This window comes from Blautia sp. SF-50, from assembly GCF_900101315.1.
Classification (GTDB): Bacteria; Bacillota; Clostridia; order Lachnospirales; family Lachnospiraceae; genus Blautia_A; species Blautia_A fusiformis.
The window spans coordinates 57,672-156,451 of sequence record NZ_FMUW01000005.1 but is presented as its reverse complement, the minus strand read 5'-3'; the positions used below and the strand labels follow the sequence as shown (position 1 = coordinate 156,451).

Genomic DNA, 98,780 nt, shown 5'->3' with positions numbered 1-98,780 from the left:
CAACCAAACATGAATCCGAGTAAAACACTGAATTGCCTGAAAACACAGGAAATATCAGTGTTTTCTTATGTTTTCCCTTAATTATAAGGTTCATGAGAACCATAATTATTCCCAAAGCTGACGTTTATAACGATCGGTTTTCTCATCTTCACTGCCTGCCGTATCAGGTAATCAATACCCTCCATCAGCTCCGTTGTCCGCGGAAATGAATTTTCCCGTGGATTTCCCATTTTTACCACCAGAAGATCACTTCTATACGCAACGCCTCGATTCACTCCCTCCGATGCTCTCCCATTTCCTGCTGCTATTCCAAGAACTGCTGTTCCATGTCCGCTGAAATCCCCAGACGGAACAAGGCGCCTGCCTTCGGTTTCCCCGAGTGTAAGCGCCTCATCAATTTCTTCCTTCGTATATTCAGTTCCTGATACATAGTTTTCCGGTGGATTTCCAGCTACACTCTGATCCCACAGTCGCAGGATCCGGGTACTTCCATCCTCATTTCTGAAATCCGGATGGAAATAGTCCACTCCAGAATCCACAATACCCACCAAAATCCCCTTGCCGGTTAAGCCATCGGCTCCATTCTGCACCGGCAAAATGCAGCTTGCCTCCCGCTCTTCAAAGGTCTCAAAATAAAGTCTCTTGGGCTTTTCTATAAACTCGATCTGCTCTCTGACTGAGTATGTAGCAATTTCCGTTTCCGGCAATGTCACTACTGCATAGCCGCCAAGCAGCGGGACCACCTGGATCCTCTCACCACCAAGTCCGCTTTCCGGACCGCTGTACTTCACGATCACATCCCACAGCCTGGTGGTGGGATCATATCCCACATTCAGATTTTCCGATTTTGCCCGTTCCTGCGGCAGGGCATTCATGGCAAGATTAAGTAGATTCTCTAATTTCTGGTCTGGCATAAGGCTTTCATTTCCATTGATACATTTTTTTTATTATATGCAACGCCTTCGTTTAAAGCACCAACCATCTGTTCCAGCATTTTTCTTTTAATTCCGGGAACGAAGCTTAACAACTGACGAAGCGGCATTCCTTCCATCATCGCAGCCATCATTTCCTGATTATTTAAAAAGACCCTTGGTTTTTCTGTCAGCGCATTTATTTTGCGCTGCAAGCTGAAGGAAGGTAAAAAATTGCTGCAATACACTAACAAATCCATCAGTACGATCAGCACCTTTTATGCCTCTTCAGCCAAACAGAAATCCGTGATCTCATCCGATAATATTATGCTGTTGCTTTTTTATTATCTGTCTTCTCAAGCAGTTTCTTCACGCCCTGGATTGCTACCAGTACACCAAGGATCAGCAGTAATACTGCAAATACAAGCTGTAAGGTGTTTCCAAGATCCAGCCCTGTTGTTACCAGTGCCTTTGAAAGCTTTGTGATGGTCATGCCAAGTGCTGTGAAGGTAACTGCCATCATGAATACCATCGGGATCCAGAGCATGCAGCCCTGACGTTTTGTTTTCTTTAAGAATACTGCACAGGCTACAAGAGCGAGTACAGATAACAGCTGGTTTGCGGAACCGAACAGCGGCCAGATTTCTGCATAGCCGACCTTTGTAAGCATGTAGGCAAGTACCAGTGTAATGACTGTTGCGAAATATTTATTTGTTACTACCTTCAGGAACGGGCTCATGTTTTCCTCATCTGTATCAGAATCAAGGAAAAATTCCTGGAATGACAGACGTCCGACTCTGGCTACAGAATCAAGAGAGGTCAGTGCAAATGCGGATACAGCAAGGTTGATCAGAGTAAATACCAGTGAATGCGGAAGGCCAACTACAGAAAGGAAGTTTGCGATAGCACCTGCAAAAATCTGCGGCTGTGTTGTAAGTCCCTGTGCTGCTGCTTCACCATCTGCAAAGGATGCAACTGCGATCAGTGCGATGATGGCAAGCATACTTTCCATCAGCATTGCTCCAAAGGAAACAGGGAGCATGTTTTTCTCATTTTTGATCTGCTTGGATGCAGTACCGGAAGATACCAGTGAATGGAAGCCGGAAACAGCACCGCAGGCGATGGTTACAAACAGGATCGGGAACATATACTGTCCGTCTACGTTAAAGCTTGTAAATGCCTTTAGGTTACAGGAAGGATTGGCAACAAATACACCGATAACCGCACCGACGATCATAAAAATGAGCAGATAGCTGTTCAGATAATCACGTGGCTGAAGCAGTGCCCATACAGGAGCGACACTGGCGATCAGGATGTATACAAAAATGATGATATGCCAGGTTCCAAGACTTACATACATGGGGAAATTAAGTCCCAGCACAATTGCTGCTACCAGCAGTAAAATTGCGACTGCAGTGTTGACCCATTTGTTGAATTTTGTATATTTAAGGAAAAATCCAAGTGCAACAGCCTCAAATATAAATAACATGGAAGTGGTTGCAACAGCTCCGTTTGCCGCTACCTTTGTAACTGTTCCTGCATCATTTACGGCAAATCCGTTAAAGGTTCCTGCTACAACATCTGCAAATGCGGCAACGACCAGAATACAGAACAGCCAGCAGAATAAAAGAAATAATTTTTTTCCAAGCTTTCCGATATACGCTTCGATGATATATCCGATCGTACGTCCTTTATTCTTTACGGATGCATACATGGATGCAAAATCCTGCACAGCTCCGAAAAATACACCACCGATGAGGATCCATAACAGAACCGGCAGCCAACCGAAAATTGCGGCCTGGATCGGTCCGTTGATGGGACCTGCACCTGCTATGGATGCAAACTGATGTCCAAATACTACATTTGTATCAGCCGGTACATAATCAACTCCGTCCTCCATTTCGTATGCCGGAGTTTTTGCTTTCGGATCAATGCCCCATTTGTTCTGGAGATAACGGCCATACAGAAGATATGCGCCTCCGAGAACTACAATGGCTATGATCATCATTGTTATTCCGTTCATAATATCAACTCTCTTTCCTTTGTGTTTTTTATACATGATACAATGACCGTAAAACAGTTATTGCATCAAAAAACGCCCTTGCTATCCTTTCGGATAACAAAGGCGGAATGTTCCGTGGTACCACTTTGTATTATCGTATTTATTGCTAAACGCGACCACTTATTACTGTCATATCAAACAGCCTCTTCTGTAACGTGAAGACTACGTCCCGGCTTACTTAACCTTTCTATTCAGCGGGATGCTCCCAGGTGATATCACAAAATACCTTCTGCCGCTTCTCATCAGCCTGCGGCTCTCTGTAATCCGGCATGCTTTTTGTGGTCTGTCCTGTTCCATGCATTTCTCTTTTTTATTTATCTAATGTTTTACTCCTTTTTTTATAAAATTTCAACAAATAATTTATACATATTTTATAAATTTGCATACGTTTTTTTGTGCAGATTTCAATTTCAAAAATAAAAGGCATCTATTTCTCGCAGAATTTTTCTCTTTACTTTTCCTGAAAAAAATCTGCTATAATAATCCTCGCGCAAATTGAATATGGATTTTTCTGACACTAAATATCGCTTTGGCTGATGTCTGATGGCCGGGGCATATTTGGTGTCTTTTTTTGTGCTGAAATCCTATACAAAGATCCCGGTTGATCCCGATTTCCCTTTTACCAAAGCTCTCCGGTATCACTGCCTCATCCAGGTTCAGCCGCACCAGATTTACATTCTTATTCTCCCGCACCATTTTTTCAAATGGAAAACGGATAATGGATGGGATGTTAAAACCAACTCCAAGCTCCTTGCTTTAGGTCAAGGATTTTTTGGCCCGATCACGAAAAAGCAATAAAAATGCGGCATATATGTAAAACAGATCCATACTCCACTTTATGATCCGTTTTCCGTCACATACGCCGCATTACCCATTATTCAGAAAATGTATATCTTACCATGTATCCTTTTCCATCACCGGTCACGATCACAACCCCGCCGTCGGGATTCTCAATCTTATCAATGATTGGAAATCTTCCTTTTTCTTTGACATAAGCTTCCGGGCTCTCAATCTTTGCTTCAACGATCTCTTGCTGAGAATGGCGATCACCACCACAGGGATTAATAGTTTCAATAATGATCTCGTATTCCTTCATACCCTTCACCTCTTTCATAATGCAGTTTTCCGGTTCCTATACTTATATTTTATCGCAAAAATCCCGGCTCTGCAAAATGTATTCTGCACAAAATATCAGAAGATTTATTGGTGTCTTTCACTATATTCAGGCTTCTTCCGCATCCATCTCTTTTTGGATCTCATCTTCGCTTTCTGCCATAGCCTGAAGTGTCATAGTAAGAAGTTTCGCAAGATCCCAGCCCAGCTGATCTGCGCCTCGCTGGATCACTTCTCTGGAACAGCCTGCCGCGAAACCTTTGCTTTTATATTTCTTTTTCAGGGATTTCAGCTCCATATCCTTGGTACTCTTGGACGGACGCATCAGCGCCGCTGCCCAGATCAAACCGGTGAGCTCATCCGCTGCAAAAAGGACTTTTTCCATCTCATGCTCCGGCGCAGTCTCAATGGTAGCTCCACAGCCAACAGTAATTCCATATCCATGAGAAACCACCGCATGAATGATATCTTCTCCCACACCTGCCTCACGGAGAAGTTCCGGTGCTTTCAGGCAGTGTTCTTCCGGGTAAAGTTCAAAATCAATATCATGGAGCAGACCTACAATGCCCCAGTATTCTGCGTCATCGCCATAGCCCAGCTCTTTTGCATACCATTTCATCACTGCCTCCACAGTCAGTGCATGCTGGATGTGAAAAGGATCTTTGTTGTATTTTTTTAATAATGCAAATGCTTCGTCTCTTGCTATATGTTCCATTTTTCTGTCCTCGATTCTGTTCTACTATCTATCACATCTGTCTTGCTGTACCAGAAAACCATATGTTCTGCCATTCTTCATTGTATTCTGACACAGCCCGATGCATACATTATTCTACAAAGTGGATCCTGCTCTCGTCAAAACGATCCTGCTGCTTCCTGCTCTCTGCCGGATATCCCAGGGCAAAGAGGGAAAAAACTTCCACATTCTCCGGAAGTTTCAGAATGTCATGGACCAGATCCATGCGATCCCGCATCGGCGCAATTCCGATCCAAACGCCGCCAAGTCCCAGTGCATCCGTTTCCAGCCAGATATTTTCCTGGGCGATAGACATGTCGATCTGTGCCATATCCTGCACAACCAGTCCCTCTTTCCGATATACCGGAACGATCACAACCGGCGCACCTGCCGCACATCCGGAATAAGGAGTCGCTTTGGAAAGTTCCCTGATCTTCTCCTTATCTGTCACAACATAAAACTCCCACGGCTGCTGATTACATGCACTTGGCGCCTGCATACCGGCTTTCAGGATCTGAAGGATTTTCTCTTTCTCCACGGGTTTATCTTCATATTTACGGATACTTACTCTGTGAAAAATATTCTCCATGATATTTCCTCCTCGTCTTTATGATCTACATTACTTTTCTGGTTTTATTTTGTCAGTGGGACTTCCACATTCTGTCTCTTTAATCATATCCTTCTCTGACAAAATCCTCTTTGCTCATTTTAACACAGTTTTTTGCAGACGGACAGACCACATTCCTGAAAACGTTTACACGGTATCCTACACCCGTTTTTTCTTTCTCAGATACAACATACATCCAAGACACAGCACCAGCTGCAACACGGATGAAAACGGTGTTGCCAGCCCGATATCAAACAGCGTCGCACCGGCTCTGCGGCTCATAAACCATGACACCGGAACTCGCACACAGAAAGCACCGATGATTCCCTGGATCATTACAAACTTCGTCATGCCGATTCCATTATAAAATCCGATATAGCAGAAAAAGATTGCCGTAAACAGACAGTCAATGGCATAAGCTTTCAGGTAATCTGCCGCTGCCTCGATGACCATTGCATCGGAGGAAAAAATTCCCGCCAGCACATTTCCATGGAAAAATGACAGGAAAAACATTCCAACACCAATGGCAAAAGAAACCGCCACACCATAATGCAGAGCTTTTTTTGCCCGGTCCATGCGTCCCGCTCCGTAATTCTGCGCCACAAAAGCAGAAATGGACTGCATAAACGCAGATGAGATCAGCATGATAAACGCACAGACTTTTTCTGCAACGCCGACGCCTGCAGATGCCGTTACTCCCATGGAATTCACAATGGCCAGAATGATCAGAAAAGAAATACTTACCAGAAGATCCTGTAATGCGATAGGCGCACCAAGCCCCACCATTTTCCGGAGAGTCCGGCCATGGACCCCAATATCCGTTTTATGCATTTCAAAAGGCAGCTCTTTTTTGCGGATAACGCCAAAGGAAACGATCACACTGATGATCTGTGCAAATACAGTTGCAAAAGCAGCTCCTGACGTTCCCATCTTAAATCCCGCACAGAGGATCAGATCCCCTGCAATATTGAATACACATGCAACGGCAACCGTAAACAGCGGCGTTCTGGAATCTCCGATCCCCCTGAAAATACAGCCGATCAGATTGTACGCCACGATCACCAGCATACCGCCGCCACAGATCCGCACATAAACAACTGTTTTGTCAAAAGCTTCCTCCGGCGCATTCATAATGCTGCTTACCTGTGGTGCAAAAATCACAAGCACCGCAGTCATGACCAGCGCGATCACCGTAAACATCACAATAGCAGTTCCAACTGTCCGACCTCCCTGTTTCCGCTCCCCACAGCCGATCTGCTGTCCCAGGAGCACAGTGGTTCCCATGGCAAAACTGCTCACAAGATTAGTAAGCGTCATCATGATCTGCGATCCCGTGGAAACCGCCGAAACATCCGCAGAAGAAGCAAATTTTCCCACGATCAGAAGATCCACCGCGCCATACATCGCCTGCAGAAAAAGCGCCAGCAGGACAGGAAGCGCAAATAAGATCAGCGGTTTCAGGATCCTACCCTGTGTAAAGGTGTTGTTTTTTTCCATTCTTATCCTCCTTTTTATAAACGTTAAAAAAGCCGGATAAGCAACAGGCATCTCAGCCTGTCATCTTATCCAGCCATTGTTTCCGTCGAACAATCAACCCTCCGATGAACATTCACAGTATACTATATGCAATTTTTTACGTCAACCTTGATCTTACGCAATTCAGTTTCAAAAATGTAATCTCTTCTGTCTGCAGCTGCACATTACGTATCTCATTTATTTTTATATACACCCAGCACATTTTCGATATAATCCGCCATCTCCCGCGCCATCTCAAACTGCTCCGGAATACGGGGATGCCCCGGTGTAGCCACACCATTTCTGCTGAACAGAAAATGTGAGATCTTCTCATCTTTCATGGAATCTACAACCCGGTCAATAGCATCATCCCAGCTCTTATCATGCTGTAAAACCGTCGTACAGCAGACGATCCACGCCTCCGGATAAACACCACGGAGCTTTTTCAGGAAATCTTTATAGTGATTGCGCCATTTATCAGCCATCTCACAACAATATGAATAACCATTCTCCACCTGCGTCACCTGATCTGATTCTTGTTCGTAAACACAGACACCTTGCGCTTTCTTCTCAGCCTCCACTTTCATATAATCCACCGGATAATTATCATTCTGCCCAAGAGCCACGATCACCACCTGAGGAACAAATTTCGAAAAATCCCACTCCGTCATCTCCCCAAACACAGAATTATAATGTACCTTATCCCACGCAGTCTCCATCCCCGTCTGCACCGGCCTGTGAAACCACCCCTGACCATCCATCAGCGCGATCCCACCCTGAGCAATATCATGAAGCTCCGCTCCCAACATCCGGGCCGTCAGCCAAGGAAAAGAAAACCAGCAATTAGAAAAACCCCCTTCATGCTCCATATCCGTTTTACCAGTAAAATCAATCGCCTCCACCGACTCCCCGGCAGAAACCGAATCCCCATAAACCTCAATCCTCCGCCCCGAAACCGGAGGCAGATAAATCAACCTCTCCCCATCCCCGATCTCAAACCCCAGGATCTTCAACTCATGACACCCATCCTGCCGCTTAAAAAACAAAACATGATGCACCCCTGACTCATTCTCCGGCACCTTAACCTCAATAACCGTCTCACCGAACTTTTTCAAATAAAACGCCGACTGCACCTGATCCAGAATACACCCCAGATAATTCTGCCAGTACTCATTAAAATTCTCCACATGAATCCTCAGCACCTCCCCCGAAAACCAAAACTCCGCCGAAGACCCCGGAAACACCCAAACCGGCTCCCCTTCCACACTCCAGTCAATCCTCCCCGTATATCGAATCCTCTCATCATTGGCAGAAATCCACATAAAATATCCCCTTAATTTTGGTTTATAGCTAACACATCACTTCTTACAGATTATACTCACCATACAGCTTCTGACGCCATTTTACATCCGTCACCACACGCTGTACTTCATCTGACCGTCCTTCCAGAAACAGTCGATTGATCAGTGCACTCAATCTCGCTTCACCCTCTGCTTTTCCTTCCGCTTTTCCAATCGCCATTCCTTCCTCGCGAAGCCTCTCAGATTCCAACTGCAAAACTTTTCCACCCATAACCTCGCCAACTCCTTTCCGAACTTTTTCTTTATTCCTGAAAACATAATCCGATATTCTGATAATCAGCCTATTCAGATCTGTATATAATTCTGCCCTCCCAGAAATCGAAATTTCTTTCCCCAGTTTATTACGTATATCTTCATATTCACTTAATAATCTCTGAAGTTTTTCCGAATCTTTCTCTATTATATCCGCAACCTTCTCATACCTCATAATATAAAATGGAAGCAGCATCAGAAGCTTTTTCTCAAAAATACTATCTTTTGTATAATTCTCCACTTTCACCGTCGGAACCCGATATACACACATCTGAGAATCTGGAAGGATTAACTCTACCTCCAGAAAATCCGGTGTTCTTTTTCCATTTCTCAAATATAGTACGCAAGATCTGGGAAATTCTACACAATATCTCCCATCAACTTTTTTTCTGTGTTCCAATGCAATCGCAAAGTCATACTCAACCATTCTGACCGCCATTGTTTCATCATCCAAGCTCTGGCATTCAATATGGTACAACATATCGCCAATCCTTAGACAGGAATCGGTAATAATCTCCCCATCTTCCAACTGATGTTCATTACGAAGTTGAACAATCTTAACATCCTCCGGATATGCGGTATGGAACACCTCATTAATAAGCGGAACCACCAGATAAGTCATCTTCTCCACCATTGTCCGGAAAACATCATCGAATATAGTATTGTTGGTCATTAACACTCCTACTGGTATATAAAATTATACCACATCACCCAAAACTATTCCAAAAATTATCCCATAATCCGACATCCTCCCCCCACACACAAAAAAAACACAAGGAAACTCAGCCTTTTCCCCCAGCCGTCCAGCGCAGCGCTGACGGCTCATCCAACTCCCGAGCAGCCACCCTATCCCTCCCGCCCTGAATAGCCAGCCGTGGAGTGTGCATCGGTTCTGGCTGACTCTGCAGGAGGGGAGCTGATTCTTGGCTGGCGGAAATCTGCGTTGTTTTACAAAAGTTCGCTGTTTGAGCGAAGCGAGTTCGGACTTTTGTAAAACGCTTTTAGCAGAATTCCGGCAGCCTAGAAGCCAGCCCCCGACGAAGCCCCAGCCAGAACCGATGCACACTCCACGGCGTCCTATACTTGCATCCCACCCCCATTTATCATAAAATAAAAACAAAAACCCAAAGGAGGACCCCCAATGTACACCATCGGCCAAGTATCCGAAATGTTCCATCTCCCCGTCTCCACCCTGCGCTACTACGACAAAGAAGGCCTCTTCCCCAACCTCAAACGCGAATCCGGCATCCGCAAATTCAACGACCACGAACTGGAAGCCCTCCGCATGATCGAATGCCTCAAAGCCTCCGGCCTGGAAATCAAAGACATCAAACAATTCTTTGAATGGTGCAATCAGGGAAGCAGCACCTACCAGAACCGCAAAGAACTCTTCGAGACAAGAAAAAAAGCCGTAGAACAGGAAATCCTACGACTCAATAAAACCCTCGATATGCTCAAATACAAATGCTGGTACTACGACCAGGCCATGAAAGAAGGAAACGAAGACAAGATCCGCCAGATGCTCCCGGACAACCTCCCGAAAGACATCCAGCAGCTATACGACAACGGCCATAAATAACAGGCATGGCCGCCTCACCACGTCCGCCGCATATAAACAATCCCCGTAACATCCGCCATCACCCAGCCGATGGGAATCGCCACCCAGATTCCCACCTCACCAATCACAGCAGAAAGAACATAAGCCAGCAGAACACGGAGCCCCAGCGAGATCACCGTCAGCACAACCGACATCTCCGCTCGCTTGATCGCCCGGTAATAACCATACAGCAGAAACAGACAGCCAATACCAAGATAAAACGCACCTTCGATCCGGAGATACTTCACCCCCGCAGCGATCACAGCCACCTCTTTTCCACTGACAAAAATCTTCATCAGAGGCCCTGCAAACAGACACACCAGCACTGAGATCATCACACTGAACCCGATACTCATGGCAAAAGCCACCCGGGTACCCTTGCGGATACGCTCCTGATTCCCGGCGCCGTAATTCTGCGCCACAAAGGTAGAAAAGGCATTTCCAAAATCCTGCACCGGAAGATAGGCAAAGGTATCAATCTTCACAGCAGCCGCAAAAGCAGCCATTACTGTAGCCCCGAAGCTGTTCACCAGCCCCTGGACCATCAGAATTCCAAAATTCATCACCGACTGCTGCAGACAGGTCAGAGAAGAAAGATTCACGATCTCACCAAGAATCCCCCGGTCAAAACAAAGCTCCTCTTTTCCAGGCAGAAGATCTTTACAGGAATGCAGCACATAAATGGTGATCCCGACGCCTGACACATACTGAGCGATCACCGTAGCAAAAGCCGCACCTGCGATTCCCCAGGGAAGAACCGCCACAAACAAAAGATCCAGTCCAATATTCAGGACAGCGGAAACCGCCAGAAAAACAAGAGGCACCGTGGAATTACCAAGAGCCCTTAAAAGACAGGAAAAAAAGTTATAAAGGGATGTTGCCACAAGCCCTGCAAAGATCACAAGCAGATATGTTTTCATCCCATCGTACACTTCTTCCGGCACCCGCAGGAACCAGAGGATCGGGTCCGTAAAAAGGTACACCAGCACATTTAACAGCACCGTTACACCCATGATCAGTCCAAAAGCATGGACAACAGAAAGCCGCAGCTCCCGGTCACTGCCCTTTCCCTTATAAATCGAAAAAAGAGCACCAGAACCCATACTCAGTCCCAGAAAAACAGATGTCAAAAACGTCATCAAAGTATAGGCAGAACCAACGGCTGCCAGCGCATTTTTTCCAAGCACACGTCCTACGATCAGGGTATCCGCAATATTATAAAACTGCTGCAAAAGATTACCTGCGATCATAGGCAGCGCAAACAGGATCAGACATTTGCCGATCCTGCCTTTTGTCAGATCATAATACATTTCATTTCACTCCATCATCCTCATACGCCAAAAAGGCGTAATCCTCACATGGAATCTATGATAAATCTTTCCGAATGATTATGCAACCTTCTTTCTCTCATACGGCTCTGAGATTTTTTCCCGGAAATCCTCTTTCCGCCTTCTGTTACTGCCAGCAAGATCACCACAAAATATAACACCATCTGAAGCCCGCTCACATGTCCGGAAAAATCCATATACGGATTATACCAGTCCAGGATTTTTGCTGTTATGGAAACCAGACTGCATACAACACAGACATGCAGGAGAATTTTTCTTATTGTACTTAATATCTTCATAAAGATCCCTCCGTAATAAAAATCCCATCTTCGATCTCGTGCTCCGGTTTATACGGATCATTGACCACTTTTCCGTTCATTTCCATAAAAGAACAATGGCCGCCGTCAAGATTATAAGCCACCTTGCAGCCAAGATCCTCAAACACCTTCGCCATCTCATCCAGGAACATTCCCCTGGAGCTCTGCTGTCTCCCGTCCACAAGAAGCAGGCAGTAATGTCCCGGTTCAAAATACCCGATGGCAGTCCGCGGATGAGACCGGCGGATGTAAGTCCAGGTCCAGAATTTATCATTCGCCTTTCCATTTGCGTCCAGCAGACTTGGCCCAAAGATCCAGCTCTGATAAGCACCTCTGCCGATGAGTTTCTGCTCATCCAGCTGCCCCGGCTGATAAATATCCATGGTTCCGTCCCAGTTGAGAACACAGGTTTCCTCCCCGGACTGCTGGCTGCGGTAGATCACACCGTTTCGTATGATCGTACCATTCTCTCTGTGACGATTGTTGCTATAGGAATCTCCGTTGACCGACAGTATGGATTTCATTCTTGCAGACATATCTGTAAGCTTTTCCGTATAGCCAATTCCATAGGTATCCTGTGCAAACGCAGTCTGGAAGCAGGTGATATCGCCAATGTAAATATCCGCCAGCACATAGGAAATTTTGCTTCCGTATTTTGCATAACTGCCACCATGTGTGTTATCCACAGTTCCGGAATCATACTGGTGATGAGAAATCTGAATGGACAGGTTGGGACTTGTGTATGATGTATCTGTAGAAACCACTGTATCGGTAAATTTGTCCGCAAATTTCTCATGCCAGTCCTGGGTACTCAGAACTTTTCGGGTTTGTTTAAGTTCTGTACCGTTCATCCCGTTTCCTGTATCTGAACTGCTTCCAGTCCCACCGGAATTCTGCAAACCGGAACTTCCGGAATCATTTCCGGCCGTGTCCTCCTCCGCCATATTCACCGCCCTGACCCCCTTCTGGGGAATCTTAAAATTAATGACCCACACCCCCAGAAGGATCAGCGCAGCCACTGCCACATCCAGCAGGATCCATAATATTCGTTTTACCATGTTCTACTCCGGCCTCCTGACATCAGACGGTTCCCGGGATCACGGGCAAAGATCAGAAAATTCTGTACCAGCCAGCTTATCAGAAACAGGGTACACTCTGTCAGGATCTTTGCCGGATACACAGGCATATGAATGATCTGCGTCAGCGCCTCCAGAATGATATTGTTCATGACCAGGATAAAAGCAGCCAGTTCAAAATACTGCATCGCCGTCTGGATCTTTTTTTCCTTATGAAAAACGAAATAACAGTTCATACAGTAGTTATAAAAAGCACTGACCAATCTTGCCAGGATATTGGCTCCCAGCACAAACATGGCTGTGTGTGGCAGACAAAACATAAAAAACGCAAACAACAGATAATCCAGAACAAAGCTGGAAAATGAAGACAGTGTAAACTTCAGCAGATCTTTGTAGATCCGTATGGAATCCCACACCGCCCGGAAATGAGAGGTAGAATTTTCTCTGTCCTGATAAATGGTGTTGATCGGAACCTCATCAATATCGATTCCTTCCTTTGCCAGAAACAGCAGCACATTCATCTCATATTCATACCTCTCGCCCTCCACAGTCAGGAGCTTTTTTACCAGATCTGAGGTAAACACCCGCATTCCTGTCTGTGTGTCCGAGATGCTGACTCCGCTTAAAAGCTTAAACACTTTTCTCGTGATGGTATTCCCAAGTCTCGATTTCAGCGGCATGTCTTTTCCCACATTCCGCACACCCAGGATCATAAGCCTCTCACTGTTTTCCCCATGGACAAATAATTTCAGCAGATCCTCCGGAAGATGCTGCCCGTCACAGTCCATCACACCGATCAGTGTGCTTCCCCAGATCTCACGGTTTACATAATCAAGCGCAGTCTTAATGGCAGCACCTTTTCCTCTGTTTTCCTCATGGCGGAGAAGAATGCAGACATCGTTGATTCTGTTAAAAATATCCAGATAATCTTCCCCGCTTCCATCATCCACAACAACAATCCGGAATCCATATGTCCACAGCTGATCTACGATCCCGACCAGCCTTTCATCCGGTTTATACGCCGGTATGATCACAACTGACATGTTTTCACCTCATCTCCTGTAAAAAATCTCTGCCTGTTTTCTCTTATCTTCTTTCTTTCATCAACTGCATTCCCAGCACAAGTGCCAGTCCCACAAGTGCTGCCAGAATCTGGAAATTACCAAATCCCATCACCGGCTGTGGAACTTTCAGTGTGGCAGGTCCCTGCATGATCGCATAAAACGATCCGATCATCATTCCAAGAATGGCATATACCGACTGGGTACGGAATTTTTCCAGACAAAACTGAATTCCTTTTACTACCGTAACCGCTCCTGTCAGAACACCAAGTCCAAAGAAGATCAGAAGTGGCAGATAGGAAAAATCCATTCCCAGAAGCCCGCGTACTGCTGTGATCACCGGAATATATGCACCAAAGATCAGAAGCAGTGTGGAACCGGAAATTCCCGGAAGAAACATGGCGGAAATGGCGATCATGCCGATAAAAAACAGCCGGATCCCGGTTCCGATGTGAAACTGTCCAAGGTCCATGGAAGCCACACCGGTTTTTCCATTAAGCCATGCAATTCCTGCTACCACCAGGATTCCCGCAATGCAGAACCCGATTCCCTTCAGGATGTTCCGGGAACCGCCAAAGCTTTCTTTTTCCTCCCGGATGATCAGCGGAATGGAACCTGCGATAAATCCCATAAACAGGGAACTGACGGTATAAATATAACTTTCAAACAGCGATGACAGAAGAAGAACTGCCAGCACCATGCCCGTCATCCAGCCAATTCCAAGCTTCACCAGATAAGAAAAAGAAGTTTTCTTTTTTTCCATATTTCCAAATACAAAATCATTGATAGAACCGATAAACCGGTCATAAAATCCAAGGATAAACGCTACCGTTCCTCCTGAAACTCCAGGCACGCTGTCCGCAAGTGCCATGCAGAATCCGTTCATTCCTTCCCTTAACATATAAAAAACCTCCTGTCTGTTTTCTGTGATCATCATAAACAACGATCTTAAACAGACAGAAGGTATCTTTCTAAATAATATCTAAACTCTTGTTATCCCGGACATACCGTTCCACGCCCGGAGGTCAGGCGGATAAAAGCATTCCGCATTCCTTACAGAACCGCCATCATAATGGTTCCCGCAAGAATACACAGTAATCCAAATGCCGCTTTCTTCGTAAGTTTCTCCTTAAATACCACCCAGGAAAATGCAATGGTAACCAGAATGCTCAGCTTGTCGATAGGCACCACCACACTTGCCGGGCCGTCCTGCAGGGCACGGTAATAGCACAGCCAGGATGCTCCTGTGGCAAGTCCTGACAGAGCAATAAATCTCAGTTCTTTTTTCTCAATCCTATGAAGTTCTTTCTGTTTTCCCTTGAGAAAAACCATCAGCCAGGCCATCACGATCACAACTGTAGTACGGATGGCAGTTCCCAGGTTGGAATCGATCCCTGCAATTCCGATCTTTCCAAGAATGGCAGTAAGACTGGCAAATACTGCGGAAAGCACGGCATAGATCAGCCATTCCTTACCGTTTTTTTCCTCTGCGTCTCCGGTTCCTTCTTTTCTTGTGATCATCAGCATGGTACCTGCACCGATCAGCACTACGGAAACGATCTTGACCGGCGTCAGACCTTCATGCAGAAAGATCAGCGCAAGAAGGATCGTCAGGATCGTACTGGACTTGTCAATGGGAACAACCTTGTTGACATCCCCTTTCTGCAAGGCATGAAAATAACATAGCCAGGATGCTCCTGTGGCAAGTCCTGACAGAACCAGGAACAACAATGTTTTTCCATCCACATTTCTGATCCCGGACCAGGTTCCTGTGACCAGAACCATCAGCCAGGAAAACAGAAGCACCACCACCGTACGGATAGCTGTCGCCACATCTGAATCCGTCTTTCTGATCCCGCATTTTGCAAGGATCGCCGTGATTCCCGCAAAAAACGAAGAACCAACTGCAAAAAGTACCCACATTTTCCCCCATCTCCCTCGTATGTTTTATTTATTGAGGCGGTACCCCGCCCCCCATACCGTTTCCAGGATCTTGGGATTTTTGGGATCATCCTCGATTTTTTCCCGGATACGGTTGATGTGCACCATAACCGTGGCGCTGTCGCCCACGTAATCATATCCCCATATTTTTTCGAACAGTTTTTCCCTGGAAAAAACAATGTTGGGATTCATTGCCAGAAATTTCAGAAGCTCAAATTCTCGGTTTGGAAAACGTATCTCAGTATCTCCCTTAAAAACTTTCCAGCTGTTGACCAGGATCCGAAGATCCTGCACCTGGATCTCCTCGGAAGCATCCGGCCCTTTGTCGGAAAATTTCTCCACCATCCGCTGATACTGGCGCAGGTTTGCGTTCACTCTCGCCACCAGTTCCGCCGGATCAAAAGGCTTGGAAATATAATCATCCGCTCCCAGTCCAAGGCCACGCACCTTATCCACGGATTCTGTACGGGCAGTTACCATAAGAATGGGAATATCCACTTTATCACGGATCTCCCGGCAGACCTGGTAGCCACTTTTTCCGGGAAGCATCAGATCCAGAAGCACAAGGTCAAACTGCTCCTCCTCTGCGATCTGCGCCGCGTCCATTCCATCTGAGAGTATCTTCGTCTCAAAACCGGAAGCCTGAAGATAGGCTTCTTCGATCATACTGATATCCGGATCATCTTCTATGATAAGGATTTTTTTATTGTCCGCCATTTTTTTCTCCCTTCTGCACATCCACCAGAGTTTCTGCTGCCGGAAGCTCCATGCGTACCACGAAACCGTCCGCATTTTCACCGCGGACATTTCCTCCCATTGCTTCCACGAGATATTTCACAATATACAGTCCAAGACCATTTCCTTCTTTTTTGTTTCTGGACTCATCGCCTCTGTAAAACTCATCAAATACATAGGGCAGTTTTTCCTCCGGAACACCAACACCATTGTCACGGAAAGAAATCTCCACGCCGCCTCCCGTTCTTTTCAGGGAAAGTTCTGTTTTCAGCACATCACGTTCTGCATACTTACGGCTGTTTTCCAGAAGATTATCAAAAATACGCTGCAGCTGTTCCGGATCTGCATTAATATCCAGATGAATATTTCCCGTTTCTGCCTGCATCTGCTCTTTTTCCTTATCCAGAAGTTCCTGCTTTCCTTTTACATAATTCCGGATAAAATCCCCAATCTCTATTTTCTGAACAGAAAGAGGCATATTTCCGGTTTCAATCTTGGAAACATAGAACAGCTGGTTCAGAAGGCCGTCCATATCTCCGGTCCGGCGGTAAGCAGCCTGCAAAAATTTCTCCTGCATTTCCGGAGTTGCCGCAATGCCGTCCATAAGTCCTTTGATCGTTCCCCGGATGGCAGTCAGCGGCGTACGCAGGTCATGGGAGATTCCGGCGATCATATCCGTTCTGGCTTTCTCATATTTCCGGTTCTTCTCCTGCTCGCGCAAAATGTGCTCCTGCATATGGTTAAATGTGATACACACATCCTCAAATTCCGCATCTCCCACATACCGGATCTCTGTAGTCAGATCGTTGTGCCGGATGCGGTCTGCCCCCTGTGCCAGAAGATCCAGAGGCTCCATGATATGTTTCTCCAGATTCCTTGTAAAAATCTGACTCATCAGCAAAAGTACAAGGATACAGATAATTCCATCTGCCCCAAATAAAAGAATAAACTCATTTCTGTGGATTGTCCAGCTTTCCAGAAAATCATCCAGATCTCCGAGAAGTTCCTGGCCATCCTCATGTTGATATTTTACATTATCAGAATCCGAAAAATTCGATGTGCCGCTTCCCCCAATAAGGTCTTCTATAGATGTCTTCAGTTCTTTTTCCACGGATTCCGCGTAAATTTTCACAACCACCAGATTAATGGCCAGAAAGATCAGAAGTGTCACCAGCACCATCAGTGCATTTGAAAGAAAAATCCTTCTTTTTACTGTTCCCTTTTCCATGTTTTCACCCTCCTGCAGATATATTTAAGCAAAGCGCTTTTGTTCATCTTTCTTATACAGCGTTTTTCTAAACAACAACAGCGGAAAAAACTAAACAGTTTCTAAACTTATTTTTTATCTGCACTCGACGTTCTTTATGCTTTTTTCCATCATAACACAAACTCTTTTTTCTGTCGTCCTGTGGAGCAAAATGTTTTTGATTTTGAAACTCTGCTCATTACATAACAAAAAACTCCCGACGTAGTCAATAACTGACAACATCCGGGAGTTCTTATTATTTTTGATTACAAACCGTTATTTCTCCTGCACATTGATGATAACCTTCATGGTTGTCTCACGGTTCTCATCAATATACTGATAAGCCTTCAGATAATCTTTGAACTTGAATGTTTTTGAGATCAGTGGTCTTAAATGAACTTTTCCGGCATTTACAAGATCAATGGCATCTACATAATCCTCATGGCGGTACATCATGGTGCTCTTGATATCCAGCTCATGGTCGTTGGCAACAGCAAGGTCAACAGTCGCCATGTCCGCAAATACTGCTACCAGTACGATAACGCTGCCCTTTCTCGCATACTGGATCGCCTGTCCCATAGTGATGTTGTTTCCGGCACAGTCATAGATCACATCTGCCTTGTCCGGGCCAAACGCTTCCACCAGAGCTTCTCCGAAATTTTTCTCTTTCGTGTTTACGCAGATATCAATGCCGCACTCTTTCGCTTTTGCAAGACGGAGATCGCTGACATCGGTGATCATAACTTTGGCTGCGCCCATTCCCTTGGCTGTCTGTGCAACAAGGTTTCCGATAGGACCTGCGCCGATCACTGTGATGTTCATCCCTTTTACATCGCACATCTGCTTCACTGCATGGACTGCAACTGCCAGCGGCTCGATCATTGCACCTTCCTCGTAAGACATCTCCTCCGGGATCGGTGTTACCTTAGATGCATCTACTGCGAAGAATTCCGAAGCTGTTCCTGTCGTCTGGAAGCCCATAACCTTCAGTTCCTCACAGAGATTATACTTTCCATGGCGGCATGGATAACAGTGTCCGCAGTATACCTGCGGCTCGATGGTAACTTTCTGACCAACCTTAAAACCTGTCACATTCTTTCCAAGTCCCGTGATCTCACCGGATACTTCGTGTCCCTGTGTTACCGGATATTTGGTAAACGGATGCTTGCCGTGATATACATGGATGTCCGATCCACAGATACCAATGTTCATGATCTTAACCAGAACCTGGTCATCTCCCACTTCCGGAACTGGAACCTCTCTGAAAATAATCTCTCCGGGATTTGTCATTACCTGCTGAAGCATCTTATTCTCCTCCTTTAATTTCTTTCTATTGTATATTATCTTTTATTAATTATTTTATCAAAGTAATTACATTATTATTCTTTTCTCCTGATCTGTCAAGATAGTTTTCTATGATTCTGCTTATTGAACAAGTTTGCAGCTTTGTTTTTATGCACATTCCATAATTATCGGTAAACGGAATAGTCAAGCGAATATTCGCAATACGCTTCGCTACTTGCTCATGACCGAATAACTCCTTCGCGGTTTATCGGTTAAAAAACAAAGCCTGCGGATTCAGCATTTCTGTAATCATATGCTGAATCCACAGGCTCCTTATACGCTTTAATAAATAATTTTATAGAAGTATGATATTCCTTTCCGGCAGGTTTGTAAAGGCTTTTATCAATACCAGCGTGTCATCGGCAGATTATTATTCACACCCTTGGTCATAAGAATCTGGTGAAGATCGATAATTCCGTTGTGGAAGGTTGCCGCACATGCTGACAGGTACAGATCCCACATACGCAGGAACTCTTCGTCAAACATAGTCTTTTCTTTTTCAATATTGTCCCGGAAATTCTTTTCCCAGTGAAGCAATGTCTTATTGTAATGCAGACGGAGATTTTCGATATCCAGGGTATGGAAATTGTCCTCTGCCATATGGTTCAGGATCTCACGTAAGCTCGGAACAGTTCCGCCCGGGAAAATATATTTCTTGACCCACGGGTCACCCGGATGCTCCTTCAGAGCACTGATAAAGTGAAGCAGAAACAGTCCGCCCGGCTTCAGAACCTTTTCCACACAATCAAGAAACAGCTGATAATTATCACGTCCAACATGCTCCAGCATACCGACACTGACAACACGGTCAAACTGATACTCCTTCTTCGGCAGATCACGGTAATCCATCAGCTCTACCGTAAGATAATCTTCCAGCCCCTGATCCTTAATCCGTCTCTGAAATTCTGCATACTGTTCATGACTTAAGGTGATACCGGTACCATGAACCTTATATTTCTTAGCTGCCTCGATCAGCAGAAAACCCCAGCCGCAGCCGATATCCAAAAGACTCATACCCTCTTCCAGATGTAATTTTTTAAGGATATAATCAACTTTATTTACCTGTGCCTGATACAACGTATCATCCTCATGGATAAAATACCCGCAGGAATAACTCATAGTCTCATCCAGCCAAAGTTTATAAAAGTCATTTCCAATATCATAATGGCTGGTCACTTCCTTTTCCTGGTTCTTCTTTGATGTTGAACTGAACATGATCTTTTTCAGAGCAGATTCATTGGTAGAAAATTTCCCCATCTGACCTAGAAAATGATCCAGCGCTTCATAAAGATTTCCCTCGATATCCAGATCCCCACGCATATACGCCTCACCCAGTGCAAGGGATGTGCTCTTCATCAGATCCGCCAGAGGAATCGCTTTCTTAAAATTCACCGTAAATGTAGGTTCACCCTCTCCAATGTGATACTCGGAATTCTTGAACTTTACCAGAAATGGATAATCTGTAAAGCGTTCAAGGAACTGTACCATTGCTTTCTCTTCCGTCTTCTCCTGTAATGTCTCAAACATAATAGTCTACCTCCTTTAACACAGCACTATGATACACCCGGAGGAAGGCTTTATGTCAAGGGAGATATACAACAAAATTTTATCAATAAAATGAGAATATTTGGTAAAACTCTTCCTTATAATTATTTATAGTTATCCAAATTAACTCGATATTTAAAGTCCACATTTAACCCAGCCCTCAAAAGCACTGACATTTTCAAAACATAATCGTCAATTATATATCATTTCCCGATAATCATCTTTGTATTTTACGCATTTTTTATTGCTTTATATATAATTCAGACTTATAATAAAAGATACAAAAAAAGAGCGAAAACCATATAAAAATCCAACACTGGAGGGAACCTTATGAACGAAGAACTTTTTAATGAAGCATCAAAATCCAACATCCTGTCAAAACAACTGGTCGATCAACTTCAGGAAAGCATGACCTACAGCAGCATCTCCTTCATCAATTGGACCATCGAAGTCCTCAAGCTCCTGAAAGCCCGCATCGAACGCGGCGACAAGATCAAAGATGAGACCACCGGCGTGATCTACGATTTCTACACCTTCCGCCAATTTGTAGAAACCAACTTCTCCACCTACATCACCGGCCAGGTCTTCAACACCTCCATCCGGTCCCAGAAAGTCTACTTCACCCTGGAAGCCTGCCCAGGCGGCTACAACCTCCTCATGGCAGACTCCGGCAACGAAAAAACCTACCGCTGGATCTCCAGCTTAAGCAAACGCTTCTCCCTGGTAGAAATGATCGCCACCGGAATCGTCTACGTCAAAGACAACCGTACCGACACCTACCAGCCATTTATCTCCGAAAACGGCAAATACTGCAAATACAACAAAGACCTGGGAAAACTCATAGAACTCTGATCAAAACGGGGAATCCGCAACCGCAGATTCCCCGTTTTTCTCATCCATCCAGTGCAGCGCCGATGACCCATTCCCCTCTTCAAGCCACAGGGAATCTCAGCCTTTCCTCCCAGCCATCCAGCGCAGCGCCGATGGCTCATCCAACTCCCGTCATGCCACAAGGAATCTCAGCCTTTCCTCCCAGCCGTCCAGCGCAGCGCTGACGGCTCATCCAACTCCCGTCATACCACCCCACTAGCAACACTCCCCACGAGATTTAACACGTCTCACGGCCAACGCACAGCCAGTGAGGGGCTTCTTTCCAGGCTGACTCTGCAGGAGGGGAGCTGCTTCTTAGGTGGCGGAAATCTGCGTTGCTTCAAAAAATCTCGCTGTTTGAGCGGCTTCTGACGCGAGTTCGAGATTTTTTGAAGCGCTTTTAGCAGAATTCCGGCACCTTAGAAGCCAGCCCCCGACGAAGCCCCAGCCTGGAAAGAAGCCCCTCACTGGCGTCCCCTTCCGCCATATAACTACCTCCGTTTAAATCTCCCCAAGAAATCCAAACACCTCCTCATCCTCAAGAAAATGCATCAGCATATAAGCACACATGATCGCAACCCTCTCCTCCTTCAGTATCCTCCTGACCTCATCCCGGTCCGCAATCACAACCTCGATCTCCTCACTATCCTCCTGAGCAGCCTTACTAACCTCACCACTGGCATACCCATAAACCGTAGCACAGGATTCATCCGTCATCCCAATCGTCGTAAAATAAGGCTTCTCAAAAGCCTCCGCAACCTTGATCGGCTCCAGCTTCAACCCGGTCTCCTCAAACATCTCCCGCACAGCACCCTCATGGAAATCCTCCCCAGGCTCCACAAGCCCCGCCGGAAACTCATAAATATACCCGCCGATCGTATACCGATACTGACGGATCAGCACAACCTTATCCCGCTTCTCTCCATAAACACTGTAAATGATCACCCCATCCGGATGATTCTCCCCTGTAGAAAGCTTCATATCCTCCACACTCTTCGCCCTGGAGGCCACAAAATAAGAAACCGGCGTATCATGTACACTGGTCGCATCCACTCCATAAAGATTCACGAACTTATTATCTGTAAGTTTTTTCACACTATTGATCTTACCCATCTGAAAAACTCCTTCCCGAAAATTTTTTCTAAAAACATTTTATCCCATCCAAAACCAAAGGTCAATTTTTTATACTTACACTCCCTTCACAATAGTGCTATAATAAATACCCTGCTATAAAATTTAAATTTACTTATTACATTACCAAACAGCTACTGTAGACAAGAAAGAAGGAAAAAACATTGAAAAATCAGACCAATGCTGCCCAGGCCGAAAACCCTCTGGGAACCGCCCCTGTAGGCAGCCTGATCGCCAAATTCGCCATTCCCGCCATCATCAGCATGCTGGTCAGCGCTCTGTACAATATCGTTGACCAGATCTTTATCGGCCAGGGCGTAGGAATGCTTGGAAACGCCGCCACAAACATCGCATTTCCCGTAACCATTATCTCTACTGCTGCTGCATTGCTCCTGGGAATCGGCAGCGCCTCCAATTACAACCTGGAAATGGGCGCAGGAAACGAAAAAAAAGCCAGCTCCATTGCAGGAACCGGACTCTCCGCGCTGATAATCTCCGGTACGATACTCTCTGTCATCGTCCTTCTGTTCCTGAAGCCACTGCTTCATTTTTTCGGCGGAACACCGGACGTCATGCCCTATGCCATTGATTACATGGGGATCACCGCCATTGGACTTCCCTTTTATGTTTTAAGCACAGGCGGCAACCACCTGATCCGAGCAGACAGGAGTCCTACCTATTCCATGACCTGCATCCTGGCCGGTGCCGCCATCAACACCATCCTGGACCCGCTTTTCATCTTTGGATTCGGCTGGGGCATCAAAGGTGCAGCCTGGGCAACCGTGATCGGCCAGATTGTATCCGGACTTCTGATCATCTTTTATTTTTCCAGACTCCGAAAAATGTACCTGGACCACTCCATGCTGATTCCTAAGGCACGCAATCTGTCTGCCATTTTTTCTCTGGGAATGGCATCCTGTATCAATCAGGTTGCCATTGCTGCAGTGCAGATTGTCATGAACAATACACTTCGCCATTACGGAGCACTCTCCGCTTACGGAAGTGATATTCCGATCGCTTGTGCAGGGATCATTTCCAAAGTCAATCAGGTATTTATGGCCATCTGCATCGGAATCTCCCAGGGCTCCCAGCCCATCTGGGGATTTAACTACGGCGCCGAAAAATACAGCCGTGTACGCCAGACATACCGCTATTCCGTAACCTTATGTACTGTGATCGCAACCATATTTTTTATCTGCTTCCAGTTCTTCCCGCATCAGATCGTAGGCATCTTCGGAAACGGCAGCGACCTGTACTTTCATTTTGCAGAAAAATATCTCCGCATCTTCATGCTGATGACCTTTGCCAACGGGATCCAGCCTATGTCCGCCGGCTTTTTTACCTCCATTGGAAAAGCCCGGCTTGGTGTGATCATGTCCCTCACAAGGCAGGTGCTCTTCCTGCTGCCGCTGATTGTCATCTTCCCGGTCTTCTTCGGAATCGATGGCGTCATGTACGCAGGACCAATTGCAGATACCTCTGCATTTGTGCTGGCCGTTGTTTTTGCCAGACGTGAGCTTGGAGTCATGAAAGCTGCAGAACAAAACGCCTGACACAAGAAAGAATCCTGCTTGCAGGATTCTCCGCCTGCGACGGGTCGCTTCAGCGACATTATTCCTCTCCGTCGCAGTGCGATCCTGCCCGGAGGGCTTTTTTATGTTATAGGAACATTACGGAGTAATTTCCTATAACATAAAAAATGCCATGTAATTTACTGCCCATCGGCAATATATTACATGGCATTTCTCACATTCTCAGATATTTATCTGAAACCACCAATTTCTGATCTTTTCTTCATCCTCCGGCAGCTGCTTATGATCAGTCACCCTTCAGTACAACACGGATCTTCTTATAAATTACAAATACGATCAGAGATGTCAGTGCATATTTAAAGATATTAAACGGAGCAATGATCAGCAGTGCAAAGGTAAGCAGTCCGTTTACGGAGCTGTGTACTGCGCTTCCCATCTGGATAAAGGTCTCGATCGGCATTCCAAACGCCTTACCGTAAGCCGGAAGCAATACAAAGGCATTGACAAAGCATGCAAGGATCGCTGTCAGGACTGTTCCTGCTGCCATACCTGCAACTGCATGTACTCTGCTCTTTTTGTGACGGAAACGGTAGATCAGGCCGGCCGGTACCACATAGGCACATCCAAACAGGAAATTGGCAACATCACCAACACCGGCAGTCATGGTTCCCTTAGTCACAAGATGTACGAGAATCTTCACAAGCTCGATCAGGATACCTGCCACAGGTCCCATAGCGAAGGTTCCTACCATAACCGGTACCTCGGAAAAATCAAGCTGATAAAAAGACGGTGCAAGAAACGGGATCGGAAACTCAAGATTCATTAATACTCCTGCCACAGCACCAAGCATGGCTACCTGCGCGATGGTTCTTGTTCTGCTTCTTTCCACAGCATTTCCTCTCTGTAATATCTGTTCACTCATAACTCTCTCTCCTTCTTCAGAAATATTCAAAGAAAATTTCCACAAGAAATCTTTATGCGAAAAAAATTTCTTCACATAAAAAGCCCCGGGAGCTTCTTCCCGGGGCACTGAGCACGTTCTTTAAATACTGCGCGTTCTTCTCTCATCCAGACTTTACTGTCGGTTCCGGAATTTCACCAGATCAGCCGCCAAAGCGGGTCGCGGACTATACCGCCGGTAGGGAATCACACCCTGCCCCGAAGAAATTTTCTTTTTTATGAGTTCATTATAACGCGCTCTTTTTATAATTACAAGCCTTAATTCTGTCACAGAAGCATTCTGCTCCATTTATATAAATCTAAGATCCACTCCTTTATGATCAAACCCGGATTTTCTTTACCGTACTCCAGCTACTGTAAAGAACCTTTTTTCCGACTCTTTTATATGACCGGATGCGGACATAATAGGTCTTTTTGTTTTTCAGTCCTGATATCTTATATCTGGTCGCAGACTGTTTTCCAACTATGACCGTTTTTCTTTCTTTTGTAAATCTGCTGTCTGCTGCATACTGGATCTGATAGCCGGTTGCCTGTATATTTTTTTTCCAGCTTGCGGTAAAGGATCTGTTTGCTTTTTTCAGTCCTGTCAGCAGAGTTTTTGGAGGCAGGATCTTAAAGGTAAGCGTTTTGTTGATACGACTGTATTTTCCGATCCCTCTGACCTGCACAGTTCCAATTCCGGAATTTTTATTATTTTTGTAATACAGCTTATAAGCACTCGCACCGATCTTCTTTCCATTTACAGTTACGGTTACTGATGGCCGGATGGTTTTTCCCGTACAAGTGTAAGAGGTTCTGTTTAGCTTAACATTGCTGACAAACCTTTCTGTCTTTTTTATGATCTTGAAATGAATGGTTGCGGTACCTTTATAATAACCGGTACCATAAATGGTTACCGTTGCCACACCCGGATACTGATTATCCTCGTAGTACATATAATAATCTTCGCCGGCTTTCAATCCGGGAATTACGATGGCAGGTGTGAGTTCTTTTCCTGTATATATCTGATCAGCTATTGGATCCGCAGCCGGTAGTTTTCCGTAAATAGTAAAATATAATGTTTCCGATCCTTTATAATTGCCGATTCCCGTGAGCTCTGCACGAGCTTCACCAGGCTTTTCATTATTAACATAGGTTACCGTATAATCTTTTCCCTGTACCAGTCCGTCAATTACCACTTCCGGTTCCACTTTTTTTCCTTTAAAGGTGGTTTCCAGGTATGTTTCATTATTTTCCGCAAAATAGCACACATACATTCCATTTTCATCTGGCGTAATCTTGAAACTCCGCTCTACTGTACCGCAGAAAATATCTTTTCCCGTGATCTTTACAGTCGCAGTTCCTGCATTGATGTTATTTTCATAAGTTACTTCATAATCGGAGCCCTGCTCAAGTTCCGGTGCGGATTCACTGGATTCTATTTCGGGTTCATGGATTTTTCCATTATATTCATAGTCTGAAGTGATCTGTTCAAACCATTCATTCTGAAGCGGTATCCGGTTGTCTGCTGACAGCTCCACAAACGTGTAGCCACGGTCCTCTGCGTATTTCTGAAGTGTGGAATCCTTTTTTCCCGCGATCAGTGCTGAATCCCTGAACGCATCATCCGCCCAGACAGTATCTGTGCTCAGTACTCTTATCCTGCACCCGGAAGACAGACGAAGTCCATTTTTCCCAACTGATTTTACAGATGCGGGAATTATAATATCACAGATCCCTGAACTGCTCTGGAATGCATATTCACCGATTTCTTCCAAGCCTTCGTTTAGGACAGCTTTCGTAAGCGACGAACAGTTTCCGAATGCACCTTCTCCAAGGCTTCTGACACTTCCCGGGACTGTTATGGAAGAAACATTTACACAGTAATAAAAAGCATAGTCTCCCACGCTTACAGTTCCATCCGGAATCTGGTAATCTCCGGAACGTCCGGACGGAAACACGATCAGTTTTATGCCATCCTTGCTGAATACCACTCCGTCTTTTTCAGAAAAATACGGATTTTCCGGATCTACTTTAATTTCTGTCAGACTGGACTCAGACAAGCCCTCCACAAAAGCAGCCAGCCCTATAGATGACACGTTTTGGGGAATCGTAACAGATTTCAATTTCTCACAGTTGTAAAAAGCATTCTTTTCGATGGTTGTAAGCGAATCCGGCAAAGTAACAGACTCTATATCAGAAGCCTGGGTGCAATACTGGAAGGTACTGTTTCCAAGAACCGTTACTTTTCTTCCGTCAATGGTATCCGGAACTACGATATTTGTATCCGTTCCTTCATACTGATACAGCCTGAGTGTTCCATCATTCAGAATCTTATAAGAATAGTCATAGTCCATTTTGGACAATTCATAATGTCTGGGGGCATTTCCCGTATATCCGCAGTCAACCAGATATCTTTCTCCGTCAATGATGACTACGGAGTTCCTGTGACCGCTTCCCGCCCCCGGATCATTTGCCGCATACCTTGCATACACGGTCAGTCCCAGTTTTTCGCACATATAGTTCACTGCGCTGGTATTGGCCCAGCAGTCTCCGCCGCCATCCAGCATCAGGCCTGTATAGCCGGAATGATACTGACTGTAATTGAAGTTGTTGGCAAGCCATCTGGCGATCGTCTCAACCTTTTTATAATCGGACATTTCCGCAGTAATATTTTCTTTGAGGAATGTATCCATTTTTTGTTCTGCGTAATACTCCGCATAATCTTTAAGTATGAATTTATAATAAACGGTACTGTTTCCATCCTGTACAGAGATCAGGGTCTCTCCAAACATGTATTCCCACTGGCTCTTTACGTCATTTCCGTTTTTGTCTACATAGGTTACATACTGCATTTTAGGAGTAACAAGACCAGTTTTGCTGACTTTCGCAGTATAACCAGAAACAACCGTATATACCGGATTTTTGCCGGATGTCTGGATCTGATAAGATGTCTGCATGGTATCCGGCATGGAGATCACACTGCTGTAAGTATCATTCATCGCATACAGATATATTTCTGTGCTCTCCACATCTGTTTCTTTTTCGGAAGTGCCTGCTGCCGGAATATTATCTGTGAATATATCTTCCTGCTGCTCCTGGTTTTCTCCGTCACCAAAAATTTCTTCCGGTGCCGCAGCCTCCTCTGTTCCTTCTGCTTTTCTGATGACCGCCGAAGGTTCTTCCAGAATTAATCCTTCATCAGAATCCTGTTGTATTTCCTCACTCTCTGAGCTTTCAGCTTCATCCGTTTCCGTTCCGATATCTGATCCCGGAAACTCTTCTTCTGTAATCTGATCTGTGCTCACGGCAGTATCTTCTCCCGCGATCTGATCTGTGTTTACGGTATTTTCTGATTCCTCAGAATTCCCGTCATCTGTAAAAGTATCAATGGCGTCTGTCATATCCGTCTGTGCATCTGTAAAATCTTCGGCCGCCACCGGTCCGCATGGAACAACAGCCATACATAACGACAGGCCAAGTGCCATCAATTTTTTCGGAAATTTCATTTCGTACCTTTCCTTCCTTTTTATGTAAACCGTTTATATGTAAGTTCTGTTTTTTTTATAACGCGGCCCTGTCTTTTCGCAAGCTGCAATAATGTCCCCAACTCTGCAAAAAACCGCTGTGATCTTCATTTTAGATCACAGCGGTTTATGTTTTATTATCGGAACATCAGACTTTCCACAATTTCAGCATTACTGTTCTTTCCATATCCGCATTCGATCAACCAGTTTTCTGGCTGGATACTGCCAACACCACGTTCTACTGTGATGCTGCATGCTCATATGCATTCTGTATTCTTACAGAATATCGATATGCTCTCCTGCAAGTGCCTTGTTCATGCTTCGTACTGCGCAGAATTTACCACACATGGAGCAGGTATCATCATGCTCCGGTTTGCGCTCGTTCCAGATACGTTTTGCTGTTTCCGGATCCATGGCGCATTCCCACTGTGCCTCCCAGTCAAGCTTTCTTCTGGCATCAGCCATCTTGTCATCGATCTCACGGGCACCGCGGACACCCTTGGCAATGTCTGCTGCATGAGCTGCGATCTTAGATGCCATGATTCCCTGTTTTACGTCCTCAAGGTTCGGAAGGGCAAGGTGCTCTGCCGGTGTTACATAGCAGAGGAATGCTGCTCCGGACATAGCTGCTACTGCACCGCCGATCGCGGATGTAATGTGGTCATATCCCGGTGCAACGTCAGTTACGATAGGTCCTAATACATAGAACGGTGCACCCTGGCAGATGGACTGCTGTACTTTCATGTTTGCCTCTACCTGATCAAGCGGCACATGTCCCGGTCCCTCTACCATAACCTGGACATCTTTTTCCCATGCACGCTTGGTCAGCTCGCCAAGACGTACAAGCTCCTCGATCTGGCATACATCTGTTGCATCAGCCAGGCATCCCGGACGGCAGGCATCACCAAGAGAGATGGTCACATCATACTCGCGGCAGATATCCAGGATCTCATCGTAATATTCATAGAACGGATTCTCCTCACCGGTCATACACATCCATGCAAATACAAGAGATCCTCCTCTGGAAACGATATTCATTTTTCTCTTGTGGTTACGGATCTGATCGATAGTCTTTCTTGTGATTCCGCAGTGAAGAGTTACAAAATCTACTCCATCCTGTGCGTGAAGTCTTACCACATCAATGAAATCCTTAGCTGTCAGTGTGTCAAGGTCTCTCTGATAGTGGATAACTGAATCATAAACCGGAACGGTTCCGATCATTGCCGGACACTCGGATGTCAGCTTGCGTCGGAACGGAATGGTATTTCCGTGGGAAGAAAGATCCATGATAGCATGGGCGCCCATGTTTACAGCTTCCATTACTTTCTGCATCTCTACATCGTAGTCCTTGCAGTCTCTGGATACACCAAGGTTTACATTGATCTTGGTGCGGAGCATGGAGCCTACGCCCTCCGGATCGATACATTTGTGATTTTTATTTGCACAGATCGCCACCTTACCGGAGGCTACCAGCGGAAGCAGTTCCTCTGTTGTCATGCGTTCCTTCTTAGCTACGATCTCAAGCTCAGGTGTGATGATGCCTTTACGGGCTGCCTCCATCTGTGTACTGTAATTTCTCATGTAAAAAAAATCTCCTTCCATAAATTCTTTGTGTTTATACAACAAAAAACCGGCTGCTGCAACGCATACGCATCACGGCAACCGGCTCTTACTCTTACGTACTTAATGAAAATCTTCTGTACTTCTGATCTCTTCTGTACTCTCTGATCTTCTGTGTCTTTAAGAATCCTTCGTGCATATGTCCCTACGTTGGCATTATCCAAATCAGGTTATGGGTCAAGACATTTACAGTCTACTCTCAGCTCGCTTCAGCGGGCCCCCCTGTTTTCATATGTTGGGGACGTTTGTTCGTCCATGTGGTTATTATAGTATACCGGCTAAAATTTGTAAACCACAATTCTGCATTTTATGACTTTTTCTTTCGACATAATCTGTCATTTTATCTCTCAAACTCCCCGGGATCTTTCTTTACAGACATTCTTCCACAGCTTTGCTGTTCCCCGTCAGGAGGACATCCGCAATCCGCATTCACTGCTTATTGCTTTTCGCAATTACAGCAGTCGATTTCCCTGATCCGGTCAAGCTCTGCAAGGTTTTCTGCACCTGCACGGCGGATCCCCGCAAAAATGGAGCCCGCAATATTGTGCCATACACTGAAAATCGCGCCCGGAAGTGTTGCAAGCGGATTGGCTGCAAAATTAGCTGCTGCCAGTGAGACAGCAAGGCCACTGTTCTGCATGCCTACCTCTATAGCTATAGCTGTTGTTCTGGAATACTCCACATGGAAGATTTTTGCAGCCAGAAATCCCAGCATCATACCACAGAAATTGTGGATCGCCACTACTCCAAGCACCAGAACTCCACATCTTACGATCTTCTCTGCATTTACAGCCACAATTCCTCCGATGATCATAACAATAGCTACAACCGACACCAGCGGCATAACATCGGATACCTTATCCACATGCTCTCCCGCAAGGCTCCGAAGAAAAACTCCCAGGAGAACCGGGATCAGAATTACCTTTACCACAGAAAGCACCATAGCCCAGAAGGATACTTCCACCCAGGCTCCTGCCAGAACATATACAAGAAACGGTGTCATCAACGGTGCTGCCAGTGTGGAAACTATAGTCATTCCCACAGAAAGCGCCACATCACCTCCTGCGATATAGGTGATCACATTGCTGGCTGTTCCGCCCGGACAGCATCCCACCAGGATCACTCCCAGTGCCAGATCTGCCGGAAGGTTCATCACTTTACACAGAAGCCAGGCGATCACCGGCATAATGGTATACTGAGCCACTGCACCGATCACCACTTCTTTGGGTCTGGAAAAAATTGCCCGGAAGTCATCCAGTTTTATGGTCAGACCCATACCAAACATGATCACTCCCAGAAATACAGACGTATAGTTCGTCATCCAAGAAAATCCGTCACGCCAGAAAAAAGCCAGGCAGGAAAAAGCAATGATAATGATCCCGATATATCTGGATGCAAGGCTGCTGATAATTCCGATTTTCTTTAAAATTTTCCCCATGCATTACACCTCGTAGCTGAAGTTGTCGATCAGTCTTGTTTTTCCGATGTAAACAGCCATTGCTACAAGAACGCTGCGGTCAGCTTTTTCCACCGGCTGCATGGTAAGTGCATCTACCATGGATACATAATCGATCTTTGCCAGAGGCTCTGCTTCGATCACTGCTCGCATTTTTCCGAGAAGCTCTTCTGCCGGGATTCCTGCGTGAATGGCTTCCTGTCCGGCTTTTACTGCCTTTGACAGGCAAAGAGCTGCTTTTCTCTCTTCAGGGCTTAAGTATGTATTTCTGGAGGATTTTGCAAGTCCGTCCTCCTCACGGATGATCGGACAGCCTACGATCTCAATATCGAAGTTCAGATCACTCACCATCTTGCGGATGATGGCCAGCTGCTGTGCGTCTTTCTGTCCGAAATATGCTCTGTCCGGTGCCACAATGTGGAACAGCTTGGTCACAACGGTACACACACCTTTGAAATGGATCGGACGTGTTTTTCCGCAAAGTGTCTCTGACAGAGTATCTATACTTACAAATGCGTGGGGATCATGATACATCTCGGAAGGCTCCGGGCAGAAGATCAGGTCTGCTCCCAGGCTTTCGCAGAGTTTGCTGTCACGCTCAAAGTCTCTCGGGTAGGCTTCCAGGTCTTCGGTAGGACCGAACTGTGTAGGATTGACGAAATCGGATACCACTACGATATCATTCTGCTCTCTGCATTTTTTGATCAGGCTTGCGTGTCCCTCATGGAGAAATCCCATGGTTGGCACAAGGCCTACTGTTTTTCCTTCTTTTTTCCACGCTTTGATCTGTTTTCTTGTTTCTTCTACTGTTTTTGTTACCTGCATTGTGCTCTCCTCTTTTCCGGTTCTGGAACCGGTTTTCTTTATAGATTCGAGATAGCCTCTTTTCTGAATTCACCTTCGTCTTATTGTATTTCTAATCTGCGTCAGGCCATATCCTTCAGCAGTCCGTGTTTCTCATAATTGGTCACTCTGCTGATCCTGTTCTCTTCATCTACAAATACAACTGCAGGCTTGTGAGTACGGGCTTCTTCCTGCTCGTACTGTGCGTAAGCCATGATGATGATCTTGTCACCGGTACTTACACATCTTGCTGCTGCTCCGTTCAGGCAGATCATACCGCTTCCGCGTTCTCCGCAAATGGTGTATGTCTCGAAACGGCTGCCGTTGTTCACATCTACGATCTGAACCTTCTCATATTCCAGTATCCCGGCAGCTTCCAGCAGTTCCTCATCCACAGTGATACTTCCTACATAATCCAGTTCCGCCTGGACAACGGTTGCTCTGTGGATCTTTCCTTTTAACATCTCTATTGTCATCTTATATAAGTCCTTTCCTGCAGGGAATAATTTTCAAGTGGATAAAAGCATCCGCTTCTGTATTTAATAAAAAAGCGTCTCGGGGTACACTTCGACCCTGAAACGCTTCTGATTGATTCCCTGTATATTGAGTCCTGTTTTTTATACACGAAAAGCATGCTCTTCAACAGTTGTTCAAAATTCCCATAACTGTTGTAACGCCTTCGTTATCATCGATACAGGCTCGTATCTTTTATAATTTTCATATATCCGTCCGTTCCCGATCCCGGGTTCCGGCTAGCTATTTTTATATAAGATTCCAGTGATTTCAGCCAGAGTATAGTTTTGAGTCCAAATACTATCTCTGTGGGGTATTATTGCACCCCGACACTGGTTTGTCAATAATTTTCATATTCTCTATTATCGTGAATGGCAGTAATAATCCCAAAACCAGTTACTTTCACCAAAAAACCCTCCCACACAGCAATTTCTCTGCCATGTGAAAGGGCTTTAGCTTTCTTCCTTTATGCACATTATTTATGGATATGCACATCCAGCTGATTATAAGGAATCTCAATTCCATAATAATCAAAATCTTCCTTGATCCTCTGGTTCAATCTCCATCTGGCTGCCCAGTAGCGGTCGGTATCTACCCAGACACGAAAGCCCATGATCACAGAGCTTTCTGCCAGCTCGTCTACGAATACCACCATCTCTTCGTCTTCTCTTGTATCCGGATCCTCGGTGAGGATATCTTCCAGGATATCCTTGGCCTTCTGGATATCTGCATTGTAAGAGATCCCCACTTTGATCTCCAGCCTTCGCTGATCCCTTGCTGTTACGTTGGTGATGGTCACATTGGAAAGAGTACCGTTCGGGATCACGATGTGCTTGTTATCAATGGATAACAGCGTTGTATAACAGATCTCGACCTTGGCTACCGTTCCCTCGCTTCCGTCCTGTCCGTTAACGATGATGTAATCCCCTACCTGGAAAGGCTTGAACAGAAGAAGCATCATACCTCCTGCCAGGTTGGCAAGTCCGCCCTGGAGGGCAAGACCCATAGTAACACCTGCAGTTCCGAGAAGTGCTGCCAGAGATGATTCCTTTACTCCAAAGCTTGTGGATATGTTAAAGATCAGGAGTATGTAAAGTATGATCTTGACCAGTGAGGACATAAACTGTGCCACTCCTGTATCCAGCCTGGATTTTGTCAGTGATTTCCTCACAAACTTTACGATCCATTTAATTACCGTGCTTCCTACCCAGAAAGCAACAATAGCCAGAACAACCTTGATTCCGAATTTTGTGATGTCCGGCAGGTAATTTTCAAACATCTGCCTGTACTGGCTTACCTGATTTCCGACCTCCTGCACGGTCTGTACAGTACTATCCAATATAATCCCCCCTGTCTGATCGATCATTCGATATACATATGCGGATCGATCTATGTATTCCTGATGTAAACATTCCCTATAATCCGCATCTGGTAATATAATAATACAGCAGTGGTTTTTCCCTGTAAACCTGATTTCTCCGGTTCTATAAAGTATAGGGTATAAACCACTGCTGTATTTCTGTTATAGCTTTATTGTATATCTGTCCGGTAATCCGCCGCAGAATGCTGCAGAATATACGTTACTGTTCACTCCGTTCTCAGTAACACGCCTGGCGATGCACAGAATTTATGCTGATCGCATAAATTCGCGCGGTATGTCCCGGGTTTTCTCTTTATTTACTGATTCCCTTCATGGAAAGGCTGATACGTTTTTTCTTCATATCAACCCCAAGAACACGGACATCCACGATATCTCCCACACTGACTGCTTCCAGCGGATGTTTGATGAATTTCTCGCTCATCTCGGAAATATGGACCAGGCCATCCTGATGCACACCGATATCCACAAAAGCACCGAAGTCAATGACATTGCGGACAGTTCCCTTGAGGACCATGCCTTCTTTCAGGTCCTTCATATCCAGGACATCGGTACGGAGGATCGGTTTCGGCATCTCGTCACGTGGATCTCTGGCAGGTTTTTCCAGTTCCTTTACGATATCACGTAAGGTTGGCTCTCCGATCTCCAGCTCCTTTGCCAGTTTTCCGTAATCGCGGATCTGCCCGGAAATACCGGTAAGCTTACGCTCTGCCACATCTTCCGGTGTGTAGCCCAGCTTTTCCAGGAGTTTTTTTGCTGCGTCATAGCTTTCCGGATGGACACTGGTTGCGTCCAGAGGATTTTTGCCTCCTGTGATCCGTGTGAAACCTGCACACTGCTCAAAGGCTTTCGGACCAAGCTTTGCAACCTTAAGAAGCTCTCTTCTTGTCTGGAAACGGCCGTTTTCCTCACGGTAGGCTACAATATTCTTTGCGATGGCCTTGCTGATTCCGGAAATATACTCCAGAAGGGATGCAGATGCAGTATTCAGATCCACTCCGACCTTGTTTACACAATCTTCCACAACGCCGTTAAGGGCTTCTCCCAGCTTTTTCTGGTTCATATCATGCTGATACTGACCGACACCGATGGATTTCGGATCGATCTTTACAAGCTCTGCAAGCGGATCCTGTACACGTCTCGCGATGGATGCGGCGCTTCTCTGTCCAACATCGAAATTCGGGAATTCTTCCGTAGCAAGCTTGCTTGCGGAATATACAGAAGCACCTGCCTCGTTGGTGATAACATACTGGACCTTTTCCGGGATTTCCTTAAGAAGCTCCACGATGATCTGCTCGGATTCTCTGGATGCCGTTCCGTTTCCTACAGAGATCAGTGTCACATGATATTTGCTGATAAGCTTTTTCAGGGTTTCCTTTGCGGCACGAATCTTGGTCTCATTGGTTGGTGCTGTGGGATAAATAACTGTGGTATCCAGAACCTTTCCGGTAGGATCTACCACTGCCAGCTTGCATCCGGTACGGAAGGCAGGATCCCAGCCAAGAACTACCTGTCCTGCAATTGGAGGCTGCATGAGAAGTTGCTCCAGATTTTTGCCAAAGACATGGATGGCACCGTCCTCTGCTGCCTCTGTAAGGGCGCTTCGGATCTCACGCTCAATAGCCGGTCCGATGAGACGTTTATAGCTGTCCTCAATGGCTTCTTTCAGAACAGGTATAGTGTATGGATTATCGCGGACGATCACCTGTTTTTCAAGATAACGGATGATCTCTTCCTCAGGTGCAAGGATCTTCACAGTAAGGAATTTCTCTTTCTCACCACGGTTCAGAGCAAGGACACGATGACCTGCAAGCTTTTTCACCGGCTCCTCAAAGTCATAATACATCTCGTATACAGACTGCTCCTTCTCATCTCTTGCGGTGGAACATATAGTTCCCTTATCCATTGTTCTCTTACGGATACTGATACGATAATCTGCTTCATCAGAAATATGTTCTGCAATGATATCTCTGGCACCGCTGATGGCCTCTTCCACAGTTTTGACTTCTTTTTCCTCAGAAAGAAATGCTTTTGCCTCTTCTTCAAGAGGTTTCTTAGTCATCTGGAGAAGGATGATGTCGGCCAGAGGTCCCAGACCTTTTTCCCTGGCGATGATGGCACGTGTACGGCGCTTCGGGCGGTACGGACGGTAAAGATCCTCTACCACAACGAGTGTCTGCGCTGCCTCGATCTGTTTCTTCAGCTCCGGAGTCAGCTTGCCCTGCTCCTCGATGCTGCCCAGAACCTGAGCCTTTTTATCCTCAAGATTTCTTAAATAAGTAAGTCTCTCATTAAGATTACGAAGCTGTTCGTCGTTCAGTGTACCGGTTGCTTCCTTACGGTATCTGGAAATAAAAGGAATGGTGCAGCCTTCATCGATCAGCTTAACCGCTGCCTCGACCTGCCATTTCTCAACGTTCAATTCTCTGGTAATTACCTGAATAATATCCATTTTTATCTTTCTCCCGTTGTTTCAAATTTGCCTGAGGCTGCTTTTTCCTCTTTACACAGCTTCTGACATTTATCAAAGATCAATCTGTGCGATCACGTCCTTCAGAGCATTGGCGCTTGCATGAAGCTTCTCTGTCTCCTCCTCGGTCAGCGGAACACGAACGATACGTTTTACGCCTTCCGGTCCGATAGAAGCCATGGTACTAAGACATACGTCTTCAACACCGTACTCTCCGTGAAGCATGGTTGATACACTGACTATTGTATCAGATGCTGCAAGAAGAAGCGAGCAAAGTCTGCAAACAGATACGGCTACCGCATAAAATGTAGCACCCTTCTTGGCGATCACAGTTGATCCTGAAGTATGAACATACTCCAGAACCTCTTCTCTGTCAAGTGGCTGCAGATCTTTCTGATCCTCATGAACGATCTTGTCAAACTCATCAAGGGTCGCACCTGCAACAAAGGCTCTGGACCACGGTACAAAGGAAGTATCTCCATGCTCTCCGAATACATAGGCGTGGATGTTTTTCTCAGATACACCGTAGTGCTGGGAAAGTCTGCAGCGGAGACGGGCCGTATCCAGGGCGGTTCCGGAACCAAGGATCTGATTTTCCGGCAGTCCGGAAAGCTTTGCAAATGCATAAGTCATAATATCACATGGATTACTTACGATAATATAAAGCGCTTTGGGAGCCACCTTTACGATCTCCGGAGTAATACTCTTCATAATGTTGACGTTGGTCTGTGTCAGCTCGATGCGAGTCTGTCCCGGTTTTCTGGCAATACCGGAAGTGATGATCACAATGTCAGAATCTACAGCATCCGGGTAATCTCCTGCCACGATGGAGATCGGCTCACGGAAACTGGTTCCCTGCTCAATATCCATAACCTCACCTTCAGCCTTATCTTTGTTAATATCGATCAGAACGATCTCTGATGCAATACTCCTCTGTGATAAGGTATAGGCGATAGTTGCTCCTACACTTCCTGCTCCGATGATCGTAATTTTACTGCTCATATTTGTTCTCCTTTCAGCGTTGTTTGTCATTTTAATAACAACTTTAATTACACACATTCAAACATAACATAAAACATTGCCCTGTGCAATAAAAATTTTATTGTATTTCTCAGGTTAATCCCCGCTAATTTGCATTTCAAATTATTTAAACCGCTTATATTTTCTGATATTTCTCCTATTATTCTGTATACATTCCTGTTATTTTTTTATCGATTTATAGAAGCAATTTCAGAAACCTAGCAAAAAACCTCTGAACTTCAAAAAAAATCAAGAAGTCCAGAGGTTTCTTTCACCTCTTATTATTGGCTTAGATTCAGATGTTTATAGCTGCTCCAACGTTCACCCGGTTAATTCTTTGCCTGGGCAAGGGCCTTTTGTGCAGCGTCCAGAATCCCTTCGGAGGAATATGTGGCTCCGCTGACAGTATCGATCCCATCCGCCGACTGGTTTGCCATGATCTGAGAATAGATCGTGCTCCATGCAGGATCAAAAAATTCCGGTGTATCCTGATTTGTCTGCTCAATGGATGCGATCTGGCCTCCTGAGATCGTAATTGTCAGATATGTTTTTCCTCCATATCCAAAAGCCGAGCCTGTATACGTTCCATCTCTGTACCTTCCCACCGGTTCCGGTGCTTCCGTTGGCTCCGGTGTTGCATCCGGCTCATCTGTCCCTGGTGTTGGAGTTACATTGGGTTTTTCAGGAACCGGCGTCGGGGTTGCTGCCGGCGTCTCTGTTGGCTTCGGTGTGGCTGTTGGTTTCGGCGTTGCCGTAGGTTTCGGTGTGGCTGTTGGCTTTGGTATCGGTTTCTTTGTAGGAGTTGGTGTGGGTTTCTTTCCATACTCCGGATTAACCGCTTCTTTGAGGGCTTTTTTTACAGCATCCAGAATCCCGTTGGAGGAATAGGTTGCTCCGCTGACTGCATCAATATCATCCACAGAATCTGTACCGATGATCTGTTCTTCCAGCACGCTCCATGCTTTTTCAAAAAACTGCTTTGTGTCCGTATTTTCCTGTTTCAGAGCTTCGATCACTCCATCCTTGATGGTCACAATTACTTTCACGTCTCCATTGAAGCCCTTTGCCGAAGCTGTATATTTACCATCCAGATATTTTTTGGGACTGTCCGGATCTTCCGGTTTCTTTGTAGGAGATGGTTTTTTGGATGGTTTTTTTGTAGGTGACGGAGCTGATGTCGGAGTTGGTAAAGCAGTTGCCGCAGGTATAGGGGTGACCTGCTGGCTGTTTCCATCTGCCGCTGCCTGGGAGAGGGCATTCTGAACTGCCTGGATGATTCCGTTGGAGGAATAGGTTGCTCCACTTACTGCATCTACATTCGGTGTATTTCCGGCGATCATCCTGCTGATCACACCCTGAGCTGACGCAAAATACGACGCGGTTTCTCCAGATGCCTCCAGAATATCTATAGCTGCAATCTTTCCACCGCTGATTGTTACTCTCACGCGGATCGTCCCGCCAAATCCGGTTCCACTTCCTTCATACGTACCGTCCTTATATCCATCTGCCGGAACGCTTGCTACCGGTGTCTGCGTGGTTCCCTGTCCTGCGGCGCCGGCATTGCTTTTTGCAGATTCGGAAACCTTTCTTGTACCGGAGCTTTTTTTCGCTGCTGTTTTTTTTGAACTTTTTTTAGATGAGCTTTTCTTTTTTGTTGTACTGTTTTTCTCAGCTGTGCTGTCAGAAACAGTATTTTCTTTTTCATACCCGAGATATTTTTCCAGCTCTGAAGCGGACATTACGGTCGTCTCTGCCTGCCCGACTGCTTCTGTCTCTCCATCAGAGCCCTTCGCCTTTATGCCTGAAAACACAAGCGCCGCAATCACAGCAGCTGCAGGGACCAGCTTGGTCCAGGGTATCTTCGGAGTATTTTTTTCCTCCTGCTTTTTATCTTTCAGATCTTTTTCCATGCTTCCTTACTCTCTCCTCTTTTCTTGCGGCCTCTGTCAGACATTGCTCTTCAGAAATCAGCAGACCTCTGCCGCAGACATTGCTCTATGTCTGCGGCAGAGGCTCCCGGATATCTGTGATCACATTCGGTTCAACAGTGAAATTATTTAACTGTTACCACAAATTTCTTTGTAATTCCGTTGCATTTCACTGTGATCGTTGCTTTACCTTTTTTGATTCCCTTTACAACACCCTTGCTGTTTACAGCTGCAACTTTTTTATTGCTGCTTGTATATGTAACCTTGCCTGCAGGTGCTGCTTTGGATCTGATGGTTGTTGTTTTACCTTTTTTGATCGTTGCAGAAGATTTTACAAGACTGAATGCAGGATTCTTGACAACTACTTTGCAGGTTGTCTTCAGGGCTCCTGCCTTTGCTGTAATCGTAACGGTTCCTGCTTTAATTCCTTTTACAACACCTGTTTTACTGTTTACGGTTGCAACCTTTGTGTTGCTGCTTGTGTATTTTACAGTTGCAGATGGTGTTGCAGTTGCTTTTACAGTTGCTGTTTTTCCTTTGTAGATCGTTACGGAAGCCTTTGCGAATTTAATTGTAGAAGCTTTTACTGTTACCTTGCAGGTTGCTGTGGCATTTCCGACCTTTGCTGTGATAACTGCTGTTCCGGCTTTTACGCCTTTAACAACACCCTTGCTGCTTACTGTTGCAACCTTTGTGTTGCCGGACTTAAATGTCACTGTTGCATCGCTGTCATTTGTTGTTGCCTTAAGAGTCGTTGTTTTTCCTGTATATACAGCTGCTGCTGTCTTATCAAATGTAACTGTTACCTTCTGAAGCTCTTTCTCTGCTCCCTGAAGATGTTCAAGTGCTTCATTTACCTCAGCCTGACTTGCATCTGTTTTTGCAAGAATGTCTTCTGCTTCCTGAAGCTCACCGGCAAAGGACTTCCAGGTTGCAATTGTGTAATCTGCCTCTGCCAGAGCCTTTGCAGCTTCCACTTCTGTTTTAAGACTTGTAAAATCAGTCGGCTCCATTGTAGGATTTACGATATTCTCTGCAGTTGCCTGGAAGCTGTAGGTATAGTCATTATATCCAAGAGCATACACTGTCAGTTTCCAGTATCCTGTTCCGTCTGTTCCTCCCGGAAGCTTGCAGCGTGCAGATTTTGTAAGTCCAAGCTGGATTCCCATTGCTTTATGCATCCAGTTATCTGCGGCAAACTTGGTTCCATAAGAAGCGAGGCATTTTGTATATGTGGAATCATCTCCATAATAATCCCAGCGTACAGCCTGCATATTTGCACCAAGATCGCCATAATTTCCATTGAGATCCACACGGAGGAATTCGCCGTAGCTTCCGCTTGCTGCTTTTACACTCGGCTTGATCTCTGTTGCTGTTTTTAACGCCTGATCCTTGATACCGGAAGCTGTTCCGTCTGATTTTCTTGCTGTAAATGTAAAGCCGTCACCATTTTTCTCCGCATATTTCAGACCATTTGTCTGTGCATTTACGTCTGCCACAAGGCCTTTATAATACTGGAGATTGTTTTCACTGTATCCTCCGGAGAGCACAGCTCCATCCTGTACGACATTATACTTTTTGCAGAAATCTGCAAAATCTGCGGTCTTAACTGCTACCGGAACATATTTCAGACCATATATCTCATAATGATCCATCGTATAGGTTTTTCCATCTTCTGTTGTTATACTGCCTCTGTTCCATTTTACCTTGGAACCGTCTGTAAGATAAAGTGTGCTTCCTTTATCCTCCCAGTAGGATACGTCGAATCTGGTTCCGTCTTCAGCAATGATCGTAGCTTCTGTCTGATAGCTTCCTCTGTGGAGTCCATGATTTGCAGTCGCTCTTGTTACTGTATCAAAAGCTCCTGTATCAAACTCACTATGTGAATCCTTCTCTTCTGAAGAGCTTGTATCTCCAGCTGCATATACGCCTTCTGCTGCCCAGTACTCACCCCAGGTAAGTCCTGCATATACGTACTGATACTCGCCTGTCAGCTGGTCAGAATCGGAAAATGCTTCCGCCACTTCATCGCCTTCTGTGAAATCCTCTTCCCCTGTAGAGAACGGGTCTGCTTCCTCTGCTGTATCTTCCTGCTGGATATCCTCTGTCTCGTCTGCAACAGCTTCTGGCACTGCTGCATCCTCTGCTGCTTCTTCTGTTATGTCTGCAGCATCCTCTATAGCTTCTTCTGCTACAGCTTCAGTATCCTCTGTGCTAAAATCCTCCGTATCTCCTGTCTCTGCCTCGGAAACCACGGCTGCATCAAGATCAGATGCCATTACAGCGGTCGGAAAGGTTGTTGCTGCCACTGCAAGACTTAAAATGCATGGAGCTGTTTTTTTCAATAGATTCCACTTCTGCATTGCTTATTCCTCCTAAAAATATGATATATTTATAGAACCCTTTCCAGGTTTACTATCGCAAGTACAGCGGATATGAGCATTCCCCTCTGCCAAACAGTCATAAACCGGATCGCCGGGAAATCAGCTTCACTCTGCAATATCCTCCACACTATAGGAATCCGCAAGCAGGCTGAACCGCTCCTTCATCCCCTCAGTGAGATACACATGATGGTCTTCATCCACAAAAAGTCCGTCTGCACCGTAAGCTTTCAACAGCTGTGTCCCTTTTTCCACCCCCAGCACAAAACATGCTGTGGAAAGCGCATCTGCCTCCAGACCTGAGTCACAGACTACCGTTACCCCGGTCACTCCGCTTTCTGCCGGATAGCCGGTAGACGGGTCCATAATGTGGTGATACCTTACACCATTTTCGATAAAATATTTCTCATAATCTCCGGATGTGGAAAGAAATTCTGTACCATTTAAGGCAACCACACCAAGATAGTCATCCTCATTTTCAGCTCTGGGATCTGTCACTGCCACATTCCAGGAAGAACCATCCGGCTTGCTTCCGTAGGTCATGACACTGCTTCCTCCCAGATTCATAAGTGCTGCTGTTACATCCTTCTGTGTTTCCAGCTCTTTAAGGATCAGGTCACAGCCAATACCCTTTCCCGCTGCTCCAAGATCCAGAGAACAGCCCTCCTCCATGTGGACCGTATTTCCGTCAAGAAAAATCTTCTGATACCCGGAATCCTTCAGAACATTCTTAATTTCTGCTTCTTCCGGAATTTTCTGGTTTTCCCCTCCAATATCCCACAGGCGGATCAGCTTCCCGATGGTTGGGTCAAAGGCTCCGTCAGAATCCTCTGCGATCTTCAGAAGACGTTTCAGGTATCCGGAAAGCTCGTCGGAAATCTCCGTATCTTTTCCGCTGTCTGCATTCACCTTATAGATCTGGGACTTCTCATTGGTCCAGGAAAGAAGGTTCGTCTCCACATCTGTCAGCACAGCTGTCAGCTTACTGTTTATATCGTCACCTGTGGTATAGAGTGTTTCTGATACCACAGTATCCATTGCAAAATCTGTATCGGTATATGTCTGTACATCATTTTCCGAAGCAGCCATGCACAGCACAGGAAACAACACCGCAATTCCTGTAAATGTAGCTGCTGCCAGAAAAGTTTTCTTTTTCAGAGCCTGATATCTCATAGATCATTTTTCCTCAATTGTTCCAATGTGAATATTTTTTCTCGGACATGCTGCGGCACATGCGTGGCAGCAAAGACATTCGCCGGATCTGCCTGTGTCGCCGTCGATATCCAGATGAGCCGGACATCTTTTTTTACAGAGACCACATTTCGGCGGACATTTCTCACGGTTTCTCCGAAACAGTGCGCCCGGAAGGATTGGCATTAATGCAAAAACCGCTCCCATGGGACAGAGAAACTGGCAGAAAAACCTTTCCTGTGTACACATTCCCACAATGAGCAGCACCAGGAGCACAATTCCCACCAGATATTTGCTGTTCGGGAGCCGTCCTGCCGTGAGCATGGAAAAAACATCCCACGGGCTGGTTCCCGTAAGCTTTCCGTATACACCTGTAAGGCAGGAAAGCAGGATCAGTGCCAGTACGATATATTTGACTTTCTGAAGCCCGTGAATCATTTTTTCGGAAAGAGCCGGTTTCTTTTTTTTGTGAAAGCATTTCATCCGGATCCAGGAAAAGCCTTCATATACGGCATCTCCGAAAGATCCGAATGCACACGCATATCCGCAGAAATGTCTTCCGAAAAAGCAGGTAAAGATCAGAAGCACTGCCGTTACAGTCAGAAAGGAATTCCACTCCACCGGCTGACCGTCCGCAATGGCAAGAAAGATCGATTTGATACCTGCAAAGGCTGTAGAAAACAGAGACGGGGCGGCAATAAAAAATGCCAGCTGTATTCCCGCACGCATCAGCCTTACCTCCCGCTGTCTTTTTTTCATGAGTTTTCCGCCTTTCCAAGTGCCGCATCCACTGCGTTCAGGATTCCTGTGGAGCTGAACGTTGCTCCGGATACGGTATCCACATCTGTACTCTGAACACTCAGGATGGAATTGATCACACTCTCTGCCTGTGAAAGATATGCACTGTCCTCACCTGGGGCGCTGACTACGTTGATGGATGTGATCTCATCACCGGTAAGTGTCACCTCCACCTGAATGGTCCCGCCGTATCCCTCAGCTTCTCCTGTATAGGTTCCATCTTTATATACATTATCGGAATCTGCGGTTGCTGTGTTCTCTGCGTCTGCATCGGATACATTGCCGTCTGAAGTGTCTGTTGTTTTGTCATCGCCTGCTGTATCTGCATCACTGCTGCCTGATCCTGCAGATGCTGCCTGATTCTGCATACGATTTACATAACTCGTCTCCAGCGCACTGAGAAGTTCATTCTGCTGCTCCTGAAGTGTATCTACCTTATCTGTCAGAGCCGCGATCTCTTTTTCATTTGCCTGGGCTTTCATGCTGCTGTTATAAAAAAGTACAGCCAGGATCACCAGCAGTAAGGAGATCACTCTCATATAAAAATTCTGATTTTTCATCTCTTTTCTCCCTTGTATTTTTAACAATTCTGTAAATTGCTGCATCAGGCCCAGCTGTGCGAACATATATTGCTGCGTCAGATGCTCTCGATCTATTCCTTCAATCTGCGTATAACTGTCTTTTGGACAAATTATATAGTTTTTATCCATATACATAAATTAGTTTTGATTAATCTTTTTTGTAAAATTAGACGATGCTAACTTACAGCTAGGTATTATATCACCTGTTTTTTTTCTTGTCTACACTTTTGTTAGTAGTTTATAACTTTTTCCAATATGAATTTTTTCGCCACTCCTCCCTTTCCGTTGGGAACAGCTGTATGAATTATGGTTAGATATCATTAACTTATGTTTGCCTTTTAATTTCGATTATGATATGATTTTTTCTGAATCTGTAATAGAAATGGAGATTTGTTTTGAAGAAAAAAGAATTGATTTTTATTGCCGGGATCCTGATTCTGGCGGGGGTTCTCTGGCTTGGTTTTCAGATTGCGGGGAAACGTTCCCATAATACGATCCGTATTACCGTTGACGGAAAAGAATTCGGAACCTATTCGCTTTCCCAGGACCAGATCATCCACATCGGAGACACCAATGTCTGCGAGATCAAAGATGGAAAAGTTACAATGATCGAAGCAACCTGCCCGGATCATTACTGTATGAAACAGAAGGCTGTGGACGAGCACGGCGGTTCCATCATCTGCCTTCCTAATAAGGTTGTGATAGAAGGGGAAAATACTGCAGCGGATTCGGATTCGGAGAGTTCGCCTAAAATTGATGCGGTGACATAAAATTTCCGGAGAATATGCGCAATGCGTGTTCTCCGTAGATTTTTCTCTGACAGACGGTATTCTGTCTGTGCTATTCCTGCAACGATATTCCTGCAACAAATGAAAGGATTTATTTATGAAACGAAAAACAGCTTATCTCGGATTATTTGCCGCAGTAGCAATCATTTTTGGATATGTGGAGTCTCTGGTCCCTGTATTTACAGGGATTCCGGGTATCAAGCTCGGGCTTGCAAACCTGGCGGTGCTTTTTATACTGGACCGATATTCCTTTAAAGAAGCGGCTCTCGTGTCCGTTGTCAGAATCCTGGTGATCGGATTTATGTTTGGAAATCTGTTCAGTATTTTGTATAGTCTGGCTGGCGCTGCGCTTAGCCTGACTGTGATGGAGCTTTTGAAAAAACATTCCGGCTTCAGTCTGATCGGTATCAGTGTGGCCGGTGGTGTCACACATAATATCGGGCAGCTGATCGTTGCCATGATCGTGGTGAGCAATACGAGTTTGATGGTTTATGCACCGGCACTGCTGGTGGCAGGAGTCCTGGCGGGAATTCTCATAGGTGGGTTGACAAAGGAGGTTGTGGGACGACTTCCTTTGAATCTATAATTATGTGGTTTGCTTTTTGGATTATGGTTTTCACTTTTTAAAGTGAGGGGAAATTGGGTGGTTTGATTTTTTAGATTATAGTTTTCACTTTTTGAAGTGAGATAAATTGGATAGTTTGATTTTTTGGGATTGTAGTTTTCACCTTTTGAAGTGAGAGGAAATTGGATGGTTTGATTTTTTTGGATTATAGTTTTCACTTTTTGAAAGTGGGTAATTTGCGAGAAGGGGAAGCACTCATAGTTGCGAAGGCCGTCTCCCCTTCTCGCGCTCTTCCCCTCCTGGCCACGCCGCTGTGATGCGTTGTGGAATGTGTAAGTGTATCGGCTCAGTCCTGTATTCTGCTGTATCGGCAGTGACAGACTGAGCCGATTATTGATTCTGCCATGTATTCTGCTGCACTGGCAGTAGCAGGCTGAGCCGATTATTGCTTCGGCACTGTATTCTACTGCACTGGCAGTAGCAGACTGAGCCGATTATTGCTTCTGTCTTGTATTCTGCTGCACTGGCAGTAGCAGGCTGAGCCGATTATTGCTTCGGCACTGTATTCTGCTGTACCGACAGTAGCAGGCTGAGCCGATTGTTGCTTCGGCACTGTTTACTGCTTCTTCACTGTTTATCGCTTCTGGCTGAATGGGAAAGTGGACTGCGTAGCGGGCCTGTTCTCTGGATTGTGGTGTATCGCTGTTATTCAGGAACAGGCTTTGCCAATATATTTACGTTAGCATAAATCGGCTCGACCTTCCACAGCCAACGTAGTAGAATCCATCGCCCCTCCAATATCTTCACATATTTCTACAGCCTACAATAGCTGCGTGCCCGGAAAGGGGGAGCTCGAGGGGGAAAAGCGGGCTTCGCAACTTTGAGTGCTTTCCCCCTCGTACCTGCCCATGCCAAAATGGTCCCCCTGAAAGGGAAAGTACCTACGTCTCAAGCATCCCCCCCGGAAAGGGCATCACCTGCGTTTCAAGCATCCCCCGGAAAGGGCATCACCTACGTCTCAAGCATCCTCCCGGAAAGGGAAAACATCCTCCCGGAAGGCGATCAGGCTTCGGTTTCATCATGGAACTGCGGGATCGGAGTTACCGGAGGATAAGAATCCACCGGAGGTTCATCAAACTCTCCGGAAATATTCCGATAGAAAACTGCCATACAGGTTTCTATATAAGGCACCAGCCAGATCAGTGCCAGATACAATGTAAATATGGAAAAAATGATCCACGGAACAAAACTTAAGAGCATTTTCATATATTCCCAGTAATGTCCCTTCATAAGCTTTGCACTGGCTTTCAGTGCCTGCACTCCTTTTATGTCCGAATTATCGGACAGGATGTAATAGCTCATGGTGAACGGCATAGCTGCCAGCAGGTTCAGCGCGAACCCGAGAAGTGTGAGCAGCATGTAAGTTACTGCCCAGTTCATCTGCTCCTCCGTTGTATTTCCCATATTGCTTGTAAAAGAAAACCACGCCAGTGGAAGTGATGTCACCAGATTGATCAATGCCAGCACAAAGGATGCCACGATCACATGATCCGGCTGATGGCTGAAAAAGTACAGAAGGTCTCCGAAAGAGTAGGCTTCCCTTCTGGAAATATTCAGATAGATCCGGTAAAGTCCTGCGGAAAAAATACAAATCACCAGAGAAAGGACAAAGCTGAATACCTCTCCTCCAATGATCGCATACAGGGAATCTCCCGGAAAAAGTGCTGTGGAAATATAGCTTGAAACTGCGCTCATCGCCGCAACCGCAATACTCCCGATCACAGGGACCGTAAAATTACCGGCCAGAGTTTCCCCTGCCAGCTTCTTACAGCCCTTCAGATTTTTTCTCATAATTCTGTATCCCTTCGTTATAGAAGGCGGAGACTCATCCAAGCCTCCGCCCCGTCATTTTTTACTTCAGATATATCATATTCTCATATTTCACATCTGTTTAGTCTGCAAGATTAAACGCATCATGTACCGCATTCATGGCACGTACGCCATCTTTCTCGTTAATGAGAACCGTCACACGGATCTCAGATGTTGCGATCATATTGATGTTCACACCCTCATTGTAAAGGCTCTCGAACATTTTTGCAGCAACACCCGGATTGCTCATCATACCTGCTCCTACAATAGAAAGCTTGGCAATGTTTTTCTCCGCATGAAGCTCAGAATAGGCGATGCGTGCCTGGTTAGCTTCCAGAACACCCATTGCATCGTCCAGATCATTTTTATCAACAGTAAAGGAAATGTCCTTGGTTCCGGCACGGCCGATAGACTGAAGGATCATATCCACATTGATATTTTTCTTAGCCAGGGTATCAAAAAGCTTAAATGCCACTCCTGGTGAATCTTTAAGTCCGATCACAGCAATACGTACTGCATCTGTATCCAGAGCAACACCGCTGATCAGCATTCTCTCCACTGTTACTTCCTCCTTTACCACAGTTCCTTCGCTGTTGTTGAGACTGGAACGTACCACCAGCGGCACGCCGTATTTCTTTGCCATCTCCACAGAACGGTTATGAAGCACTCCCGCACCCAGAGTTGCCAGATCCAGCATTTCATCGTAAGTGATCTCCTTAAGCTTGCGGGCATTCGGAACCTTACGCGGGTCAGCGGTATAAACACCGTCCACATCGGTATAGATCTCACAGGCATCTGCATGAAGCGCTGCCGCAAGAGCTACAGCTGTGGTATCAGAACCGCCACGTCCAAGTGTGGTATAGTCATTATATTTATCAATGCCCTGGAAGCCTGTGACCACAACGATCCTGCGGTTATCCAGCTCTCTGCGGATACGTGCCGCCTCGATCTTTTTCAGGCGTGCGCTGCCATGTGCACTTGTTGTGTGCATAGCTACCTGAAAAGCGTTCAGAGAAACAGCCGGTACTCCCAGACTGTCCATAGCCATGGACATCAGTGCCACTGACATCTGCTCTCCGATGGTAAAAAGCATATCCATCTCACGTTTCGGAGGTTTGTCATTGATATCCTTTGCCATGGTGATCAGCTCATCGGTATACTTACCCATTGCAGAAAGCACGATCACCACGTCGTTTCCTTTTTTGTAATCTTCGATACATCTTCTGGCAACATTAAAGATACGCTCTTTGTTTGCCACAGAAGTACCGCCGAATTTTTTTACAATCAACATGTTCTTTTCTTCCCTTCGGCATCAATCCTTTACACGGATCATTGCCAGTACTTTTCCGGTGAGCTTGCTGATCTTCTCATAATATTCAGCCTGCTTCATCACCGGTGTGATAAATCCGAATTCGTCCGGAAGGTCATCCGGCTCGATGGTCTGTACATCACCAAAAGCTTTTTCCACTTCATCCATAGTAGTATCAGACACACGTACGAAGAAACGTCCCTCAACTTCATCCATATCCATAAGCTTCAAGGCATAGCTGCTCCAGTTTGTCATGATATTTCTGTGGAGATGCTTTGCTTCATCCACAACATCTGCAACTACTGCACTTGCAGTCGGAAGCTTACCTGCTCCGCTTCCGTAGAACATGGCATCTCCAAGAACATTTCCGTGCACAAATACTGCATTAAACACATCATTTACACTGTAAAGCGGGCTACTCTGGCCTACCAGGAACGGCGCTACCATTGCATAGAAAGAATCTCCGATCCTGCGGCTTGTGGCAAGAAGCTTGATAGTCATGCCAAGCTCTTTTGCATATTCCATATCTGCCGGTGTGATCTTTGTGATTCCTTCTGTATAAATATCCTCGTAATTCAGGAATTTTCCGTATGCAAGTGAAGAAAGGATGGCGATCTTACGGCATGCGTCAGCACCTCCTACGTCTGCAGTCGGATCTGCCTCTGCATAGCCCTTTGCCTGAGCTTCCTTCAGAACCGTATCAAAATCACAGTTCTCTGTGCTCATCTTGTAAAGCATGTAGTTGGTGGTTCCGTTAAGGATTCCTGTGATCTCATCGATCTCATCTGCTGTCAGTGAAGAATTCAGTGCGCGAATGATCGGGATACCGCCGCCGCAGCTTGCCTCAAAAAGGAAATTGATATTTTTTTCTTTTGCGATCTCCATGAGCTCGGAACCATGCTTGGCTACCAGAGCCTTATTGGATGTGCTTACGCTCTTTCCTGCCTGAAGCGCTCTTTTTACAAAGGTATAAGCCGGCTCGATCCCGCCCATAACCTCAACAACAATATCTACCTCCGGATCGTTTACAATCACTTCATAATCATGAACCAGAACTTTCTCAACCGGATCTCCCGGAAAATCTCTTAAATCAAGAACGTACTTGATGTTAATCTCATCTCCAGCTCTCTTGTTAATACTCTCATGATTGGTGTTGATGACTTCAACAACTCCGCTTCCTACTGTACCGTAGCCTAATACTGCTATGTTTATCATATGCTTACTCCCTGCCTAAAATTTTCAAATAGTGTATACCGTCTCTCTGCTCAATATTCTCCACCATAGCCTCTGCGTCGCCTTCTCCCGGAAGGATGTCAACGCTCAGCGTCAGCGTTGCGACTCCGTTAATGGGAATACTCTGATGTATGGTCAGGATATTACCGTGAAAACGGGCAATCGTCTGCAGCACCATTGATAAAAGCCCCGGCTCATCGTCCATCTGAATGATAAAGGTGATGGTCTTTCCCTTGGTCTCCTCGTGGAAAGGAAAAATATCGTCCTTATATTTGTAAAAAGAACTGCGGCTGATCCCGGTCCTTTCAGCAGCTTCCTGAACAGTAGCCACCCGTTTGGATTCCAGCAGTCTCTTGGCCTCAACCACCTTGAGAAGTACCTCTGGCACTGCCCGTTCTCTTACTACATAGTATTTTTTCTTTTCAACCTGTTTCTGCATAGCAACCTCTCTGACTGCTGTTCACATTGTGGCCAGCAGCCTCCTGTCCGTTTCATAAAGACAACTGTTTTTGTACAAGAGATATATTATCATAATAAAAGAAACTCCACAAGCGCTTTTTTGCCTGCGGAGTCCTTTTCTCTGTCTTTATGGGGTTCCGTGACAGTAATGTTATTCTTTCTTTTTCGCCAGCGCGATCCATTTCAGGTATGCATTGATAAAAATGTCAATACCACCGTCCAGAACTGCGTCAACATTACCGGTTTCTTCATTGGTTCTATGGTCTTTTACCATGGTGTATGGCTGCAGGACATAGGAACGGATCTGGTTTCCCCAGCCGATATCTGTTACTTCGCCTCGAATGCCGGAAAGCTTCTCCTCAGCTTCCTGCTGTTTCAGCAGATACAGCTTGGCCTTCAGCATCTGCATAGCCTTATCCTTGTTCATGTGCTGAGAACGTTCATTCTGGCACTGTACCACGATTCCAGTCGGAAAATGGGTGATACGGATCGCAGAGGATGTCTTGTTGATATGCTGTCCACCGGCACCACTGCTTCGGTAGGTATCGATACGGATATCGTCATCATTGATCTCAACATCCAGATCCTTCTTGATATCCGGCATAACATCGCAGGATACAAAAGAGGTCTGTCTCTTTCCTGCTGCATTAAACGGAGAAATACGTACAAGACGGTGAACACCCTTCTCGGATTTCAGATAACCGTAGGCGTTCTCTCCGTTCACCTGGAAGGTTACGGATTTCACACCGGCCTCATCACCGTCAAGGTAATCCAGAACTTCCAGCGCAAAGCCCTTCTTCTCCGCCCATCTGCTGTACATACGATAAAGCATTCCGCACCAGTCGCAAGCCTCTGTTCCGCCGGCTCCTGCGTTCAGCTTGATGATGGCGTTCTCTCCGTCGTACTCTCCGGAAAGAAGTGTCTTCACACGGATGCTGTCAAAGCTTGCCTGGAACTCGTCCAGCATTTCCTGGATCTCAGGGACGATCTCAGGATCATTCTCCTCATATCCCATCTCGATCATAGTTTCCATATCTTCCATCTGCGTTTCCAGATTATGGTATGTCTCAATATCGTCCTTGAGACTCTTTAACTGTTTCATCTTCATCTGGGATGCTTCCGCATTATCCCAGAAATCAGGCGCTTCCATCTCGCGCTCTAATTCTTCGACCTTCTGCTCTTTGTTAGCGAGGTCAAAGTGAATCCCTCACTTCCACTAATGGCTCTGTGTATGTTGCAAGAATACTCTTGAACTGATCTAACTCAACCACAGCTTCACCTTCTTTCTATATATTGATACAGGATTTCCTGCCTGTCTTATACAATACCATATGGGCATGGAAATTACAACGAAAACGTGGTCAGGGCGTAAATATCCCCTCTCCTGTGCTTCAAAAGCGGCAGCTGCTCACGGACTTTTTTTACCTCGTCCAGTTCCAGTTCCACAACCTTCACAGCCGGCTTCTCTTCCATCTCCATGAGGACTTTTCCCCAGGGGTCTGCGGCAATGGAGTGACCCCAGGAATGATACCCGGCGTTCAGGTCTCTGGCGGGTGCAGCTCCGATGGTGTATACCTGGTTATCCACGGCTCTCTGGCGGAACATCAGCTCCCAATGGAGGGGCCCTGTTGTCATGTTAAAAGCAGCCGGCGCGATGATCACCTGGGCGCCTTCGTCCACCATCAGCCTGGCAAGCTCTGGGAAGCGGAAATCGTAACAGATGCAAAGGCCCATCTTTCCAAATTCTGTATCAAAAACCGTCACCTGGTCTCCCGGTGTCAGGGTATCGGATTCTTTAAAATACTGACCGCCTTTTACATCAATGTCAAAAAGATGCATCTTCCGGTGTTTACCGATCTGATGACCATTTCTGTCAAAGACATAGGAAGTGTTATAAATATTGCCGGCTTCATCTCTCTCCGGCATACTTCCTGCTACGAGATAAATTCCGTGTTCTGCCGCCAGTCGGGAACATTTTTCCCAGGTATCTCCCCTCTCTGGTTCCGCATATTCCGGAAAGTATTTGTTCTCGTAGGGGCAGCAGAACATTTCGGGTAGGACTGCCAGATCGATCCCCTGAAGCTCCGGGCTGGCAAGAAGTTCTGCTGCCTGGGTGATATTGCGAAATTTATCCGTATATACATGTGTCTGAAGAATTGCAGTTTTTATAATTGCCATATTATCATGTCCCTTCTCTTACAGCGAAAATTAAGTATCTGTTATATTGACGCAGGATGACTTTCTCATATGCAGGGTGAGGGAATGAAGCGTAGCGATGGCTACGGCGATTGACGACAACGTAGCATATGAAAAATCAGACAAGTCTATATGACTATTATTTAATATTCGCTGTACTCTGTTCCTGTGTAACAGAAATCCCAGAAAAAATAGCCCCACCGCATCATCCGGGTGAGACTATTTTTATCTTCCTTCTCAGATCTTGGCAGCCTTACGTCCGCAGCACTGTTTGTATTTCTTGCCGCTTCCGCATGGGCACGGATCATTCGGGTATACTTTATCTTCTTTTCGCTGAACCGGTTTCTTCGGGCCTGCGCTGTCATCTTTGTTTGTGCCGGTTACCTTAGCAACCTGCTCACGCTCGATCTTCTGCTCTACATGAACATGATACAGCATACGTACAGTGTCTTCCTGAATGGAGCTGATCATGCTGTTAAACATCTCGAATGCGTTCATCTTGTACTCAACAACCGGATCTCTCTGGCCATATGCCATCAGACCGATACCCTGACGGAGCATTTCCATATCATCGATGTGATCCATCCATTTGCTGTCGATGCATTTCAGAAGGACAACTCGCTCAAGCTCACGAAGCTGTTCCGGTTCCGGGAACTCAGCCTCTTTTGCTTCATAAAGCTTCACAGCCTCTTCCTTCACAATGTGCTTGATCTCATCTTTCTTATGGCCTTTTACCTTCTCTGCGGTCAGCGGGTGGATCGGGATGATCGGAGTGATCGCAGTGTTGAACTCATCAAGATCCCACTCAGAAGAATCCATGTCATCGGAGAAGCACATGTCTGTCATGCTGTCTACGATATCTGTGATCATCTTATAGATGGCATCACGCATATTCTCACCGTCAAGTACCTGGCGGCGCTCCTCATAGATGATCTCTCTCTGCTCATTGTTAACCTGGTCATAATCGAGAAGGTTTTTACGGATACCGAAGTTGTTGAACTCGATCTTCTCCTGGGCTTTCTCGATGGCATTGGAAAGCATCTTGTGCTCGATCTGCTCATTCTCCTCAACACCAAGGGATGTGAACACCTTCATCAGTCTCTCGGAACCGAACAGACGCATCAGGTCATCCTCAAGGGAAATGTAGAAACGGGATTCACCCGGATCTCCCTGTCGTCCGGAACGTCCACGGAGCTGGTTATCGATACGTCTTGACTCATGACGCTCGGTACCGATGATCTTCAGACCGCCGGCCTCTCTTGCCACATCGTCAAGCTTGATATCGGTACCACGACCTGCCATGTTGGTCGCGATGGTAACGGCATCTGCCTGTCCTGCCTGAGCTACGATCTCAGCCTCAAGCTCATGGAACTTGGCATTCAATACATTGTGGGGGATTCCCTCTCTCTTCAGCATTCTGCTGAGAAGCTCGGAAGTCTCGATGGTGATCGTACCAACCAGTACCGGCTGATGTTTTGCGTGAGCTTCCTTAACTGCCTCTACAACGGCGTTGAATTTCTCTTTCTTTGTCATGTAAACAGCATCGTCAAGGTCTTTACGCTGTACTACACGGTTGGTCGGGATCTCTACAACGTCCATGCCGTAGATATCACGGAACTCTTTTTCCTCGGTAAGGGCTGTACCTGTCATACCGCCTTTTTTGTCATATTTGTTGAAAAAGTTCTGGAAGGTAATGGTTGCGAGAGTCTTGCTCTCTCTCTTAACCTTCACATGCTCTTTCGCCTCGATCGCCTGATGAAGACCATCGGAGTAACGACGGCCCGGCATGATACGTCCGGTAAACTCATCAACGATCAGGATCTCGTCATCTTTTACAACATAATCCTGATCCTTGTGCATCAGATTATGTGCACGAAGTGCAAGGATGATGTTGTGCTGGATCTCCAGGTTTTCCGGATCTGCCAGGTTCTCGATATTAAAGAATTTCTCAACCTTCTTGATACCCTGCTCGGTAAGGTTGACGATCTTATCTTTCTCATTTACAACGAAGTCACCGGTCTCGATAACCTCCTCACCCATGATAGCTGCCATCTTGGTCATCTCATGACTGGCCTCACCACGCTCCAGCTGCTGTGCAAGGATATCGCACACCTCATAAAGCTTGGTGGACTTGCCGCTCTGTCCGGAAATGATCAGAGGTGTACGTGCCTCATCGATCAGGACAGAGTCGATCTCATCGATGATACAGTAGTGAAGATCTCTCTGAACAAGCTGTTCTTTATAGATGACCATGTTGTCACGAAGATAATCAAATCCAAGTTCGTTGTTTGTTACGTATGTGATGTCACATCCGTATGCCGCACGACGCTCTTCCGGCTTCATGTCGTTAAGTACCACGCCTACAGTCAGGCCAAGGAACTCGTGAACCTTACCCATCCACTCGGCATCTCGTTTTGCCAGGTAGTCGTTGACGGTTACGATGTGAACACCTTTACCCTCAAGAGCATTCAGGTATGCAGGAAGTGTGGAAACAAGAGTTTTACCTTCACCTGTTTTCATCTCGGCGATACGGCCCTGGTGAAGGATGATACCACCGATGATCTGTACACGATAATGCTCCATTCCAAGTACACGCTTGGCTGCCTCACGTACGGTGGCAAATGCCTCCGGAAGAAGATCATCCAGTGTTGCACCTTCTGCAAGACGTTTCTTATATTCTCTTGTCTTGTCTCGTAACTGCTCATCCGTAAGCTGCTGCATCTGAGACTGATAGCTCTCGGTTTTCTCAACCAGCGGCATAATACGTTTTACCTCACGCTGGCTGCGGGTTCCAAATACTTTTGAAAAAACATTCATGTTTCTGCTCCAATCATTTTATTCGAATAAGACTGCTGTCTCTGATCTGTCCAATTTTGGATCATTCCAGTTCTCTGTTGATATCCGTTATACTGGATCACATATGGTATATATTCTACCACTTTCCTGTTATAAAAACAATGAACAATTATTTAACAAATCATGTCAGGAACAACAGAAAATATCCCGCATAGGATCCTGTTTTCGAGGATCCCGCGGGATATTACAGATCTTATTTTCTTACTTTTACATTTTTCACACTGCTCCAGGCACCGTAATATGTCTTTCCGCTCACTTTTTTGTATGCACGGATACGAACATAATAAGTGCTTCCCTTTTTCAAACCGGAAAGTGTTCGGGTCAGTGCACTGGCGGACACTGTCCTGGACCCTCTCATGGACCTTGATGCCGCATACTGGATCTGATAGCCGGAAGCACCAGCTGCTTTTTTCCAGCGGACAGTCAGCTTCCCGGAAGCCTTGCTGGACGGTTTGTACTGCACCGGAGCTGTCAGGCGGACAATCCTGCTGCCGTTTTTGTTATAAGCACTTAAAGCAGAGCCCTTGTATGCGCGGACTGTATAAGTATACATGGTTCCTGCTTTTACTGATCCGTCTGTATAGACCAGCGTATTGCTTCCGCTTACGGTAGCGATATTGACCCACTTGCTGCTGTTTCCGGTCCTTCGATAGATCTTATAGCCGGAAGCATTTGCAGCTTTTTTCCATTTGAAGACGATGCCGGCAGGGCTGTTGGAAGTGCCGGATAGCCCGGGAGTGGTGAGCTTTACAGTTGTTAAGGCCGCGGACCGGAACTGGTATACGGCTGACTGTACTTCATCAGTCTTTTTCCATTCAGAGTTCTGATAAACATACTTCTGGAAAAAGATATACATGTTATAAGTTGCGGCTTTGTTTATTCCTTTGGCAGATCCGATCCGCCAAGTAGTATTCTTCCTGTTATCGGTTGGATTTGGTGAAGTACTCCAGTAAACCGGCACCCACTTCACATCTCCAGGCCCGGGATTTGAATTTGTAGTTCCCGCACCGGTCACGGTAAAATTATAATATTTATTCGGAGTAAATTTCAGCGGAGAATCCAAACCTCTTACAAAACTATCTTTAACATCCGGTATATAAGGTGTATAGGCTGGCGTCGGCGTCACATCATATTTCGGGCGGGTTCCCCTGTAATTCAACTTTAATTTTTTCAGGTTGCTGGTTCTTCCGTCTGAACCCAATACCTTAAGATACAGATCAAATTCTTTCTCTATATCCAGATTCTTAAGATATATCACAAAGCTTCTGTTTGCAGTAACCGCCACACGAGAGTTTCCCGTGTCGACCCTCGGAACATCAGATGTTCCGTCCTTTTTTCTCGCTACAGCTTTGTAGTAGCAGGCTCCGTTTGCATCAACTTTAAGTGTCACATTTACAGAACTGCGGCTTACCCATTTTTCTCCGGTCCATTTTACGTTTATTTTTGACACCGGTGTTGGTGTCACTGTCAGTTCCGGATCCGCTGTCGGTGTCACTGTCGGTTCCGGATCTGTTATCGGTGTCACTGTCGGTTCCGGACCCGCTGTCGGTGTCACTGTCAGCTCCGGAGCTGACGCTGACATAGCTTCTGCGTTTTCTTCTTCCATACTGTCTTCTGTTTCTTCAGGTATCAGTTCTGTCAATAATACTTCCGGATCATCCTCACTGGAGATCTCTTCTGAAACTCCCTCCTCAGCTCCGCCGAAAGCATCCTCGCTGTTCTCCGCATTTTCCTCGTTTTCCACATCTTCCATGGTTGCATCGGAAGAGTTATCCACCATTTTCTCAGAAATATCCTCACTGTCTTCTGCAGGCTGCTCAGTCTCTCCCATAGACTCTGTAGTTTCCTCTGCGGAAAACATCTCCTGGCTGTCCCCAGCATTTTCTGTGATTTCTGCATCACCGCTGCCAAACTCTGCAGCCATACCGGTTGCCGGAAACACCGTCACACAAAGCGCGGCACTTAAAAAAAGTGCCAGAACTTTTTTCTTCATTTACCTTCCTCCTTTTCTCCGTGAGTTACATATTTGTTATGTCAAGGAGATATTCGCACTCCACACAGTATTATTTTTCAGAAAGTGGGGCTGACTGAAACTTGTACTGTACAGACTGTATCTTATCCGTAGACTGCCATTTGGAATCCTTGCAGGTATATTTGCGGAAGAAAACATACAGATTAAAAGTTCCCTCCTGGTCGATTCCTTCCTTGGAACCGATCTTCCAGGTGCTTCGGATCCGGTTGGAATTCGGATTCGCAGATGTGCTCCAGTAAACAGGCACCCACTTAATGTCTCCGTTTTCCGGATCCTCATTATCGGTACCTGCACCGATAACCTTAAAATCATAAAATGTATCCGGGTAGAATTCCAGAGGAGAATCCAGCCCCTCTACCGTACTGTCCTCTGCCTTTGGTTTGGATGCTTTATGTTTTTTCTCAGAATCTGTTTTTTTCGCCGGGCGGCTGTCCTGATCAAGCTCCATCCGCTTCAGATCACTTAATTTCCCATTCTCATCCTCAATCTGGATATACAGATCAACTGCCTGGTCTGTATCCAGGTCTGCAAGTGTGATCCCGAACTCTTCATCCTCACTGATCAAAACCTCATCATTCACGGTATTTCCGGTCTCGATCTGAGGCACCTGGGGATTTCCGTCTTCCCCCCGCTCTGCCCATTTATAATAGCAAACGCCGTTAACGGCTGACGTAAGCGTTATCTCTGCCTGGGAATAGCTGTCCCATTTAAATCCTGTCCATTGTATTTCTGACTTTTGGGAATCCTTTGTATTGTTTTCTCCGGAACTCAGTTCCAGATCCTCCACAGTCTGTTCTTTTATGGTGTCACCACTGTTAAATTCCGCTGCCATACAGGTAGCCGGTATCATGGTCATACCAAGAGCTGCACTTAAGATCACCACAGGAAGCTTCTTTTTCATTTTTCCTTCCTCCTTTCGCATATGTCTTCATTATATAATTCTCCCCTATTGCTTGCAACAGAAAAGAAGCCTGATTTTGCTGTGACATAAAAGGCTCCGGAAACCTGCCGATTTCTCACACAGATTCCCGGAGCCTTCCATTCAATATTCAGTTGTGATAATAAAATCCCCTATCAGAACTCTGGTTCGATCAGTCCGTAAGTATTTCCTTTACGTTTATAAACTACGTTAACCTGCTCTGTCTCAGCATTAAAGAATACAAAGAAATTATGTCCGAGAAGCTCCATCTGTACGCATGCATCTTCCGGATACATTGGTTTGATCCCGAATTTCTTGGTACGGATGATCTTAACTTCCTCATCCTCTTCATAATCCTTATCAAGGTATGCCTTCTGGAAGTTTGTGGATTCCTGCTGCTTGTCAACGATCTTGTTCTTGTATTTACGAAGCTGACGCTCAATTACCTCTTCAACTAGATCGATGGATACATACATATCATTGCTTACCTGCTCGGAACGGATAATGTTACCTTTCACAGGGATCGTTACCTCGATCTTCTGGCGATCCTTCTCAACGCTTAAGGTTACTGAAATCTCAGTTTCAGGAGTGAAATACCTTTCAAGTTTACCAAGCTTGTCCTCAACAGCTGTTTTAAGTCCTTCGGTTACTGCTATATTCTTTCCACTAATAATAAATTTCATGACTTCCATCCCCTTTGCTGTTTTATGTTGCTATTATAACATATTAAATTGAATTTTAACATCACTTTTCAAAAATTTCATAAATTTTTTCCAAATTTATTCGATATATTCCTTCAAAATGTTTTTTTTGTCGTGAATGCGCAACTATTAGAGTATTTCATCTAATTAATTCATTACAAATGTATATCTGCACACCAGTGCCAGAAGATTGATGGGACAAAAGCATCTGCTTCACTATTTGTATATACTATTTCATTTTAGCCAGAGCTTCAAAGGGTATACTTCCGCCAAAAATATCCAAAGCACTGCCAACAGTCACATCCAGTCTGCCCTGACCTGCTTTTCGAAGCTCTTCAATATCTGCCATAGAGCCCACACCGCCTGCATAGGTCACCGGATGGGCTGTATACTGTCCCAGAAGCTTTGCAAGCTCTGTTTCCACACCTCGGGCCTTTCCTTCCACATCCACTGCATGGACCAGAAATTCGTCGCAGAAGCTTCCAAGCCTTTCCATCAGCTCCGGTGTCACGATCTCTTCTGTAAATTTCTGCCATCGGTCTGTGACAATATAATATTTGCCATCTTTTTTGCGGCAGCTCAGGTCAAGTACAAGATGTTCTTTCCCCGCTGTATCACGGATCTTATCCAGATTTTCCCAGGAGATCACTCCGTTTTTAAACACATAGGAGGTTACGATCACGTGGCTGGCGCCAGCCTCCAGATATTCTGCCGCATTCTCCGGGCAGATGCCGCCTCCGATCTGAAGCCCTCCGGGATATTTTCCCAGAGCCTGAAGTGCCTGGACTTTCGTTGCTTCATAGTTCGGGGAATCCTTTCCGTTCAGAAGGATCACATGACCACCCTTTAATCCTGCCTTCTTATAAAGCTCTGCATAGAATGCCGCATCCTGCTCTGACACAAAATTTTCTGCCGCCTGATCCCCCTGATCCTTCAGGCTTCCTCCTACGATCTGTTTTACCTTTCCGTTATGTATATCAATGCATGGTCTGAATTTCATAATCCTGTCCTCCATTTTCTTTCCATGCACTGATAATAGCATCTGAAACAGTTTTATGCAATGCTGTGGTAAAATATCTGTTATCTTCCTTCTACCGCATTTCCCACTGCGTTTCCGATATCATCCACTGCATTACCTACACCGTCGCCAAGGTCCTTTACACTGTCACCCAGCTCACCGGATACAGTTCCGTCATTTTCGTTTCTATCAGCATCCGCAGCTCCGGGTGCTGCTGTCCCGTTATTTCCATTTCCTGCAGGCGTCACGGTAATATTTCCATCGGACATCTCATTGTTATCCGTGCCGGAATCCTTAATGCTCTCTCCATTGTCCTTCACACCGTCATTGTCTGCTTTTTCTTCCATAGTTTCATCTTCTGCGGCAGTATTTTCGTTTGTATCTTTTTCCTTATCCTTCGTGTTTTTATCTTTTTCATCCACTGTTTCATCCGCATTGTTTACCTCTGTGCCGCAGGCTGTAAATGTACACAGAGACAGGGTAAGCAAAGTACCAAAAAGAATCGCCTTCCATTTTTTCATATGATCTTCTCCTTTTTCTGAAAAATTCTGTATTCCTAATATGGCACTTTTTCCGCTATCCTATTCTGGGAAAAATTTCAAAAACCGCAATTTCATCAAAAAAAGACGGGGTCCGATCTTACACGAACCCCGTCTGTATTACCTGTAATTTTATTCTGTTGCGGCTCAATCTGCTAGGATCAGCCGATCACGTCACTCATATCATAACGTCCTGCCGGTTTGCCGGCAAGGAATTTGGCTGCTTCTACAGCACCTTTTCCAAAAATAGCCTTGGAATATGCAGTATGTTTGAACTCGATCACTTCGTCCTGACCTGCAAAAATTATCTCGTGCTCACCTACGATAGTTCCGCCGCGAACTGCGGAGATACCGATCTCCTTATCATCGCGTTTTTCACGTTTCTGGCTGCGGTCATATACATAATGATACTGGTTATCCATAGCTTCATTAATGCTGTCTGCCAGCGCAAGTGCAGTACCACTTGGTGCGTCTAATTTCAGGCGGTGATGCTTCTCTACGATCTCCATATCAAAGCCTGCAGCTGCAAGAACCTTAGCTGCGTCCTGAACCAGCTTCAGAAGTGTGTTGATACCAAGAGACATGTTTGCGGATTTCAGAACTGCTACCTTTCGGGATGTTTCTTCCACTTTTGCAAGCTGCTCCTGGCTTAAACCGGTACTGCACAGAACAACCGGGATCTGGCGTGCCGCGCTGTACTCAAGAAGCTTGTCTGTTGCCTTTGCGGAAGAAAAATCAATGATCGCATCTGCCTCTACCTGACATGCGTCAATATCGGTGAATACCGGATAGCTGTTTTTTCCCTGATCTGCAATATCAATACCTGCTACGATCTCAGCATCCGGATCTTTCTCCACAATGCCGCTGATGACCTGGCCCATATGTCCGTTGCAGCCGTGCATGATGATTTTTACCATAGTATATTCTCCTTTACCTTTCGCTTACAGTCAGATCATTTAGCAAGCTTAAGGCCGAATTTCTCGATCTCTTTTGCAAGAGCTGCCTTTGTGTCCTCTTCCATCTCGCAGAGCGGCATACGAAGCGGCCCTACGTTCATTCCCATAAGGTTCATAGCTGTCTTAACAGGAATCGGGTTTACTTCGCTGAACAGCGCATTGATCAGCGGAAGAGCTTTCAGCTGATCCTCTGTTGCTCCCTTGGTGTCGCCGTCGAAATATTTCATGACCATGTCATGTGTAAACTTCGGTGCAACGTTGGAAAGTACGGAAATAACTCCAAGTCCGCCAAGAGAAAGAATCGGAAGTACCTGATCATCATTTCCGGAGTAAAGCTCAAGCTGTCCGTCTGCAAGAGACATCATCTTGGCGATCTGGGAAAGATCTCCTGTTGCTTCCTTGATTCCGACAATGTTCTTTACATTCTTTGCAAGGTAAGCTGCTGTAGCCGGCTGGATGTTGCAACCTGTACGGCTCGGTACGTTGTACATGATGAGCGGAGTTTCCGGAACTGCATTGGCAATTGCTGTGTAGTGAGCGATAAGACCCTTCTGTGTAGCCTTGTTATAGTAAGGTGTTACAATAAGAAGAGCGTCTGCGCCATAGGAAGCTGCTTCCTTGGACATCATGATCGCTGTCTCTGTACAATTGGAACCTGTTCCTGCGATAACAGGCACACGTTTGTTAACTTTATCAATTGTAAACTTAATTGTCTGAAGATGCTCTCCGTGTGTCAGAGTAGAAGATTCTCCTGTTGTTCCACAGATAACGATGGCGTCTGTGCTGTTCGCGATCTGATCCTCAAGGATTTCCTCAAGTTTCTCAAAATTCACCTTACCGTCTTCATGCATAGGTGTTACGATTGCAACGCCTGTTCCTTTAAAAATTGCCATTTGTCTTCCTCCTTCTTTCTTCTGTGAAATATTGCTTATTCCCGTTCCTGGTCAGTCAGCTCTGTTGTTATCGTGGTAATACTATCCACATAGGGCTTCAAAGCATCTGGAAGCCAGCGTCCGGTCATAATTATATGCATACTTTCATCCTTCTGCTTAAGCATATCGATGATCGTCTCAACTGGAGCGATTCCTTTATCCATAAGCCCGAGGATCTCATCCAGCAGCAGAAAATCACACTCTCTGGTAGCAATTACCTTCCGTGCGAAATTAAGGCCATTGAGAATATTGGTTCTCTCTTCTGCCTTTTCCTGCTCACTCAGGTCATTATAGCAGGTGTCCATTTTTTCGAAACGGAAAATCTTGAAATCAAAATTATCCAGTTCCTCAAGGAAATCCAGTTCTCTGCGTTCCCTGCCTTTGAGGAACTGTATGATGATCACACTTTTTCCCTGTGTAGCAAAGCGCAGCCCCTGGCCTACAGCCAGAGTTGTCTTTCCTTTCCCGTTCCCGCAATAAACCTCTGTTATTTCTCTTTCCATGATTTTTCCTCTTACTGTTAGTGAAACCGGTAATTCCCCATTTTTCTGATTTTTTTAATATTACCGCAGATTGGCTGGAAATGCAAGTGTTACCTTAATGTTCTCACCACTATTCCAAAATATATCCAATGTTACTCAACATATTCCAATTTACTCACCGAAACTTCATAGGCAATCCTTTTTTCTGTTTCGTTTTCACTAATCCGTTTCATGTACTCCCTGCTCTGGATCCTGCCCCAGATCAGTACATGCCCGCCTACTTCAAAAGCAGAAGCATATCTGGCATTTCTTCCCCAGCATATACATGGTATGTAATCGGATTTTCCGTAAGGTCGATTGACTGCCATCAGAAGATCTGCGATCTCTCTTCCCAACGGTGTTTTTCTGTATACAGGCGGTTTACAGATATATCCGTCCAGAAAGATCTGATTGACCGGCACAGTTTCTTCTTCCTCCCCCACAAACTTCACTTCCCGGGCAAAGACTGAAAGCACAAGCCGGTTTCTCTTTTCTTCATGACGGTTATAGGATCGGAACTGTCCGTGGATCTCGATATATTCTCCCACATAATCCTGTGTGATATCGATCAGCCGCTCAGACACCATCACCGGGATCCTGTCCTCCGAATCGCTGAGACGTTTTACCAGGATATCCATCATGTAAAATCCTTCTCCAAAGACCTGATGGCTGAAAGTAAACCCCGTAGCGATCCGTCCCATAACGGATACCTGATTGTTTTCAATAATTTTATCTGCCATAATAAGTAGCTCTCCTTCCTCTTCGTGTATTTCGTCTATATCAATCTATGTGTATTTGCGGTATAATATGCCTGAAAAATGAAAAACCAAAAATATTTTTTTATGTCTTGTAATCTCACAAAAATGTGATAGACTATAAATTTGGACATCATTTTTAACAAAAAAGATTACTTATATATGGAAAGAAAGGATTTGGATTATATGAAGACCAAGCGTGAAGATGTTCGTAACGTGGCCATTATCGCCCATGTCGATCACGGTAAAACAACACTTGTTGACGAGCTTTTGAAACAGAGCGGTGTTTTCCGTGAGAACCAGGAAGTCCAGGAACGTGTCATGGACTCCAACGATATTGAGCGTGAGCGCGGCATTACGATTCTCTCCAAAAACACCGCAGTTCATTATAAGGATGTAAAAATCAATATCATCGATACTCCAGGTCATGCGGACTTCGGCGGCGAGGTAGAGCGTGTGCTGAAGATGGTAGACGGCGTTATTCTTCTTGTGGACGCCTTCGAGGGTGCCATGCCTCAGACTAAATTTGTACTTCGTAAAGCTCTCGAACTGAACCTGCATGTTATTGTCTGCATCAATAAGATCGACCGTCCGGAAGCACGTCCGGAGGAGGTTGTCGACGAGGTTCTGGAGCTTCTCATGGATCTGGACGCATCTGACGAACAGCTGGACTGCCCGTTCCTGTATGCCTCCGCAAAGGCCGGCTACGCAGTTCGTAACCTCGATGATAAGCCTGAGAATATGGCTCCTCTTTTTGAGACTATCCTTGATGCGATTCCTGCTCCGGAGGGAGATCCGGACGGAGATACACAGGTTCTTATCAGCACCATCGACTACAATGAGTATGTAGGCCGTATTGGTGTCGGTAAGGTTGAGCGCGGAACCATTTCCGTGAACCAGGAGCTGATGCTTCTGAACCATCATGACCCTGACAAACACGAGCGTGTAAAGATCAGCAAACTCTACGAATTTGACGGACTGAACAAAGTTGAAGTTAAGAGCGCTACCATCGGAGCTATTGTTGCAATCTCCGGTATCGCGGATATCCACATTGGAGATACCCTCTGTGCAGGAGACAACCCGGAGTCCATTCCGTTCCAGAAGATTTCCGAGCCAACAATCTCCATGAACTTCCTTGTAAACGACAGTCCTCTTGCAGGACAGGAAGGTAAATACATCACTTCCCGTCACCTTCGTGACCGTCTCTACCGTGAGCTGAACACAGACGTCAGCCTTCGTGTAGAAGACACCGATACAACCGAGTGCTTCAAGGTTTCCGGCCGTGGTGAGCTTCACCTCTCCGTTCTTATTGAGAACATGCGCCGTGAGGGATACGAGTTTGCAGTCAGCAAACCGGAGGTTCTCTATCACACAGACGAGCGTGGACGTAAACTGGAGCCGATCGAAATCGCATACGTTGACGTTCCGGAAGAATTTTCCGGTACTATCATCCAGAAACTCAGCGAGCGTAAAGGTGAGCTTCAGGGTATGAGCACAGCAAGCGACGGAACTGTACGTCTTGAGTTCTCCATCCCCTCCCGTGGACTGATCGGATTCCGTAACGAATTCCTTACCTCCACCAAGGGTACCGGTATCCTGAACACCATGTTTGACGGATACGCACCATACAAGGGAGACTTCCCGTACCGTAAACAGGGTTCCCTCATCGCTTTCGAGGCAGGCGAGACTGTAACTTACGGTCTTTTCTCCGCTCAGGAGCGTGGTACTCTCTTCGTCGGACCTGGCGAGAAGGTTTACAGCGGTATGGTCATCGGACAGAACGGAAAGGCCGAGGATATCGAACTGAATGTCTGCAAGACCAAGCACCTTACCAACACCCGTTCCTCTTCCGCTGACGATGCACTGAAGCTTGTTCCGCCAAAGATCTTAAGTCTTGAGCAGGCCATTGAGTTCATCGACCAGGATGAGCTTCTTGAGGTAACACCGACAAGCCTTCGTATCCGTAAACGTATTCTGGACTCCAGAGACAGAAAACGTGCCGCATTCCGCAAGAGCTGATCGAACCTGGCTATCATTTACTGTTGAGCAGAAACCTTTTACAGTAATTCGGCGCAAAGCCGCATAGTGAATGCGGATGCTTTTATCCGCCTGACCTATATTTATATAAACTGCCATATGGGAAGCATTTCCTGTATGGCAGTTTTTTTTCTGCATTTCTGAAAAAATCCCGATAATTTCCGCCTAATTATTCTGGAAATTTAAATAATTTCAAGTTTTTTGGTTTCTTATGTTATCACGCTTTACTTTGCCACAATATTTTTGTGAATTTTTTATCAAAATCATTCCGTATTTTTGTGAATTATTTATCAAATTCTCTATTGACGTCTGAAATCAGTTAAATTATAATGTGTACATGATCGTTTGACAAAAGTTTAACGTTAATGTTTTAACTACGTGTTGCGTTTTATCTTTTGCCGCCCTTCATATGTGTGCATGTTTTTTGTCAGTGCTGACAATTTTTTAACATGTTTTTTGTGCACAGTGCTGAATTTCAAAAATTTTTTTTAAGATTTTTCCAATAATTCAGCGTTCTGCAAAGTAAAATTTACAGTATTTTCCCCTAATTTTCTGTTCGTCATTTTGCACATAGCGGTAAAATTCAGAATTTGCGTTTTTTTCAGAATTTTGATACTATATCAGTATCAAAACAGAAAATTCAATCAGATTGAATCCACAACGAAACGCAGTGCGGGGACTTACAAAAACTCTGCAGCATCTGCCGGCGAAAAAAGGATAAGCCCGCAGGACCACAGACCATTATCATATGAAAACAGGAGGATTCCACATGGCAAAGAAAGAAACTATCCCTACCATCATCGACACTCCAGAAGCCCTGACCGCGAAAATGGCTGCAATGAAAGAGGCACAGAAGATCTTTGCTACCTACACACAGGAGCAGGTCGACAAGATCTTTAAGGCAGCTGCTACTGCTGCTGACAAGATGCGTATCCCACTTGCCAAAATGGCTGTTGAGGAAACAGGCATGGGTATCATGGAAGACAAGGTTATCAAGAACCATTACGCAGCAGAGTATGTTTACAATGCATATAAGAACACTCAGACATGTGGTGTTGTAGAAGAAGACAAGGCATACGGACTCAAGAAGATCCTGGAACCTGTAGGACTGATCGCTGCAGTTATCCCTACAACCAACCCGACCTCCACAGCAATCTATAAATCTCTTATTTCCCTGAAAACCCGTAATGCGATCATCATCAGCCCGCATCCGCGTGCTAAGAAATCCACTATTGAAGCTGCAAAAGTTGTTCTGGAAGCAGCTGTTGCAGCAGGTGCGCCGGAAGGAATCATCGGATGGATTGATATCCCAAGCCTTGACCTTACCAACATGGTAATGCAGAACGCAGATATCATCCTTGCCACCGGTGGTCCCGGAATGGTCAAAGCAGCTTACTCCTCCGGTAAACCGGCTGTTGGTGTAGGACCCGGAAATACACCTGCCATTATTGATGACAGCGCAGATATCCGTCTTGCAGTTAACTCCATCATCCACTCCAAGACCTTTGACAATGGTATGATCTGTGCTTCCGAGCAGTCCGTAACTGTTCTGGAGAGCATTTATAAAGAAGTGAAGGAAGAGTTCCTTTACAGAGGATGCTACTTCCTTAAAAAAGACGAGATCGAGAAGGTCAGAAAGACCATCCTTATCAACGGCGCACTGAATGCCAAGATCGTAGGACAGAAGGCTGCTACTATCGCTGAAATGGCAGGCGTTACTGTACCGGCTGAGACCAAGATCCTGATCGGTGAGGTTGAGTCCGTTGATATCAGCGAAGAATTCGCACACGAGAAGCTTTCCCCTGTACTTGCCATGTACAAGGCCAAGAATTTTGACGATGCTGTTGCAAAGGCTGCGCAGCTCGTTGCAGACGGCGGCTATGGTCATACCTCTTCCCTCTACATCAACGTAAATGAAACAGAGAAGATGGATAAATTCGAAGCAACTATGAAAACCTGCCGTATCCTTATCAATACACCTTCTTCCCAGGGTGGTATCGGTGACCTTTATAACTTCAAGCTTGCTCCATCCCTTACTCTTGGCTGCGGTTCCTGGGGCGGTAACTCCGTATCCGAGAACGTTGGTGTCAAACACCTTCTCAATACCAAGACTGTTGCTGAAAGGAGAGAGAATATGCTCTGGATGAGAACACCGGAAAAGGTTTACTTTAAGAAGGGCTGTATGCCGGTTGCTCTTGATGAGCTCGGTACTGTTATGGGCAAGAAACGCTGCTTCATCGTAACAGACTCCTTCCTCTACAAGAATGGCTACACCAAACCGATTGAAGATAAACTGGATCAGATGGGCATCGTTCATACATGCTTCTCTGATGTAGCTCCTGACCCGTCTCTCGCTTCCGCCAAAGCCGGTGCCAAGGCTATGACAGCCTTTGAGCCAGACTGCATCATCGCTCTTGGCGGCGGTTCCGCAATGGATGCCGGCAAGGTTATGTGGATGCTTTATGAGAATCCGGACGCTGACTTCTCCGATATGTCCATGGACTTCCTGGATATCCGTAAGAGAGTTTATACATTCCCGAAGATGGGTAAAAAAGCTTACTTCGTAGCGATCCCGACCTCTTCCGGTACAGGCTCCGAGGTTACTCCTTTCGCCATCATCACAGATCAGGATACCGGCGTTAAATGGCCACTGGCTGATTACGAGCTTCTCCCGGATATGGCGATCGTAGATACCAATAACATGATGAGCGCACCGAAGGGGCTTACCCGTGCTTCCGGTATCGATGTTATGACACATGCCATTGAGGCTTATGTTTCCATGATGGCTTCCGATTACACCGATGGTCTTGCACTGAAAGCGATCAAGCTTGTATTTGAGTATCTGCCGCGTGCATATAAAGATGGCAATGACGTAGAGGCCAGAGATCACATGGCTAACGCTTCCTGCATGGCAGGTCTTGCATTCGCCAATGCATTCCTCGGCGTTAACCACTCTCTCGCTCACAAGCTCGGTGCTTTCCACCACCTGCCACACGGTATCGCAAACGCAGTTGTTCTTCTGGATGTTATGCGTTACAACAGTGCTGAGGTTCCGACTAAGATGGGTACTTTCCCACAGTATCAGTATCCGAAGACACTTGCACGCTACGCTGAGATCGGACGTTCTGTAGGTCTTACAGGCAAGAACGATGCAGAAGTATTCGAAAAACTTCTTGCTAAACTGGATGAGCTTATGAGAACTATCGAGATCCTGCCGACGATCCGTGATTACGGCGTAGATGAGAAACATTTCCTGGAAACTCTGGATGAGATGTCCGAGCAGGCCTTCAATGACCAGTGTACCGGTGCCAACCCGAGATATCCGCTTGTATCCGAGCTGAAAGATATCTATCTGAAAGCTTACTACGGAGAAATGCCAAATAAAGAAAAGAAAAAAGCCAAATAAATGTGGAACATCCTTTTAATGAAACACAGTCGGGAGTCTATTCACTCCCGACTACGTTTCATTTGCTTATTCCCTCTTGCAAAAGATCCCCGATACAGGACTGCATGAACAGACTGTACCGGGGATCTTTTATTCAACTGCTTTGTAATGATCGTTTATTTCAATCCATACTCTGCTGCAAGTTTTTTAAATTCAGGAAGAGAATTCACAATTGTCTCATAGGATACACAATATGCAAGTCTCACATAACCGGGGCATGCGAAGGAGCTTCCCGGTACCATAAGGATGTTATATTTCTTACCGGCTTCACAGAAGGCTTTTTCGTCTTCAACCGGAGATTTTACAAAGAGATAGAAGGCACCCTGTGGTTTGATGCACTCAAATCCGCATTCTTTCAGGCCATTATAAAGTGCCTGACGATTTTTATCATAAGCTGCAAGATCCGTCTTGGCGTCTACACATTTTGCAACTACCTTCTGGATCAGGGACGGTGCATTTACACAGCCAAGTGTACGGTTTGCAATGGTTGCTGCAGAGATCAGCTCTTCGCTTCCGTCTGCCTCATCAGGGATCACCAGATATCCGATACGTTCACCCGGAAGGGAAAGAGATTTGCTGTAGGAATAGCCCACAACAGTATTGTTATAATATTTTGTCAGGTATGGGACCTCCACGCCATCATAAGCCAGCTCACGGTATGGCTCATCGGAGATCAGGTAGATCACAGTTCCGAACTCTTTCTGTTTTGCTTCCAGGATTGCGGAAAGTTTCTTAATCGTTTCTTCTGAATATACAACTCCGGTAGGATTGTGCGGGGTATTTACGATAACTGCTCTTGTCTTCGGTGTGATCTTCTGTTCAAACTCAGCGAGATTTGGCTGGAAGGTTGTGGTATCCGGAGAGATTTCCACAAGGACACCATCATAATTGCGGACATATGCACCGTATTCCAGAAAATATGGCGCAAAAACGATCACCTCTTCTCCAGGATTCAGGATTGTTTTCAGGATCACATTCAGTCCGCTTGCAGCGCCGACGGTCATGATCAGATTCTTTGCGGAAAATTTCGTATCGAAACGTCTGTTGAGGGATTCTGCGATGGTCTGGCGTACATCCTCAAAGCCTGCGTTGCTCATATATCCGTGAAGAACTGTCGGATCCGTAGTGTTTACAAGCTCGATAATTGCTTCGCGGACGCTGTCCGGTGCCGGTACACTTGGATTTCCGAGACTGAAATCAAAAACCTTGTCTGCGCCATATTTCGCACGGAGGCGGTTTCCTTCCTCAAACATCATACGGATGGCGGAATTATTTTTTACGTAGGGTTTCATTTTTTCTGATATCATTTTGTGCTCTCTCCTTTTATCCGATTTTACAGGGTTTCATATCATTATTTCTACCATAGTCAGAATCTGTTGTACTGTCTACAATTTTACCCCGTCTTGCTTCAGCGTGTCAATACTTTGTCCAGGTAAAGTGTTTCATATTTCCTATGGACAATGCTAGTGTACCTGTTTGTCTTCCGGTTTCGTTCGCACGATCCATACTGACAGCGTGCTTCCCACCAGCGCGATCACGAATCCGGCCAGAACATCTGTCGGATAATGGACCCCAAGATACAGTCTGGAAAATGCCACCAGTGCTGCCAGGACTACTGCCGGGATTCCGAATTTCTTCGGAAGCATCCGAAGCATTACCAGAGCAACGGCAAAGGATGCTGTGGTGTGACCTGACGGAAAAGAGAAATCCTTCGGTTTGGTGATCATAGGGATGAGAGCTTCAATTTCCGCAAAAGGCCTTGGTCTTGCCACTATATTTTTGAGAAGCAGGTTGGTAACAATCGCCCCGAAGATCAGGGACAAGGCTGCCGCATAGCCTGTTTTTCTTGTCTTTGGAACAGCAAGAAGAACAACTGCACAGAGGATCCAGAACCATCCTCCGTTTCCCAGAAATGTAACAGATTTCATAAATGGTGTCAGCATATCCGTTCTTAAATATCGCTGGATCAGGAGAAGGATTTCTCCGTCCAGCTGTTGTATTGACTGTAAAATATTCATATACCTCTTACTGATCAGACGCTACCGCAATCTGCTTTGCCAGCTGTTCATAGCCATGCAGCTGCCCGGCAGTTTACCTGGTCAGATCAGCTTTCTCCTCTTTCTTTATTTTTCATTTCTTTATTTTTCAGCAGACAGAGCAGCTTTCTTTTATATTTCTGCATCTGCAGCTGTCTGATTTACTTATTATCTATTATACTGTATTTTTCTTGATTTTCTAATAACAAAAGCTAAATATTTTATAAATAAAACGCCCCTGCACTGCCGAAATTTCACACAGTACAGGGACATCTCCTTTCCGTTACTTAAAACTTTCTATATAAACTTTTCTTTTTCTTTCAGGATGGCTGCGCTTTACGCTCCGCGCTCTGCCTCCCGCTCCTTATAATGATGTGCCTCCTCCAGCATCATATCTTTCACCTTCATCAGTCGGATCTGAGTACTTCTCTCGTTCTCATCCAGCTTCATGGTGATGTATTTGATGTTTGCCTGTGCTTCCGGTATGATGACATGCTCCAGGGCATTTACACGACGCCTTGTTTTTTCGATCTCGGAAGCCATAAGCTGACAGGCCTTTTCCACTTCTGCCAGACGAAGCATATCCGGCAGGATGTCTGCCAGGGATTTTACCGCTCCGTCCAGATCACTGGATGTAAAAGCAAAGCCATAGGAATAAATATCGTTGGCATCCGGTGTTCTTGTTTTGTATTCAAAAACAGGAATATCCACACTCATGACATTCTTTTTTCCGGTTTCCAGATAAACTTCCTGCTTGGGAGCCATCAGTGCCGTATTCAGCGTCTCCTCCGACATTCCTGCTTTTGCAATGACAAAATTGGTGTTGGCGCTTCGGATACCGGCTTCTACTTTTTTTCGCAGCTCCATATTCTCCCGTACCAGATCCAGGAACTGTCTCATCAGCTCGTCCCGCTTATCCTTCAGAAGCTTATGGCCACGTACTGCAGTCACCAGCTTCTTTTTCTGCTTCGTAAGCTCCATACGGGTAGGATTCACCTGTGTTGATGCCACAAATCATCCCCCCTTTATACTTTTCCGTAATACTGATCAAGGAATTTGTCATCGATACGTTTCAGCTCGCTTCTCGGAAGAATGGAAAGCAGCTTCCAGCCGATGGCCAGTGTTTCCTCAATATCACGGTTAGCCTGATAGCCCTGGGAAACATATTCCTTCTCGAAAGCATCTGCAAATTTTGCATAGATCAGGTCAATATCGGAAAGAGCTGCCTCACCAAGAATGGTCATCAGCTCTTTGGCCTCTTTACCACGGGCATATGCGGCAAACAGCTGGTTCATGGTGTTTGCATGGTCTGCTCTTGTCTTGCCTTCACCGATACCCTTATCCTTCAGTCGTGACAGAGACGGAAGAACATCGATGGGCGGTGTGATTCCCTTACGGTAAAGCTCACGGCTCAGGATGATCTGTCCCTCTGTGATGTAACCGGTAAGGTCCGGGATCGGATGGGTCTTATCATCCTCAGGCATAGTCAGGATCGGAACCATGGTGATACTTCCTGATTTTCCTTTCTGACGGCCTGCACGCTCATAAAGAGAAGCAAGATCTGTGTACATATATCCGGGATATCCACGACGTCCCGGAACCTCCTTACGAGCCGCGGAAACCTCACGGAGCGCATCCGCATAGTTTGTGATATCCGTAAGGATTACCAATACGTGCATGTCTTTTTCGAAGGCAAGATATTCAGCCGCTGTCAGTGCCATTCGCGGAGTAGCAATACGCTCAACAGCCGGGTCATTTGCCAGGTTCACAAACAGAACAGTACGATCTATAGCTCCGGTTTCCTTAAAGCTCTCTACAAAGAAGTTTGACTCCTCGAAAGTGATACCCATGGCTGCAAATACAACGGCAAACTGCTCATCTTTTCCGCGAACCTTCGCCTGTCTTGCGATCTGTGCCGCAAGCTGTGCATGGGGAAGACCGGATGCGGAGAAGATTGGAAGCTTCTGTCCGCGTACCAGGGTGTTCAGGCCGTCAATCGCAGATACACCCGTCTGGATAAACTCCTCCGGATAGCTTCTGGCCGCCGGATTCATGGGAAGTCCGTTGATATCTCTTCTTTCCTCCGGAAGGATCTCCGGGCCGTCATCAATGGGACGTCCCAGTCCGTCAAAAACACGACCCAGCATATCGCCGGATACACCAAGCTCCATGCTCCGTCCCAGGAAACGTACCTTGCTGTTGGAAAGATTGATACCTGTAGAGCTCTCAAACAGCTGCACCAGAGCATTGCTTCCGTCGATCTCCAGAACACGGCATCTTCTTGTTTCGCCATCGGCAAGCTCGATCTCACCAAGCTCGTCAAATGCTACATCTTCAACGCCCCGTACCAGCATCAAAGGGCCGGCAACTTCCTGTATGGTCCTATATTCTTTTGGCATTTTACAGGCCCTCCTTTCCCAGAAGTTCTGCAGTCTCTGCTACCAGCTGGCAGGTTACCTTCTCATATTCTGCTGCCAGCTGATCTTCTTTTGTATATTTATAACGGCCGATCTGCTCACGTACCGGAAGCTTTACGATATCATTGATATCTGCGCCCTGTTTCAGCGCATCCAGACCCGCATCATAAAATGCAAGTACCAGACGCATCATATTGTGCTGTTTTTCCAGAGATGTGTAGGTATCGATCTCGTGGAAAGAGTTCTGGTGGAGGAAATCCTCTCGGATGGAACGGGCTGCTTCCATTTTCAGGCGGTCACCCGGTGAAAGCGCATCCATACCTACCATCTTTACGATTTCTTCCAGCTCTGCCTCTTCCTGAAGAAGGGTCATCATTCTCTGACGGAGCTTCATCCAGTCATTCGCTACATTTTCGTCAAACCATCCGCCAACGCTGTCCAGATACAGAGAATAGCTGGTCAGCCAGTTGATCGCCGGGAAATGACGTTTGTATGCAAGGTTTGCGTCCAGTCCCCAGAATACCTTTACGATTCGAAGTGTCGCCTGGGAAACCGGCTCGGAGATATCACCACCTGGAGGAGATACGGCGCCGATTGCTGTCAAGGCACCCTCTCTTCCGTCTTTCCCACTGCAGATCACATGTCCGGCACGCTCATAGAACTGTGCAAGACGGGAACCAAGATATGCAGGATAACCTTCCTCACCTGGCATCTCCTCCAGTCGTCCGGACATCTCACGGAGAGCCTCAGCCCATCTGGAAGTAGAATCTGCCATCAATGCTACGGAATATCCCATATCACGGAAATACTCCGCAATTGTAATACCTGTATAGATCGACGCCTCACGAGCTGCAACCGGCATATCTGAGGTATTGGCGATCAAAACCGTACGCTCCATCAGAGACTGTCCTGTTTTTGGATCTTTCAGCTCCGGGAACTCGTTCAGAACGTCTGTCATCTCATTTCCACGCTCACCGCAGCCGATATAGACCACGATATCTGCCTCAGCCCATTTTGCAAGCTGATGCTGGATAACCGTCTTGCCGCTTCCGAACGGGCCGGGAACTGCTGCCACACCACCCTTGGCAATAGGGAACATGGTATCAATAACACGCTGTCCTGTTACCAGAGGCTTGGCTGGCGGAAGTTTCTTCTTATATGGACGGCCACGTCGTACCGGCCAGTGCTGCATCAGGGTCAGCTCTTTATCGCCGTCTGCTGTGGAAAGAACTGCAACGGTCTCATCCACGGTAAACTCGCCGGATTTAATTTCCTTCAGAGTACCTTTCATATTGGGAGGTACCATGATCTTCTGTGTAACAACGATAGTCTCCTGAACGGTTCCAAGAACATCGCCGCCCTCCAGCGGATCTCCCACCTTCGCAACCGGAATGAAATTCCATTTTTTGTCCCGCTTCAGGGCAGGAACCTCAACGCCTCGTTTCAGGTTGTTGCTGCCTGCTACCTTCATGATGTCATCCAGCGGACGCTGGATTCCATCGTAAATGCTTGTAATAAGGCCAGGACCAAGCTCCACGGAAAGGGGCACCTCCATGGACTCTACCGGTTCTCCCGGACGAAGTCCTGAAGTCTCCTCATATACCTGTATGGAAGCCTCATCTTCATGCATCTCAATGATCTCACCGATCAGACGCTGGCTGCTTACACGAACCACGTCATACATATTTGCATCCCGCATACCCTTGGCAATTACCAGCGGTCCTGCCACCTTCTTAATGGTTCCTCTGCTCATCTGAACCAATCACCTGCTTTCTTGTCACTCATTACTGAAAAGAATATCGGAGCCAACTGCCGTCTCCACGGATTTCTTTACATTTTCGATACCTGCACCTGTATTTCCGGAAATTCCGGGAATCTGAATGATCGCAGGCATCAGCTCCTCACTGTATTTACTGATCTCTGCGGAAAGCTGGGCCGCCAGCTGTTCCGTAATATAAATAACCGCATATTCACCGGCCGCCAGACGGTTAAGCTTCTCTTTACCATCTGCAGGATCCTCCACCGGAAAAGTATCAAGGCCAAGAGCCGCAAACCCGTAAATGCTGTTATAATCACCTAAAACTGCGATCTTATACATACATTTCCCTTGCCCTTTCCCGGATAAACTCTTCCGGAAGGCCGCTGCGCTTTCCGGTGAGAATGATCCGCACCGTCTTGATCTCATTTTCACGGGCAAGCACATAGGCTACCAGCGGTCCCAGTGAAAATGAATTGTACAGCTGAGGGCGGATGGTCTCCATGATCTGGTTATCACACCATCTCTCAAAAGCGGAAGCTGATTCCGCCAGTGCCAGAGCTCCGTCCCCATATTTCGTTTCTGCCAGATAACCCATGATCTGATCCATTCCGCTTACTGCCGCGTGGATCAGTCTCTCCTTATCCAGTGTGTCACATTCTGCCATGGCTTTTTTCATAAAGTCCGAACTTTTTCCTGTTTTGCAGGCACGGACTGCGATCCGGATATCTGCTACCGCTACCGTGGATTCCGCATACTGCCGGACGATCTCTTCTTTTGACCGTTCTCCGGCTTTTTTTATGGCATCCAGTGCTGCCCTGTCTACGATAATATCCGCAAGCTGTCCGTCTCTTGTGTGCAAAAAGGTCTCATAGGCTTCTCTTGCCGCTTCCCGCATGTCCTCAGGAAAACGATCATATTCCTTATCCTTCAGGAATTTCACCATATCCTCTCCGTCAATGGAACAGTCGCTGAAAAAAATATTCGGCGCTGCCCCTTGCAGGATGCTTGCCTTCACAGCCGCTTTCAGGTTATGGAAAAGATCCTGATAGGAAAGAACAGAAAACACAGATCGGTCCGCTACCAGCGAATCCATGATCTCCCAGATCTTTTCTCTCTCTCGAGAAAGAATGGCATCCGCACCGGCTGCAGGATCACCATTTCCCCAGCCCTTCTCTGTAAGGATCTGAAGGCACTGCTGCTCATCCTGACATGCCAGAAGCTGCTCGATCGCTGCCTGATTCAGAAGTCCGGTCTCCAGAACACGTATCCGCGCCACCGCATAGGCATAATCTTCACCAAACATCATTCACGCCCTCCTTTTTGCGATGGTGTTTTACGCAAACAAAATCTTTCTTACCTGATCCAGAAGCTCATCCCGCTTCTCTGCGAACATGGCATCAATGGAACAGTTTTCCTCAATGCCGCCGTATATCAGGATAAAACCTCCGTCTATGTTTCGGGTTTCACCGGAAATTTCCAGCACACCACCCTTTTTCTGTGCCAGGCTCTTTATTTCCTCACGGAAACCTGCCGGCATACGTTCCAGATCCTTTTTTGAAAAACAGATCTCTCCTTCTCTTGGAAGAAGATATTTCTCAGCCATATTCTTAAGGATCCCAAAATATTTTTCTTCATCCAGATTCTTCACACGGTCACAGGCATCTGCGATCACATTTCCGATCAGCTCCTGCTTGGCTGCAAGAACTGCGGTACGCTTCTTCATATCTGCAGCGGAAGCTGTCCGCTCTTCATAGCTTTTCACCTTTGCCCTGGACTGTTCTTCTCTCTGCTGCCGGATCTTATCTGCCTTTTCTCCGGCTTCCCTGAGGATCTCTGCGGCTTTTTTCTCCGCATCACTGATCGTAACGGCTGCAGAAGCATCGGCCTCTTCAAGAATCTGGCTTACCATCTTCTCTAATCCTGTCATGCTCTGCCCTCCTGATGAATCAAACCTGAATTCCGCTGACTGCAAGAATGGAGATCAGAAGAGCCAGAATCGCATATGTCTCAACCATTGCAGGGAAAAGCATGGCTTTACCGAACTGCTCCGGCTTCTTGGCTACGATACCGATGGAAGCTACGGAAGTTTTTCCCTGATGGATCGCAGAAAGAAGACCTGCGATAGCGATCGGAAGACAAGCCACAAAGATCATAAGACCGGTTTCCAGGGAAATATCAGCAACACCGCCGCCCAGGATACCAACCTTGGAAAGTGCAAGGAATGCTACCAGCAGTCCGTAAATACCCTGCGTACCGGGAAGAAGCTGAAGAAGCAGAACCTTGGCAAATTTGTCCGGGTCTTCTGTTACAACGCCTGCTGCTGCACGGCCGGCTGTACCAACACCGATGGCGGAACCTATACCTGCAAGAGCTACGGAAATTGCTGCTCCCAATAATGCCCAAACGATACCACTCATAATATTAATCCTCCTTAATATCTACATATTTTGTATTTTCGCGGAAGGGGTGGAACTCTTTTCCTCCGCCCTCAAAGAATTTGCCGAAAAACTCTACATACTGTAATCGGCAGGTGTGCACGTATGCACCCAGAAGATTGATCAGAAGGTTAAAGATATGACCAATCACAAATACAAGAATAAATACGATCCATCCCAGAATACTGTCTCCCAGCATACTTCCCATCTGGTTCATAACCGATGCGATAACTCCGGTGGCAAGTCCCAGGGCCAGAAGTCTGGAATAGGAAAGGATATCACTGACCCATCCCGTGATATTGTAAAGATCATAGGCTCCAAGCGCCAGCCTCAGGAATGGATTCTTCTTATCTCTTCCTGACATGAAGAGAATTCCCACCGCACCGATGATCGCCATCCATTTTCCGACCTGTATCACTGCCGGTGAAAGGTTCAGATCCATCTGAGAAATAGAACGGAACATGCTGCTTGGGATAAAGATCAGGATCAGTCCCATAAGAAGCAGGAACCAGAGTACTACGTCACAGAAAAAGTCGAGATATTTTCTGTCACGTAACAGCATGTAGCCCTTAAGACCCATTCCCAGAAACATATGGATCAGGCCAAACAGCATGGAGAACACCAGAAGTCGCATTGGCTCATTTAACGGTGCAAACCATACCGGCTTCACCGTGACCGGCCTGTGCAGATATACCTTCGAAAATACATCGATAAAATCTCCGAAATATCCACCAAACATCACGCCCCAGAACAAAGTGGACAATCCGCAGTACATAAAAAGCCGAATGGATTTCTGCATTCCGCTCTCCATCCTGGGGAACTTCAGAAGTACTCCCAGACAAACTGCAAAGACGATCAGTCCATATGCTGCGTCTGACAACATCAGTCCGAAAAGAAATACATAGCAGGCTGTCATGATCGTGGAAGGATCGATCTCTCCCTTTCCGGGAAGACCAAATGCTGCCAGAACTCCCTCTCCTGCTGCTCCGAATTTACCGTTCTGAAGGGCAACCGGAACATTTTCTCCCTCAGCATCTTCTGCTTCAAAAACAATATCGTACTTCTCCGTAAGCCGTTTCTCCATTGCAGGAACCTGTTTCTTCGGAAGATATCCTGTCACAAAAAAAGTGCTCTCCGACTGGCGGAGCTGTCCTAATACCTCATATTTCTGTGCACGGATCCGGAAATAATCGGACAAAAGCTGAAGAGAGCTCTTCCTGTCGTGAAGAGCGCGTATCTGTTCCCGAATCTGTTCGGACTCTTCCTGAATGCGTACCACTTCATTCTTAAGGTTCTCCAGCTCCTGTGCCGGAACCTCTGATACCAGCTGTGCCGGTCTTGCAAATCCCTGCATCCGAAGCGCTTCTTCCAGTTCCTGTGCCTGTGCTTTCAGGCAGACAACCACAAAGCTCAGCTTACCGGCATCATTTGAGATTTCCCGAATGTCAAAGGCTTCAAGCTGTGGTGCATCCGCTGCCAGCTGACTGTATACCTGATCCAGAGTTATATTTCCATCAATACCTCCCACAAGTACCGCTGCTTTCGCTGTACCGCCGAAGTTCATCGGAATATCCAGCTTCAGCCATGGAGCAAGAGCTGCTTCCTGCTGCTCGATCTTAACTGCTGCCGCATTGTTCTCTGTAAGCTTCTTCCGGTATCCCTGGATTTCTCTAGCTGTTCTCAGGATCTCTTCCTGATCCCGGATAGCTTCTTCCTCCTGCTTCCTTCCGATCAGCGGTTTCCCTGCCAGGGATGCCAGCATGGATTGCTTTTCCTTCGAAAATTCATCCAGTATTTCGATTGCCTGATCACAAAGGGATGCGTTTTTCTCAAAGATCAGCCGGGCATTCATAGTATCCATCGTCTTAAGCTCCGGATCCAATTCCGCTGCATCGATCTCCAATACTCCAAGTGACTGCAGTTCTTCCAATATGGCCTTACGGTTCTTTTTCATTGCGCAGATACTGATTCGCTGCATCTGCAATACTGCCATTTTCGCACTCCCCCTCTCAGAACAAACTGTCCATTACTGTCTGGATCGCCTGCTCGTGCTTCGACTCCGCTTTCTTTTTCAAAGCTGCAAGCTCTTCCTCCGCCTGTCCAACGACAGTGTTCTCTGTACTGTGTGCACGTTCTTCGGCTGCTTTCATATCAGATGCCGCCTGTTCGCCGGCGGCTGTTTCCGCCTTTCTGATAATATTCTCTGCCTCTTTCTCAGCTTCGCTGATGATACTCTGTGCACGGACGGATGCATCCTTTATCTTCTGCTGTGCTTTTGCCTCCGCCTCTTTCACTGCCTTGATCGTTTCCTGGATCATCTGATCACCGCCTCTCTGCATATCCAAATTGTACCACAACCGTTTTTTCAAAACAATGTTTATTATGCAATTTAACGATAAATTTATTTGTATTGTGTCAAAAAGTCGTCATATATGTTATATTTTTGCCATTTTTTCGCACACTTTTTATTTGTTTATTCTATTCATATTTTTTATTTTTATTCAAAAAAGCCATCAGCCCGATGAAAATGTTTTTTACATCTTCATCGGGCTGATGGCTTTCAATTATGAACAGACGGTGAATGCGGACTAACCTATTCACCCGACCTACAGTGGCTATCTGTTCTATTTGTTAATTGTACAGGTAATTTGCAATGTCTTCGCTTTTGATATTCTCAGCATCGATCCATACCGGATCAAGTAAAACCTTCTTATCAATCTTTGTTTCCTTCTTCGGTGCAGTAGACTGAATAGCCGCCCACATGGTCTGATATCCCATCGCATAAGGATTCTGTGAAAGCACTCCCAGTTCTTCCCCTTTCTGGATCGCTTCCTGCTGCTTGCTGGTTGCATCTACGCCTACCATAGCAACTTTATTTTCTCCTGTGTCCTTATTTACCTCCAGAAACATTTCAGAAACCTCGGCATTGGTGCAGAAAACACCATCCAATGCCGGATATTTATCCAGAACTTCCTTCATGGCTTCCTTCATATCATCAACCTGGTCAGAATATACGGTTTCCACCACTTTAATATCCGTATAATTTGCAATATTATCCAGAAATCCTTTTACACGCTCCTGCGCGCTCTGTGTTTTCTCCTGTGCGGAAAAAACAGCCACATTTCCCATTTTTCCAATGGCGCTGCCAAGCTTATATGCTGCATATTTGCCGATCTGTGTATTGTCTGTTCCACGGAAAGCTCTGACCAGCTTTGTATCACTGACATTGGAATCAAATGCGACCACCGGAATTCCGTTCTCTTTCGCTGCTTCCAGCTGTGCCTGACAGGAATCCATATCTCCGGCAGAAAGACACACTACAGATGGATTCTCAGCGATCACTGCATCAAGAGTATTGATCTGACTTTCTACGTCCTCTTCATCATCCGGACCCTCAAAGGTCATCGTGATCTGCTTGTCTTTTTTGAAACCATACGCTTCATTTACGTCCTTGACAGCAGCTTCCATTCCTTCTTTTACTTTATTCCAGAACTCGCCTTTTTTGCTTTTGCTGACAACAGCTATTCTGGCACCTTCTTCAATAGAAAGAGTGTCATCGATCTCAGGGATCAGCGGGCTTTTTTCTTCTTCCACTTCGGTTGCTTCAGGGGTTTCCTGGACATCTGCTACAATCGGTGCAACAAGCTTTTCTACTTCTTCTTTCTGACAGCCTGTCAGCAGGGTTGCCACAGCCAACAAGGCTGCTGACGCTACTGCAGCTCTTTTCATTGTAATCTCCTCTTCCTCGCTGGTTACTGTTCTTTATCGTCTGCCTTGTCCGTCCACAGTAACTTATACTTTACAAAAATCTTACATTTGGTTACTTGCTTTTTACATTATACACTTTTTCGTATTTCCGTCCAGAGTTTTTACACTTTTTTCACAAAATCCAGAAACGCGCTTCCCTGTGGCTCTGTTTCAAACTTCATCATTTTTCCTGTTCTGGGGTGTTTGAATTCCAGACAACTGGAACAAAGTCCCAGTGATGTACCTTTTTCTCCCGAAGGATTATATTTCCGGTCTCCAAGAAGGGGCAGTCCCTCATGAGAGAGCTGCACACGGATCTGATGATGCCGACCTGTTTCCAGCCTGATCTTAAGAAGTGTCCGGGATTTTCCGTTTATCTCCTGCTGATCCAGAACTTTATAGTGAAGGATCGCTTTTTTTGCTCCCGGTGTATTGGCAGACACCACCTGAGACATGTTGGCTTTTCCATTTTTTTTCAGATAGTCTGTAAGAGTCCCTTCTGAGCTCTTTGCTTTTCCCTCCGTTACTGCCAGGTAATATTTTCCGGCACCTCCTGCCATCATCTGTTTACTCAAATTTCCTGCTGCTTCGGATGTTTTCGCAAATACAAGAATGCCTTCTACCGGCTGATCAAGGCGATGTACTACTCCCAGATATGGGATCTTTCCCGGTGTTTTTTGTGCCAGATAATTTTTCAGAGCACTTTCCATATCCATTGTTCCTATTTTTGCTGCCTGCACCGGCATTCCTGCTGTTTTTCTGCACACAAGGATCTCTTTGTCTTCATATAAAATATTTTCTTCAATCTGATAATTCCACATATTTTCTCATCTTACTTCCTTTCTCACAGAAGTATAACTGATGATGTTTTTGATGGCAACTGATAAATATAACTGTTCGGAAAATCTCTGATCGAAAATTTTGCTCTCTGCTCGGATCATATTATTTTATCCAGAGTTTTTCGGAACGGTTATATACTTAATATATGCAATCTTATATACACAACGAGACGGTCATCACTTTTTTTACTTTTACAGTTTCCAAAAATGATGACCGTCTCAACACTCTTCGTTATTCAATTTTTCTTCCTCTTCGTTCTTTCGAATAAAGTTTTCTTGTTATACTTATTATACTTATCAATCGAAATCTTTGATTTTATATACTTTATAAAATAATTTCGATTCTCTTTATTCAATTTTGAAATTTTTCTTTTTCAGATTCTCTCTTCTTTTTTATTTCCTGCTCATAAACGACTGATATATGTAAGTATATCTCTTCGATTATTTAGAAAGTTTTATAGATCAGAAATCATTTTTTACGATGTTTGATTTCCTGTTTATCTGAAGAATTTCGGTGGTTATACTTTTTCCTGTTCACTAAACAATTCTGGACTTAACTTCTTAAATTCAAAACCATTTGTCATCTCTGTACTTTGCGATCTGCTGATTCAAATCGACCTATTGGGATTTTCTCCTCTGCAGTTCTTTAAAGTATCCTGGAAAAAAGTTCCTGCCCGATTCTTCTATTTTTAATATCCTCTCAGATATTCTTCTGATGCAAAGCTTCAATCCATATCCTAATGGTTCTGATATGCATTTCAAAGTATCGTTCTCATCTTCACGTTTGTTCTTGGAATCTCTTCTTTCCAACGAACCGGTGAGTTGAGGGTTTTACTCTTTCGGGAAATATTTCTTTACATATTTCCTGAAATCTTTGTATCAGGTGTGTGACAGTTGTTCAATATGAGTTACCGATTCTATATTACCTGAAATACTGATTTCCTTTTGTTTCTGATTTCTTAAAATATAAGTAAGATTTAAGAGGATCTTATTTATATTTCATAAAAGAAACTTCTGTTTTCTTAAGGTGTATCATATGTGATCTGTATCAGGTCTTTCTTGCAGGAAATCCGGTTCCTGTCACTCTCATATTGATGATGGTGTTTGTTTATGTTCCCACTGGAATCACCTTTTCCTTTCTTCATCCTTCATGTGCATCTATGCTATGAATTGAATGATTTTCTTTTTTGTTTTTCTCTTGTTGTTTTTGATGGTCTTATAATAACATCGTTGCGGGTATTTGTCAATACATTTTTGTGTTTTTATGCTATTATTTTTATTTATTTGTTTTGTTATGTGTTTATATTTTATAATTTGTTTGTATTTTTTATTATTTTCTGTTAATTTATGCTATTGTGAAGTTGTGAAGAACGGGATGGTATGTTGCAAACGGACGGTCGGGAAGGACGGGAGGGGCGGGTGAGGCTTCGGAGGTCTAGTGCTTCTAAGGCTGCAGGGATTCTGCTAAAACCGCTGAAAAAATCCCAGAACTCGCTAACGCTCAAACAGCTGGGATTTTTCCAGCAACGCAGCCTCCCCGCGGCCTAAGAAGTACTACGACTCCTGCAGAGTCACCCACCCCTCCCGTCCTTCCCGCCCTGACTTTCGAACATGGAAAGTTAGTTAGAAAAGTTTCTGTGTGACTGTATTGGCCCTGCAAACATTGCAATGTTTGTACTTTACAATGTTTGCAGGGGATTGAGATAAACTTTATTCGAAAGAACGAAGAAGAAGAAAAATTGAATAACGAAGAGTGTTGAGACGGTCATCATCTGTTGAGCCTTTCTTGATATTTTTACCGGGGCTGGGATTTGTCTCTGGGAATGTCAGCGTGAGGTGTCCTGTGGAGAGCAGGGGCTTCGGAGTGAGCCTTTGGTCATACTTGGCGTCTGAGGTGACCTGTGGAAAGGTATTCTGCGGATACAGGCCGCAGAATAAGGCCCATCTGTCTGAGCCAGGTACGCATCAGCGTACATGGCGAGTTATGGGCCGGCCTTTTCACAGGTTGCCTCAGACGCTTAGTATGACCAGGCGAAACGACAGCCCCTGCTCCCCACAGGACACCTCACGCGTCCGCATCGTCCACATCCCATAACCAAATATCCATAACCTTAATAATGTCCCACAACCACACTCCAAAAACAAAAAAGCAGACCGGCAACCTCGATCAAAACGGTCACCAGTCTGCAAAACAAGACGGAAATTCTTAAATTACTACATTCCGCTCTGCAGCATATTCATGAACACAGCTCCAACGCCTTCACGCTCTATATGTGTTCAATCCCTGCATCTATTTACGATTATAATTGATCAGACAACCCTTAAGGATGATCTCTCTCTCATCATCTGTCAGCTCACCCAGAGTTACATCGAACTCCTTCAGAGCGTCACCTTCAACAGTATATCCCTTGATCACGTCTGCTTTTTCCTCAACCGCCTTGCGGATTCCCGGGAAGAACAGATAATCACCGTTCTTGAACGGAAGATTTCCGGACGGGATCAGGAATGGAAGCATACCCCAATTGATCAGATTGGAACGATACCTCTTGGTTGCATACTCATTGGCAATGTTTGCCCAGCCGCCAAGTACCTTCTGGCAGGATGCAGCCTGCTCTCTGGCAGAGCCATCGCCCGGTTTCACTGCAAAAATGGTACTTCCTACGCCAAGGTTGGTCTTATCTACATCCGGATAAGTCTTGTTGATGGTTTTAATAACCGGTTTCAGTTCCGGAACAGCCTCTGCCGGGCAGTTACCTGCCTGGATCGCCTTCTGTGCTGCCTGGATCTCTTTTGCACGGCCAACATAAGCCGGATCCTTTCTGGACAGTGTAAACTCTGCAAGTCCAAGCGGATTGGAACGGTAGGAGGATGTCTCACCGGACGGGATCAGCTCGTCAGTGGTAGTAACCGGATCGTGGATCTCGGAAACAACCTTCAGAATCAGGTTGTCTGCAAGTGCAGCCATCTCCGGCCAGTCTTTGATATTCGGTCCAAACTGGATCTCTACGCTTGGATCTGCCACGCCCTTGCTGTCAAATACACGGTTCTCGTAGATAGACTTATCGAAGTAGTATTTATGCTCGGAATAGCTTCCGTCAAACTCCTCTGCTGAGGTAAGGAATCCCTTGTTTGCTGCTGTAGCTGCAATGGAACGTGCATCCATAAGTGCAACCGAAGAGATCTGACCGTTCTGGATCTTGGAGCCTTCACGGTTCGGGAAGTTTCTGGTTGTATGACGGATACTGAATGCATTGTTTGCAGGTGTATCTCCGGCACCGAAGCACGGGCCGCAGAATGCAGTTTTCACAACTGCGCCTGTTCCGATCAGTTCTGCAAGAACACCATTCTTAGCCAGTTCCATGTAGATTGGAGTACTTGCCGGATATACACTTAAGGTGAAGGCATCATGGCCGATATTTTTGCCCTTGAGGATATCTGCTGCAGCGCAGATATTCTCGAATCCACCGCCTGCACAGCCGGCGATGATTCCCTGCTCAACATAAAGCTTGCCATCAACTACCTTGTCTCTCAATGTGAACGGAATCTTTCCGTCAAGACTTACCTGTGCTCTCTTCTCCACATCTGCAAGGATATCGTCAAGGTTTGCCTTCAGCTCATCGATGGTGTAGGTGTTACTTGGGTGGAACGGCATTGCGATCATTGGTTTGATCTCACTGAGGTCGATCTCTACACAGCCGTCATAGTATGCAACGTTGCCCGGTTTCAGTTCTTTATAATCCTCCGGTCTTCCGTGGATCGCATAGAATTCCTCGATCTTCGCATCTGTCTGCCAGATGGAGGAAAGACATGTGGTTTCTGTTGTCATAACATCAACACCGATACGGAAATCTGCGCTTAAGCTGGCAACGCCTGGTCCAACGAACTCCATAACCTTATTCTTCACATAGCCGTTGGCAAAAACCTCGCCGATGATGGCAAGCGCAACATCCTGCGGTCCTACACCCGGACGTGGAGCACCTTTCAGATAAATAGCAACTACTCCTGGCATATTAATATCGTATGTCTGGCAGAGAAGCTGTTTTACAAGCTCCGGTCCGCCCTCTCCCATAGCCATGGTTCCAAGTGCTCCGTATCTTGTATGACTGTCGGAACCGAGGATCATCTTTCCGCCGCCTGCAAGCATTTCTCTTGCAAACTGATGGATAACTGCCTGATGAGGCGGTACATAAACTCCGCCGTACTTTTTGGCACAGGTGAGACCAAACATGTGGTCATCTTCATTGATGGTTCCGCCTACTGCACAGAGGGAGTTATGGCAGTTGGTCAGTACATATGGTACCGGGAACTTCTCAAGTCCTGAAGCTCTTGCAGTCTGGATGATTCCCACAAATGTGATATCATGGGAAGTCAGTTTATCGAATTTGATCTGAAGTTTCTCCATGTTATCGGATTTATTATGAGCCTTGAGAATAGAATATGCGATGGTATTCTTAGCAGCCTCTTCTTTCGCTACAGGCAGATCAGCCTGGTTCTCGGGAATGATTTCCTGTCCGTTCTGAAGATAAACGCCGGTATCGTAAAGTTTCATTTCGGTTCCTCCAATCTGTAATGATTCTTTTTTTTTCATAATTTCGTTTATTATAGAGGATTTTTACACATTAGTCAATAAAAGTGAGCACACCTGGTGCATTGTTTTGTGTACAAGCGTTATTGTCCTGTGCTTTACTTTCCCTGCAAAATCCGCTATACTGAAGACCATATCGGACGGATATTCATATTCTGCCGGTTGTGGCAGTTTCAATACGGAGGTACTGTTTATGTTTCGTTTATGGGGAAAAATATGGAAAGACAATCGCATGCTTCAGGACACCGTTGTCTGTGATGACAGCGATGATACCAGAACCCACAAGATCTTTCACGGACTTGAGGAAATCTGTTATCAGATGGATCTGGGAAATCCTATCTGGCTGGATGCCACAGTGCGGGATTTCAAAAAGCATGATAAGGCCCGCTTTTATCAGGATAATTTCATTGAACATATTGAGTTCGACTACCTGGAGATCCAGGTGATCGAGGAAGACTGAGTAACATATAAAAGGACGCAGGAAAGCCACGAATGCTTATCCTGCGTTCTCTTTTTTCAGAAATCCCCAATCTGGGAGGTATATTTCAGAAGATCATGCTTACTGCCTTTAATGAAGTTTATGCTCTCAGCCAGAAAAAAACGTAACGCTCCGTATGGCAGCTTACATGGTTGCGATCAAGAGGATCACCACAGCCGGCAAGCTCCGTGGCGGCCCGATCTCCATGGGTTGATAAGGTATAGCTGATAAATTCCTTATCTTACACAACTGCATACATAAAAAACTCTCCGGCGGATACAGAGAATCGTATCTGCCGGAGAGTTTTTTATAAGTATATATTTCGTCAATCGGATATCCTAAAGTCCCCCCGCTGCTTATTGCTTTTCGCAATTGAAGCAGGGGACTTACCTGATTCAGTTAATCTTCAGCATTTCCAAAAATCACTGCATCCGGTTCCCTTATTCCGGGATACCTTTGTGTACATTTCTGTATTTTCTCAAATATACCGGGATATGTTTTTACTCTGCATTCATAAACTCCCGTATGATCTCCCGCATGATTTCTTCCTCCTCCGGAGAAAGCATCTTGCTGAAGTGGCTTCCGGTAGCAGCCGTCTGACGGATACTTCTGGTGATCTTATCTACGATTTCTTCCTGCAGAACAGGATCCGGCTTTTCTGCGACCGGTACTTCCTCCACCCAGGTACGGACCTGTTCCACATAATCTGCAAGAGAAGCCATCACAAGCTCTTCCTTATAAGAAAAGTCCAATGCCTGACGAAGAAGAAGCAGTACTACCGGCACTGCCGCCCCTATATAGAGATAAAGCATAGACAATCCTTCCCTGTATCCCAGTCTGCTGTTGAGAAAAACAGACAGTCCCAGAAGAAATGTACAAAACAGTGACGGATACCACACAAATCGGTTCATCCGATGCCAGAGCCTGTCCCTTGATTTCCACAGGTTCAGCCATTTTTCTTTGAGATTCTGTAATCGCTGCGTATTTCGGATCATTCTTCGGTAGGTAAGGTTTGTTGCCAGCATCCCCAGACCGCCGATACATCCCATGGATGTCATGACGTAAAGCGGGATGTTCAGCTTCATGATCATCTCCAGCATAAGCCCTCCCTTTTTCACTGCCGCACAGTGCCTGAGCGTGCTTTTGTTCTATAGCCGCACTGCTCATCGCCTTAGGAATATTATACTTCTATATAACTTAACTGGAAAGAATTTTCGTTCGCCAAATGCTGCCCCTGTTTTCGGTCTTTTTACATTTCCTGCAGTGCTTTGACTACATTTTCAAATTTCATGAAGTGAGAAGCTTTTACGAGGATGGTATCTCCAGGTTTCACATATGTGTTCAGGTTCTTAAGAAGGCTTTCCAGATCTTTTTCCCGGATGACTGTCAGGTCTGGATTGGTCTGAGATGCCTTTTCCGCGATATGGGCTGCAAGTGGTCCTACGCAGATGCATGCATCGATCCTGCACTGACCTGCATGAACGCCTACACCTTCATGAAGTGCAGCTTCATCCGTTCCTAGCTCACCCATATCGCCAAGGATAGCAACCTTTCTTCCAAGTCCGTCCTGAAGAACATCCAGGGAAGCCTTCATGGACATGGGATTTGCGTTGTAGCAGTCATCTACGATCATGAATTTATCGGTCTCGATCATATTGAATCTTCCGCTGACCGGTTCCAGGCTTTCGATGCCATTTTTGATCTGCTCTGCATTCAGTCCGTAAAGTCTGCCCACAGCTGCTGCTGCCAGTGCATTGGATACCATATGACGTCCCGGCATTGGAATATCTACATGAAATGTCTGGAGCTCTCCGTTCTCTGCCATTTTTCCTTTCAGACAGATGTCACAGCTCATTCCCTTCAGGCCACGGCTTTCCACATTTTCACAGGTAACAGAAGCATTTTCTCCGTTTCCGAAAAATACCGGCTGCATGCTGTTGTATTCCTTTACTGTGGAAAGCTTATCATCATCACCGTTAAGTACGATATTTCTCTTCACATACTGAAAAATCTCTGTTTTTGCCTTCAGGACGCCGTCTCTGTCCCCAAGGTTTTCCAGATGGCAGGTTCCGATGTTTGTGATCACGCAGGTGTCCGGTTTTGCGATCTTTGCAAGACGGGTCATCTCACCGAAATCACTGATTCCCATTTCCAGAACTGCGATCTCATCTTCATCACGAAGGCGGAATACTGTCAGTGGAAGTCCCAGCTCATTGTTGAAATTTCCCTGGGTTTTCAGTGTACGGTATTTTTCCTTCAGCACAGAGGCGATCACCTCTTTTGTGCTGGTCTTTCCAACGCTTCCTGTGATTCCCACAACCGGAATATCAAGCTGCTCCAGATAAAACTCCGCAATGTCTTTTACTGCCTGAAGGGAGGAGCCTACCTGGATATACGGATGATCCGACCCTTCAAGAGTTCTCTCGGATAAGGTCGCGAGTGCACCTGCTTCCATTACCTGCGGGATAAAACGGTGAGCATCCACACGCTCTCCTACTACTGGTACAAAAAGACCTCCTTTTTCCACCTTACGGCTGTCCGTTGTGATCGCAGTCACTTCCTCCTGAAGTTTTTCCTGCGGGCCGTGGTAAATACCATTGCAGACTTTTGTGATATTTTCCAATGTAAGATTTTTCATGAATAAAATCCTTTCTTTTGCCAGAAACTCCTCCTGTCAACAGGAGGAGTTACGGTCAGATATTTTATTTGCTGTATTTCTTAAAAGAAATGCGGATCAGTTCTTCACAGAGGTCCGGATAGTCGATTCCCAGGACCTTTGCTTCCTGAGGGATCAGACTGGTGGGTGTCATTCCCGGAAGTGTGTTTGCCTCCAGGCAGTACATATCACCGTTTTCTTTCATCATGAAGTCAAAACGTGCATAGCCCTCAATGCAGAGAGCCTTTGCACCAGCTTCCGCATAATGCTGCATCTTCTCAGTCAGTTCCGGTGAGATCTCAGCCGGACAGGTTTCTACTGTGGAGCCTGCCTGATATTTGTTCTTGTAATCATAAAAGCCCTGCTTCGGTGCGATCTCGATGATCGGATAAGCCTTTCCGTCTACAACTGCAACGGAAAACTCACGACCCCTGATATACTCTTCAACAACTACCTCATCTTCATAAGAATAAGCACCATCAATGGCATCCTCATATTCTTTCTGGTTGTTTACAATATAAACACCTACGCTGGAACCACCGCAGCATGTTTTTACAACAACAGGAAATTCCATACCAAGATCATGGATGTTTCTTGTACAGTTTTCTTTCAACATGGAAACGCCCTTCGGTGTCGGTACCTGATCCATGAGAAAGATCTTCTTGGTGAGGCCCTTATCCATAGCAAGGGCACTGCTTAAATATCCGGTTCCTGTGTAACGGATCCCCAGAAGATCGAAGGTTGCCTGAACCTTTCCATCCTCTCCGTTGGAACCGTGAAGTCCCATAAATACAATGTCTGCTGCCTGACACAATTCCAGTACATTCGGTCCGAAAAAGCTTCTTCTTGTGCGTTTGATCTCTTCGATATCATCATCGAAGCTTCTCATATACTCTGCCGCAGAATCTACCTCATAATCTTTATCTCCAAAGGGCTCATCCCAGTCCACCGGCTCCAGTCCGCAGAAAATATCTACAAGAATGGCATTATGGCCTTTTTTACGAAGTGCCTTGCAGACACCGGTTCCTGTTACGATGGAGATCTCTCTTTCTGTACTGGTTCCGCCTGCCAATACAACGATATTCATACTTTCATCTCCCTTGATGATCTTGTGTTTTCTTTTTTCGTATTCTTTTAATATTTCTTTTAATCTCTTATTCATAAACTACGATTGGTACTCCTACACTAATATTATTATAAATGATTGCCGCCTTATCCTTCGGGGTGTTTACACAGCCATGAGAACCATTTGTGATATAGATCTGCCCGCCATACTGTGAACGCCAGCTTGCGTCATGGATTCCGACTCCTCCGGAAAACGGCATCCAGTATGTAACCGGTGATGCATATCCAGGTCCCTTCAAAACTGCCGGTGAACGCATGGCATCCAGTGCAAAGCATCCGGTCGGTGTGGAATGGCCCTTTCGGACACAGCCGGTAACTACCGGTGTATCTACCAGAAGCTGTCCGTCTTTATAGAATACCATTCTCTGGTTGGTCAGGTCAATCTCTACATATGTATTTCCGATATCATTGGTATCTCTGCAAAGTCCGCTGTAAGCATACGCCGGCTGTCTCACTTCTGTAGTTCCTGCAAGAATGGCATTATAAAGCCATTCAGTCTCTGCGGTCTGATCGATAGCCCATCCGTAATCACCGCCTTTAATGGTTTTCTGGCGGCCATCGTAGGTGGTAAATGTCCTCGTGCAGCCAAAGGTATCATATTTATATCCCAGGCTGTTCACATAAGCTGCAACCTGATCTTTATTTACTATATAATCTCCGTTTGCGTCCCTGACCAGCCAGTCTTTGATGGTATTTCGGTCAAGCTGTTCCGACCGGTCCGAAAAATCATAGGTGATCACGCAGCTGGTAAGCTTGTTCATCTGGTCACAATCTTTTTTCAGAGCTTCATCGTCTTTATATATCGATGGTTTTTTGTAGCAGTTTTTCTTTTCCAGACTAACTGTTTTGTCTCCTGCGGAAACAGCTGCACGGATCACCTTCTGAACCTTTTTTGTATCCAGGGTCGTTCCTTCTTTTTCCGGCTGGATCTCGTAGGTTTCGCCATTATCCTTAATGCATGCGTCTGCAGGCTTTTCCATATTGTCCTTCTGCATGCATTTCAGATTCTTCACAGCCTCTGTCAGCTTGTTCTGATCTTCATAAGCAGTATCCGTTGCCAGTGTATATTTTTTCTTCTGATTAAAAGCAAGGAACCATTTGTACCGGGCCTGTTTCTTGATCAGCTTTTTGGCTCCGCCACCCGGCTTGTAGACCAGTCCGGCTTCTTTTGCGGTAATGCTCTCTTTTCCGTTGTTTCTTGTATCAACGGTAAGAACATATGCCTGCACTTTCTTTGCAAGAAGCTTTTCTGTTTCATCTGCAGTTTTATAGGAGCAGTTAAAACCATTCACCTGAGATCCCGGCAAAAAATGATCTGTAAAATAGTGTACACCATATCCATAAGCCCCTGCTGTAAGGATCAGCAGGATCATGATCAGTGCAATGACCAACTTTTTGCCTGTTTTCATTTTTTCTTTTTCCTCATCCATGAGCTCTCTCCAATAGTTATGACTGCCCGGTATTACGCATGCTGAAATACCGGGCAGTCTGATGTGATCGATTTATTTCTCCAGAAGTTTTTCCACACTTACAAGCTTCACACAGAGAACAAATACCTCTGCTGCCTTGCCAAGCTCCTCAACGCTTGGGTAGCTTGGTGCAATACGGATATTGCTGTCTTTCGGGTCCTTTCCATATGGATAGGTTGCGCCCGCTCCAGTCATAACAACGCCTGCTTCTTTTGCTTTGGCAACGATGGCTTTCGCACAGCCTTCCATAGAATCAAAGGAAATGAAATATCCGCCGTGAGGTTTGGTCCACTCACCGATTCCAAGTCCGTTAAGCTCTTTATCCAGTGTTGCGAGAACAAGCTCGAATTTCGGACGAAGGATGTCTGCGTGTTTCTTCATATGCTCATGCAGTCCGTTGATATCTTTGAAGAAACGAACGTGACGAAGCTGGTTCAGTTTGTCGTGTCCGATGGTCTGTACAGTCATGTATTTGCGGAAGTCATCCAGGTTCGCCTTGGATGCAGCAACTGCTGCGATACCGGAACCAGGGAAGCTTACCTTGGAGGTAGAAGTAAATTTATAAACAATGTCCGGATTTCCTGCTTTCGCACACTCATCAAGGATCTCAAGAAGGAAATCCTGATTGTCATCATAAAGATGATGGATGCTGTAAGCGTTATCCCAGTAAATACGGAAGTCCGGTGCAGCCGGCTTCAGATGCGCAAAACGCTTAACTGTTTCTTCGGAATAGGTGTAGCCCTGCGGATTGGAATATTTCGGAACACACCAGATTCCTTTTACTGCCGGATCTTCATTGACATATTTCTCAACCATGTCCATATCCGGGCCTTCCGGAGACATCGGAATGTTGATCATCTCAATGCCGAAAAATTCTGTGATACGGAAATGACGGTCGTATCCTGGTACAGGACAGAGGAATTTCACCTTGTCAAGCTTGCACCATGGTGTATTTCCCATTACTCCGTGGGAATAGGAACGTGCAATGGTATCGAACATTACGTTCAGACTGGAGTTACCATAGATGATGATGTTCTCTGGCTCTACCTCTGACATCTCACCGAGAAGTCTCTTGGCTTCCGGGATTCCGTCGATGACTCCATAGTTACGGCAGTCCACACCGGTCTCACATTTCAGATCTGCATCCCCTGCAAGTACTTCCATCATTTTCATGGAAAGATCAAGCTGATCCGGTGCAGGTTTACCACGGGACATATCCAGTGCCAGACCTTCGGCTTTGATCTCGTCGAACTCACGGTCGAGTTCTTTCTTTAAATCGAGTAGCTCTTCCCTGCTCATCTCACAATATTTTTTCATAAGTTTGCTTCTCCTCTTTTTGTGCACAGTTTCATATCTGCGGTTGCTGTGTTTCTTCTGTTAACGATTTCTGTCTGTCAGGAATTCTCTGCAAAATCTCTTCCGCAAAAAACAGCCACAGTTTCACGGAAGCGGGAAGCCTCTGCCCCGGCAGAAAATCTCTGCGTACATTTTAGTATGTAAAAGCGCTGTTGTCAAATCTTTCGTGGAAAATCCTGCACTTCTCTTGCACAGCATCCATTTTTCCTCTATACTGGAAAAAACATTATTATGGCGTTTTTATGGATTCATGTCCCGGTCAGCCGGATCTGGTACAGTAATCTCCGGAAATGCTATATAAAAATGCTATATATATCTTATAAATTTACTATTATGAAAGAGGTATTGATCATCATGTGGATTGCAGATGGATGGAAAGAATATGAAGTTATTGATACATCAAAAGGAGAAAAGCTGGAGCGCTGGGGGGATTATCTTCTGGTTCGTCCGGACCCGCAGGTAATCTGGGATACTCCCCGCAAAAACCGTGGCTGGAAGCATATGAACGGACATTATCACAGAAGCAGCCGTGGCGGCGGTGAGTGGGAGTTCTTTGATCTGCCTCATCAGTGGGAGCTTCATTACAAGGACCTTACTTTTAATCTGAAGCCTTTCAGCTTCAAGCATACAGGACTTTTCCCGGAGCAGGCTGTGAACTGGGACTGGTTCGGTGAAAAGATCCGCAATGCGGGACGCCCGATCAAGGTCTTAAATCTTTTTGCCTATACCGGCGGCGCTACTCTGGCTGCAGCTGCTGCCGGCGCTTCCGTTACTCACGTGGACGCTTCCAAGGGTATGGTGAACTGGGCAAAAGAGAATGCTGCTGCTTCCGGACTTTCCGGTGCGCCGATCCGCTGGCTTGTGGATGACTGCGTGAAGTTCGTAGAGCGTGAGATCCGCAGAGGAAATCATTATGATGCGATCATTATGGACCCGCCTTCTTACGGCCGCGGACCTAAGGGCGAGATCTGGAAGATCGAGGATGCGATCCATCCGCTGATCAAGCTTTGTACGAAGATCCTCAGTGATGATCCGCTGTTTTTCCTGGTAAATTCCTATACTACAGGACTTGCTCCTGCTGTTCTGACTTATATGCTTGCCACCGAACTGAAGCCCTGGAAGGGTAATGTAGAGTCACAGGAGATCGGACTTCCTGTAACAGAAAGTGGTCTGGTTCTTCCTTGCGGAGCTTCCGGACGGTGGAGCTCCTCCCGGTAGGATAGGGATGTTGTGGCATCCTTATTAGCTGGCACTTTTTTTGCTGTTGCGAACTGCTGTGAGTTGGATTTTTTCCTTTCTAGGGGACACTTTGGCGTGGGCAGGTTTGCGAGAAGGGGAAGCACTCGGAGTTAGCGAAGGCCGTCTCCCCTTCTCGCGCTCTTCCCCTCCTGGCCACGCCGCTGTTCTGCGTTGTGGAATGTGATTCTGTATTGGCGGGATGATGGATTCTACTGTGTTGGATGTGAAGCGTTGTGCCGATTTTTATCCTTACTATTCAATGGTAATATTCCGCGAGGTGTTTTTTGTGAGCGAAGGTCACAGAAAACCCGAGACATACCACGCGAATTTATACGATCAGTATAAATTCTGTGCATCGCAAAGCGTATTACTGAAAACGGAGTGAACAGTAACTTTTTATCAGGTATCTTTTTGTATTTTCTGATTATTTGTATTGAAACGCTTTTTTGATAGGTCTATAATATAGAAAAAAGGAGCGTGATCTTTATGAGTACGGAAACTACGAAGGATACTCTTCCTTTTACCTGCACGCCGGCTTATGACCGGGATGCCTGTAAGGGATGTGTCTGTTCTACCTGCTATGAACAGGAATTTTGTGACCGGTGCAGCTCCTGTGTAGAGCAGGGACATCGGAAAGAACGATGCAATGCTTATGAGGGAGCCTACAATTACTAACAAAAAAAAGGATCTGAAAAAGGCAGAACTATTTGTAAAATCTCGCCTTTTACAGATCCTTTTTATTATTACCCACCACCCAACAGAGCGGCACAGCCTCCCCTTCTCGACACCCCCGAATCCCGCACCCTGTCAGAACATTCACGCCCACAACAACGCCGAACAGCGGCGTGGCCAGGAGGGGAAGAGCGCGAGAAGGGGAGACGGCCTTCGCAACTCCGAGTGCTTCCCCTTCTCGCAAATTACCGCCTTCCAAAAGGCCGAACCTTTATCCTAAAAATAAAAAAATAAAAACATATAAAAAAAGAGACCGTCAGACCAATAAAGTCCAACAGTCTCAAAAAAGAAAAAAAATCTTTTTATTCTTACACTTTCTTATTTATTCTTAACTTTTTCAAGCATCTCCTCAGCTCTCTCAATCTCACTCTTCTCATCCTTCGGAAGAACAATATTAAGAATAATCGCAAATACCGCTGCCGGAACAATACCGGAACCGCCGAAGATCAGGCTGATCGCCTGTGGCAGATGCACCAGGATCGCTGTATTGGAGCCAAGTCCATAACCAAGACCAAGTGCTACGGAAACGATCGTAACATTTCTCGGTCCGATCGGCCACTTGGTAATTAACTGGATACCGCTGACAACAATAGATGAGAACATCATAACAGCAGCGCCGCCAAGAACACTCTGCGGCATGATGGAGATCAGTGCAGCAAGCTTCGGGAACAGTCCGCATGCGATCAGGAAGATTCCTCCTGTAGCGATACAGAAACGGTTTACAACCTTATTCATTGCAACCAGACCAACGTTCTGGCTGAAGGATGTGTTCGGAAGCACACCGAACAGTGCTGCGAAGGAAGATCCAAGTCCGTCACACATAACACCACCGGAAAGCTCTTTGTCTGTAGCCTCTCTTCCAAGACCACCCTCTGTGATTCCGGAAATATCACCAACTGTTTCAACTGCAGTTACAATAAACATGATCAGGATCGGCACGATCGCACGTGCGTCAAACACCCATTTTACAGGCATCAGTGCCGGTACCGCAAACCATTTTGCCTGAGCAACCTTGTCCCAGTTGAGAACCCAGGCCTTTGTAGCCTCCACAGTAGCACCTGTGTCATCTACATATGTAAATGTTGTAGGAAGTACCATAGCCATGATACTTACCAGAATGTATCCCACGATAATACCGATGAGGATTGAAGAAAAGCTTGTGAAGCCTTTTGTTCCATGCTTCAGTACAATGATCACGATCAGAACTACAAAGCCTACAAAAAGGTTTTCAAGAGAACCGTAATCCTTTGCGGAGCTTCCGCCACCGAAAGAGCTGATTCCCACACCGATCAGTGAAAGACCGATTGAAAGTACAACTGTACCTGTTACAACAGATGGGAAAAATTTTCTCAAGGGCTTCAGAAAGCTTCCCAGAACAGTCTCAAAAAGACCGCCGATAAAGCAGGCTGCCATGATCGAACCATAGGCAACGACACCATTTCCCATAACTCCGGCAACACTCTGACATACGCCGATGAAGCCTGAACTTGTTCCCATAACGATAGGAAGCTTGCCACCGACCGGTCCGATCGTAAAGACCTGTACAAGTGTAACAATTCCTGCGATCAGCATTGCATTCTGAAGTAATGCAACCTGAAGATCCCCTCCTGCTTCGATCCCGCAGGCTGCCGTGATGATCAGAAGCGGGGTAAGGTTACCCACAAACATGGCAAGCACGTGCTGCAGTCCAAGGGGAATTGCCACCTTAAGAGGTGGGCGTCCGTCCAGCTCATAAGGGCTGGCTGTGTTTTTCTCCTGTTTTTCCATAATGAATCCATCCTTTCTTTCCCTATGTCCTGACGATAACATAAAAAAGAAGGCAGTTATACCCACTGCTGAATATAACCGCCCTGTT

Annotated in this window: 81 protein-coding genes and 1 riboswitch; of the genes, 10 read left to right on the top strand and 71 right to left on the bottom strand. The window is 45.8% G+C overall.

Annotated features, from left to right (window positions below; genetic code table 11):
- Window positions 1-77 precede the first annotated feature (77 nt).
- From BLP57_RS04995 to BLP57_RS04950, 9 genes are all read right to left on the bottom strand, one after another.
- Entirely contained in the window at window positions 78-914 is an 837-nt protein-coding gene (locus tag BLP57_RS04995) for a S8 family serine peptidase (RefSeq protein WP_092069857.1), read from the bottom strand.
- Window positions 896-1,186 (bottom strand): hypothetical protein, encoded by a 291-nt coding sequence (locus tag BLP57_RS04990; protein WP_092069854.1) that lies wholly within the window; start codon window positions 1,184-1,186, stop codon window positions 896-898. Before BLP57_RS04990 ends, BLP57_RS04995 begins: the two co-directional genes overlap by 19 nt.
- 50 nt (window positions 1,187-1,236) lie before the next feature.
- Window positions 1,237-2,934: a carbon starvation CstA family protein gene (locus BLP57_RS04985; protein WP_092069851.1), complete on the bottom strand. Its 1,698-nt coding sequence runs from the start codon at window positions 2,932-2,934 to the stop codon at window positions 1,237-1,239.
- A 913-nt stretch (window positions 2,935-3,847) separates the two neighbouring features.
- The gene (locus tag BLP57_RS04975; protein ID WP_021977530.1) at window positions 3,848-4,087 is read right to left on the bottom strand and encodes a hypothetical protein; all 240 of its coding nucleotides are present in this window, start codon (window positions 4,085-4,087) and stop codon (window positions 3,848-3,850) included.
- 108 nt (window positions 4,088-4,195) lie between these two features.
- Window positions 4,196-4,801 (bottom strand): hypothetical protein, encoded by a 606-nt coding sequence (locus BLP57_RS04970; RefSeq protein WP_021977529.1) that lies wholly within the window; start codon window positions 4,799-4,801, stop codon window positions 4,196-4,198.
- 109 nt (window positions 4,802-4,910) lie between these two features.
- Window positions 4,911-5,408, bottom strand: coding sequence for a nitroreductase family protein (locus tag BLP57_RS04965; RefSeq protein ID WP_021977528.1), 498 nt, complete (start codon window positions 5,406-5,408; stop codon window positions 4,911-4,913).
- A 177-nt stretch (window positions 5,409-5,585) separates the two neighbouring features.
- Window positions 5,586-6,923: an MATE family efflux transporter gene (locus tag BLP57_RS04960; RefSeq protein WP_092069846.1), complete on the bottom strand. Its 1,338-nt coding sequence runs from the start codon at window positions 6,921-6,923 to the stop codon at window positions 5,586-5,588.
- Between the two features lie 212 nt (window positions 6,924-7,135).
- On the bottom strand, window positions 7,136-8,263 hold the full coding sequence (locus tag BLP57_RS04955) for an electron transporter RnfD (RefSeq protein ID WP_092069843.1): 1,128 nt from the start codon (window positions 8,261-8,263) through the stop codon (window positions 7,136-7,138).
- A gap of 43 nt (window positions 8,264-8,306) precedes the next feature.
- Window positions 8,307-9,227, bottom strand: a complete 921-nt coding sequence (locus tag BLP57_RS04950; RefSeq protein WP_092069841.1) for a hypothetical protein — start codon at window positions 9,225-9,227, stop codon at window positions 8,307-8,309.
- A gap of 468 nt (window positions 9,228-9,695) precedes the next feature.
- On the opposite strand from BLP57_RS04950, the gene BLP57_RS04945 reads away from it, so the two are divergent.
- Complete coding sequence (locus BLP57_RS04945; protein ID WP_092069838.1) at window positions 9,696-10,133, top strand: MerR family transcriptional regulator; 438 nt, start codon at window positions 9,696-9,698, stop codon at window positions 10,131-10,133.
- A 14-nt stretch (window positions 10,134-10,147) separates the two neighbouring features.
- Here the strand turns inward: BLP57_RS04945 and BLP57_RS04940 are convergent, their stop codons facing one another.
- The 10 genes from BLP57_RS04940 to BLP57_RS04895 all read right to left on the bottom strand — a co-directional run bounded on the left by BLP57_RS04940 (window position 10,148) and on the right by BLP57_RS04895 (window position 20,726).
- On the bottom strand, window positions 10,148-11,461 hold the full coding sequence (locus BLP57_RS04940) for an MATE family efflux transporter (RefSeq protein WP_092069834.1): 1,314 nt from the start codon (window positions 11,459-11,461) through the stop codon (window positions 10,148-10,150).
- A gap of 44 nt (window positions 11,462-11,505) precedes the next feature.
- Window positions 11,506-11,778: a hypothetical protein gene (locus BLP57_RS04935; protein WP_092069831.1), complete on the bottom strand. Its 273-nt coding sequence runs from the start codon at window positions 11,776-11,778 to the stop codon at window positions 11,506-11,508.
- Window positions 11,775-12,854 carry a phosphodiester glycosidase family protein gene (locus BLP57_RS04930; protein WP_092069828.1) on the bottom strand — a complete coding sequence of 360 codons (1,080 nt, stop codon included), beginning with the start codon at window positions 12,852-12,854 and terminating at the stop codon, window positions 11,775-11,777. The genes BLP57_RS04935 and BLP57_RS04930 overlap by 4 nt, the downstream gene beginning before the upstream one ends.
- The gene (locus BLP57_RS04925; protein ID WP_092069825.1) at window positions 12,848-13,915 is read right to left on the bottom strand and encodes a bifunctional glycosyltransferase family 2/GtrA family protein; all 1,068 of its coding nucleotides are present in this window, start codon (window positions 13,913-13,915) and stop codon (window positions 12,848-12,850) included. Before BLP57_RS04925 ends, BLP57_RS04930 begins: the two co-directional genes overlap by 7 nt.
- Window positions 13,916-13,958: 43 nt before the next feature.
- Window positions 13,959-14,834: a DUF368 domain-containing protein gene (locus BLP57_RS04920; protein ID WP_092069823.1), complete on the bottom strand. Its 876-nt coding sequence runs from the start codon at window positions 14,832-14,834 to the stop codon at window positions 13,959-13,961.
- A 152-nt stretch (window positions 14,835-14,986) separates the two neighbouring features.
- Complete coding sequence (locus BLP57_RS04915) at window positions 14,987-15,856, bottom strand: EamA family transporter (RefSeq protein WP_092069821.1); 870 nt, start codon at window positions 15,854-15,856, stop codon at window positions 14,987-14,989.
- Window positions 15,857-15,880: 24 nt separating this feature from the next.
- A complete protein-coding gene (locus BLP57_RS04910) occupies window positions 15,881-16,591 on the bottom strand; it encodes a response regulator transcription factor (RefSeq protein ID WP_092069818.1) in 711 nt (236 codons plus the stop codon).
- The gene (locus BLP57_RS04905) at window positions 16,578-17,837 is read right to left on the bottom strand and encodes a HAMP domain-containing sensor histidine kinase (RefSeq protein WP_092069816.1); all 1,260 of its coding nucleotides are present in this window, start codon (window positions 17,835-17,837) and stop codon (window positions 16,578-16,580) included. The genes BLP57_RS04910 and BLP57_RS04905 overlap by 14 nt, the downstream gene beginning before the upstream one ends.
- A 294-nt stretch (window positions 17,838-18,131) precedes the next feature.
- Entirely contained in the window at window positions 18,132-19,160 is a 1,029-nt protein-coding gene (locus BLP57_RS04900) for a zinc-dependent alcohol dehydrogenase (protein WP_092069813.1), read from the bottom strand.
- Window positions 19,161-19,541: 381 nt separating this feature from the next.
- Window positions 19,542-20,726, bottom strand: coding sequence for an SAM-dependent methyltransferase (locus BLP57_RS04895; RefSeq protein ID WP_092069809.1), 1,185 nt, complete (start codon window positions 20,724-20,726; stop codon window positions 19,542-19,544).
- Between the two features lie 348 nt (window positions 20,727-21,074).
- On the opposite strand from BLP57_RS04895, the gene BLP57_RS04890 reads away from it, so the two are divergent.
- Entirely contained in the window at window positions 21,075-21,596 is a 522-nt protein-coding gene (locus tag BLP57_RS04890) for a hypothetical protein (RefSeq protein WP_015526216.1), read from the top strand.
- Window positions 21,597-22,115: 519 nt separating this feature from the next.
- On the opposite strand, the gene BLP57_RS04885 is transcribed toward BLP57_RS04890, so the two are convergent.
- Window positions 22,116-22,727, bottom strand: a complete 612-nt coding sequence (locus BLP57_RS04885; RefSeq protein WP_015526218.1) for an NUDIX hydrolase — start codon at window positions 22,725-22,727, stop codon at window positions 22,116-22,118.
- A 182-nt stretch (window positions 22,728-22,909) separates the two neighbouring features.
- Here BLP57_RS04885 and BLP57_RS04880 point away from each other — a divergent pair, with 182 nt between their 5' ends.
- Window positions 22,910-24,298 carry an MATE family efflux transporter gene (locus BLP57_RS04880; RefSeq protein WP_022426190.1) on the top strand — a complete coding sequence of 463 codons (1,389 nt, stop codon included), beginning with the start codon at window positions 22,910-22,912 and terminating at the stop codon, window positions 24,296-24,298.
- Between the two features lie 265 nt (window positions 24,299-24,563).
- Here the strand turns inward: BLP57_RS04880 and BLP57_RS04875 are convergent, their stop codons facing one another.
- The 14 genes from BLP57_RS04875 to BLP57_RS04810 all read right to left on the bottom strand — a co-directional run bounded on the left by BLP57_RS04875 (window position 24,564) and on the right by BLP57_RS04810 (window position 44,901).
- Window positions 24,564-25,199: an ECF transporter S component gene (locus BLP57_RS04875; protein WP_022426189.1), complete on the bottom strand. Its 636-nt coding sequence runs from the start codon at window positions 25,197-25,199 to the stop codon at window positions 24,564-24,566.
- Between the two features lie 130 nt (window positions 25,200-25,329).
- Window positions 25,330-25,447: riboswitch (FMN riboswitch) on the bottom strand.
- Between the two features lie 110 nt (window positions 25,448-25,557).
- Window positions 25,558-28,725, bottom strand: a complete 3,168-nt coding sequence (locus BLP57_RS04870) for a fibronectin type III domain-containing protein (protein ID WP_092069806.1) — start codon at window positions 28,723-28,725, stop codon at window positions 25,558-25,560.
- Between the two features lie 294 nt (window positions 28,726-29,019).
- Window positions 29,020-30,324, bottom strand: coding sequence for a phosphomethylpyrimidine synthase ThiC (gene thiC, locus BLP57_RS04865; protein ID WP_022426187.1), 1,305 nt, complete (start codon window positions 30,322-30,324; stop codon window positions 29,020-29,022).
- A 475-nt stretch (window positions 30,325-30,799) separates the two neighbouring features.
- Window positions 30,800-31,801, bottom strand: a complete 1,002-nt coding sequence (locus BLP57_RS04860; RefSeq protein ID WP_092069803.1) for a bile acid:sodium symporter family protein — start codon at window positions 31,799-31,801, stop codon at window positions 30,800-30,802.
- A gap of 3 nt (window positions 31,802-31,804) precedes the next feature.
- The gene (panC, locus tag BLP57_RS04855; protein ID WP_015526223.1) at window positions 31,805-32,644 is read right to left on the bottom strand and encodes a pantoate--beta-alanine ligase; all 840 of its coding nucleotides are present in this window, start codon (window positions 32,642-32,644) and stop codon (window positions 31,805-31,807) included.
- Between the two features lie 101 nt (window positions 32,645-32,745).
- On the bottom strand, window positions 32,746-33,138 hold the full coding sequence (gene panD, locus BLP57_RS04850) for an aspartate 1-decarboxylase (RefSeq protein ID WP_015526224.1): 393 nt from the start codon (window positions 33,136-33,138) through the stop codon (window positions 32,746-32,748).
- Window positions 33,139-33,650: 512 nt separating this feature from the next.
- Window positions 33,651-34,541 (bottom strand): mechanosensitive ion channel family protein, encoded by an 891-nt coding sequence (locus BLP57_RS04845; protein ID WP_092069800.1) that lies wholly within the window; start codon window positions 34,539-34,541, stop codon window positions 33,651-33,653.
- 307 nt (window positions 34,542-34,848) lie between these two features.
- Window positions 34,849-37,005, bottom strand: coding sequence for a Tex family protein (locus BLP57_RS04840; RefSeq protein WP_092069796.1), 2,157 nt, complete (start codon window positions 37,003-37,005; stop codon window positions 34,849-34,851).
- A 72-nt stretch (window positions 37,006-37,077) separates the two neighbouring features.
- Entirely contained in the window at window positions 37,078-38,025 is a 948-nt protein-coding gene (locus BLP57_RS04835) for an L-lactate dehydrogenase (protein ID WP_015526226.1), read from the bottom strand.
- Window positions 38,026-38,372: 347 nt separating this feature from the next.
- Window positions 38,373-39,953 carry an FMN-binding protein gene (locus BLP57_RS04830; RefSeq protein WP_092069793.1) on the bottom strand — a complete coding sequence of 527 codons (1,581 nt, stop codon included), beginning with the start codon at window positions 39,951-39,953 and terminating at the stop codon, window positions 38,373-38,375.
- A gap of 143 nt (window positions 39,954-40,096) precedes the next feature.
- Window positions 40,097-42,334: a penicillin-binding Tp47 domain C-containing protein gene (locus BLP57_RS04825; protein WP_092069790.1), complete on the bottom strand. Its 2,238-nt coding sequence runs from the start codon at window positions 42,332-42,334 to the stop codon at window positions 40,097-40,099.
- Window positions 42,335-42,460: 126 nt separating this feature from the next.
- Window positions 42,461-43,525 carry an FAD:protein FMN transferase gene (locus tag BLP57_RS04820; protein WP_092069786.1) on the bottom strand — a complete coding sequence of 355 codons (1,065 nt, stop codon included), beginning with the start codon at window positions 43,523-43,525 and terminating at the stop codon, window positions 42,461-42,463.
- A 3-nt stretch (window positions 43,526-43,528) separates the two neighbouring features.
- Window positions 43,529-44,302, bottom strand: a complete 774-nt coding sequence (locus tag BLP57_RS04815) for a 4Fe-4S binding protein (RefSeq protein WP_092069783.1) — start codon at window positions 44,300-44,302, stop codon at window positions 43,529-43,531.
- Window positions 44,299-44,901, bottom strand: a complete 603-nt coding sequence (locus tag BLP57_RS04810) for an FMN-binding protein (protein ID WP_092069780.1) — start codon at window positions 44,899-44,901, stop codon at window positions 44,299-44,301. Before BLP57_RS04810 ends, BLP57_RS04815 begins: the two co-directional genes overlap by 4 nt.
- Before the next feature lie 416 nt (window positions 44,902-45,317).
- Here BLP57_RS04810 and BLP57_RS04805 point away from each other — a divergent pair, with 416 nt between their 5' ends.
- Both BLP57_RS04805 and BLP57_RS04800 read left to right on the top strand, forming a co-directional pair.
- The gene (locus BLP57_RS04805) at window positions 45,318-45,692 is read left to right on the top strand and encodes a NusG domain II-containing protein (RefSeq protein ID WP_092069777.1); all 375 of its coding nucleotides are present in this window, start codon (window positions 45,318-45,320) and stop codon (window positions 45,690-45,692) included.
- A gap of 115 nt (window positions 45,693-45,807) precedes the next feature.
- Window positions 45,808-46,296: a Gx transporter family protein gene (locus BLP57_RS04800; protein ID WP_015526232.1), complete on the top strand. Its 489-nt coding sequence runs from the start codon at window positions 45,808-45,810 to the stop codon at window positions 46,294-46,296.
- A gap of 1,041 nt (window positions 46,297-47,337) precedes the next feature.
- Here BLP57_RS04800 and BLP57_RS04795 read toward each other — a convergent pair.
- The 16 genes from BLP57_RS04795 to BLP57_RS04720 form a co-directional block, all read right to left on the bottom strand.
- Complete coding sequence (locus BLP57_RS04795; RefSeq protein ID WP_092069774.1) at window positions 47,338-48,126, bottom strand: DUF975 family protein; 789 nt, start codon at window positions 48,124-48,126, stop codon at window positions 47,338-47,340.
- Window positions 48,127-48,226: 100 nt separating this feature from the next.
- The gene (locus BLP57_RS04790) at window positions 48,227-49,435 is read right to left on the bottom strand and encodes an aspartate kinase (protein WP_059086692.1); all 1,209 of its coding nucleotides are present in this window, start codon (window positions 49,433-49,435) and stop codon (window positions 48,227-48,229) included.
- Window positions 49,436-49,456: 21 nt separating this feature from the next.
- The gene (locus BLP57_RS04785; protein ID WP_021652697.1) at window positions 49,457-50,668 is read right to left on the bottom strand and encodes a homoserine dehydrogenase; all 1,212 of its coding nucleotides are present in this window, start codon (window positions 50,666-50,668) and stop codon (window positions 49,457-49,459) included.
- A gap of 4 nt (window positions 50,669-50,672) precedes the next feature.
- Window positions 50,673-51,125: an ACT domain-containing protein gene (locus BLP57_RS04780; protein WP_021652696.1), complete on the bottom strand. Its 453-nt coding sequence runs from the start codon at window positions 51,123-51,125 to the stop codon at window positions 50,673-50,675.
- A gap of 171 nt (window positions 51,126-51,296) precedes the next feature.
- Window positions 51,297-52,416 (bottom strand): peptide chain release factor 2 gene (gene prfB, locus BLP57_RS04775; protein ID WP_110104007.1). Its coding sequence is split into 2 segments (ribosomal slippage): window positions 51,297-52,340 and window positions 52,342-52,416, totalling 1,119 coding nucleotides; the frame shifts between segments, so codons are not numbered across the junction.
- 73 nt (window positions 52,417-52,489) lie between these two features.
- Window positions 52,490-53,323 (bottom strand): carbon-nitrogen hydrolase family protein, encoded by an 834-nt coding sequence (locus BLP57_RS04770; protein WP_092069772.1) that lies wholly within the window; start codon window positions 53,321-53,323, stop codon window positions 52,490-52,492.
- 255 nt (window positions 53,324-53,578) lie between these two features.
- On the bottom strand, window positions 53,579-56,158 hold the full coding sequence (gene secA / locus BLP57_RS04765) for a preprotein translocase subunit SecA (protein ID WP_092069768.1): 2,580 nt from the start codon (window positions 56,156-56,158) through the stop codon (window positions 53,579-53,581).
- A gap of 232 nt (window positions 56,159-56,390) precedes the next feature.
- Complete coding sequence (locus tag BLP57_RS04760) at window positions 56,391-58,190, bottom strand: fibronectin type III domain-containing protein (protein WP_092069766.1); 1,800 nt, start codon at window positions 58,188-58,190, stop codon at window positions 56,391-56,393.
- Window positions 58,191-58,260: 70 nt separating this feature from the next.
- Window positions 58,261-59,130 (bottom strand): hypothetical protein, encoded by an 870-nt coding sequence (locus BLP57_RS04755; protein ID WP_092069763.1) that lies wholly within the window; start codon window positions 59,128-59,130, stop codon window positions 58,261-58,263.
- A 173-nt stretch (window positions 59,131-59,303) separates the two neighbouring features.
- Window positions 59,304-59,831 carry a ribosome hibernation-promoting factor, HPF/YfiA family gene (gene hpf, locus BLP57_RS04750; protein WP_015526242.1) on the bottom strand — a complete coding sequence of 176 codons (528 nt, stop codon included), beginning with the start codon at window positions 59,829-59,831 and terminating at the stop codon, window positions 59,304-59,306.
- Between the two features lie 247 nt (window positions 59,832-60,078).
- Window positions 60,079-60,849: a phosphoribosylformimino-5-aminoimidazole carboxamide ribotide isomerase gene (gene hisA, locus BLP57_RS04745; protein WP_092069760.1), complete on the bottom strand. Its 771-nt coding sequence runs from the start codon at window positions 60,847-60,849 to the stop codon at window positions 60,079-60,081.
- An 80-nt stretch (window positions 60,850-60,929) separates the two neighbouring features.
- Window positions 60,930-61,388 (bottom strand): hypothetical protein, encoded by a 459-nt coding sequence (locus BLP57_RS04740; RefSeq protein ID WP_021652687.1) that lies wholly within the window; start codon window positions 61,386-61,388, stop codon window positions 60,930-60,932.
- Window positions 61,389-61,567: 179 nt separating this feature from the next.
- Complete coding sequence (gene dapB / locus BLP57_RS04735; RefSeq protein WP_015526245.1) at window positions 61,568-62,323, bottom strand: 4-hydroxy-tetrahydrodipicolinate reductase; 756 nt, start codon at window positions 62,321-62,323, stop codon at window positions 61,568-61,570.
- A gap of 35 nt (window positions 62,324-62,358) precedes the next feature.
- Window positions 62,359-63,255, bottom strand: a complete 897-nt coding sequence (gene dapA, locus BLP57_RS04730) for a 4-hydroxy-tetrahydrodipicolinate synthase (RefSeq protein WP_015526246.1) — start codon at window positions 63,253-63,255, stop codon at window positions 62,359-62,361.
- 35 nt (window positions 63,256-63,290) lie between these two features.
- On the bottom strand, window positions 63,291-63,797 hold the full coding sequence (locus BLP57_RS04725) for a cob(I)yrinic acid a,c-diamide adenosyltransferase (RefSeq protein WP_022427335.1): 507 nt from the start codon (window positions 63,795-63,797) through the stop codon (window positions 63,291-63,293).
- A gap of 131 nt (window positions 63,798-63,928) precedes the next feature.
- On the bottom strand, window positions 63,929-64,555 hold the full coding sequence (locus BLP57_RS04720; RefSeq protein WP_015526248.1) for a single-stranded DNA-binding protein: 627 nt from the start codon (window positions 64,553-64,555) through the stop codon (window positions 63,929-63,931).
- A gap of 201 nt (window positions 64,556-64,756) precedes the next feature.
- On the opposite strand from BLP57_RS04720, the gene typA reads away from it, so the two are divergent.
- Window positions 64,757-66,589, top strand: a complete 1,833-nt coding sequence (gene typA, locus BLP57_RS04715) for a translational GTPase TypA (RefSeq protein WP_059086972.1) — start codon at window positions 64,757-64,759, stop codon at window positions 66,587-66,589.
- A gap of 787 nt (window positions 66,590-67,376) precedes the next feature.
- Entirely contained in the window at window positions 67,377-70,013 is a 2,637-nt protein-coding gene (gene adhE, locus BLP57_RS04710) for a bifunctional acetaldehyde-CoA/alcohol dehydrogenase (protein WP_022427337.1), read from the top strand.
- A 155-nt stretch (window positions 70,014-70,168) separates the two neighbouring features.
- Here the strand turns inward: adhE and BLP57_RS04705 are convergent, their stop codons facing one another.
- The 15 genes from BLP57_RS04705 to BLP57_RS04640 form a co-directional block, all read right to left on the bottom strand.
- Entirely contained in the window at window positions 70,169-71,359 is a 1,191-nt protein-coding gene (locus BLP57_RS04705) for a pyridoxal phosphate-dependent aminotransferase (protein WP_092069757.1), read from the bottom strand.
- A 156-nt stretch (window positions 71,360-71,515) separates the two neighbouring features.
- Window positions 71,516-72,070: a phosphatase PAP2 family protein gene (locus tag BLP57_RS04700; RefSeq protein WP_021652681.1), complete on the bottom strand. Its 555-nt coding sequence runs from the start codon at window positions 72,068-72,070 to the stop codon at window positions 71,516-71,518.
- Between the two features lie 354 nt (window positions 72,071-72,424).
- Window positions 72,425-73,099: a V-type ATP synthase subunit D gene (locus tag BLP57_RS04695; protein WP_021975777.1), complete on the bottom strand. Its 675-nt coding sequence runs from the start codon at window positions 73,097-73,099 to the stop codon at window positions 72,425-72,427.
- Window positions 73,100-73,113: 14 nt separating this feature from the next.
- On the bottom strand, window positions 73,114-74,487 hold the full coding sequence (locus BLP57_RS04690) for a V-type ATP synthase subunit B (protein WP_015526254.1): 1,374 nt from the start codon (window positions 74,485-74,487) through the stop codon (window positions 73,114-73,116).
- Window position 74,488: 1 nt separating this feature from the next.
- Window positions 74,489-76,258: a V-type ATP synthase subunit A gene (locus BLP57_RS04685; protein ID WP_092069754.1), complete on the bottom strand. Its 1,770-nt coding sequence runs from the start codon at window positions 76,256-76,258 to the stop codon at window positions 74,489-74,491.
- A gap of 24 nt (window positions 76,259-76,282) precedes the next feature.
- Window positions 76,283-76,603, bottom strand: a complete 321-nt coding sequence (locus BLP57_RS04680) for a V-type ATP synthase subunit F (RefSeq protein WP_015526256.1) — start codon at window positions 76,601-76,603, stop codon at window positions 76,283-76,285.
- Window positions 76,596-77,567, bottom strand: a complete 972-nt coding sequence (locus BLP57_RS04675; protein ID WP_015526257.1) for a V0D/AC39 family V-type ATPase subunit — start codon at window positions 77,565-77,567, stop codon at window positions 76,596-76,598. The genes BLP57_RS04680 and BLP57_RS04675 overlap by 8 nt, the downstream gene beginning before the upstream one ends.
- A 30-nt stretch (window positions 77,568-77,597) precedes the next feature.
- Window positions 77,598-78,191, bottom strand: a complete 594-nt coding sequence (locus tag BLP57_RS04670; protein WP_015526258.1) for a V-type ATP synthase subunit E — start codon at window positions 78,189-78,191, stop codon at window positions 77,598-77,600.
- 19 nt (window positions 78,192-78,210) lie between these two features.
- Window positions 78,211-78,681, bottom strand: a complete 471-nt coding sequence (locus BLP57_RS04665; protein ID WP_015526259.1) for a V-type ATP synthase subunit K — start codon at window positions 78,679-78,681, stop codon at window positions 78,211-78,213.
- A 4-nt stretch (window positions 78,682-78,685) separates the two neighbouring features.
- Entirely contained in the window at window positions 78,686-80,692 is a 2,007-nt protein-coding gene (locus BLP57_RS04660; protein ID WP_092069751.1) for a V-type ATP synthase subunit I, read from the bottom strand.
- A 16-nt stretch (window positions 80,693-80,708) separates the two neighbouring features.
- Window positions 80,709-81,068 (bottom strand): V-type ATPase subunit subunit G family protein, encoded by a 360-nt coding sequence (locus tag BLP57_RS04655; RefSeq protein WP_207646690.1) that lies wholly within the window; start codon window positions 81,066-81,068, stop codon window positions 80,709-80,711.
- A gap of 262 nt (window positions 81,069-81,330) precedes the next feature.
- Window positions 81,331-82,428 (bottom strand): substrate-binding domain-containing protein, encoded by a 1,098-nt coding sequence (locus tag BLP57_RS04650; RefSeq protein WP_021652672.1) that lies wholly within the window; start codon window positions 82,426-82,428, stop codon window positions 81,331-81,333.
- Window positions 82,429-82,568: 140 nt separating this feature from the next.
- The gene (locus BLP57_RS04645; protein WP_092069748.1) at window positions 82,569-83,267 is read right to left on the bottom strand and encodes an RluA family pseudouridine synthase; all 699 of its coding nucleotides are present in this window, start codon (window positions 83,265-83,267) and stop codon (window positions 82,569-82,571) included.
- A gap of 636 nt (window positions 83,268-83,903) precedes the next feature.
- Entirely contained in the window at window positions 83,904-84,095 is a 192-nt protein-coding gene (locus BLP57_RS17975) for a hypothetical protein (protein ID WP_021653094.1), read from the bottom strand.
- Between the two features lie 1,480 nt (window positions 84,096-85,575).
- Entirely contained in the window at window positions 85,576-87,834 is a 2,259-nt protein-coding gene (locus tag BLP57_RS04640) for a hydratase (protein ID WP_092069745.1), read from the bottom strand.
- Window positions 87,835-88,063: 229 nt separating this feature from the next.
- On the opposite strand from BLP57_RS04640, the gene BLP57_RS04635 reads away from it, so the two are divergent.
- Window positions 88,064-88,330, top strand: a complete 267-nt coding sequence (locus BLP57_RS04635; protein ID WP_015526267.1) for a hypothetical protein — start codon at window positions 88,064-88,066, stop codon at window positions 88,328-88,330.
- Between the two features lie 518 nt (window positions 88,331-88,848).
- Here BLP57_RS04635 and BLP57_RS04630 read toward each other — a convergent pair.
- From BLP57_RS04630 to BLP57_RS04610, 5 genes are all read right to left on the bottom strand, one after another.
- Complete coding sequence (locus BLP57_RS04630) at window positions 88,849-89,448, bottom strand: hypothetical protein (protein ID WP_022427348.1); 600 nt, start codon at window positions 89,446-89,448, stop codon at window positions 88,849-88,851.
- 149 nt (window positions 89,449-89,597) lie between these two features.
- Window positions 89,598-90,986, bottom strand: a complete 1,389-nt coding sequence (locus tag BLP57_RS04625; protein ID WP_092069742.1) for a UDP-N-acetylmuramoyl-tripeptide--D-alanyl-D-alanine ligase — start codon at window positions 90,984-90,986, stop codon at window positions 89,598-89,600.
- Between the two features lie 64 nt (window positions 90,987-91,050).
- Window positions 91,051-92,091 carry a D-alanine--D-alanine ligase family protein gene (locus tag BLP57_RS04620; protein ID WP_044961514.1) on the bottom strand — a complete coding sequence of 347 codons (1,041 nt, stop codon included), beginning with the start codon at window positions 92,089-92,091 and terminating at the stop codon, window positions 91,051-91,053.
- A gap of 67 nt (window positions 92,092-92,158) precedes the next feature.
- Window positions 92,159-93,559, bottom strand: coding sequence for a L,D-transpeptidase family protein (locus BLP57_RS04615; protein WP_092069739.1), 1,401 nt, complete (start codon window positions 93,557-93,559; stop codon window positions 92,159-92,161).
- A 72-nt stretch (window positions 93,560-93,631) separates the two neighbouring features.
- Complete coding sequence (locus tag BLP57_RS04610) at window positions 93,632-94,915, bottom strand: hypothetical protein (protein ID WP_021651427.1); 1,284 nt, start codon at window positions 94,913-94,915, stop codon at window positions 93,632-93,634.
- A 393-nt stretch (window positions 94,916-95,308) separates the two neighbouring features.
- On the opposite strand from BLP57_RS04610, the gene BLP57_RS04605 reads away from it, so the two are divergent.
- Window positions 95,309-96,172, top strand: a complete 864-nt coding sequence (locus tag BLP57_RS04605; RefSeq protein ID WP_092069884.1) for a class I SAM-dependent methyltransferase — start codon at window positions 95,309-95,311, stop codon at window positions 96,170-96,172.
- Between the two features lie 507 nt (window positions 96,173-96,679).
- Window positions 96,680-96,868, top strand: a complete 189-nt coding sequence (locus tag BLP57_RS04600; RefSeq protein WP_015526276.1) for a hypothetical protein — start codon at window positions 96,680-96,682, stop codon at window positions 96,866-96,868.
- 375 nt (window positions 96,869-97,243) lie between these two features.
- Here the strand turns inward: BLP57_RS04600 and BLP57_RS04590 are convergent, their stop codons facing one another.
- Window positions 97,244-98,692 (bottom strand): uracil-xanthine permease family protein, encoded by a 1,449-nt coding sequence (locus BLP57_RS04590; RefSeq protein WP_022426900.1) that lies wholly within the window; start codon window positions 98,690-98,692, stop codon window positions 97,244-97,246.
- Between the last annotated feature and the right edge of the window lie 88 nt (window positions 98,693-98,780).

Excerpts from the sequence above, each read along its gene's own strand:
- BLP57_RS04985 (WP_092069851.1), bottom strand. The coding sequence starts at position 2,934 with ATGAACGGAATAACAATGATGATCATAGCCATTGTAGTTCTCGGAGGC.
- BLP57_RS04950 (WP_092069841.1), bottom strand. The coding sequence starts at position 9,227 with ATGACCAACAATACTATATTCGATGATGTTTTCCGGACAATGGTGGAG.
- BLP57_RS04630 (WP_022427348.1), bottom strand. The coding sequence starts at position 89,448 with ATGCTGGAGATGATCATGAAGCTGAACATCCCGCTTTACGTCATGACA.
- BLP57_RS04875 (WP_022426189.1), bottom strand. The coding sequence starts at position 25,199 with ATGAGTGAACAGATATTACAGAGAGGAAATGCTGTGGAAAGAAGCAGA.
- BLP57_RS04645 (WP_092069748.1), bottom strand. The coding sequence starts at position 83,267 with ATGTGGAATTATCAGATTGAAGAAAATATTTTATATGAAGACAAAGAG.
- BLP57_RS04825 (WP_092069790.1), bottom strand. The coding sequence starts at position 42,334 with ATGCAGAAGTGGAATCTATTGAAAAAAACAGCTCCATGCATTTTAAGT.
- BLP57_RS04670 (WP_015526258.1), bottom strand. The coding sequence starts at position 78,191 with ATGACAGGATTAGAGAAGATGGTAAGCCAGATTCTTGAAGAGGCCGAT.
- hisA (WP_092069760.1), bottom strand. The coding sequence starts at position 60,849 with ATGAAATTCAGACCATGCATTGATATACATAACGGAAAGGTAAAACAG.
- BLP57_RS04955 (WP_092069843.1), bottom strand. The coding sequence starts at position 8,263 with ATGTGGATTTCTGCCAATGATGAGAGGATTCGATATACGGGGAGGATT.
- BLP57_RS04995 (WP_092069857.1), bottom strand. The coding sequence starts at position 914 with ATGCCAGACCAGAAATTAGAGAATCTACTTAATCTTGCCATGAATGCC.
- BLP57_RS04725 (WP_022427335.1), bottom strand. The coding sequence starts at position 63,797 with ATGGAAAGAGAAATAACAGAGGTTTATTGCGGGAACGGGAAAGGAAAG.
- BLP57_RS04810 (WP_092069780.1), bottom strand. The coding sequence starts at position 44,901 with ATGAAAAATCAGAATTTTTATATGAGAGTGATCTCCTTACTGCTGGTG.
- BLP57_RS04800 (WP_015526232.1), top strand. The coding sequence starts at position 45,808 with ATGAAACGAAAAACAGCTTATCTCGGATTATTTGCCGCAGTAGCAATC.
- BLP57_RS04900 (WP_092069813.1), bottom strand. The coding sequence starts at position 19,160 with ATGCTTCAGCAGGTAATGACAAATCCCGGAGAGATTATTTTCAGAGAG.
- BLP57_RS04675 (WP_015526257.1), bottom strand. The coding sequence starts at position 77,567 with ATGTTTGGTGAAGATTATGCCTATGCGGTGGCGCGGATACGTGTTCTG.
- BLP57_RS04795 (WP_092069774.1), bottom strand. The coding sequence starts at position 48,126 with ATGAGAAAAAATCTGAAGGGCTGTAAGAAGCTGGCAGGGGAAACTCTG.
- BLP57_RS04940 (WP_092069834.1), bottom strand. The coding sequence starts at position 11,461 with ATGTATTATGATCTGACAAAAGGCAGGATCGGCAAATGTCTGATCCTG.
- hpf (WP_015526242.1), bottom strand. The coding sequence starts at position 59,831 with ATGAAATTTATTATTAGTGGAAAGAATATAGCAGTAACCGAAGGACTT.
- BLP57_RS04690 (WP_015526254.1), bottom strand. The coding sequence starts at position 74,487 with ATGCCAAAAGAATATAGGACCATACAGGAAGTTGCCGGCCCTTTGATG.
- panD (WP_015526224.1), bottom strand. The coding sequence starts at position 33,138 with ATGACAATAGAGATGTTAAAAGGAAAGATCCACAGAGCAACCGTTGTC.
- BLP57_RS04970 (WP_021977529.1), bottom strand. The coding sequence starts at position 4,801 with ATGGAACATATAGCAAGAGACGAAGCATTTGCATTATTAAAAAAATAC.
- BLP57_RS04915 (WP_092069821.1), bottom strand. The coding sequence starts at position 15,856 with ATGTGGGTACTTTTTGCAGTTGGTTCTTCGTTTTTTGCGGGAATCACG.
- BLP57_RS04650 (WP_021652672.1), bottom strand. The coding sequence starts at position 82,428 with ATGAAAAGAGCTGCAGTAGCGTCAGCAGCCTTGTTGGCTGTGGCAACC.
- BLP57_RS04920 (WP_092069823.1), bottom strand. The coding sequence starts at position 14,834 with ATGTTAAGGGAAGGAATGAACGGATTCTGCATGGCACTTGCGGACAGC.
- thiC (WP_022426187.1), bottom strand. The coding sequence starts at position 30,324 with ATGAGAAATTACAGTACACAGATGGAGGCAGCCCGTAAAGGCATCATC.
- BLP57_RS04600 (WP_015526276.1), top strand. The coding sequence starts at position 96,680 with ATGAGTACGGAAACTACGAAGGATACTCTTCCTTTTACCTGCACGCCG.
- BLP57_RS04785 (WP_021652697.1), bottom strand. The coding sequence starts at position 50,668 with ATGATAAACATAGCAGTATTAGGCTACGGTACAGTAGGAAGCGGAGTT.
- typA (WP_059086972.1), top strand. The coding sequence starts at position 64,757 with ATGAAGACCAAGCGTGAAGATGTTCGTAACGTGGCCATTATCGCCCAT.
- BLP57_RS04620 (WP_044961514.1), bottom strand. The coding sequence starts at position 92,091 with ATGAATATCGTTGTATTGGCAGGCGGAACCAGTACAGAAAGAGAGATC.
- dapB (WP_015526245.1), bottom strand. The coding sequence starts at position 62,323 with ATGGTAAAAATCATCATGCACGGCTGCAACGGACATATGGGCCAGGTC.
- BLP57_RS04665 (WP_015526259.1), bottom strand. The coding sequence starts at position 78,681 with ATGAGTGGTATCGTTTGGGCATTATTGGGAGCAGCAATTTCCGTAGCT.
- BLP57_RS04815 (WP_092069783.1), bottom strand. The coding sequence starts at position 44,302 with ATGAAAAAAAGACAGCGGGAGGTAAGGCTGATGCGTGCGGGAATACAG.
- BLP57_RS04945 (WP_092069838.1), top strand. The coding sequence starts at position 9,696 with ATGTACACCATCGGCCAAGTATCCGAAATGTTCCATCTCCCCGTCTCC.
- BLP57_RS04760 (WP_092069766.1), bottom strand. The coding sequence starts at position 58,190 with ATGAAGAAAAAAGTTCTGGCACTTTTTTTAAGTGCCGCGCTTTGTGTG.
- BLP57_RS04625 (WP_092069742.1), bottom strand. The coding sequence starts at position 90,986 with ATGAAAAATCTTACATTGGAAAATATCACAAAAGTCTGCAATGGTATT.
- BLP57_RS04780 (WP_021652696.1), bottom strand. The coding sequence starts at position 51,125 with ATGCAGAAACAGGTTGAAAAGAAAAAATACTATGTAGTAAGAGAACGG.
- secA (WP_092069768.1), bottom strand. The coding sequence starts at position 56,158 with ATGAATGTTTTTTCAAAAGTATTTGGAACCCGCAGCCAGCGTGAGGTA.
- BLP57_RS04930 (WP_092069828.1), bottom strand. The coding sequence starts at position 12,854 with ATGGTAAAACGAATATTATGGATCCTGCTGGATGTGGCAGTGGCTGCG.
- adhE (WP_022427337.1), top strand. The coding sequence starts at position 67,377 with ATGGCAAAGAAAGAAACTATCCCTACCATCATCGACACTCCAGAAGCC.
- BLP57_RS04890 (WP_015526216.1), top strand. The coding sequence starts at position 21,075 with ATGAACGAAGAACTTTTTAATGAAGCATCAAAATCCAACATCCTGTCA.
- BLP57_RS04960 (WP_092069846.1), bottom strand. The coding sequence starts at position 6,923 with ATGGAAAAAAACAACACCTTTACACAGGGTAGGATCCTGAAACCGCTG.
- BLP57_RS04975 (WP_021977530.1), bottom strand. The coding sequence starts at position 4,087 with ATGAAAGAGGTGAAGGGTATGAAGGAATACGAGATCATTATTGAAACT.
- dapA (WP_015526246.1), bottom strand. The coding sequence starts at position 63,255 with ATGGCAATTTTTAAAGGAACAGGCGTTGCAATCGTAACACCTATGCAT.
- BLP57_RS04860 (WP_092069803.1), bottom strand. The coding sequence starts at position 31,801 with ATGGGGAAAATTTTAAAGAAAATCGGAATTATCAGCAGCCTTGCATCC.
- BLP57_RS04840 (WP_092069796.1), bottom strand. The coding sequence starts at position 37,005 with ATGGATATTATTCAGGTAATTACCAGAGAATTGAACGTTGAGAAATGG.
- BLP57_RS04820 (WP_092069786.1), bottom strand. The coding sequence starts at position 43,525 with ATGAGATATCAGGCTCTGAAAAAGAAAACTTTTCTGGCAGCAGCTACA.
- BLP57_RS04635 (WP_015526267.1), top strand. The coding sequence starts at position 88,064 with ATGTTTCGTTTATGGGGAAAAATATGGAAAGACAATCGCATGCTTCAG.
- BLP57_RS04870 (WP_092069806.1), bottom strand. The coding sequence starts at position 28,725 with ATGAAATTTCCGAAAAAATTGATGGCACTTGGCCTGTCGTTATGTATG.
- BLP57_RS04935 (WP_092069831.1), bottom strand. The coding sequence starts at position 11,778 with ATGAAGATATTAAGTACAATAAGAAAAATTCTCCTGCATGTCTGTGTT.
- BLP57_RS04685 (WP_092069754.1), bottom strand. The coding sequence starts at position 76,258 with ATGAGCAGAGGAACCATTAAGAAGGTGGCAGGACCGCTGGTAATTGCC.
- BLP57_RS04700 (WP_021652681.1), bottom strand. The coding sequence starts at position 72,070 with ATGAATATTTTACAGTCAATACAACAGCTGGACGGAGAAATCCTTCTC.
- BLP57_RS04835 (WP_015526226.1), bottom strand. The coding sequence starts at position 38,025 with ATGAGCAGTAAAATTACGATCATCGGAGCAGGAAGTGTAGGAGCAACT.
- BLP57_RS04770 (WP_092069772.1), bottom strand. The coding sequence starts at position 53,323 with ATGGCAATTATAAAAACTGCAATTCTTCAGACACATGTATATACGGAT.
- BLP57_RS04615 (WP_092069739.1), bottom strand. The coding sequence starts at position 93,559 with ATGGATGAGGAAAAAGAAAAAATGAAAACAGGCAAAAAGTTGGTCATT.
- panC (WP_015526223.1), bottom strand. The coding sequence starts at position 32,644 with ATGCAGGTAACAAAAACAGTAGAAGAAACAAGAAAACAGATCAAAGCG.
- BLP57_RS04885 (WP_015526218.1), bottom strand. The coding sequence starts at position 22,727 with ATGGGTAAGATCAATAGTGTGAAAAAACTTACAGATAATAAGTTCGTG.
- BLP57_RS04905 (WP_092069816.1), bottom strand. The coding sequence starts at position 17,837 with ATGGAAAAGGGAACAGTAAAAAGAAGGATTTTTCTTTCAAATGCACTG.
- BLP57_RS04605 (WP_092069884.1), top strand. The coding sequence starts at position 95,309 with ATGTGGATTGCAGATGGATGGAAAGAATATGAAGTTATTGATACATCA.
- BLP57_RS04705 (WP_092069757.1), bottom strand. The coding sequence starts at position 71,359 with ATGATATCAGAAAAAATGAAACCCTACGTAAAAAATAATTCCGCCATC.
- BLP57_RS04790 (WP_059086692.1), bottom strand. The coding sequence starts at position 49,435 with ATGTTGATTGTAAAAAAATTCGGCGGTACTTCTGTGGCAAACAAAGAG.
- BLP57_RS04660 (WP_092069751.1), bottom strand. The coding sequence starts at position 80,692 with ATGGCAGTATTGCAGATGCAGCGAATCAGTATCTGCGCAATGAAAAAG.
- BLP57_RS04845 (WP_092069800.1), bottom strand. The coding sequence starts at position 34,541 with ATGATCGATCAGACAGGGGGGATTATATTGGATAGTACTGTACAGACC.
- BLP57_RS04925 (WP_092069825.1), bottom strand. The coding sequence starts at position 13,915 with ATGTCAGTTGTGATCATACCGGCGTATAAACCGGATGAAAGGCTGGTC.
- BLP57_RS04610 (WP_021651427.1), bottom strand. The coding sequence starts at position 94,915 with ATGAAAAAATATTGTGAGATGAGCAGGGAAGAGCTACTCGATTTAAAG.
- BLP57_RS04965 (WP_021977528.1), bottom strand. The coding sequence starts at position 5,408 with ATGGAGAATATTTTTCACAGAGTAAGTATCCGTAAATATGAAGATAAA.
- BLP57_RS04590 (WP_022426900.1), bottom strand. The coding sequence starts at position 98,692 with ATGGAAAAACAGGAGAAAAACACAGCCAGCCCTTATGAGCTGGACGGA.
- BLP57_RS04910 (WP_092069818.1), bottom strand. The coding sequence starts at position 16,591 with ATGGCGGACAATAAAAAAATCCTTATCATAGAAGATGATCCGGATATC.
- BLP57_RS04755 (WP_092069763.1), bottom strand. The coding sequence starts at position 59,130 with ATGAAAAAGAAGCTTCCTGTGGTGATCTTAAGTGCAGCTCTTGGTATG.
- BLP57_RS04895 (WP_092069809.1), bottom strand. The coding sequence starts at position 20,726 with ATGTTTGAGACATTACAGGAGAAGACGGAAGAGAAAGCAATGGTACAG.
- BLP57_RS04720 (WP_015526248.1), bottom strand. The coding sequence starts at position 64,555 with ATGGCAGATAAAATTATTGAAAACAATCAGGTATCCGTTATGGGACGG.
- BLP57_RS04830 (WP_092069793.1), bottom strand. The coding sequence starts at position 39,953 with ATGGAAAAAGATCTGAAAGATAAAAAGCAGGAGGAAAAAAATACTCCG.
- BLP57_RS04680 (WP_015526256.1), bottom strand. The coding sequence starts at position 76,603 with ATGTATAAGATCGCAGTTTTAGGTGATTATAACAGCATTTACGGGTTT.
- BLP57_RS04640 (WP_092069745.1), bottom strand. The coding sequence starts at position 87,834 with ATGAAACTTTACGATACCGGCGTTTATCTTCAGAACGGACAGGAAATC.
- BLP57_RS04740 (WP_021652687.1), bottom strand. The coding sequence starts at position 61,388 with ATGAAAAAATGGAAGGCGATTCTTTTTGGTACTTTGCTTACCCTGTCT.